General features: G+C 68.1%; 103 protein-coding genes, 3 pseudogenes and 1 riboswitch (1 of these 107 running past the window's edge). Of the genes and pseudogenes, 27 read left to right on the plus strand and 79 right to left on the minus strand.

Going from position 1 to position 115,343, the window contains the following annotated elements; translation table 11 throughout:
* Nucleotides 1-480 precede the first annotated feature (480 nt).
* From GOHSU_RS07125 to GOHSU_RS07135, 3 genes and pseudogenes are all read right to left on the minus strand, one after another.
* Nucleotides 481-1,143: an LGFP repeat-containing protein gene (locus GOHSU_RS07125; protein WP_005939018.1), complete on the minus strand. Its 663-nt coding sequence runs from the start codon at nucleotides 1,141-1,143 to the stop codon at nucleotides 481-483.
* 109 nt (nucleotides 1,144-1,252) lie between these two features.
* Nucleotides 1,253-2,119 carry a universal stress protein gene (locus tag GOHSU_RS07130; RefSeq protein WP_005939021.1) on the minus strand — a complete coding sequence of 289 codons (867 nt, stop codon included), beginning with the start codon at nucleotides 2,117-2,119 and terminating at the stop codon, nucleotides 1,253-1,255.
* Nucleotides 2,120-2,231: 112 nt separating this feature from the next.
* Nucleotides 2,232-2,887: pseudogene (locus GOHSU_RS07135) on the minus strand (LGFP repeat-containing protein).
* A gap of 229 nt (nucleotides 2,888-3,116) precedes the next feature.
* Here GOHSU_RS07135 and GOHSU_RS07140 point away from each other — a divergent pair.
* The 4 genes and pseudogenes from GOHSU_RS07140 (at nucleotide 3,117) to GOHSU_RS17215 (ending at nucleotide 6,055) form a co-directional block, all read left to right on the plus strand.
* Nucleotides 3,117-3,632, plus strand: a complete 516-nt coding sequence (locus GOHSU_RS07140) for a hypothetical protein (protein WP_005939027.1) — start codon at nucleotides 3,117-3,119, stop codon at nucleotides 3,630-3,632.
* A 65-nt stretch (nucleotides 3,633-3,697) separates the two neighbouring features.
* The gene (locus GOHSU_RS07145) at nucleotides 3,698-4,981 is read left to right on the plus strand and encodes a flotillin family protein (protein WP_005939030.1); all 1,284 of its coding nucleotides are present in this window, start codon (nucleotides 3,698-3,700) and stop codon (nucleotides 4,979-4,981) included.
* 80 nt (nucleotides 4,982-5,061) lie between these two features.
* A pseudogene (locus tag GOHSU_RS17210) lies at nucleotides 5,062-5,574 on the plus strand (oxidoreductase); the annotation flags it as partial.
* Between the two features lie 76 nt (nucleotides 5,575-5,650).
* A complete protein-coding gene (locus GOHSU_RS17215) occupies nucleotides 5,651-6,055 on the plus strand; it encodes a beta/alpha barrel domain-containing protein (protein WP_245551700.1) in 405 nt (134 codons plus the stop codon).
* A gap of 46 nt (nucleotides 6,056-6,101) precedes the next feature.
* Here GOHSU_RS17215 and GOHSU_RS07155 read toward each other — a convergent pair whose 3' ends face one another.
* Nucleotides 6,102-6,386: a hypothetical protein gene (locus tag GOHSU_RS07155; protein WP_005939035.1), complete on the minus strand. Its 285-nt coding sequence runs from the start codon at nucleotides 6,384-6,386 to the stop codon at nucleotides 6,102-6,104.
* Between the two features lie 211 nt (nucleotides 6,387-6,597).
* Here GOHSU_RS07155 and GOHSU_RS07160 point away from each other — a divergent pair, with 211 nt between their 5' ends.
* Complete coding sequence (locus GOHSU_RS07160) at nucleotides 6,598-7,971, plus strand: MFS transporter (RefSeq protein WP_005939037.1); 1,374 nt, start codon at nucleotides 6,598-6,600, stop codon at nucleotides 7,969-7,971.
* A 60-nt stretch (nucleotides 7,972-8,031) separates the two neighbouring features.
* Here the strand turns inward: GOHSU_RS07160 and GOHSU_RS07165 are convergent, their stop codons facing one another.
* The 4 genes from GOHSU_RS07165 to GOHSU_RS07180 all read right to left on the minus strand — a co-directional run bounded on the left by GOHSU_RS07165 (nucleotide 8,032) and on the right by GOHSU_RS07180 (nucleotide 14,594).
* Entirely contained in the window at nucleotides 8,032-8,997 is a 966-nt protein-coding gene (locus GOHSU_RS07165) for a pirin family protein (protein WP_005939039.1), read from the minus strand.
* A 358-nt stretch (nucleotides 8,998-9,355) separates the two neighbouring features.
* Nucleotides 9,356-10,354 carry a methylmalonyl Co-A mutase-associated GTPase MeaB gene (gene meaB / locus GOHSU_RS07170; protein WP_005939041.1) on the minus strand — a complete coding sequence of 333 codons (999 nt, stop codon included), beginning with the start codon at nucleotides 10,352-10,354 and terminating at the stop codon, nucleotides 9,356-9,358.
* Nucleotides 10,355-10,415: 61 nt separating this feature from the next.
* The gene (gene scpA / locus GOHSU_RS07175; protein WP_005939044.1) at nucleotides 10,416-12,686 is read right to left on the minus strand and encodes a methylmalonyl-CoA mutase; all 2,271 of its coding nucleotides are present in this window, start codon (nucleotides 12,684-12,686) and stop codon (nucleotides 10,416-10,418) included.
* Nucleotides 12,687-12,692: 6 nt separating this feature from the next.
* Nucleotides 12,693-14,594 (minus strand): methylmalonyl-CoA mutase family protein, encoded by a 1,902-nt coding sequence (locus GOHSU_RS07180; protein WP_005939047.1) that lies wholly within the window; start codon nucleotides 14,592-14,594, stop codon nucleotides 12,693-12,695.
* Between the two features lie 86 nt (nucleotides 14,595-14,680).
* Between GOHSU_RS07180 and GOHSU_RS07185 the strand changes: the two genes are divergently transcribed.
* The 3 genes from GOHSU_RS07185 to GOHSU_RS07195 all read left to right on the plus strand — a co-directional run bounded on the left by GOHSU_RS07185 (nucleotide 14,681) and on the right by GOHSU_RS07195 (nucleotide 16,742).
* Nucleotides 14,681-15,475 (plus strand): TVP38/TMEM64 family protein, encoded by a 795-nt coding sequence (locus GOHSU_RS07185; protein ID WP_005939050.1) that lies wholly within the window; start codon nucleotides 14,681-14,683, stop codon nucleotides 15,473-15,475.
* Nucleotides 15,476-15,600: 125 nt separating this feature from the next.
* Entirely contained in the window at nucleotides 15,601-16,185 is a 585-nt protein-coding gene (locus tag GOHSU_RS07190; RefSeq protein WP_005939054.1) for a hypothetical protein, read from the plus strand.
* The gene (locus GOHSU_RS07195) at nucleotides 16,182-16,742 is read left to right on the plus strand and encodes a hypothetical protein (protein WP_005939057.1); all 561 of its coding nucleotides are present in this window, start codon (nucleotides 16,182-16,184) and stop codon (nucleotides 16,740-16,742) included. Before GOHSU_RS07190 ends, GOHSU_RS07195 begins: the two co-directional genes overlap by 4 nt.
* Nucleotides 16,743-16,781: 39 nt before the next feature.
* Here GOHSU_RS07195 and GOHSU_RS07200 read toward each other — a convergent pair whose 3' ends face one another.
* A complete protein-coding gene (locus GOHSU_RS07200) occupies nucleotides 16,782-17,612 on the minus strand; it encodes a DUF3097 domain-containing protein (protein ID WP_005939060.1) in 831 nt (276 codons plus the stop codon).
* A gap of 65 nt (nucleotides 17,613-17,677) precedes the next feature.
* On the opposite strand from GOHSU_RS07200, the gene GOHSU_RS16730 reads away from it, so the two are divergent.
* Nucleotides 17,678-18,478, plus strand: a complete 801-nt coding sequence (locus GOHSU_RS16730; protein WP_005939063.1) for an Rv1486c family protein — start codon at nucleotides 17,678-17,680, stop codon at nucleotides 18,476-18,478.
* 28 nt (nucleotides 18,479-18,506) lie between these two features.
* On the opposite strand, the gene GOHSU_RS07210 is transcribed toward GOHSU_RS16730, so the two are convergent.
* From GOHSU_RS07210 to GOHSU_RS07245, 8 genes are all read right to left on the minus strand, one after another.
* On the minus strand, nucleotides 18,507-19,580 hold the full coding sequence (locus tag GOHSU_RS07210) for a ferrochelatase (protein ID WP_005939065.1): 1,074 nt from the start codon (nucleotides 19,578-19,580) through the stop codon (nucleotides 18,507-18,509).
* A 4-nt stretch (nucleotides 19,581-19,584) separates the two neighbouring features.
* On the minus strand, nucleotides 19,585-20,418 hold the full coding sequence (inhA, locus tag GOHSU_RS07215; RefSeq protein ID WP_005939067.1) for an NADH-dependent enoyl-ACP reductase InhA: 834 nt from the start codon (nucleotides 20,416-20,418) through the stop codon (nucleotides 19,585-19,587).
* 49 nt (nucleotides 20,419-20,467) lie between these two features.
* Nucleotides 20,468-21,196: a 3-oxoacyl-ACP reductase FabG1 gene (gene fabG1 / locus GOHSU_RS07220; RefSeq protein WP_005939070.1), complete on the minus strand. Its 729-nt coding sequence runs from the start codon at nucleotides 21,194-21,196 to the stop codon at nucleotides 20,468-20,470.
* A 16-nt stretch (nucleotides 21,197-21,212) separates the two neighbouring features.
* Nucleotides 21,213-22,205: a VWA domain-containing protein gene (locus GOHSU_RS07225; protein ID WP_005939073.1), complete on the minus strand. Its 993-nt coding sequence runs from the start codon at nucleotides 22,203-22,205 to the stop codon at nucleotides 21,213-21,215.
* The gene (locus GOHSU_RS07230; RefSeq protein WP_005939076.1) at nucleotides 22,205-23,137 is read right to left on the minus strand and encodes a DUF58 domain-containing protein; all 933 of its coding nucleotides are present in this window, start codon (nucleotides 23,135-23,137) and stop codon (nucleotides 22,205-22,207) included. Before GOHSU_RS07230 ends, GOHSU_RS07225 begins: the two co-directional genes overlap by 1 nt.
* On the minus strand, nucleotides 23,124-24,287 hold the full coding sequence (locus tag GOHSU_RS07235; protein ID WP_005939078.1) for an AAA family ATPase: 1,164 nt from the start codon (nucleotides 24,285-24,287) through the stop codon (nucleotides 23,124-23,126). Before GOHSU_RS07235 ends, GOHSU_RS07230 begins: the two co-directional genes overlap by 14 nt.
* A 114-nt stretch (nucleotides 24,288-24,401) precedes the next feature.
* Nucleotides 24,402-25,847: an NlpC/P60 family protein gene (locus GOHSU_RS07240; RefSeq protein ID WP_005939080.1), complete on the minus strand. Its 1,446-nt coding sequence runs from the start codon at nucleotides 25,845-25,847 to the stop codon at nucleotides 24,402-24,404.
* A 278-nt stretch (nucleotides 25,848-26,125) separates the two neighbouring features.
* On the minus strand, nucleotides 26,126-26,749 hold the full coding sequence (locus GOHSU_RS07245; protein WP_005939082.1) for an Rv1476 family membrane protein: 624 nt from the start codon (nucleotides 26,747-26,749) through the stop codon (nucleotides 26,126-26,128).
* A 302-nt stretch (nucleotides 26,750-27,051) separates the two neighbouring features.
* Between GOHSU_RS07245 and acnA the strand changes: the two genes are divergently transcribed.
* The gene (acnA, locus tag GOHSU_RS07250) at nucleotides 27,052-29,847 is read left to right on the plus strand and encodes an aconitate hydratase AcnA (protein WP_005939085.1); all 2,796 of its coding nucleotides are present in this window, start codon (nucleotides 27,052-27,054) and stop codon (nucleotides 29,845-29,847) included.
* Nucleotides 29,848-29,878: 31 nt separating this feature from the next.
* On the plus strand, nucleotides 29,879-30,454 hold the full coding sequence (locus GOHSU_RS07255; protein WP_005939088.1) for a TetR/AcrR family transcriptional regulator: 576 nt from the start codon (nucleotides 29,879-29,881) through the stop codon (nucleotides 30,452-30,454).
* Nucleotides 30,455-30,562: 108 nt separating this feature from the next.
* Here the strand turns inward: GOHSU_RS07255 and GOHSU_RS07260 are convergent, their stop codons facing one another.
* Nucleotides 30,563-32,191, minus strand: coding sequence for an ABC-F family ATP-binding cassette domain-containing protein (locus GOHSU_RS07260; RefSeq protein ID WP_024332857.1), 1,629 nt, complete (start codon nucleotides 32,189-32,191; stop codon nucleotides 30,563-30,565).
* 117 nt (nucleotides 32,192-32,308) lie between these two features.
* Between GOHSU_RS07260 and GOHSU_RS07265 the strand changes: the two genes are divergently transcribed.
* Nucleotides 32,309-33,082 (plus strand): SDR family oxidoreductase, encoded by a 774-nt coding sequence (locus tag GOHSU_RS07265; RefSeq protein WP_005939094.1) that lies wholly within the window; start codon nucleotides 32,309-32,311, stop codon nucleotides 33,080-33,082.
* Nucleotides 33,079-34,260 carry a lycopene cyclase family protein gene (locus GOHSU_RS07270; RefSeq protein WP_005939097.1) on the plus strand — a complete coding sequence of 394 codons (1,182 nt, stop codon included), beginning with the start codon at nucleotides 33,079-33,081 and terminating at the stop codon, nucleotides 34,258-34,260. The genes GOHSU_RS07265 and GOHSU_RS07270 overlap by 4 nt, the downstream gene beginning before the upstream one ends.
* Nucleotides 34,261-34,334: 74 nt before the next feature.
* On the opposite strand, the gene trxA is transcribed toward GOHSU_RS07270, so the two are convergent.
* From trxA to GOHSU_RS07310, 8 genes are all read right to left on the minus strand, one after another.
* Nucleotides 34,335-34,706, minus strand: a complete 372-nt coding sequence (trxA, locus tag GOHSU_RS07275; protein WP_005939100.1) for a thioredoxin — start codon at nucleotides 34,704-34,706, stop codon at nucleotides 34,335-34,337.
* Between the two features lie 68 nt (nucleotides 34,707-34,774).
* Nucleotides 34,775-35,131: a metal-sulfur cluster assembly factor gene (locus GOHSU_RS07280; protein ID WP_155821025.1), complete on the minus strand. Its 357-nt coding sequence runs from the start codon at nucleotides 35,129-35,131 to the stop codon at nucleotides 34,775-34,777.
* A 57-nt stretch (nucleotides 35,132-35,188) separates the two neighbouring features.
* On the minus strand, nucleotides 35,189-35,623 hold the full coding sequence (gene sufU, locus GOHSU_RS07285; protein ID WP_024332858.1) for a Fe-S cluster assembly sulfur transfer protein SufU: 435 nt from the start codon (nucleotides 35,621-35,623) through the stop codon (nucleotides 35,189-35,191).
* 2 nt (nucleotides 35,624-35,625) lie between these two features.
* Nucleotides 35,626-36,906 carry a cysteine desulfurase gene (locus GOHSU_RS07290; protein WP_005939109.1) on the minus strand — a complete coding sequence of 427 codons (1,281 nt, stop codon included), beginning with the start codon at nucleotides 36,904-36,906 and terminating at the stop codon, nucleotides 35,626-35,628.
* Between the two features lie 4 nt (nucleotides 36,907-36,910).
* Entirely contained in the window at nucleotides 36,911-37,684 is a 774-nt protein-coding gene (gene sufC / locus GOHSU_RS07295; protein ID WP_024332859.1) for a Fe-S cluster assembly ATPase SufC, read from the minus strand.
* A 31-nt stretch (nucleotides 37,685-37,715) separates the two neighbouring features.
* The gene (gene sufD, locus GOHSU_RS07300; protein WP_005939115.1) at nucleotides 37,716-38,909 is read right to left on the minus strand and encodes a Fe-S cluster assembly protein SufD; all 1,194 of its coding nucleotides are present in this window, start codon (nucleotides 38,907-38,909) and stop codon (nucleotides 37,716-37,718) included.
* On the minus strand, nucleotides 38,909-40,360 hold the full coding sequence (gene sufB / locus GOHSU_RS07305) for a Fe-S cluster assembly protein SufB (RefSeq protein WP_005939117.1): 1,452 nt from the start codon (nucleotides 40,358-40,360) through the stop codon (nucleotides 38,909-38,911). The genes sufD and sufB overlap by 1 nt, the downstream gene beginning before the upstream one ends.
* Nucleotides 40,357-41,157 (minus strand): helix-turn-helix transcriptional regulator, encoded by an 801-nt coding sequence (locus GOHSU_RS07310; protein WP_005939119.1) that lies wholly within the window; start codon nucleotides 41,155-41,157, stop codon nucleotides 40,357-40,359. Before GOHSU_RS07310 ends, sufB begins: the two co-directional genes overlap by 4 nt.
* 139 nt (nucleotides 41,158-41,296) lie before the next feature.
* Here GOHSU_RS07310 and mptB point away from each other — a divergent pair, with 139 nt between their 5' ends.
* Genes mptB through GOHSU_RS07330 form a run of 4 tightly spaced genes read left to right on the plus strand, consistent with a single transcriptional unit; the run spans nucleotide 41,297 to nucleotide 45,842 of the window.
* Complete coding sequence (gene mptB, locus GOHSU_RS07315; protein WP_005939122.1) at nucleotides 41,297-43,057, plus strand: polyprenol phosphomannose-dependent alpha 1,6 mannosyltransferase MptB; 1,761 nt, start codon at nucleotides 41,297-41,299, stop codon at nucleotides 43,055-43,057.
* 42 nt (nucleotides 43,058-43,099) lie between these two features.
* Nucleotides 43,100-44,059, plus strand: coding sequence for an ABC transporter ATP-binding protein (locus GOHSU_RS07320; protein ID WP_005939126.1), 960 nt, complete (start codon nucleotides 43,100-43,102; stop codon nucleotides 44,057-44,059).
* Nucleotides 44,056-44,865: an ABC transporter permease gene (locus GOHSU_RS07325; protein WP_005939128.1), complete on the plus strand. Its 810-nt coding sequence runs from the start codon at nucleotides 44,056-44,058 to the stop codon at nucleotides 44,863-44,865. The genes GOHSU_RS07320 and GOHSU_RS07325 overlap by 4 nt, the downstream gene beginning before the upstream one ends.
* Nucleotides 44,862-45,842 carry a COX15/CtaA family protein gene (locus GOHSU_RS07330; protein WP_005939130.1) on the plus strand — a complete coding sequence of 327 codons (981 nt, stop codon included), beginning with the start codon at nucleotides 44,862-44,864 and terminating at the stop codon, nucleotides 45,840-45,842. Before GOHSU_RS07325 ends, GOHSU_RS07330 begins: the two co-directional genes overlap by 4 nt.
* Nucleotides 45,843-45,963: 121 nt before the next feature.
* On the opposite strand, the gene GOHSU_RS07335 is transcribed toward GOHSU_RS07330, so the two are convergent.
* A complete protein-coding gene (locus tag GOHSU_RS07335) occupies nucleotides 45,964-46,347 on the minus strand; it encodes a hypothetical protein (RefSeq protein ID WP_005939131.1) in 384 nt (127 codons plus the stop codon).
* Between the two features lie 32 nt (nucleotides 46,348-46,379).
* Here GOHSU_RS07335 and GOHSU_RS17115 point away from each other — a divergent pair, with 32 nt between their 5' ends.
* Nucleotides 46,380-47,468: a quinone oxidoreductase family protein gene (locus GOHSU_RS17115; protein ID WP_005939133.1), complete on the plus strand. Its 1,089-nt coding sequence runs from the start codon at nucleotides 46,380-46,382 to the stop codon at nucleotides 47,466-47,468.
* 80 nt (nucleotides 47,469-47,548) lie between these two features.
* Here GOHSU_RS17115 and GOHSU_RS07345 read toward each other — a convergent pair whose 3' ends face one another.
* Entirely contained in the window at nucleotides 47,549-48,535 is a 987-nt protein-coding gene (locus GOHSU_RS07345) for a heme o synthase (protein WP_005939134.1), read from the minus strand.
* A 270-nt stretch (nucleotides 48,536-48,805) separates the two neighbouring features.
* Here GOHSU_RS07345 and tkt point away from each other — a divergent pair, with 270 nt between their 5' ends.
* The 5 genes from tkt to pgl all read left to right on the plus strand — a co-directional run bounded on the left by tkt (nucleotide 48,806) and on the right by pgl (nucleotide 55,307).
* Nucleotides 48,806-50,902, plus strand: coding sequence for a transketolase (gene tkt, locus GOHSU_RS07350; RefSeq protein WP_005939136.1), 2,097 nt, complete (start codon nucleotides 48,806-48,808; stop codon nucleotides 50,900-50,902).
* A 69-nt stretch (nucleotides 50,903-50,971) separates the two neighbouring features.
* Complete coding sequence (gene tal / locus GOHSU_RS07355; protein ID WP_005939139.1) at nucleotides 50,972-52,090, plus strand: transaldolase; 1,119 nt, start codon at nucleotides 50,972-50,974, stop codon at nucleotides 52,088-52,090.
* Between the two features lie 10 nt (nucleotides 52,091-52,100).
* A complete protein-coding gene (zwf, locus tag GOHSU_RS07360) occupies nucleotides 52,101-53,645 on the plus strand; it encodes a glucose-6-phosphate dehydrogenase (protein ID WP_005939142.1) in 1,545 nt (514 codons plus the stop codon).
* Nucleotides 53,646-53,655: 10 nt separating this feature from the next.
* Nucleotides 53,656-54,573 (plus strand): glucose-6-phosphate dehydrogenase assembly protein OpcA, encoded by a 918-nt coding sequence (locus tag GOHSU_RS07365; RefSeq protein WP_005939145.1) that lies wholly within the window; start codon nucleotides 53,656-53,658, stop codon nucleotides 54,571-54,573.
* On the plus strand, nucleotides 54,570-55,307 hold the full coding sequence (pgl, locus tag GOHSU_RS07370; RefSeq protein ID WP_005939147.1) for a 6-phosphogluconolactonase: 738 nt from the start codon (nucleotides 54,570-54,572) through the stop codon (nucleotides 55,305-55,307). The genes GOHSU_RS07365 and pgl overlap by 4 nt, the downstream gene beginning before the upstream one ends.
* Before the next feature lie 22 nt (nucleotides 55,308-55,329).
* Here pgl and GOHSU_RS07375 read toward each other — a convergent pair whose 3' ends face one another.
* From GOHSU_RS07375 to GOHSU_RS07465, 19 genes are all read right to left on the minus strand, one after another.
* Nucleotides 55,330-57,003, minus strand: coding sequence for a cation:proton antiporter domain-containing protein (locus GOHSU_RS07375; protein WP_005939149.1), 1,674 nt, complete (start codon nucleotides 57,001-57,003; stop codon nucleotides 55,330-55,332).
* 78 nt (nucleotides 57,004-57,081) lie between these two features.
* The gene (locus GOHSU_RS07380; protein ID WP_005939151.1) at nucleotides 57,082-57,900 is read right to left on the minus strand and encodes a hypothetical protein; all 819 of its coding nucleotides are present in this window, start codon (nucleotides 57,898-57,900) and stop codon (nucleotides 57,082-57,084) included.
* 98 nt (nucleotides 57,901-57,998) lie between these two features.
* Nucleotides 57,999-60,827: a phosphoenolpyruvate carboxylase gene (gene ppc / locus GOHSU_RS07385; RefSeq protein ID WP_005939153.1), complete on the minus strand. Its 2,829-nt coding sequence runs from the start codon at nucleotides 60,825-60,827 to the stop codon at nucleotides 57,999-58,001.
* A gap of 51 nt (nucleotides 60,828-60,878) precedes the next feature.
* Nucleotides 60,879-61,877 (minus strand): glycine betaine ABC transporter substrate-binding protein, encoded by a 999-nt coding sequence (locus GOHSU_RS07390; protein WP_005939155.1) that lies wholly within the window; start codon nucleotides 61,875-61,877, stop codon nucleotides 60,879-60,881.
* Complete coding sequence (locus tag GOHSU_RS07395; protein WP_005939158.1) at nucleotides 61,874-62,638, minus strand: ABC transporter permease; 765 nt, start codon at nucleotides 62,636-62,638, stop codon at nucleotides 61,874-61,876. The genes GOHSU_RS07390 and GOHSU_RS07395 overlap by 4 nt, the downstream gene beginning before the upstream one ends.
* Nucleotides 62,635-63,837, minus strand: coding sequence for an ATP-binding cassette domain-containing protein (locus tag GOHSU_RS07400; RefSeq protein WP_005939162.1), 1,203 nt, complete (start codon nucleotides 63,835-63,837; stop codon nucleotides 62,635-62,637). The genes GOHSU_RS07395 and GOHSU_RS07400 overlap by 4 nt, the downstream gene beginning before the upstream one ends.
* Nucleotides 63,834-64,478: an ABC transporter permease gene (locus GOHSU_RS07405; protein WP_005939165.1), complete on the minus strand. Its 645-nt coding sequence runs from the start codon at nucleotides 64,476-64,478 to the stop codon at nucleotides 63,834-63,836. Before GOHSU_RS07405 ends, GOHSU_RS07400 begins: the two co-directional genes overlap by 4 nt.
* A gap of 280 nt (nucleotides 64,479-64,758) precedes the next feature.
* Complete coding sequence (secG, locus tag GOHSU_RS07410; RefSeq protein ID WP_005939168.1) at nucleotides 64,759-64,992, minus strand: preprotein translocase subunit SecG; 234 nt, start codon at nucleotides 64,990-64,992, stop codon at nucleotides 64,759-64,761.
* Nucleotides 64,993-65,080: 88 nt separating this feature from the next.
* Nucleotides 65,081-65,890, minus strand: a complete 810-nt coding sequence (gene tpiA / locus GOHSU_RS07415; protein ID WP_005939170.1) for a triose-phosphate isomerase — start codon at nucleotides 65,888-65,890, stop codon at nucleotides 65,081-65,083.
* Between the two features lie 3 nt (nucleotides 65,891-65,893).
* Nucleotides 65,894-67,111, minus strand: a complete 1,218-nt coding sequence (locus GOHSU_RS07420) for a phosphoglycerate kinase (protein ID WP_005939172.1) — start codon at nucleotides 67,109-67,111, stop codon at nucleotides 65,894-65,896.
* Nucleotides 67,112-67,113: 2 nt separating this feature from the next.
* The gene (gene gap / locus GOHSU_RS07425; protein ID WP_005939175.1) at nucleotides 67,114-68,130 is read right to left on the minus strand and encodes a type I glyceraldehyde-3-phosphate dehydrogenase; all 1,017 of its coding nucleotides are present in this window, start codon (nucleotides 68,128-68,130) and stop codon (nucleotides 67,114-67,116) included.
* A gap of 108 nt (nucleotides 68,131-68,238) precedes the next feature.
* Nucleotides 68,239-69,222 (minus strand): DNA-binding protein WhiA, encoded by a 984-nt coding sequence (gene whiA, locus GOHSU_RS07430; RefSeq protein ID WP_005939177.1) that lies wholly within the window; start codon nucleotides 69,220-69,222, stop codon nucleotides 68,239-68,241.
* 76 nt (nucleotides 69,223-69,298) lie between these two features.
* Entirely contained in the window at nucleotides 69,299-70,315 is a 1,017-nt protein-coding gene (locus GOHSU_RS07435; protein ID WP_005939179.1) for a gluconeogenesis factor YvcK family protein, read from the minus strand.
* Nucleotides 70,312-71,205 (minus strand): RNase adapter RapZ, encoded by an 894-nt coding sequence (gene rapZ / locus GOHSU_RS07440; protein ID WP_005939182.1) that lies wholly within the window; start codon nucleotides 71,203-71,205, stop codon nucleotides 70,312-70,314. The genes GOHSU_RS07435 and rapZ overlap by 4 nt, the downstream gene beginning before the upstream one ends.
* Nucleotides 71,206-71,215: 10 nt before the next feature.
* On the minus strand, nucleotides 71,216-73,240 hold the full coding sequence (uvrC, locus tag GOHSU_RS07445; protein WP_005939185.1) for an excinuclease ABC subunit UvrC: 2,025 nt from the start codon (nucleotides 73,238-73,240) through the stop codon (nucleotides 71,216-71,218).
* Nucleotides 73,241-73,300: 60 nt separating this feature from the next.
* Complete coding sequence (locus GOHSU_RS07450) at nucleotides 73,301-73,816, minus strand: PH domain-containing protein (RefSeq protein ID WP_005939187.1); 516 nt, start codon at nucleotides 73,814-73,816, stop codon at nucleotides 73,301-73,303.
* Entirely contained in the window at nucleotides 73,813-74,289 is a 477-nt protein-coding gene (gene ribH / locus GOHSU_RS07455) for a 6,7-dimethyl-8-ribityllumazine synthase (RefSeq protein WP_005939189.1), read from the minus strand. Before ribH ends, GOHSU_RS07450 begins: the two co-directional genes overlap by 4 nt.
* On the minus strand, nucleotides 74,286-75,566 hold the full coding sequence (locus tag GOHSU_RS07460; RefSeq protein ID WP_005939191.1) for a bifunctional 3,4-dihydroxy-2-butanone-4-phosphate synthase/GTP cyclohydrolase II: 1,281 nt from the start codon (nucleotides 75,564-75,566) through the stop codon (nucleotides 74,286-74,288). The genes ribH and GOHSU_RS07460 overlap by 4 nt, the downstream gene beginning before the upstream one ends.
* A complete protein-coding gene (locus tag GOHSU_RS07465) occupies nucleotides 75,553-76,194 on the minus strand; it encodes a riboflavin synthase (protein WP_005939193.1) in 642 nt (213 codons plus the stop codon). Before GOHSU_RS07465 ends, GOHSU_RS07460 begins: the two co-directional genes overlap by 14 nt.
* Before the next feature lie 57 nt (nucleotides 76,195-76,251).
* Nucleotides 76,252-76,432: riboswitch (FMN riboswitch) on the minus strand.
* Nucleotides 76,433-76,581: 149 nt separating this feature from the next.
* On the opposite strand from GOHSU_RS07465, the gene GOHSU_RS07470 reads away from it, so the two are divergent.
* Complete coding sequence (locus GOHSU_RS07470) at nucleotides 76,582-76,836, plus strand: LapA family protein (RefSeq protein WP_005939197.1); 255 nt, start codon at nucleotides 76,582-76,584, stop codon at nucleotides 76,834-76,836.
* A 96-nt stretch (nucleotides 76,837-76,932) separates the two neighbouring features.
* On the opposite strand, the gene ribD is transcribed toward GOHSU_RS07470, so the two are convergent.
* From ribD to mihF, 11 genes are all read right to left on the minus strand, one after another.
* Entirely contained in the window at nucleotides 76,933-77,955 is a 1,023-nt protein-coding gene (gene ribD, locus GOHSU_RS07475) for a bifunctional diaminohydroxyphosphoribosylaminopyrimidine deaminase/5-amino-6-(5-phosphoribosylamino)uracil reductase RibD (protein ID WP_005939200.1), read from the minus strand.
* A 225-nt stretch (nucleotides 77,956-78,180) separates the two neighbouring features.
* The gene (gene rpe, locus GOHSU_RS07480) at nucleotides 78,181-78,891 is read right to left on the minus strand and encodes a ribulose-phosphate 3-epimerase (RefSeq protein ID WP_005939204.1); all 711 of its coding nucleotides are present in this window, start codon (nucleotides 78,889-78,891) and stop codon (nucleotides 78,181-78,183) included.
* 322 nt (nucleotides 78,892-79,213) lie between these two features.
* On the minus strand, nucleotides 79,214-79,762 hold the full coding sequence (locus GOHSU_RS07485; protein WP_024332863.1) for a hypothetical protein: 549 nt from the start codon (nucleotides 79,760-79,762) through the stop codon (nucleotides 79,214-79,216).
* A complete protein-coding gene (locus GOHSU_RS07490) occupies nucleotides 79,759-81,144 on the minus strand; it encodes an RsmB/NOP family class I SAM-dependent RNA methyltransferase (RefSeq protein WP_005939210.1) in 1,386 nt (461 codons plus the stop codon). The genes GOHSU_RS07485 and GOHSU_RS07490 overlap by 4 nt, the downstream gene beginning before the upstream one ends.
* On the minus strand, nucleotides 81,141-82,097 hold the full coding sequence (gene fmt / locus GOHSU_RS07495; RefSeq protein ID WP_005939213.1) for a methionyl-tRNA formyltransferase: 957 nt from the start codon (nucleotides 82,095-82,097) through the stop codon (nucleotides 81,141-81,143). The genes GOHSU_RS07490 and fmt overlap by 4 nt, the downstream gene beginning before the upstream one ends.
* Nucleotide 82,098: 1 nt before the next feature.
* Nucleotides 82,099-84,096: a primosomal protein N' gene (locus tag GOHSU_RS07500; RefSeq protein WP_174293532.1), complete on the minus strand. Its 1,998-nt coding sequence runs from the start codon at nucleotides 84,094-84,096 to the stop codon at nucleotides 82,099-82,101.
* A gap of 222 nt (nucleotides 84,097-84,318) precedes the next feature.
* Nucleotides 84,319-85,539: a methionine adenosyltransferase gene (gene metK, locus GOHSU_RS07505; protein ID WP_005939219.1), complete on the minus strand. Its 1,221-nt coding sequence runs from the start codon at nucleotides 85,537-85,539 to the stop codon at nucleotides 84,319-84,321.
* Nucleotides 85,540-85,609: 70 nt separating this feature from the next.
* Nucleotides 85,610-86,872 carry a bifunctional phosphopantothenoylcysteine decarboxylase/phosphopantothenate--cysteine ligase CoaBC gene (gene coaBC, locus GOHSU_RS07510; protein WP_005939222.1) on the minus strand — a complete coding sequence of 421 codons (1,263 nt, stop codon included), beginning with the start codon at nucleotides 86,870-86,872 and terminating at the stop codon, nucleotides 85,610-85,612.
* 7 nt (nucleotides 86,873-86,879) lie between these two features.
* Nucleotides 86,880-87,176 (minus strand): DNA-directed RNA polymerase subunit omega, encoded by a 297-nt coding sequence (gene rpoZ, locus GOHSU_RS07515; RefSeq protein ID WP_005939225.1) that lies wholly within the window; start codon nucleotides 87,174-87,176, stop codon nucleotides 86,880-86,882.
* Between the two features lie 73 nt (nucleotides 87,177-87,249).
* Nucleotides 87,250-87,834 (minus strand): guanylate kinase, encoded by a 585-nt coding sequence (gene gmk, locus GOHSU_RS07520; RefSeq protein WP_428829741.1) that lies wholly within the window; start codon nucleotides 87,832-87,834, stop codon nucleotides 87,250-87,252.
* Nucleotides 87,831-88,145, minus strand: coding sequence for an integration host factor, actinobacterial type (gene mihF / locus GOHSU_RS07525; protein WP_005939231.1), 315 nt, complete (start codon nucleotides 88,143-88,145; stop codon nucleotides 87,831-87,833). The genes gmk and mihF overlap by 4 nt, the downstream gene beginning before the upstream one ends.
* A gap of 223 nt (nucleotides 88,146-88,368) precedes the next feature.
* On the opposite strand from mihF, the gene GOHSU_RS07530 reads away from it, so the two are divergent.
* Nucleotides 88,369-89,451 (plus strand): alpha/beta fold hydrolase, encoded by a 1,083-nt coding sequence (locus GOHSU_RS07530; protein ID WP_005939234.1) that lies wholly within the window; start codon nucleotides 88,369-88,371, stop codon nucleotides 89,449-89,451.
* 91 nt (nucleotides 89,452-89,542) lie between these two features.
* Here GOHSU_RS07530 and pyrF read toward each other — a convergent pair whose 3' ends face one another.
* From pyrF to GOHSU_RS07580, 10 genes are read right to left on the minus strand one after another with little or no spacing between them, the layout of a single operon-like run.
* A complete protein-coding gene (gene pyrF / locus GOHSU_RS07535) occupies nucleotides 89,543-90,415 on the minus strand; it encodes an orotidine-5'-phosphate decarboxylase (protein ID WP_005939237.1) in 873 nt (290 codons plus the stop codon).
* Nucleotides 90,412-93,762 (minus strand): carbamoyl-phosphate synthase large subunit, encoded by a 3,351-nt coding sequence (gene carB / locus GOHSU_RS07540; RefSeq protein ID WP_005939239.1) that lies wholly within the window; start codon nucleotides 93,760-93,762, stop codon nucleotides 90,412-90,414. The genes pyrF and carB overlap by 4 nt, the downstream gene beginning before the upstream one ends.
* Complete coding sequence (gene carA / locus GOHSU_RS07545) at nucleotides 93,762-94,973, minus strand: glutamine-hydrolyzing carbamoyl-phosphate synthase small subunit (RefSeq protein WP_005939242.1); 1,212 nt, start codon at nucleotides 94,971-94,973, stop codon at nucleotides 93,762-93,764. Before carA ends, carB begins: the two co-directional genes overlap by 1 nt.
* Nucleotides 94,970-95,647 (minus strand): PH-like domain-containing protein, encoded by a 678-nt coding sequence (locus tag GOHSU_RS07550; RefSeq protein WP_005939245.1) that lies wholly within the window; start codon nucleotides 95,645-95,647, stop codon nucleotides 94,970-94,972. Before GOHSU_RS07550 ends, carA begins: the two co-directional genes overlap by 4 nt.
* The gene (locus GOHSU_RS07555; RefSeq protein WP_005939247.1) at nucleotides 95,644-96,930 is read right to left on the minus strand and encodes a dihydroorotase; all 1,287 of its coding nucleotides are present in this window, start codon (nucleotides 96,928-96,930) and stop codon (nucleotides 95,644-95,646) included. Before GOHSU_RS07555 ends, GOHSU_RS07550 begins: the two co-directional genes overlap by 4 nt.
* A complete protein-coding gene (locus tag GOHSU_RS07560) occupies nucleotides 96,930-97,928 on the minus strand; it encodes an aspartate carbamoyltransferase catalytic subunit (protein WP_005939249.1) in 999 nt (332 codons plus the stop codon). The genes GOHSU_RS07555 and GOHSU_RS07560 overlap by 1 nt, the downstream gene beginning before the upstream one ends.
* Entirely contained in the window at nucleotides 97,925-98,551 is a 627-nt protein-coding gene (pyrR, locus tag GOHSU_RS07565; RefSeq protein WP_005939251.1) for a bifunctional pyr operon transcriptional regulator/uracil phosphoribosyltransferase PyrR, read from the minus strand. Before pyrR ends, GOHSU_RS07560 begins: the two co-directional genes overlap by 4 nt.
* Nucleotides 98,552-98,610: 59 nt before the next feature.
* Nucleotides 98,611-99,090, minus strand: coding sequence for a transcription antitermination factor NusB (gene nusB / locus GOHSU_RS07570; RefSeq protein WP_245551699.1), 480 nt, complete (start codon nucleotides 99,088-99,090; stop codon nucleotides 98,611-98,613).
* Entirely contained in the window at nucleotides 99,065-99,628 is a 564-nt protein-coding gene (gene efp / locus GOHSU_RS07575) for an elongation factor P (RefSeq protein WP_005939257.1), read from the minus strand. The genes nusB and efp overlap by 26 nt, the downstream gene beginning before the upstream one ends.
* A gap of 35 nt (nucleotides 99,629-99,663) precedes the next feature.
* On the minus strand, nucleotides 99,664-100,788 hold the full coding sequence (locus tag GOHSU_RS07580) for a M24 family metallopeptidase (RefSeq protein ID WP_005939259.1): 1,125 nt from the start codon (nucleotides 100,786-100,788) through the stop codon (nucleotides 99,664-99,666).
* A 42-nt stretch (nucleotides 100,789-100,830) separates the two neighbouring features.
* Between GOHSU_RS07580 and GOHSU_RS07585 the strand changes: the two genes are divergently transcribed.
* Nucleotides 100,831-101,334 carry a B-4DMT family transporter gene (locus GOHSU_RS07585; protein WP_005939262.1) on the plus strand — a complete coding sequence of 168 codons (504 nt, stop codon included), beginning with the start codon at nucleotides 100,831-100,833 and terminating at the stop codon, nucleotides 101,332-101,334.
* A 272-nt stretch (nucleotides 101,335-101,606) separates the two neighbouring features.
* Nucleotides 101,607-102,368 (plus strand): hypothetical protein, encoded by a 762-nt coding sequence (locus GOHSU_RS07590; protein ID WP_005939268.1) that lies wholly within the window; start codon nucleotides 101,607-101,609, stop codon nucleotides 102,366-102,368.
* Nucleotides 102,369-102,546: 178 nt separating this feature from the next.
* Here the strand turns inward: GOHSU_RS07590 and aroB are convergent, their stop codons facing one another.
* The 11 genes and pseudogenes from aroB to aspS form a co-directional block, all read right to left on the minus strand.
* On the minus strand, nucleotides 102,547-103,671 hold the full coding sequence (aroB, locus tag GOHSU_RS07595) for a 3-dehydroquinate synthase (RefSeq protein ID WP_024332866.1): 1,125 nt from the start codon (nucleotides 103,669-103,671) through the stop codon (nucleotides 102,547-102,549).
* Between the two features lie 54 nt (nucleotides 103,672-103,725).
* A pseudogene (locus GOHSU_RS17220) lies at nucleotides 103,726-104,166 on the minus strand (shikimate kinase); the annotation flags it as partial.
* A 41-nt stretch (nucleotides 104,167-104,207) separates the two neighbouring features.
* Nucleotides 104,208-105,416: a chorismate synthase gene (aroC, locus tag GOHSU_RS07600; RefSeq protein WP_024332867.1), complete on the minus strand. Its 1,209-nt coding sequence runs from the start codon at nucleotides 105,414-105,416 to the stop codon at nucleotides 104,208-104,210.
* Nucleotides 105,417-105,420: 4 nt separating this feature from the next.
* Nucleotides 105,421-105,795 (minus strand): prepilin peptidase, encoded by a 375-nt coding sequence (locus tag GOHSU_RS07605; RefSeq protein WP_005939276.1) that lies wholly within the window; start codon nucleotides 105,793-105,795, stop codon nucleotides 105,421-105,423.
* 123 nt (nucleotides 105,796-105,918) lie between these two features.
* Nucleotides 105,919-106,752: a shikimate dehydrogenase gene (locus GOHSU_RS07610; protein ID WP_005939279.1), complete on the minus strand. Its 834-nt coding sequence runs from the start codon at nucleotides 106,750-106,752 to the stop codon at nucleotides 105,919-105,921.
* Complete coding sequence (locus GOHSU_RS07615; protein WP_005939281.1) at nucleotides 106,752-108,653, minus strand: endolytic transglycosylase MltG; 1,902 nt, start codon at nucleotides 108,651-108,653, stop codon at nucleotides 106,752-106,754. The genes GOHSU_RS07610 and GOHSU_RS07615 overlap by 1 nt, the downstream gene beginning before the upstream one ends.
* Nucleotides 108,646-109,098 carry a Holliday junction resolvase RuvX gene (ruvX, locus tag GOHSU_RS07620; protein WP_005939283.1) on the minus strand — a complete coding sequence of 151 codons (453 nt, stop codon included), beginning with the start codon at nucleotides 109,096-109,098 and terminating at the stop codon, nucleotides 108,646-108,648. The genes GOHSU_RS07615 and ruvX overlap by 8 nt, the downstream gene beginning before the upstream one ends.
* Nucleotides 109,095-111,761, minus strand: coding sequence for an alanine--tRNA ligase (gene alaS / locus GOHSU_RS07625; protein ID WP_005939285.1), 2,667 nt, complete (start codon nucleotides 111,759-111,761; stop codon nucleotides 109,095-109,097). The genes ruvX and alaS overlap by 4 nt, the downstream gene beginning before the upstream one ends.
* A 48-nt stretch (nucleotides 111,762-111,809) precedes the next feature.
* Nucleotides 111,810-113,249, minus strand: a complete 1,440-nt coding sequence (locus tag GOHSU_RS07630; RefSeq protein ID WP_081597746.1) for a replication-associated recombination protein A — start codon at nucleotides 113,247-113,249, stop codon at nucleotides 111,810-111,812.
* Nucleotides 113,246-114,361: a hypothetical protein gene (locus tag GOHSU_RS07635; RefSeq protein WP_005939292.1), complete on the minus strand. Its 1,116-nt coding sequence runs from the start codon at nucleotides 114,359-114,361 to the stop codon at nucleotides 113,246-113,248. Before GOHSU_RS07635 ends, GOHSU_RS07630 begins: the two co-directional genes overlap by 4 nt.
* A 14-nt stretch (nucleotides 114,362-114,375) precedes the next feature.
* Nucleotides 114,376-115,343: the 3' portion of an aspartate--tRNA ligase gene (aspS, locus tag GOHSU_RS07640; protein ID WP_005939294.1), read on the minus strand. Its footprint extends 856 nt past the window's final position; 968 of the gene's 1,824 nt are visible here — the last part of the coding sequence; its start codon lies beyond the right edge, outside the window — the gene reads right to left on this strand; its stop codon occupies nucleotides 114,376-114,378.

Below are 115,343 nucleotides of genomic sequence, written 5' to 3' on the forward strand. Positions count from 1 at the left end.
ACCACCCCCACCCCGCCAACCCGGCCCACCACCAACCGGCCAGGCCACCGGCATGCGGCGGAGACTGCCGCCCAGTCTCGGGCCGTCCTTGATCGTCCTGAACGGAACGTCCGGCAATGTCACGTGCAGCAGGACCGTCGGGATGGCTTAATGGCCACTGCGGGGCCAGCGGCGCTCGGTGCCGCAAGGCCGATCCGCCCACCGAGCGTCAGTGCAGCGATATTCAGTGCTATCTGATGGCGCTCCAGCTTCCCTGCAAGACATGCTTGACATCTACTGGCGCGAGGACGACTCGAATCCGAGCAGCGGTCTGCTTCGAGATCCAGGGTTGATGGTGCGGCTCTTCGGTGTTCCGCGCCTTGTGCTCACTGGCAGTGCCGAGTGCAGTGACGGATCGAGAATCGCGGAGGCATCTGCTGAATGCAATTCGGTCCCCGGGCGCTAGCGCTGCCCGGGGACCGAATTGTCATCACCTGCGGATCACTCCTCAGGGTTCACCTTGCCATTCACCGTGACCTGAATCTTCCCGGTCTTCGTGTTGTAGGTGATCTTTCCGTTCTGGAAGGTCGTGGTGCGGAGATCACCGTCGGCAGTCTCGTCACTGGTCGGAGCTCCGAGCGGGCCGGCGGACCCGTTCATACCGCTTTCATCCGGCTTGCCGGTCTCGTCGCGTTCAACATTCCAGGCATCGCGGATCTCACCCCACGTGATGTAGGCGGGAGTGCTGGCGTCATCGTTGACCGCAGTGATGACACCACCTTCGAACTGCTGGAACACCACGCCGCTGTCACGAGTACCGGCATTGTGGTCGCCACCCAGCGGCTTACCGAGATCCTTCTTCTGCTGTTCGCTCGCACTGGAGTACTTCACCGCGATGGGCCCGGTCAGGGTCACTTCGCGCCCGGTGCTGGACTCCAGGGTCACGTCGGAGTCGGACTCCGGCGCAGCCGAGGGCTCCTCGGAAGGTGCCGTGGACTCGGCGGAGGTGGCAGACGAAACAGCCGGCGCACTGGCTTGCACAGACGCAGAATGCGTCGAGTCGGTCTTCTCGTCCCTGTCGCTGCTACAGCCCGCGGCGACCAGGGTAACGGCGGCCAGACCTGCGACGATTCCAGCAGTGCGACGGTACGCGGAGATACTCATGTATTCCTTTCCAACGGGACGACCGTCGAGGTTTCGACGGTCGGAGTTCGGCAGCCCCGACCGTATCCCACCGATCGGGTTCGTCCCGTGCGATCGGATCTGCGCCGAGCTAACGCGGCACAATCATCACCGGACACTGCGCAACCTGTAGTACGGACTGACTGGTCGAACCCAGCATCAGGCTGCGGAATCCTCCCCGCCCGCGGCTGCCCATCACGATCAGCTGGGCATTCTCGGCCGCATCGAGGATCTCGCCCGCCGGGGGCTGCATGGCCACGATTCGTTCGACGGGCACATCCGGATGATCCGCCAGACCGCCAGCCAACTGGATCCCCAGACTCTCCCGTGCCTCATCGATCAGGAACTGCCGCCCGTTCTCCACCAGGTCGAAGGCTGAGATCCCCGGATAGTCGGCGTAGGTGTGCACAGCGATCAGTGGAACCTCGAGCATCGAGGCAGCCTGGAATGCCTCACTCACCGCACCGGCCGACACCTCCGAACCGTCGACGCCGACCACGACCGGTCCGTCGTTGGCCGTCCCGTGCGAGACGATCACGACCGGACATTCACTGTGGGCGGCGACGTCGGTGCTGACCGAGCCGAGGAGGAGTCCGCGCACGCCACCGAGGCCGCGCCGACCCAGGACCAGCATGCGTGCATGATGGGACAGCTGCCGCAGCACCAAGGCCGGGCGACCTTCGAAGATCTCTCCTACCGCGTCGACCTCCGGGGCAGTCTCTGCGGCGACAGCCTTGGCGATGTCGAGTGCACCCTCGGCCAATGCCCGCGAGCTGTCGACGTAAGCCTGAGCCATGGCGATCGCCGTGCCGTACTGGACGGGTGCGGGTTCGATCACGCAGACGATCTGCAGCGGACGATTCTGGCGCACCGCCGCCGTGGCGGCCCAGCGGACCGCATCCAGGGCCAGTTCGGAGCCGTCTACTGCGGCGATGATCGGTGCGTTGATGGTCGTCATCTCTATCCAGCCTCTAGATCGTCATCGGTCTGGCTCAAACCTACCGAAAGAGGACACCTCGTCCGCCATGGGCAGACGAGGTGTCCTGGAAGTCCGTTGCCGCGTGGCAGGACTACTCGGCGTCGACTTCCTTGCCGTTGACGGTCACCGTCACCTTGTCATCGGAGGTGTTGAAGGTGATCTCGCCGTGTTCGAAGGTCGACTTCTTCATGTCTCCGTCGACGGTCTCGTCACTGGTGGCCGCACCCAGCGGCCCGTTGGATCCGCCCTTGCCGTCGGCCGAGGGCTGACCGTCGGAGTCTCGCTTGACGTTCCAGGCGTCGCGGATCTTGCCCCACGTGATGTAGGCAGGGGTGCCGGAATCATTGTTCTTGGCAGTGATGACGCCGCCGTCGAACTGCTGGAAGACCACTCCGCTCTCACTGGTGCCGGAGGCATCGTCGCCGGTCATCGGCTTGCCCAGATCGGACTTCTGTTCGTCAGTGGATTCGGCGTACTTGACGGCGATCGGGCCAGTGAGCTTGACCGTGGAGCCATCGGCAGCCTCGAGTTCGACTCCGTTCTTGGCCGCCTTGGCGGCAGCCGATGCCGCGCTGCTTCCGGCTTCGGTGGCGGCGCTGGCCGCGCTCCCGGCGGCCGAGGCTGCAACGCTGGCGGCTGAACTGGCCGAATCCTTCGAGTCGTCGAACTGCAGCCTGCCGCGGTGAGCGTGACGGCAGCAATTCCGGCGATGACGGCGGCGGTACGACGGTGCGTGAGTTTCTGCATATTCTTCCTTCTTCGGATCATCAGATTCAGCGCCGACTGTGATCAGGAGCACTGTGTGTCAGAGATATGTGCGTTTCTGTGCCGTCGTTGGTGATTCTTCGGTATCGGTGCACAAGACGTGTCGATCAATATCGGCTATGCGGCCGCCGCAGCCAGCCAGCGCCGGCCTTCTCGCGCACTGTGCAAGACTGGACTGCACCACGAGAGAACACGAGGACGCGGAGGTTCTGTGCTCGGCATCATCCTGCTGATCATCGGTTGTGTCGGCCTGGCGCTGACGCTGCTCTCGCTGGTGGGCGCAGACCTGGGCAGCTTCGATGTGGACCTGGGTGATTCCGGTGTCGGTTTCACCTCCATTCTGATGCCCTTCGTGACCGGATTCGGGTTGTTGACCGGCGGGCTGATCGTCTTCGGCGACGTGGGAACTCCCCTGGCGCTCCTCATCGGGGCGCTGGCCGGTCTGGTCCTGGCAATGGTCGCCGGCCTCACCGTGCGATGGCTGTGGCGCTCTGGCCAGGAACTTCCCGAGGTCGAGATCCTGGGCAGTTCGGCTCGAGTGGTCGAACCGGTCAGCCCTGGCCGGTACGGGACCGCGACTGTGGACACTCCGCTGGGTGAACGCCAGGTCACCGTCACCGGGAACCGGACGTTCGCCCACAACGACCGGGTCCGCATCGTCGCGCGGCACGACGTCCTCGACGCCTACGTCGTGGAACAACTCCCCTTCTCCGACCTGGACACCTGACCTCCCCAACCCCAGCGGTGCCGCTGATTCACCGCGCCCGTTCCCGATGAAAGGAACCCCTACTCATGCTCTCGCCGATTGTTGTGGCGATCATCGTCGTCCTGATCCTGATCGTGCTGGTCGTGTTGTTGCTGCTCTCGCGCTACCGCGTTCCCGGAGCCGAGGAGGCGTTCATCGTCACCGGTACCGGTAAGGGGCATCAGGGCAAGGTCTACCGGGGCACCGGCACCTTCGTCCTGCCGGTGGTGCAGCGCGCCACTCGTGTCCAGCTGTCGTCGATCAAGGCCGATCTGGACACCTCGACCCCCGCCAACGACGGCATCGAACTGAAGGTTCGCGGCGTCGCGGTGGTCAAGGTCGGCGACACGCCGGAAGCCATCCTCAAAGCCGGCCCCCGTTTCGGCGACGATCTCAACCGGGTCAAGGCACTGGTCACCGAGCAGCTCTCCGGTGAACTGCGCTCGATCGTGGGCACCATGACGGCCAAGAGCATCCTGGTCGACCGCCAGGCGCTGGTCGACCAGGTCGCCCAGTCGATCAAGGAGATTCTGGGCAACCAGGGTCTGCTGCTGGACAGCTTCTCCATCAACGATGTGCAGGATTCGGATGGACAGTACTTCAGTGACCTGGCCGCCAAGGAGCGGTCGGACCAGGCAGCGATCGCTGCACAGTCCCGCGCCGAAGCGCACCGCGTCGCCGAACAGAGCCGGATCGCCAACGAGCAGGCCATCATCGAGCAGCAGCGCGAACTCGATATCGAGCGCGAGGCCGCCAGGCAGGCGACCGACCGGGCCGCAGCCGAAGCCGATGCCGTTCGCCCGCTGGTGGAGGCCGAGCGCCGCCGGATTCAGGTGGAGAAGGATAACGAGGTCGCCGAGCAGGCGGCCCGCCTGCGGGACACCGAACTCGACGCCGAGGTGCGCCGCCCGGCCGAAGCCGAGCTGTACGCAGCTCAGCAGCGCGCCGAGGCGCGCAAGGCCGAGATCGTCGCCGAAGCCGCCGCTCGCGCCGAGGGCATTCGGATCACCGGTGAAGCCGAGGCGCAGGCGCTAGAGAAGCGCGCCGCCGCCCTGGGCATGCTCGATTCGGTCGGCCAGCTGGAGCTGGTCCTCGGCCAACTGCCCAGCATCGTCACCGCCGCAGCTGAGCCGCTCAAGGACGCCAACATCACCCTGGTCGGCGACGGCGTGGACCCGCTGACCCGGAGTGCCGGAGCAGGCCTGGCCAGCAGCCTGGAACTGATCCGCGGAACGACCGGGATCGACGTCGCCGGTCTGCTGAGCAAGCTCGGTGCCGATAAGACCGACAAGGATGCAGCCCCCTCCGGCGACCTGCCCGCACGGCAGTGACCGCCGAACTGGGTGCGCAGCTCACCCTGCCACGGGGTCCGGTCTGGCGGAACAGGCTCGGTCTGGCACCGCTGACCAACATGCAGAGCCACGACGACGGCGCCCTGTCCGACGACGAGTTCGCGTGGCTCATCCGCCGGGGCGAAGGCGATTTCGGCCTGGTCATGACGGCTGCTGCCTATATCCGGGACGACGGTCATACCTTTCCCGGTCAGCTCGGCGCTGCCGGGGAGCACCATCTCGACGGCCTGCGGCGACTGGCCGAAGGTATCGCCGCCACCGGCGCGGTCTCGTCGCTGCAACTCCAGCACGGCGGGCGCCGCGGCGACGGTGCATTGACACCGGTCCGGGTGGCACCGTGGGACGATCCGGCGAAGAACGCCACCGCGCTGAGCACGCGAGACGTGCAGGAGGTCGTCGAGGATTTCGCTGCTTCCGCGGTCCTGGCCGAGCAAGCCGGGTTCGACGGTGTCGAAATCCACGGTGCGCACGGCTATCTGCTCGCCCAGTTCCTCGACGCCCGGCAGAATTTGCGGAACGACCGCTACGGCGGAAGCCCGGAGAATCGGGCACGGATCATCCACGAGACGATCGCCGCGGTCCGCGCCGCCACGGGTGCGGACTTTCAGGTCGGTCTGCGGCTGTCCCCCCGAGCGCTACGGCATCTCGTTGAGCGATGCTCGTGCGCTGGCCGCCGACGTCTTGGCCGACGGACAGATCGACTACCTGGACCTGTCGCTGTGGGATGCGTTCAAGGAGCCCTACGAGGCGGAGTTCGCCGGACGGCGCCTGCTCGACTACTTCACCGAGCTCCCCCGCGGGCCGGTGCGGCTGGGGACGGCCGGAAAGATACTGTCGGCCGCCGATGCGCGGTCGATCCTCACGCAGGGGGCAGACTTCGCGATGATCGGCACCGGCGCGATCATCCACCACGACTTTGCCGCCCGCGCGGTGACAGATCCGGACTTCGTCTCCGATCCAGTGCCCGTGACCGCCGAGCGGCTGCGGGCCGAGTCGGTGGGCCCGGCGTTCATCGAGTACTTGTCGACCAACTGGGACGACTTCGTCGTCTGAGCGCGCGTGCCGATGGTGGGCCGGTGCCGCAGCCGATCGGCCCGGGTCAGTAGTTGACGCTGGGGCCGAAGCCGAAGCTCAGCGCGACCAGGATCACGCCGATGATCACTCCGATCACCCCGGTGATGATCGCGATGTTGGCTGCCCCCAGGTAGGCGGTCTGACCGGCGTGGACGATCCTCTCTCGCGCCACGAATCCCAGGACCACGGCGATCACGCCGACGATCGGCGCGATGATGGGTATCCAGAACATCAGAACCGAGGCGATGCCCAAGATTGCCGCGGCGGTCGCGATATTGCGGTTGACAGCGTCTGACGAATTCGTGGTCAATGGATTCCCCTCCGATGTGTGGTCACTCTGATGCGACCATATCGCCGCGTCCCCGCGGGTTTCGGCAGATCGGGTTTCCTCTCCGCTGCCGTCCGGTCTCTCCGCTGTTGACCTGCTAACGTGACCTCTCGCGGTTCCGGCGCTGGCCGGCACGACCGCGGCGGTGGCGGCACACGTGTGCGGCGATGTGGGACAGGAACGGAGCGTGGTCATGACCGACCTGACCGATTCCGTGCCCGGTCCGGCCGGCGAGGCGCCTGATCCACCGCACTGGCTACGCAGGACGACTCTGTTCCTCGGTGGCCAGACGATCAGCCTGTTCGGGTCCATGCTCGTGCAGTACGCCGTCTTCTGGTACCTCACGATCACCTACCAGTCGGGGGTGATCATGATGTTCGCCGGAATCTTCGGCTTCCTCCCGCAGGCGGTGGTCTCGATCTTCGGCGGCGTGTGGGCCGATCGGCACAATCGCAAATACCTCATCATGGGTGCCGACGGCGCAATCGCGATGGCGACGCTGCTGCTCGCGTTGATCATGATGACCGGCTACGACGCGCTCTGGTTGATCTTCCTGATCCTGGCGATCCGGTCGGCGGGCGCAGGCATCCAGACGCCCGCGGTGTCGGCGCTGATCCCGCAGATCGTCCCGACACGCAACCTGATCCGGGTCAACGGCATCAACGGGTCGATCCAGTCGGCCATCGCCCTGCTCTCCCCCGCTGCGGCCGGCGGCGTGTACGCATGGTCGGCCGCCGGTAACGGCGGCACGGCCGCGTCGTTGGTCCCGATCCTGTTCATCGACGTGGTCACGGCCGCGCTCGGTATCGGCGTGCTGGCGCTGATCGTCGTCCCCACCGTCCGGGCCACCGCCGATATCGACGTCGGCTATTTCACCGACCTGGTGGACGGGGTCCGGTACATCGCCCAGCACGCCTTTGTCCGCTGGGTCCTGCTGGTGTTCGCAATCGTGTTCCTGCTGATGGTGGCCCCGTCGAACCTGACGCCGCTGATGCTGGTGCGGTCCTTCCCCGCCGGAGAGACCCAGGATGTGGTGAACTTGGCCGTCCTGGAGGTCTCGTTCAGTGTCGGCATGGTGCTCGGCGGCATCGCGGTGGCCGTCTTCTTCGCCAAGCGCAGCCGGATCGGCCTGATCATCGCCTCGTCGTACGTCTTCGGTCTGCTGTCGATCGGGCTGGGGCTGTCTGCGCACCTGTGGGTCTTCTTCGGCTTCATGTTTCTGGTCGGGCTGGCTGTGCCGTTCTTCTCCACCCCGGCGATGACGCTGCTTCAGGAGACTGTGGAACCCGAACGCCAGGGACGGGTCTTCGGCTTCCTGGGCATCGTGATGGCGGCGGCGATGCCGTTCGGGATGCTGGTCTTCGGGCCGCTGGCCGATGTGGTGAGCATCGAGACCCTGCTGATCGCTGCGGGCGTGCTGACGCTCGTTGCGATCAGCGCGGCCCTGTGGCTACCGGCTGGACAGCGCGCCGTCGTCGCGGCCCGTCATGCTGCTCAGGTCGGTGCCGACGAGGACCCTGAGGCCGGTGCCGCCGCCGTCGAAGCGGTCATGCGCGACGACGCCTGAACACACCGGCAGACCGGTTGTGCGCCGGCAGGCTCCGGCTCGCACGGGGCGGATGCCTGCTCAGTGCGGGCGCTTGCGGGGGCGCAGCCGCGCATTGGGCAGGGGCGGTGCCGGGATGCGATGATCCTGTGTCCAGCCGGCGACCGTGCCGAAACGCTCGTCCCGCGCTTCCCACTGCTCCCGGTACTCCTGGATCTCCTCGTGGGTACGGCCCACGAAGTTCCACCACATGACCAGATCCTCGTCGAACGGTTCGCCTCCGAGCAGGATTGCGCGGGCCGGTTCGGTGCGCGGATTGTGCAGCACCAGCTCGGTTCGGCCCGGTCCGGCGTATCCCAGATCGGCATGCTCCAGCCCGACTTCGCAGAAGTTCAGCGCCGGAGTGTCCAGCACCAGGCCGTGTTCGAATGCCGGATCCACCTCCAGCGCCAGGGTGGCACCGGCGTCGACGATCACTTCGGCGCCCAACAGCGGAGTCGCGGTCTCCACCGGTGACGAGGCACCGCCCAGGCTGCCGATGAACACCCGGACGACGCCGCCGGGCAGCGCGACCGGTTCGGGTGCGTGGAACTGGAATCCGGTGGGCCCGTGGCGGGCGACGTCGGGCAGCGCCACCCACAGCTGCATACCGTGCAGCACCGTCGTCTCGGGAGTCGAGACCTCCGAATGGCTGATGCCGTGACCGGCCGACATCAGGTTGAGTTCGCCCGGGCGCACCATCGCGTGTACCCCTGCGCTGTCGGTGTGCTCGATCTCCCCGGTGAACAGCCAGCTGACGGTCTGCAGACCGGTGTGCGGATGGGGCAGCACCCGCATGCCGCCGGTGGCAGCGACGTCGTCTGGGCCGTAGTGGTCGGCGAAACACCAGGCGCCGATCATCGAGCGATCACGGGTCGGCAAGGTCCGGCTGACCAGCATCGCCCGCGGTCCGCCCAGGGGCACCTTGCGTGCGCCGATCACTTCGATGCCGGGATCGGGTTCGCCGCCGCAGTCCATCTCGACGGGATGGGCTTCCAGATTGCTCATATCGTCGATCCTAGGCATCAACGCCGGGGCCGAGCCGAAGATCAGCGTTGCGGTGCACCCCAGCGAGTCTGGTCGCGCAGCGGGCCCCTGAGCAGCTTTCCACCGGGGTTGCGCGGTAGCGGTTCCTCGGCTGAGGAGCACGCAACCACCATCGTTGACCCGACGGTCATCGGACGGGGCGCTACCTCCCCGCGTGCAGCGGGTCAACGGGCAGGTGGATGGCATGAACTCGTCGCGGCCACCGGAATCTACATCGATGACGAGGCGCCGGTGCAGTTCCACTTCACCGGACCGGGCCGGGCGATCCCGACCCGATGACCGCGGCGGTACTTCAGTCGCGGCTGAGCCGAAGCCGGCTTCAGGAACCGATCACTCCGCCGGCCGCGCCGACGATCTGTTCGGCGGCCAGCGCCGGAGTCAGGGTTCCGTCGAGGACACCGCGTTCGGCCTCGGCGCGGACCGCCCGCACGTGCGGATCGTTCTCCAGCCGGGACAGGATCGCCTCCTGCACCATCTGCCAGGTCCAGTCGACCCGCTGCTGAGCACGGCGCCGGTCGAACTCCCCGGCCGCGGTGAGGACGTCCCGGTGTTCGACGATGGCGTTCCAGTACTCGTCGACACCGGTATTCTCCAGCGCACTCATGGTCAGTACCGGCGGCGTCCAGAGGGCATCGTGCGGGTAGATCAGCCCCAGTGCGTTGCGGAGTTCGCGGGCGGCGCCGCGGGCCTCGTTCACGTGCTTGCCGTCGGCCTTGTTCACCACGACGATCTCGGCGAGTTCGAGCACGCCCTTCTTGATGCCCTGCAGCGAGTCGCCGGTGCGCGCCAGAGTCAGGAAGCTGAAGGTGTCGACCATTCCGGCCACACTGACTTCGGACTGGCCGACGCCGACGGTCTCCACCAGCACCACGTCGTAGCCGGCGGCCTCCACCAGCACGATGGTCTCGCGGGTGGCCTTGGTGACTCCGCCCAGGGTGCCCGAAGTGGGCGAGGGTCGCACGTAGGCCTGCGGGGCGGCCGACAGCCGGCCCATCCGGGTCTTATCGCCCAGGATCGACCCACCGGTGCGGGTGGAGGAAGGGTCAACTGCCAGCACCGCGACTCGATGGCCCAGATCGATCAGATGCATGCCCAGCGCCTCGATGGTGGTGGACTTGCCGACACCGGGCACACCGGTGATCCCCACCCGGAAGCTGGCGCCTGAATGCGGCGTCAGTTTCAGCAGGAGGCGCTGCGCCAGGTCACGATGATCGCTGCGGGTGGACTCGACCAGGGTGATCGCGCGAGCCAGGGTGGCGCGATCACCGGCCAGGACCCCCTGCGCGAGGGCGTCGACGTCGATCGGGCGCGGTGCCATGTGTCTCGTCAGATCCGTTCTGCTCTAGTCCTTCGGGGACGGGAAAACCGCCGGCCCCTCATCAGGCGTCGGGCAGCGACAGCGACAGGTCCAGCGAGTCGGCGAGCTTCTCGATGAGCCCGACGGCCGCCTCGGAGATTACGGTGCCGGGCGGGAAGATGGCGGTGGCCCCGGCCTGGTACAGCTCCTCGAAGTCGCCCGGCGGGATCACCCCGCCGACCACGATCATGATGTCCTCGCGGCCCACATCGGCCAGTGCCTTCTTCAGCGCCGGCACCAATGTCAGGTGGCCGGCGGCCAGCGACGAGACACCCACCACGTGCACGTCGTTATCGGAGGCCTGTCCGGCCACCTCCTCAGGTGTGGCGAACAGCGGGCCGACATCGACGTCGAAGCCCAGGTCGGCGAACGCGGTGGCGATCACCTTCTGGCCGCGATCGTGGCCGTCCTGCCCCATCTTGGCCACCAGCACGCGGGGACGGCGTCCCTCGGCCTGCGCGAAGGCATCGACCACGGCGATGGCCCGCTCCACGTCCTTCACCTGTTCACCCACCTCGTGTCGGTAGACGCCGCTGATGGTGCGGATCTCGGCCTGATGGCGGCCGAAGACCTTCTCCATGGCGTCGGAGATCTCGCCGCCGGTGGCTCCGGCGCGCGCGGCGTCGATGGCCAATGCCATCAGGTTGTTGCTCAGGTCGCTGCCGCCGGACTCGGCCGCGGCGCGCGTCAGGTTCGCCAGGGCGGCGTCGACGGCACCCTGATCGCGTTCGGCTCGCAGCCGGGTCAGCTTCTCCAACTGCTCGGCGCGCACCTTCGAGTTGTCGACCTTGAGGACCTCGATCTCCTCGTCCTCGTCGACGCGGTACTTGTTGACTCCCACCAGCGGCTGCAGTCCGGAGTCGATGCGCGCCTGGGTGCGCGCGGCGGCTTCTTCGATCCGCAGCTTGGGCAGGCCTTCGTTGATCGCCTGTGTCATACCGCCGGCGGCCTCGACTTCGGCGATGTGGGCGCGGGCCTTCTGCGCCAGTTCGGCGGTGAGCCATTCGACGTAGTTCGAGCCTGCCCACGGGTCGATCGGCCGGGTGGTGCCCGACTCCTGCTGCAGCAGCAGCTGGGTGTTTCGGGCGATCCGTGCCGAGAAGTCAGTCGGCAGGGCGATCGCCTCATCGAGGGCATTGGTGTGCAGCGACTGGGTATGGCCCTGGGTGGCGGCCATCGCCTCGACACAGGTGCGCGCGACGTTGTTGAACACGTCCTGGGCGGTCAGCGACCAGCCGGAGGTCTGCGAGTGGGTGCGCAGCGACAGGCTCTTGGGGTTCCTCGGCTCGAACTGGGCGACCAGTTCGCTCCAGATCAGCCGGGCGGCGCGCAGCTTGGCGACCTCCATGAAGAAGTTCATCCCGATTCCCCAGAAGAACGACAGCCGCGGCGCGAACTTGTCGATGTCCAGGCCCGCCTCCAGTCCGGCCCGGATGTACTCCACGCCGTCGGCCAGCGTGTATGCCAGCTCCAGATCGGCGGTCGCTCCCGCTTCCTGGATGTGGTAGCCGGAGATCGAGATGGAGTTGAACTTGGGCATCTTCGCGCTGGTGTAGGCGAAGATGTCGGAGATGATCCGCATGGACGGCGTCGGCGGATAGATGTACGTGTTGCGGACCATGAACTCTTTGAGGATGTCGTTCTGGATGGTCCCGGCCAGCTTCTCCGGCGGTACGCCCTGTTCCTCGGCGGCCACCACGTACAGCGCCAGAATCGGCAGCACCGCACCGTTCATGGTCATCGACACCGACACGCTGCCCAGGTCGATACCGTCGAACAGCTGACGCATGTCCAGGATGGAGTCGATGGCCACGCCGGCCATACCGACGTCGCCGGCCACGCGCGGATGGTCCGAGTCGTACCCGCGGTGGGTGGCCAGGTCGAAGGCCACCGACAGGCCCTTCTGGCCGGCGGCGAGGTTGCGGCGGTAGAAGGCGTTGGACTCGGCGGCGGTGGAGAAACCGGCGTACTGCCGGATGGTCCACGGCTGGTTGACGTACATCGTCGGGTAGGGCCCGCGGATGAACGGTGCCTCACCGGGGATGGAGTCGAGCGGGTACTCCTGCTCGGCGGCGGTGGCGTCGCGCTGGGCGCGGGTGTACACCGGAGCGACGTCGATCTGCTCGGGGGTGTGCCAGAGGGTCTGCTCGACGCTGTAGCCGTGGGTGGTGGCCAGCGTATCGACCAGCTCTGACTCTGCGGCAGCGGTGGGCTGCTGGGTCAGCTCGTCGAGCTTCAGTTCGACGTCAGCGAAGTCGGGAACCGTGAAGGTGCGGTCGGTGTTGTCGCTCATGATCTCTTACTCCCCCGCGTGCGCGGTGACGGTGTCCAGCAACTCGGTCAGGGTGGTGACGGCGTCGATTCCGACCTGCAGCGAACCGTCCGGGGCGTCGTCGCCGTCGGGCCATTCGCGATCGGGTCCGGCCAGCAGAATCCGGCCGATCCCGGCGGCGCGCGCCGCAGCCAGCAGTGCCGGACCGTCGCTCTGGTAGCGGGCCTTGGTTCCGCAGATCACCGCGACCGGGGCGCCGGCGATGCCGGGGGTCTCGGTGAGGCTTTCGGCGGTGATCGGCCCGGGGTTGATCGCCTCGATGCCGCCGGCGGCCAGCAGGTTCGCGACGAAGGTCGTGCGGCCGTTGTGTTCGGCGACGGTGCCTAGCGGCAGCAGCACGATGCCCGGCCGCGTTCCGGTTGCGGTCGCCGCATCGGCGCGATCGCGCAGTTCTTCGAAGCGGCGGGCCACGCGGGCCAGTTTCGCCGTCGCGGTGGGCAGATCCGTCGTATCGGCCAGCGCCGCAGCGAATGCGGACTCGCCCAGGTTCGGGAACTCTGAGACGCCGGTGATCGGCGCGCTGCGGTGGTCGACGGCCTCGTCCCGCAGGGCCAGCGCCTGATCGATCCAGCGCGCGATCGCACCCTGGTCCAGGGCGTCGCGGTAGCCGCCGTGGGCCTCGGTGTCGGTGAACACCTGCCAGGCGGCTGCGGCCAGACCGTCGGTGAGGTCCTCGACGTACCAGGAACCGCCGGCCGGATCCAAGACGCGCCCGATATTGGACTCCTCGAGCAGCAGCAACTGGGTGTTGCGGGCGATCCGCGCCGAGAAGGTCGGGCTCGAGGACCGCTCGGCGATCGGCAGTGCGGCGTCGTAGCCCAGGACCGTGACCTGGTCGGCGCCGCCGACGCCGGCACCGAAGGCGGCCACGGTGGTGCGCAGCATGTTCACCCACGGGTCGCGCTGGGTGAGCATCGACAGATCGGTGACGGCGTGGGTCAGTGCGGCTCCGGCCTCGGGCGTCCCCAGGACCTGTGCCACCCGAGCCCACATCAGCCGCAGAGCCCGCAGCTTGGCCACCGCGGCGAACTGATCGTCGTCGACCGAGACGGCGAAACTGATCTGATTCAGCGCGGCGGACGGTGACACACCGGCGGCGGCCAGATCACGGATGTGCGCGAGAGCGGCGGCCACCAGCAGGCCCAGCTCCTGGGCGTTGGAGGCACCGGCCTGAGCGAAGTCGGTGCCGTCGACGCGGAAGGTCCGCACCCGGGCCGGGGCGTGTGCTGCAAGTTCGGTCGCCTCGGCGGCGCACACGCTCGGGCGGCCGGAGAAGGCGGCGGTGTACGGGGACAGACCGAGGCTGTGGGTGGTCGCCAGCAGCGCCGGTGCCTCCTGCGGTGGGGTCGGCCGGTCGGCCAGCACCGACAGAAACTCCCGCGCCGCGGCGAGCCCGTCGTCACCAGCATCCAGGGTGACGGGCATCAGATCCAGATAGATCCCGTTCAGGACCGCCGCCAGGTCGCCGGCCTGCACGGCCGGTCCGACGGCCAGCCAGATGCCGGAGGTGCCGCTCCCGGCCGCATCGAGGATCGTCTCGTTCAGGCCTTCGGCGGACTGACCGGGCAGATCGCCGAAACGTTCGGTGACCCGCCACCCCTGCTGCACATCGCGGGCCGGGTCGGCGCCGCGGACGAACGGGAATCCGCCCGGCAGGCCGCGCTCGCCGACCTCGTCCTTGCGGGTGTAGAGAGGCCGGATACTCACCTCGTCGCGGGTCGGCGTCGACAACAATGCCTCGGGTGTGTCAGGCAGGTCGGCGGGCTCGATTCGGCGCGACTTGGCCAGGACCGCGGCCGCGGCCGTTGACCAGCGCTGATAGTCCTCGTCGAGTTGCTCTCGTGTCCGCTGGGTGGGCTGTGCTGTCATCGCTGCGGTAGTCCTCCGTGGTCGCCTGGCCGTGGGCCTGTCTTGCACAGTATCCGATGAGCGGTGTGCCATTCGGTGATGGTGTTGTGACCCGAGACACCGTCACGCACCAGGCCCGCTTCAGCGGTGGGCGCACTAAACTCTGCCTGGTGCGCTACTCCAGTCGGTCGCGGGTTGTCGAAGAGCCCGTCGATCTATTCACCGGGACGGTCGGACCGGCCCCGCGGACGGCGGCCTGGCGCACCCTCTGGCGGGCAGTGGCCGCGTTGGCGGCGGTCATCGTCGTTCTCCTGGGCGCTTATCTGGTGCCTTTGCCGTCGATCGGACGGGTGCGCGAATGGTCTGAATCCGTCGGGCCCTGGTTCGTCGTGGTGTTCTTCGTGGTGAACCTGCTCGCCATCATCGGGCCGATCCCCCGCTCGCCGTTCACGATGATGTCGGGAGTGCTGTTCGGTCCGGCGGTCGGATTCGGTGGATCGATGATCGTGGCGGCCCTGGCCGCCGTGGTCGCCTTCTGGTTGTCACGCCGGCTCGGCCGTGCCCGCGTGCAGCGTTTCCTGGACCGGCCGGTGGTGCGCGCTGTCGAGGAGCGTCTGGAGCGCCGGGGCTGGCTGGCCGTCGGTTCGCTCCGGCTGATTCCGGTCTGTCCGTTCGCGATGGTCAACTACGCCGCAGGCCTATCGTCGGTGCGGCCCCTCCCCTATGCGGTCGCCAGCATCGTGGGAACCGCACCGGGAACGGCAGCGGTGGTCTTCCTGGGGGATGCGCTCGCCGGTCAGGCCAGTCCGCTGATGGTGGGGGTCTCGGCGGCGTTGTTCTCGGTCGGTGTGATCGGACTGGTCATCGATGCGCGGATGCCGGTCACCGCGCAACAAGCCTGAAAGCTTGAATTCCTCAGATCAAGCCTGCACCATTGAATAATGGTCTCGCGGTTCAGGGGGCTCGCGGTTCAGGGGGCTCGCGGGTCGGACAGTTCGCAGGTCGGGGCGCCGGAAAGGAAGCACGCATGTTCGTCGTCACTGCCGACCAGCGATCGAGTCGCCGGGGCCCGGACCGCGTGCCCGAACTGATCGAACGCTTCCGCCGGATACCGGTGGTGCGGGGTTTCGAACGGACCGCCGGGGACGAGGTGGAGGCGGTCTTCGATGATCCCGATGCCGTCACCTCGGTGGCCATCGCTCTGGCGGCCGGGGGTCAGTGGACTGTGGGAATCGGGATCGACGACGTCGACCAGCCGCTTCCGCTTTCGACCCGAGCCGGTCGGGGTCCGGCGTTCGAGGCCGCGCGCGTCGCGGTGGAGGCAGCCAAGGGTCAGCGCATCCCGCTGCGGGTGCGGGGCGCCTCGACGTGGTGCCCGGCCACCCAGACAGCGGCCTGCCTGCTGGTAGATCTGCACACCGGGCGCACATCGGCCGGCCGTGAGGCCGTCGAGCTGGTCTCGGCCGGGATGACCCAGGCCCAGGCGGCCGAACACCTGGGCATCAGCCCGCAGGCGGTCTCCTTGCGATTGCGGTCGGCGCGCTGGGATCTGGAGGACGATGCCCGCGCCCTGGTGACCAGACTGCTACGCGCCAGTGAGGAACAACGATGACGGCGACGATCCTGCTGGCCGTCGCGGTGCTCTTCGCAGGGGCGGGAATGCCGGTGCGGGTGCTCCTGGCCGGAAATCCCGAACGCAGCGACGCCGACGTCCGCCGATACGACCTGGCGATGACAGTGATTCTCGGGACGCTGTTGGCCGCGGCCGCCGGCGCCGCTGTCGCCGCACCCGGATTGCACGGCGCTGCGGCAGCGACCGCCACGGTGATCGCGGTCCTCACCGCCGCACTCACCGGCGGCTACTTCGTCCGGGCGGTCCTGACCGCGGGCGGGATCCCCACCCGCGACGAGAACTACGATGATCCGCCGGCCGAACCGTTCCTGCGCGGCGGACGGGTGATCGGGGTGCTGGAACGCACTGCGGTGGCCGTGTGCCTACTGGCCGCCTGGCCCGCCGGCATCGCCGTGATCCTGGGTGTCAAAGGACTGGCCCGGTTTCCGCAATTACGCGAACACCACGCCAGCGAGCAGTTCATTCTGGGCACCTTCGCCTCGGTGCTGTGGGCATGTGCGGCAGCCGGCATCGGCCATGTGATCGGCAGCGGCTGAGCTCGGCCGCTCCACGCTCGGACGCGTGCTGCCAAACGGCTACTCCGGCGGTTCGGTGACGAAGTCGATCAGTTCCTCGACGCTGCGCAGCAGCGGCACCTCCAGATCCCGGAAGTCCGACACCGCACCGAGTACCCGCCGCCAGCCGTCCTGCGGGCTGCCCCAACCCAGGGCCTGGCAGATTCCGGTCTTCCAGTCGGTGCCCATCGGGATCACCGGCCAGGCCTCGATACCGACCGCCGCCGGCTTCACCGCCTGCCAGACGTCGACATACGGATGACCGCAGACGAGCACATTCGGCCCGACCTCGGCGGTGAGCTTCTCCTCTTTGCTCCCCGACACCAGATGGTCAACCAGAACACCGGCGCGCCGATGCTCAGCCGGCCGAAAGTCGTCCAGGGCCTGATCCAGATTGTCCAGACCGTCCAGACTCATCACCACGACCCCCTCGGCGCGCAGGTCGTCGCCCCACACCCGTTCGAGCAGGGTCGCATCGTGGACCCCTTCGACGAAGATCCGGCTTGCCCGGGCCGTGCGTGCGCGCTGGCGCGGCAGTGCCCGCGAACCGGAGGCGGTCTGGATGGTGCGCGGAGCATTCGGCCCGCGGCCTGCCGGCCGCACCAGCGTGACCGGTTTGCCGTCGATCAGGAAGGCCGCCGGGAAGGCGTGGAACACCCGGGTCCCACCGTGCCGGTCCTCGAGGCGCACCATATCGGCGGCATAGGTCTTCTCCCAGCCCACGATGGCACCGCAGTAGCCGGTGGCCGCATCCTCGACCACCAGGCCCTGTTCGCCGGCCACCTGCGGTGCCGCGGGTTTGCTGCGGCGCGGCTGCGCCAGTACATCACGTCCGTAGCGGTCATCCCTCACGGCTGTCCAGGCTAGGTCACGCGGGCGGGCGAACCGAGGCGACGCTCCGCGTATCCTGGGAGGTCATGTCCAGATCACTTCCCCACTCCACGACGGGGCTGGCCCGTGCCTGGCCGGTATCGGCGCTGGCGGTGTGGGCGGCCGCCTGGCGTGCCGGCCGGGTCGCCCCCGATGATGTGCTGCACACCCTGCAGGATTACGCCCAGAGCCATGAACTCGACGTCGCCCCCGACAGCGGGCTGAATCCGGGCGGCACTGCCCTGGACCTGGTCGCGCTGGTCGGTCAGGCGCCGAGCCAGGTCGTGCTGCTGCCGTCGCCCGGGGATCTGCAGGGTCTGCCGCCAGGCCCGCAGACCGGGGTGCTGTCGTCGGCCGAGGAGGTTCTGCTTCTCGAGCGCCCGCAGCAGCCACCACTGGCACTGACCGCTCGCGGCAGCATCGAACGATGCCGCTGGAGCGTGCGCGCGCTGGCGCAGCCACTGGATCTGTCGGCGCTCGGCGGAGACCGCGGGCTCGGCGAGATGGAATACGAGCTGCGCGAAGCCACTGGCGAGGCCGCCGTGGTGATCGCTGCCCTGAGCGGCCCGCGCGCCGGCGGGCCGGCCGATCTGCGAGATGCGCTGACCGCCCGGACCCGGACTTTCGCGCTGGAGCTGCCGCCGCATGACCGGCCGCGCGCGGATCGTGTCCTGGCCAGCGCAGCGCAGTTGGAGGCGATCATCGAACTGGCCGGCGCAGGCCCGGGGGTCTCGGCCGAACAGCTCGAAGCCGCTGCCGGTCAACTGCGGCGGCTGAGCGCGCTGACGCGCCGGGCACGCGCGGCGGCCGTCAACGACCTGCTGCGGGAATACCGCCGCGACGGCTGAGCACCGCCACTGGCAGGAGTGGTCCGAATCAGCCGGCAGATCGTGCGCCGGAGCGGGCCGGGCGGGCAGGCAACTGGCAGCATCCCGGACGGCAGAAGCTGCCGTTGTCCGCACAGCCCAGTGCCTGCGTGTCACCGTCTCCGGCGTGATACTCCTGGATCAGATCGGCGATCATCGCGATGAACACCGGATCGGTTCCGACCGTATCGGCGCGGGCATAGTCCATCCCGAGCTTCTCGGCGACCTCGCGGGCCTCCGAGTCCAGATCCCAGATCACTTCGAGGTGATCGGAGATGAAACCGATCGGGCACACCACCACCCGGCCCACCCCCTGTTCGGCGAGGTCTTCGAGGTGATCGCAGATGTCCGGCTCGAGCCAGGGCACCTCCGGCGGGCCGGAGCGAGACTGCCAGACCAGATCGAACCGATCCAGACCAAGTTCCCGGGCGACCTGCTGAGCGGCCGCAGCGACCTGGCGCGAGTACAAGAACCCGTCGCCGTCCGGCGGCCCGGCGGTCCGGTCGGCCGCGATCGGAATCGAATGCGCGGTGAAGACCAGCCGGATCGGGGTGCCCTCCCCCAGCTGCGCCTGTGCGCGCCGCACGGCATCGGCGGCTGCGGCGACGAATCCGGGACGATCCCAGTACTGCGGTAGTTTGCGCAGCACCAGTTCCGCGGAGCCGGGCACCTCCGACAGCCCGGCAGCGAGATCTTCATGGTACTGCCGGCATCCCGAGTACCCTCCCCACGCCGATGTCGGGAAGACCAGCGCGCGTCGGTGACCGTCGGCCTGCAGCTGGGCGATCGCCTCGGCCACATACGGCGTCCAGTTGCGGTTGCCGAAATAGATCGGAAGGTCGAGGCCGCGGGTGCGCAACTCGGCCTGCAGCGCGGCGATCATGTCCAGATTCAGCCGGTTGATCGGCGAGACCCCGCCGAAGTGCAGGTAATGGTCGACGACTTCTTCGAGGCGTTCGGGCGGGACCCCGCGGCCGCGCGTGACGTTCTCCAGGAACGGGCGGACGTCGGCGGGCTGGTTGGGTCCCCCGAAGGAGTGAAACAGCAGCGCGGTGAAGGCGGCGCCGCCGGAGGCGTCAGGCATCCGGTCAGCCCAGCATGTTTTCCGGGAACCAGGTATTGTGACTGGCTCCGCCGTCGACGTAGACGATCGATCCGGTCGTGGCCGGCAGCCAATCCGACAGCAGCGCCACGACGCTCTTACCGACCGGGGTCGGATCGTCGACGTTCCAGCCGATCGGCGAGGCGCCGTCCCAGTACTCGTTGAGCATGTTCAGCTTCTTGGCATCGTCGGTGGCGGTACCCGAGATCGCCTTGGCGGCCAGAGTCTTGATCGGTCCGGCGGCCACCAGGTTCGATCGGACCTTCTTGGCGTAGCCGACCTCACGGGCGACATAGCGGTTCACCGACTCGAGGGCCGCCTTGGCCACGCCCATCCAGTTGTAGTCCGGCACCGCGGTGCGCGGATCGAAGTCCATACCCACGATGGAGCCGCCCTCGTTCATCACCGGCAGGACCGCGCGGGCCAGGGAGGCGTAACTCCACGCCGAGATCTCGAAGGCCTTGGCCACATCGGGGCCCGGGCCCTCCAGGAAAGGCAGCGCATCCGGTCCCATCAGGGTGCGCGGGGCGAAGGCGATCGAATGGACGACGCCGTCGAGCCCCTCCGGCGCCAGGGCACGGACCTGATCGGCCAGCGCGGCCAGACTCTCCTCATCGGTGACGTCCAGGCCGATCGCATCGGGCACCTCGTGCGGAAGCCGCTTGGCGATGCGGTTGATCAGCCGCAGCCGCTCGGGGATGCCGGTGATGATCACCTTGGCGCCGGCCTCTTGGGCCTGCGCGGCGGTCGCGAACGCGATGGATGCATCGGTGATGATGCCGGTGACGAGGACGGTCTTGCCTGCGAGGATTCCGCTCACGGTGTTGGCTCCTGGGGTTTGGGGGTGTGGCGATCGGGGCGGGCGCGGGTCAGTGACCCATACCCAGACCGCCGTCGACGTTGATGACGTTGCCGGTGACGTAGGCCGAATCGTCCGAGGCCAGGAAGCTGACCACGGCGGCAACCTCTTCCGGCTGACCCATCCGCTTGGCCGGGATCGCCTGATCCACGGCGGTCTTGGTGTACTCCTCGGGCAGTGAGCGGGTCATATCGGTGTCGATCAGACCCGGAGCCACCACATTGGCGGTGATGTTGCGGCCGCCCAGTTCACGGGTCACCGAACGGGCCAGCCCGATGACGCCGGCCTTCGAGGCCGCATAGTTGGCCTGGCCCGGTGTACCCATCAGGCCGACGACCGAGCCGAGGTAGATGAACCGGCCCCACCGCTTCTTCAGCATGTCGCGGGTCGCGGCCTTGGTGACCCGGAAGGCCCCGGTCAGGTTCGCGTTGACGACGTTCTCGAAGCTTTCGACGCTCATGCGCATCAGCAGGGTGTCCTCGGTGATGCCGGCGTTGGCCACGACCACCTCGACCGGACCCTGGTGCTCGGCGACCTCTTTGAACGCCCGATCGACCGACTCGGTGTCGGTGACGTCGCACTGCACGCCGAACAGGCCCTCGGGCGCTCCGGAGCCCCGGTGGGTCACCGCGACCTTGTGGCCGTCGGCGGCAAGCCGCTGGGCGATCGCTAGACCGATGCCGCGGTTGCCGCCGGTGACCAGCACAGAGCGTGGGGTGAAGGTGTCATTGTCTGCCATGGTTGTTCAACCTATCTCACGGAAGTCGTCGGTTCAGGAACAGGGCGCCCAAGGTTCCGACCAGAACCAGCAGGCTGCCGGCGATCAGCCAGGGCCGCGAATTGTCGCCGCGTTGGCGTTCGGTACCGATCTGCTCGCGCAGTGACGAATACACCCTGTTGAGTTCGTCGAGGGACTGGGCGGTGTAGAAGTGGCCGCCGGCGATATTGGCGATCTTGCGCAGGGACTCGTCGTCGACGGGAACGGGGATGCGCTCCATCCGGCCGTCGGGCGCTTCCAGTTCGACCGTGCCGTGCATGGTGCCGAACGAGATCGTCGATACCGGTATGCCCTCCTCCTTCGCCTTGCGCGCGGCGGTGAAGCCGCCGCGGTCGGCATCGGGGCTTTCGGGAACGGTCTGTTTACCGTCCGAGAGCACCACGATGTGCGAGGGCGGTGCGTGTTCGTCGCCGCCCAATGCCGAGTTCAGGGTCTGGATCTGATCGATCGCCGCGAAGATCCCCTCGCCGGTGGCGGTCTTGTCGGCGAGCTTGAGCTTGCCCAGGGCGTTCTTGGTGGCGTTATGGTCCGGGGTCGGCGAGACCAGGTTCGACGCGGTTCCGGCGAACGACACCAGACCCAGGTTGATCCCGGCGGTCAGTTCGTCGGCGAAGCGTTTACCGGCGGCCTGGGCCGCCTGGAGCCGCGTCGGCGCGACATCGGTGGCCTTCATCGAATTGGAGACGTCGACCACCAGCATCACGGTGGCCCGGTTGCGCGGGACGTCACGTTCGGCCAGCGGTCCGGCCAGCGCGATCGTCAGCAGCAGCAGACCGGTGGCCAGCAACGCGAACGGCACATGCCGGAACCGGTCGCGGGCCTGCGGAGTGACCGTCTTGAGGACATCGAGGTTGGCGAACCGTAGCGCCCGGGCCTTGCGGCGCCGCATCTCGTAGACGTAGGCGCCGACCAGCACCAGGACCAGCAGGCTGGTGAGCAGCCACCACGGATGGGCGAACCAGCGACTCATCAGCGTACCCCCGCGGCCCGCCGGCGGCGCCCGACGAAGCGCACGGTGTCGGCGATCCAGTCCCGATCGGTCTGCAGAGTCATGACCGCGCCGCCGCAGCCGCGGAATGCGGACTGGACCTGAGCCCGGTGATCGGCGGCCGCCCGAGCGAAGTCGGCACGGACCTGTTCGGTGACGTCGATCTCGACCACCTCGCCGGACTCGGCGTCGGCCAGGGTGACCGGACCGACAGGCGGCAATGCGATGTCGAGCGGATCGAGGACCTCCACACCGAGGAGTTCGTGGTGGGCGCCGATCGCCCGCAACGAACGGGACCAGTCGATCGGACCGAGGAAGTCGCTGACGACCACGGCCAGCCCGCGCCGGCGTTGCGGCCGGCGCATCGCCTCCAATCCGGCATCGAGGTCACCGCGCACTCCCGGCTGACTGCGGTGAGTGGTGGCCATGGTCTTGAGGAGGTTGCGGGCGTGTGCCCGCCCTGCGCGCGCCGGAATGCGGGTGATCGAATCGCCGGTGACGATGACTGCGCCGTGCCGGTTGCCGCCGCCGGAGGTCAAATGCACCACCGCGGCTGCGGCGGCCACTGCCAGATCGCGTTTGGTGTGCTCGCCGGAACCGAAGTCCAGACTCGCCGAGGCGTCCATGACGAACCAGGTCTCCAGTTCGCGGTCGGCGATCATCTGCCGGACGTGCGGCTGGGTGGTGCGTGCGGTGACCGACCATTCCATCCGCCGGATGTCGTCGCCGGGCTGGTAGACGCGGGCCTCCCCCGGCTCGGAGCCGGGTCCCGGAATCAATCCCATGTGGGCGCCCTGGAGCACACCGTCGAGCTTTCGCCGGACGGTGAGTTCCAGACTGTTGAGCGCTGCGTTCAGCTGCGGGTCCTCCAGGGAGCCGCCGCGCAGCGACGGCAGTCCGCTATTGGCCGACATGACCCTCCGGGCGCGAGGACACCTGCGTCGGCGCTGCCGCCGGCGACTGCTGGGACGGCTGCTGGACACGCTGCTGCGGTGCGCCCTGCTGGGGCTGCGGGGCCGGGACGGCCTGTTGGGGTGCACCCTGCTGGGGCGCGCCGGCCTGCTGCGGTACGGCGCTGACCTGCGGCAGACCGACCGTCTGCAGGATCCGGGTGATGATCTGGTCCGGGGTCACCTCGTCGGCCAGCGCGTCATAGCTCAGGACCACGCGGTGCCGCAGCACATCGGGGATGATCTCGACGATGTCCTGCGGGATCACGTAATCGCGCCCGCGCACGATCGCCAGGGCGCGGGCGGCGGCAACGATACCCAGGGTGGCGCGCGGGGAAGCGCCGTAGCTGAGCCACGTGGCCACATCGTTCAGGCCCAGATCTGCCGGACGGCGCGAGGCGTCGACCACACGCACGACGTAGTCGACGAGCGCATGGTGGACGAAGACGTTGGCAGCGACCCGCTGGAGCCGGATCGTGGTGGCCGGGTCGAGTACCCGCGAGGCCGACGGCGGTTCGATCCCCATCCGGTAGACGATCTCCCGCTCCTCCTCCACCGACGGGTAGTCGACGAGAACCTTGAACAGGAAGCGGTCACGCTGGGCTTCGGGCAGCGGGTACACGCCCTCGTTCTCGATCGGGTTCTGCGTGGCCATCACCAGGAAGGGGTCGGGCAGCGGATAGGTGGTGCCTCCGATGGACACCTTGCGCTCGGCCATCACCTCCAGCAGAGCCGACTGCACCTTGGCCGGCGCGCGGTTGATCTCGTCGGCCAGCAGGAAGTTGGTGACGACCGGTCCCAGTTCGGTGTCGAACTCCTCGCGCCCCTGCCGGTAGATGCGGGTACCGATCAGATCCGTCGGCACCAGGTCCGGGGTGAACTGGATGCGAGCGAACTCTCCGCCCACGACGGTGGCGAAGGTCTCCACAGCCAGCGTCTTGGCGACTCCGGGTACGCCCTCGAGGAGGATGTGGCCGCGGGCGAGCAGTCCGACCAGAATCCTCTCGACCAGTTGATCCTGGCCGACGATGACACGCTTGACCTCGTACATCGCTCGTTCGAGGAGCGCAGCGTCCTCGGGGGTGAGCGTGTTCTCAGCGGCGGGTGAACTCAAACCGGGACTCCTCGTGTGGGCGCGCGGAGCATGCCGCCCCGCGAAGATCGTTCTTCGATTCGATCGTGCTGGGAGCGACTCTACCGGCCCCGCGGCCGGCTGATCCGGACCCGGTCAGGCCAGTCGCACAACTTGGGGCATCGCGCCGTCGGTACGCACCGGCGAGATCTTGACGACGTCACCGGACTGCGGCGCTTCGATCATCGTGCCGTCGCCCAGGTACAACGCCACGTGGGTACTCGCGCTGGGGCCGTAGAAGATCATGTCCCCGCGGACCATCTCCGACAGCGGGAACTTCGGACCGGAGTCGTACTGGTACCCGGTGTAATGGGGCAGGTCGATTCCGATGCCGGCGAAGGCGTAGATCATCAGGCCCGAGCAGTCGAAGCCGATCTTGTTGTAGTCGCCGTGCGCATCGGCCACGCCGCCGTCACGAATGCCCAGGGTGGGACCGTTGGCATCGCCGCCGCCCCAGGCATAGGGCTGGCCCAGCTGTGATTTGGCGCGGTTGATCACCAGCTCGACGGCCTGCGGCCCGCGCAGACCCGGACGGACGGTGCCGCCTCCGCCTCCGAACAGGGCACCCAGGGATCCGTTCCCGAGGCGGGCTAGGGTCCCGCCCTCACCGTTGCTCATCGGCGTGGTGCCGCCGATCCCCAATTCGTCGAGCAATTCCGAGTGCGGGATCTGCTGTTCGCCGAGGATCGCCGCCAGCATCTGGGTACCGGTCTCGACCGCCAGCCGGGCCACGGTCAGTGCGGCTTCGGCCGCGGTGTCGCCGCCGTCGACCTTGTTGGCCGGCAGGTTGCCCAGCACCTCGCCGAGCATCGGGGGCGCCTTGGCTGCGGCGGATTGGCCGCCCTGAGTCTTCTCGAGCTTCTCGATCAGTGCGGCACGCTGGTTCATCAGCTCGCTGCGCTGCGTGCGCTGGTCGGAGACGGCCTTGCGGGCGGTACTGACGGCCTCGATGGCGGCGCTGCGACGATTCTCGGCCCCCTGTGCTGCAGTCGCGGTCTGCTTACGGGTGGCTGTGGTGGCCGCGACGCGGACGTTCTGCTCGCTGCGCGCATGCTCCAGCTTCCGGATGGTTGCGCGCTGCTGCCGGGCCACCTGCTCGACGCTGGTCATCTTGTCGAGCACCTTGGCCGGATCGTCGGCAGAGACGTAATCGGCCATCGATCCGACGCGGTTGTTGCCCTGGCGGCTCACCGAGCGCATGAAAGCGTCGAACTCGGCCTGCGCGGAGGCCACCAGACCTTCGATGCGTTTGAGGTCGGCCTTCGCGGCTTTGTCAGCGGCGGCGGCGACCTGCTGTGCGGCCATCGCGTTCTGGACGTCGACGAGCGCCTTGTTGACGTTCTCCTGTTTGGCGGCGACGTCGTTGGCCAGCTTCGTCAGATTCTGGTCGATGGTGGCGATCTGATTGACCAGCGAGGCCACCGGCGAAGCCGGCTTCGGATCGGCGGCGGCGGTCCCTGCGGTCAGGACCCCTACCAGCGCGATCGCACAGAGAGTGCCTCCCTGCGTCGCTCGACGTGCGTTCTTAGTTGGTCGCTTCAACCGACGTACTCCCTAGCTGTGCGCATTGAGCACCGGAGGACGCACCCGTATCACTGGCCCGTCGGTCCCCTGGAATCTCAAATGTGTCTACTGCACCGTACGTCACATAAGACCCACCAGAAACCCCAGGTCGTGAATTACATCAGCGTGATTACCTGCGAAAATGGATTGAACAGCGCAAAGGCGAAGAGTCCGTGCAGGTTACATTTCCGTAACACCCATACGGGCCGGTGAGGCGACGGGCGACGACGTCTCACCGACGGGGTGGCGCAGGGTTGTCAGTCGGTGCTGGAACCGGCGAGATCGTCGTCCGCGGCGCCGGGCTCGGCGCCGGACTCTTCGGCAGCCGCCTGCCGGTCGTGAGTGTCCTCGCCGCCGGCGGTCTGGGCGGCACCGCGTCGTGCGCGCAGTTGCATCAGCCGAGCGAGCACCGCGCCGATCACCACGACCACGATCAGCGCGATGGTCACCAGCGTCCAGTCCAGGTGAGGTTCGGTGACCCGGTCGTAGATCTGATTGACCGCCACCACCGTCTCGGTGCCGGCCTTCACCTCGGACGTACCGTCTTCGAGCTGGACACGGCTGAATTCACTGGATGCGGTGCCGATGCTGCCCGGGCCCATGACCAGGACCGTTCCGCCCACCTGAGCCTGCAGTTCGGTGGCGATGTCCCGATAGACGGTGAAGGGGCTGTAGCTCTCCTGCAGCACCACCACGTACAGGTCGTGCCCCTGCGCGTCGGCGCGGGCGACCACCTGCTGCAGTTGGGGTGCCTGATCGGCCGGGGCGAATACGCCGGTGCTCTTGAGCTGGGCGACGATGCCGCCGATGTCCAGATCGGACCACTGCACAGTGGTGTCGGCGGGCTTGCCGAGCAGGATGGTGACCGGACCCGGTGTCATGGCGGACTCCTGACGTCTGTGGAGGTATCGAAACGACGGGCGGGACTTCGCTCGTCCGATCGGGCGATGCCGGGTGGGTGTACGCGGCGGATCCGGGCCCACCTTACGGCAGGGCGATGCGCGCGCCGGGGTGTGCCGCGCAGGAAACGCCGATTCCGGCGGGAACCGCTCAACCAGTACGCGCGTACTGCTATGATGTATGGGCAGCAGTCCGCGGGCCCTCAGCCCGTCCGCGACTGCCGTGCTGATTCCCCGCGCCGACGCAGCCCGTCGGCGTTCAGAAACGCGATGAGGAGCACACGTTGAGCAAGGATTCCTACGGCGCCCGCGGCACCCTTGAGGTCGGCGACGCGTCATACGAGATCTTCCGACTCTCGGCCGTACCCGGCTTCGAGAAGCTGCCCTATGCGCTGAAGGTTCTCGCCGAGAACCTGCTGCGCACCGAGGACGGCGCAAACATCACCACCGACCACATCAACGCGCTGGCGAACTGGGATCCCGATGCCCAGCCCAGCGTCGAGATCCAGTTCACCCCGGCCCGCGTGCTGATGCAGGACTTCACCGGCGTTCCGTGCGTGGTGGACCTGGCCACCATGCGCGAGGCCGTGGCCGCACTCGGCGGCGACCCGAACAAGGTCAACCCGCTCTCGCCGGCCGAGATGGTGATCGACCACTCGGTGATCCTGGACGTCTTCGGCCGCGCCGACGCCTTCGAGCGCAACGTCGAGCTGGAGTACCAGCGCAACGGTGAGCGCTACCAGTTCCTGCGCTGGGGCCAGGGCGCCTTCGACGACTTCCGCGTCGTCCCGCCGGGCATGGGCATCGTCCACCAGGTGAACATCGAGCACCTGGCGCGCGTGGTCATGACCCGTAACGGCCAGGCCTACCCCGACACCTGTGTCGGCACCGACTCGCACACCACGATGCAGAACGGCCTGGGTGTCCTGGGCTGGGGCGTCGGCGGTATCGAGGCCGAGGCCGCCATGCTGGGCCAGCCGGTGTCGATGCTGATCCCGCGTGTGGTCGGCTTCAAGCTGTCCGGTGAGATCAAGCCGGGCGTCACCGCTACCGACGTGGTGCTGACCGTGACCGATATGCTGCGCCAGCACGGTGTGGTCGGCAAGTTCGTCGAGTTCTACGGCGCCGGCGTGGCCGAGGTCCCCCTGGCCAACCGCGCAACCCTGGGCAACATGAGCCCGGAGTTCGGCTCGACCTGTGCGATCTTCCCGATCGACGGCGAGACCATCAACTACCTGCGTCTGACCGGCCGGACCGAGGAGCAGCTCGCTCTGGTCGAGGCCTACGCCAAGGAACAGGGCATGTGGCACGACACCGAGAAGGAGCCGCAGTACTCCGAGTACATCGAGCTGGATCTGGGCACCGTCGTTCCGTCGATCGCCGGCCCGAAGCGCCCGCAGGACCGCATTCTGCTCTCGGAGTCGAAGGTGGCCTTCCGCAAGGACATCCACAACTACGTCGAGGAGCACATGCCCGTCGAGCACACGCAACTCGATGAGGCCGTCGAGGAGTCTTTCCCGGCGTCGGATCCGGCGGCGCTGTCCTTCGCCGATGACGGTGCGGTGAACGTCCAGTCCGCCGCCCGCGGTGCCGAAGGCCGGCCGAGTAAGCCGGTGACCGTCACGTCCGACGGCAACTCCTTCGTGCTCGACCACGGTGCCGTCGCCGTTGCGGGCATCACCTCCTGCACCAACACCTCGAACCCGTCGGTGATGATCGGCGCGGGCCTGCTGGCGCGCAACGCCGTCGAGAAGGGCCTGACCTCCAAGCCGTGGGTCAAGACCAACATGGCTCCCGGCTCGCAGGTGGTCTCGGACTACTACGACAAGGCCGGTCTGTGGCCGTACCTGGAGAAGCTCGGCTTCTACCTGGGCGGTTACGGCTGCACCACCTGTATCGGCAACACCGGCCCGCTGCCGGAGGCGATCAGCAAGGCCGTCAACGACGAGGACCTGACCGTCACCGCCGTGCTGTCGGGTAACCGTAACTTCGAGGGTCGTATCTCCCCCGACGTCAAGATGAACTACCTGGCCTCCCCGCCGCTGGTCATCGCCTACGCCCTGGCCGGCACCATGGACTTCGACTTCGAGACCGAGTCCCTGGGCCAGGATTCCGACGGCAACGATGTGTTCCTCAAGGACATCTGGCCGTCGGCGCAGGAGATCGACGACACCATCAAGTCCGCGATCAACGCCGACATGTTCACCAAGTCGTATGCGACGGTGTTCGACGGTGACGAGCGCTGGCAGAGTCTGCAGACCCCCGACGGCGACACCTTCGAGTGGGCCGAGGACTCGACCTACGTCCGCAAGGCGCCCTACTTCGAGGGGATGACGATGGAGCCGGCTCCGGTCACCGACATCACCGGTGCCCGCGTCCTGGCACTGCTGGGCGATTCGGTCACCACCGACCACATCAGCCCGGCCGGCCCGATCAAGCCCGGCACCCCGGCCGCCCAGTACCTGGACAGCCACGGTGTCGCCCGCAAGGACTACAACTCCCTGGGCAGCCGTCGCGGCAACCACGAGGTGATGATCCGCGGTACCTTCGCCAACATCCGTCTGCAGAACCAGCTGCTCGACGGTGTCTCCGGCGGCTACACCCGCGACTTCACCCTCGAGGGCGGTCCGCAGAGCTTCATCTACGACGCCTCACAGAACTACCAGAAGGCCGGCATCCCGCTGGTCGTCCTGGGCGGCAAGGAGTACGGCTCGGGTAGCTCGCGCGACTGGGCCGCCAAGGGCACTCTCCTGCTGGGTGTCAAGGCCGTCATCACCGAATCCTTCGAGCGGATCCACCGCTCGAATCTGATCGGTATGGGTGTGGTTCCGCTGCAGTTCCCCGAGGGCGAGAACGCCAAGACCCTGGGCCTGGACGGCACCGAGGTCTTCGACATCACCGGTCTGGACAAGCTGAACGAGGGTGTCACCCCGGAGACCCTGAAGGTCACCGCCACCAAGGAGAACGGCGACGTCGTCGAGTTCGACGCGGTGGTCCGGATCGACACCCCCGGTGAAGCCGACTACTACCGCAACGGCGGCATTCTGCAGTACGTGCTGCGGAACATGATCAACAGCTGATCACGCCGAACCAGCGATAAGGACAGAAGCGATGCCACGGGTCAGCGATGACCGGCTGGCCGCGCGCCGTCGGGAGATCCTCGACGGCGCGCGGCACTGCTTCGCCGAATACGGTTACGACGGCGCCACGGTGAATCGGCTGGAGGAGGCCACGGGACTGTCCCGCGGCGCGATCTTCCACCACTTCAAAGACAAAGAAGCCCTGTTCCTGGCTCTCGCTCGCGAGGATGCGGAGCGGATGGCCGATGTGGCGGCCCAGGAGGGTCTGGTCCAGGTGATGCGCGATATGCTCGCGCGTCCCCGGGACTTCGACTGGCTGGGCACGCGGTTGGAGATCGTCCGGAAGATCCGCACCGATCCGGCCTTCGCCGCCGCCTGGGAGTCGCACAGCTCCGACCTGGAAGCGGTGACGCTGGCCCGGCTCGAACGCAAGCGGGAGGACGGCAGCCTCCGCAAGGATGTGCCGACCGAGGTGCTGGTCACCTACCTGGACATGGTTCTCGACGGATTGATCACCCGACTGGCGACCGGCCAGTCGACCGACGATCTGCAGGCCGTGCTCGATCTGGTCGAGTATTCGGTCCGGACAGCGAAACAAGCCGGCTGAACAACGAGAGACGCCGCCCCGGCGACCCTGTGTGGTCGCCGGGGCGGCATTCGTCGTTCCGGGTGCCCATAGCGCGGCATCGCCGCCCCGACCGGCGCGGCGGCGAGGTCAGGCCAGCTCGATGATCTCCTGGTAGTCATCGGACCAGTGGTCTTCGGCCCCGTCGGGCAGCAGGATCACCCGCTGCGGATCCAGGGCGGCGGCCGCACCCGGATCGTGGGTCACCAGCACGACGGCGCCGGTGTAGCTGCGCAGGGCGTCGAGGACCTGTTCACGGGAGACCGGATCGAGGTTGTTGGTCGGCTCATCCAGCAGCAGGACGTTCGCCGCCGAGGACACCAGACCGGCCAGCGCCAGCCGGGTCTTCTCACCGCCGGACAGGGTGCCGGCGGGCTGCTCGAGCTGCGGACCGGAGAACATGAACGCACCCAGCAGACCGCGCAGATCCTGCTCCCCCCCATCCGGTGCGGCGTGCCGGATGTTCTCCCACACCGTCGCCGTATCGTCGAGGGTGTCGTGTTCCTGGGCGAAATAGCCGAGTTTGAGTCCGAAGCCGTGTTCGATGGTGCCGGCGTCGGGCTGCTCGGTTCCGGCCAGCAGCCGCAGCAGCGTCGTCTTACCGGCGCCGTTGAGGCCCAGGACCACCACGCGGCTGCCTTTGTCGATGGCCAGATCCACGCCGGTGAAGATCTCCAGCGAGCCGTACACTTTGGTCAGGCCCGATGCCTTCAGCGGCGTCTTACCGCAGGCGGCGGGCTCGGGGAAACGGATCCGCGCGGTCCGGTCGGCCACCCGCTCGTCTTCGAGTTCGTCGATCATCTTCTCGGCGCGCTTGAGCATCTGCTGCGCGGCCGTGGCCTTGGTGGCCTTGGCGCCGAGTTTGGCGGCCTGGGCGCGCAAAGCCCCGGCCTTTTTCTCGGCATTGGCCCGCTCGCGCCGGCGCCGCTGTTCGTCGGTGGCGCGCTGATCCAGGTAGCGCTTCCAATTCATGTTGTAGACATCGGCTTCGCCGCGCACCGCGTCGAGGAACCAGACGCGGTTCACCACATCGGACAGCAGATCCACGTCGTGGCTGATCACCACCAGTCCGCCGTCGTGGTTCAGCAGGAAGGTCCGCAACCAGGAGATCGAGTCGGCGTCGAGGTGGTTGGTCGGCTCGTCCAGCAGCAGCGTGGTGTCGGATTTGCCGGTGCCGTCGGAGGCGGCGAACAGGATTCGGGCCAGCTCGACCCGGCGACGCTGACCGCCGGAGAGGGTCCGCAGCTCCTGCTCGAGGACCCGATCGGGCAGCCCCAGGTTGTTGCAGATCCGGGCGGCTTCACTTTCGGCCAGATAACCGCCGAGGGTGCCGAAACGTTCCTCCAGGCGGGCGTATTTGGCGATGGCCTGATCCCGCCGCCGCTCATCGTCGGTCTCAGCCATGATGGTCTGCTGGCGCGCCATCTGGGCCAGGATCTGATCGAGTCCTCGCGCCGACAGCACCCGGTCCTTGGCCAGGACCGACAGATCACCCTCTTTGGGGTCCTGCGGCAGATAGCCGACCGGGCCGCTGCGCCGGACCGAACCGGCATAGGGTTCGGTCTCCCCCGCCAGAATCCGCAGGCTCGTCGTCTTGCCCGCACCGTTGCGGCCGACCAGCCCGATGCGGTCGCCCGGGGCGATACGCAAGGCGTCACCGGGAGCCGACAGAAGGGTTCGGGCACCCGCTCGAACTTCCAGGTCGGTCGCGGTGATCACGACGAGCCATGCTACCGGCGGTGCGGGTAGCGGAGAAATCGCGACGGGACGCCAGCCGCGTCCCCGATGACCCCGGCGGCGGGCGCGCGGTGTCAGGCATCACGCTAGCCTGAAGTCATGACTGCCAACACCTCCTCGCTGTCCGGAAAATCCGCCCTCATCACCGGCGCCAGCCGCGGTATCGGCCTGGCCATCGCCACCGAACTGGCCGCTCGTGGCGCCGCCGTGACGCTGACCGGCCGCAAGGCCGACGCGTTGGACGAAGCCGCCGATGCGGTTCGCAGTGCCGTCCCCGATGCGGTGGTGACCACCTGCGCCGGCAACACCGGCGAGGCCGAGCACCGCGCGGAGGCGGTCGCCGCGGCCTTGGCCGCCGGCGGGGGCATCGACATCCTGATCAATAACACCGGCATCAACCCCACCTACGGGGCTCTGATGGAAGCGGACCTGGATGCGGTGCGCAAGCTCTTCGACACCAATGTGGTGGCGGCCTTGGGCTACATCCAGGAGGCCTACCGGGCCGGGATGAGCACCAGCGGCGGTGCGGTGATCAACGTCGCCTCGGTCGCGGGGCTGCGCTCGACCGGGATGATCGCCGCCTACGGCGCATCCAAGGCGGCGCTGATCCGGCTGACCGAGGAACTGGCCTGGCAGCTGGGCCCGGAGATCCGGGTCAACGCCGTTGCGCCCGGGATCGTCAAGACGAAGTTCGCTGCCGCCCTGGTCGCCGCGGGTGAGGACCAGGCGGCCGCGGTCTATCCGATGAAACGACTGGGCACACCCAAGGACATCGCCTCGGCGGTGGCCTTCCTGGTCAGTGATGACGCCGCCTGGATCACCGGGGAGACGCTGCGGGTGGACGGCGGTCTGCTGGCGACCGGCGGAATGTGACAGCTCTGCTGGTGGTCGGCGCCGGCCCGGCGGGTCGGGCTCTGGCTCATCGCGGGCTGCGGCACGGGCTGCAGGTGACGATCGTCGACCCCGACCCCGACCGCATCTGGACCGCCACCATCGGGATGTTCGTCGACGACCTGCCGCCGTGGTTACCGACCGAGGTGATCGCGTGTTCGGCACCGGAATTCGTGGTCTACACACCAGCCCGGAGGCAGATCGGCCGAGGCTACTGCGTCCTGGCACCGGCGGAACTGCAACGGGCACTGTCCCTGACCGGTGCCACGGTCGTGCGGTCGCACGTCGAGGAACTGACCTCGCACACGGTGCGGCTGCCCGATGGCAGACTGCTGGCCGCTGATCATGTCGTGGACGCGCGCGGCGGGTACCGCGTCGACACGCGCATACCGCGGCAACGGGCCTCCGGGACCGTGTTCGCCGTCCGGGCAGGCGCGGCCCCGGCAGTGACAGCGGCCCTGTCGTCGGATCGGAGGACGCCCGAATCCGAGCCGCCAGAGCAGATGGTGCTGATGGACTGGCGCGACACCACCGAGGATGATCCGTCGTTCAGCTACCGGGTCGGTCTGGGGGGTGGACGCCGACTGGTGGAGGAGACATGTCTGGCCGGCCGGCCGGCGACGTCGCTGGCGGAGCTGGCCCGGCGGAATCGACGGTGGGGTGCCGATCCGGGGCTTCAGCCGCCCGAAGAGGTGGACTTTCCGCTCTACCTGGATGCGGCACCCTGGCGCCGGTCCGGTACCGCGCCACTGCGGTTCGGGGCGGCAGGTGGACTGATGCACCCGGCGACCGGCTACAGCATCGCCACTGCGCTGCAGTCCGCAGAACACCTGGCCGCAGCGATCGCGGGCGGCGCCGATCCGCATCGGGTGCTCTGGAGCGCGTCGGCGCGGTGGACGCACCGGCTGCGAATGCTCGGGCTAGCGGTTCTGCTGGGATTCGGCGGCCGGGAGCTGAGCCGATTCTTCGATGTCTTCTTCAGCCTTCCGGTCGGTCGGCAGCGAGCGTATCTGAGTCGACGTGACCGCGTCAGCGGCATCGCCGGGGCGATGTGGTCGGTGTTCTGGGGCCTGGACCGGCGCGGGCGACTGCGGCTGATCGGTGCGAGTACGGCTGCCGCGGGCAGACAGCTGGCCGCCGAACGCCGGGCCCGCAGATGAGTCGGGCCCGCAGATGAGTCGACGCCGCCCCCGATCGGATCGGGGGCGGCGTCGCGGGCTGCAGAGTGGTCGGTTCAGCTGTCCTGTTCGGCCTGGGCCTGCGCTTCGGCGATGGCCTTATCGACGTCGAGGGCCTTGACCTGCTCGACGAGCGAATCCAGGGCCTGCGGCGGCAGGGCGCCGGCCTCGTTGTACACCAGATGGCCCTTCTTGAAGACCATCAGGGTCGGGATGGACCGGATCTGGGCGGCTCCGGCCAGCTGCTGTTCGGCTTCGGTGTCGACCTTGCCATAGACGATATCGGTGTTCTGCTCCGACGAGGCTTCGAAGGTCGGGGCGAACTGGCGGCACGGGCCGCACCAGGCCGCCCAGAAGTCCACGAGGACGATGTCGTTCTCGAGGATGGTCTTTTCGAAGGTCTCACCGGTCAATTCGATTGTGCTCATATCATCCTCAACGTGGGGTGCGACGAGATCATTCCCGCCCACTCCATGAATACCCTGCAGACGGGGTACTAAACGGTGAATCCGAGCGCACGAAGCTGTTCGCGGCCGTCATCGGTGATCTTGTCCGGACCCCACGGCGGCAGCCACACCCAGTTGATCTCGACCTCGGTGCACAGCCCACTGTTGACCAGAACGCCGTGGACCTGATCCTCGATCACATCCTGCAACGGGCAGGCGGCCGAGGTGAGCGTCATGTCGATCTTGGCCGCAGCATCCTCCGCCACCTCCAGCCCGTAGACCAGCCCGAGGTCGACGACGTTGATCCCGAGTTCCGGGTCCACCACATCGCGCATGGCCTCTTCGACGTCGTCGACCGTCGGCAACGAGGTCTGCGGCTCGCCGGGAGCCTTGGTCTCTTCTGTCATCGTCTTCTCCATCCGATCGATTCGTTCAGGGGGTTTCGGTTTCCGGGGCGGCCGGACTCAGGCGACCGACTGGGCGAGGGCGTCTTTGAAGGCCATCCACCCCAGCAGTGCGCACTTGACCCGCGCCGGATACTTGCTCACACCGGAGAACGCGATGCCGTCACCGAGGACGTCCTCGTCACCGGGATCGGCGCCTCGGGAGGTGAGCATGGCGTTGTACGACTCCACCGCTGCCAGCGCCTCCTCCAGTTCCAGCCCGACCAACTGGTCGAACAGAACCGAGGTCGACGCCTGCGAGATCGAGCATCCCTGCCCGTCGTAGGAGATGTCGGCCACCGTGCCGCCGTCGACGTGGACGCGCAGGGTGATCTCGTCACCGCACGTCGGGTTGACGTGGTGCACCTGGGCATCGTAGGGCTCGCGCAGCCCGCGCCCGTGCGGGTGCTTGTAATGGTCCAGGATCACGTCCTGGTACATCTGCTCCATTCGCACGGTCAGTCCCCCGTCTTGACGTCGGTGCCGAAGAACTCCTGCGCCCTCACGATCGCCGCGGCCAGCACGTCGATCTCGTCGAACGTGTTGTACAGGGCGAACGAGGCGCGCGCGCTGGCCGCCACGTCCAACCGGCGATGCAGAGGCCAGGCACAGTGGTGCCCCACCCGGATGGCCACACCCTCGTCGTCGAGGACCTGACCCAGGTCATGGGCATGGATTCCGTCGACGACGAACGAGATCGCCGCACCGCGGTCGGTGGCATCGGCCGGGCCTACGAAACGCAGCCCGTCGATCTGCCGGAGCTTGTCCAGCGCGTATTCGACCAGGGCGTGCTCGTGCGCAGCCACGGCATCCATGCCGAGCGCGGCGAGGTATTCCACCGCCGCCCCCAGCCCCACCACCTGCGAGGTCATCGGGACACCCGCCTCGAAACGCTGAGGCGGGGGCGCATACGTCGACCGCTCCATCGTCACCGTCTCGATCATCGACCCACCGGTGAGGAAGGGTGGCAACTGCGACAGCAGTCCGGCCCGGCCGTAGAGCACACCGACGCCGGACGGACCGAGCATCTTGTGGCCGGAGAACGCGGCGAAGTCCACTCCCAGCGTGGCGAAGTCGACGGGCAGGTGGGGCACGGACTGGCAGGCGTCCAGGACGGTGATCGCGCCGACCGCCTGGGCGCGACGGACCAGTTCGGGCACATCGGTCACCGCACCGGTCACATTGGACTGGTGGGTGAAGGCGACGATCTTGACCGTATCGTCCAGTTCCAGCGAGTCCAGATCGATGCGGCCGTCATCGGTGACCGCATACCACCGCAGGGTGGCCCCGGTGCGCCGGCACAACTCCTGCCACGGCACCAGATTGGCGTGATGCTCGAGTTCGGTGACCACGACGGTGTCACCGGGACCCAGCGGCGATCCCCCCAGAACGGCGGCGGCGCGCTCGTCGCCGAGGGCATAGGCCACCAGGTTGAGCGCCTCGGTGGCGTTCTTGGTGAACACGATCTCGTCGATGGCCACACCGACGAAGCCGGCGATCGTCGCGCGCGCGTGCTCGTAGGCGTCGGTCGCCTCCTCTGCCAGCTGATGTGCGCCCCGATGCACGGCGGCGTTGTGGTTCAGCAGGAAGTCGCGTTCGGCATCGAGTACCTGCAGCGGTCGCTGCGATGTGGCACCGGAGTCCAGATAGATCAGCGGACGGTCGTCACGGACGGTGCGTGCCAGGATGGGGAAATCCGCACGCACCGCCGCGAGGTCGAAACCGACGGTGGTAGTCACCGGCTCAGGAGACCGCAGCTGCCGAAGTGAACCGCTCGTAGCCGTTCTCCTCCAGCTCGTCGGCCAGTTCCGGTCCGCCCGATTCGGCGATGCGTCCGTCGACGAAGACGTGCACGAAGTCGGGCTTGATGTAGCGCAGGATCCGCGTGTAGTGCGTGATCAGCAGGATCCCGCCGTGCTCGGACTCGCGGTAGCGGTTGACCCCTTCTGCGACCACGCGCAGGGCGTCGACGTCCAGGCCCGAGTCGGTTTCGTCGAGGACGGCGATCTTCGGCTTGAGCAGCGACAGCTGGAGGATCTCCAGCCGCTTCTTCTCACCGCCGGAGAATCCCTCGTTGACGCTGCGGTCGGCGAAGGAGGGGTCGACCTCCAGCGCGGCCATCGCCTCGCGGTTCTCCTTGACCCAGTGGCGCAGCTTCGGCGCCTCGCCGCGCACCGCGGTGACCGCGCTGCGCAGGAAGTTCGACGTCGACACCCCGGGCACCTCGACCGGGTACTGCATGGCCAGGAACAGGCCGGCCCGTGCGCGCTCGTCGACGCTCATCGCCAGGACGTCTTCACCGTCGAGGGTGATCGAACCCCGGGTGACCTCGTACTTGGGGTGCCCGGCGATCGCGTAGGCCAGGGTGGACTTGCCCGAGCCGTTGGGGCCCATGATGGCGTGGGTCTGTTCGGAGTCGATCGCCAGGTTCACCCCTTTGAGGATGTGGATCGGCTCGGCGGTGGGGTCCTCCTGTGCGACATCGACGTGCAGGTCGCGGATTTCCAGCGTGCTCATGTGTCTCTTTCTTGTGGCTGTGGGGCGGCGCTCAGGCGCCGGCGGATTCGAGTTCGGCTTCGACGGCGGCTTCCAGGCGTTCGCGCAGTTCCGGGACGGCGATCTTGGCGAGGATCTCACCGAAGAAGCCGCGGACCACCAGGCGGCGCGCCTGGTCTTCGGGAATACCGCGGGACTGCAGGTAGAACAGCTGCTCGTCATCGAAACGCCCGGTGGCGCTGGCGTGGCCGGCGCCGACGATCTCGCCGGTCTCGATCTCCAGGTTCGGGACCGAGTCGGCGCGCGCGTTGTCGGTGAGCACCAGGTTGCGGTTGAGCTCGTAGGTGTCGGTGCCTTCGGCACTGGGACGGATCAGGACATCGCCGATCCAGACCGTGCGGGCCTCCCCGCGCTTATCGCCGGAGACATCGCCCTGCAGGGCGCCCTTGTAGACCACATGTGAGCGGCAGTGCGGCGCCGAGTGATCGACCAGCAGGCGCTGTTCCAGGTGCTGGCCGGCGTCGGCGAAGTACAGGCCGAGCAGTTCGGCGTCGCCGCCGGGGGCCCGGTACTGCACGCGCGGCGAGATCCGGACGGTGTCCCCGCCCAGGCTGATCGCGAAGTGCCGCAGTGCCGCGTCGCGGCCCAGCGAGAGGTGGTGGGCGCTCACGTGCACCGCATCGTCGTCCCAGTCGTGGACGTTGATGACCGTCAGATGGGCGCTGTCGTCGACGATGATCTCGACGTTCTCGCCGATGATGCCGCCGCCACGCTGATCCAGGACCACGGTCGCATTGGCGAAGGCCTTGGCGTGGATCTGCAGGTGCGAGTAAGCGACCTGGCCGGCGCCGGGGCCGGTCATGGTCAGCAGGACAGGTTCGGTGACCTGTGCCTCGCCGGCGATCGTCACCACGGTGGCCTCAGCGAACGAGGAGAAGGCCTGTGCGGCGACGCGATCGAAGGGCTCGCCGCCGGAACCGAGACGCGCATCGCCGCGGTCGACGGTCTCGACCTGGACGCCATCGCCGACTCCTTCGACCGTGACCGTTGTGGTCGAGGTGCGAGCGGCGGTGCCGTCGTGCAGTCCACGCAGACGCCGGAACGGTGTGAACCGCCAGGCCTCCTCGCGCTGACCGGGGACCTCGAAGGCGTCGACGTCGAACGAGGTAAACAGCTCGCCCTTGTTGACCACCGGCGTGACCGGGGCGTTGGTATCGGGATTGTTGCTCTTCTGAGCGGCGGTCATCAGCCGACCGATCCTTCCATCTGCAGCTCGATGAGCCGGTTGAGTTCCAGTGCGTATTCCATCGGCAGTTCCTTGGCGATCGGCTCGACGAAGCCGCGCACCACCATGGCCATCGCTTCTTCCTCGGTGAGCCCGCGGCTCATCAGGTAGAAGATCTGGTCGTCGCTGACCTTGGAGACGGTGGCCTCGTGGCCCATGGTCACGTCGTCCTCGCGGATGTCGACGTAGGGGTAGGTGTCACTGCGGCTGATCTGGTCGACCAGCAGGGCATCGCATTCGACGGTCGAGCGGCTGCCGTGGGCCCCGGGGTTGATCTTGATCAGCCCGCGGTACGACGAGCGGCCACCCCCGCGTGCCACCGACTTACTGACGATGTTGCTCGAGGTGTTCGGTGCCAAATGGACCATCTTGGAGCCGGTGTCCTGGTGCTGCCCGGCGCCGGCGAAGGCGACCGAGAGGACCTCGCCCTTAGCGTGCTCACCGGTGAGCCAGACGGCTGGGTACTTCATGGTGACCTTGGAGCCGATGTTGCCGTCGACCCACTCCATCGTGGCGCCCTCTTCGGCCTTGGCGCGCTTGGTGACCAGGTTGTAGACGTTGTTCGACCAGTTCTGGATGGTCGTGTAGCGGCAGCGGCCGCCCTTCTTCACGATGATCTCCACGACCGCCGAGTGCAGCGAATCGGACTTGTAGATCGGCGCGGTGCAGCCCTCGACGTAGTGCACGTAGGCGTCCTCGTCGACGATGATGAGCGTGCGCTCGAACTGGCCCATGTTCTCGGTGTTGATACGGAAGTAGGCCTGCAGCGGGATGTCGACGTGCACGCCCGGGGGGACGTAGACGAACGAGCCGCCCGACCAGACCGAGGTGTTCAGGGCCGAGAACTTGTTGTCGCCGGCGGGGATGACGCTGCCGAAGTACTCCTGGAAGATCTCCGGGTGCTCGCGCAGACCGGTGTCGGTGTCGAGGAAGATGACACCCTTCTCCTCCAGGTCCTCCCGGATCTGGTGGTAGACCACTTCGGACTCGTACTGGGCGGCAACACCGGCGACCAGGCGCTGCTTCTCCGCTTCGGGGATGCCCAGGCGGTCGTAGGTGTTCTTGATGTCCTCGGGCAGGTCTTCCCAGGACTGGGCCTGCTTCTCGGTCGAGCGGACGAAGTACTTGATGTTGTCGAAGTCGATGCCGTTCAGATCGGCACCCCAGCCGGGCATGGGCTGGCGCTCGAAGATACGCAGGGCCTTGAGCCGCTGGTTGAGCATCCATTCGGGCTCGTCCTTCTTGGCTGAGATGTCGCGCACGACGGCTTCGGACAGTCCGCGCCGGGCCGAAGCGCCGGCATCGTCACTGTCGGACCAGCCGTAGCCGTACCGATCGAAGGACGCGATGGTCTCTTCCTGGGACAGCGGGGCCGGCGCGACGGTGGTCGCGGCGGGGTCAGTGACCGTCATTGTGTGGCCTTTCGGTCGAGGGTGGGAGCTGAGCTGGACGGGTTGGTCTTCGAAGCGTGCGGGGAAGCCGGCTGACCACCGGGGGGCGGCGCCAGCTCCAGCAATCGCCCGGAATCCGGCGGCGGGTGCAGCGGGACATGGGTCGTGCAGACGCAGTCGCCGTTGGCGATGGTCGCCAGGCGCTGGACGTGCGTGCCGAGCAGTTCGGTGAACCGTTCGGTCTCGGCCTCGCACAGTTCGGGGAATTCCGTGGCGACGTGGGCTACCGGGCAGTGATGCTGGCAGATCTGCACACCGCTGCCGGCCTTGCGGACGCTGGCCGAGTAGCCGGCGCTGGTCAGCGCATCGGCGATCTGGTGGACGGTGGCGACCGGATCGTCGCCCTCGGCGACCGGTGTCACGCCCTCGATGATGCCGTCGATGCGGTCCCGGGCGAAGTCCTCAACCGCGGGCTGACCGCCGATGTCGCGCAGCTTACGCAGTGCCGCGCCGGCGAGATCGTCGTAGGCGTGACGAAGCTTTCCGCGACCGCTCGGAGTCAGCTGGAACCACTTGGCCGGCCGTCCCCGTCCCCGCCGGCCGAAACCGGGTGCGGCGGTCTCCACGTCTCCGGCGCCGGTCAGAATGTCGAGGTGGCGACGGACTCCGGCTGCGCTGATGCCGAGGCGTTCAGCGATATCCGACGCCGTCAGCGGGCCCTCATCGACGAGCAGGGATACGACGGCGCTGCGGGTCTGGCCGTCGGGGCCGGTCCCTTCCGCCTGCTGCTCGCTGAGCAGCGCATTCGTGTCCTCCATGCTTTTCACAACAATATTGTGACTTAATTATTCCCCGCCTTCCACCAAGGGTCACCTAAGCGACGGTCCTGTGCGGGTCCGGCGACACCGGGGGCATGAGGGAGAAGAATCCGGGCGCCGATGCCCTAGAGTCGGACGGGTGCCGAACGTTCCCGGAGTGCGCGCTGCGCTCGACCATCTCGGTCTCTCGCGCCCCTCACGCAGCGCAGATATCGATGCGACCGGTGACTACGGCGTCATGCTGGCACGGCTGCACGGCGAAGAGACGCGCGAAGTCGGTCCACTCAATCCACTGGAGCGCCTGCGGATGCGTCGCATCCGGCTCTTCGGCACCACCGGCGCCGTTCTGGTTCTGATCGGGTCGCTGGGCACCGGGATGATGCCGGTGCTGCAGAATCCGGTCACCGGCATGCGGGTTCTGTCGCTGCCGGCCCGGATGTTCTCGACGGCGCTGACCATCTCCATCGCCGGGACGATGATGCTGGTGGTCGCGTGGGTGCTCATCGGCCGCTATGCGATCGGGCGTTATTCGGTCGAAGTCGCCGAGAACCGGAGTCCGGCCCGGCGGATGAGTCGGGCGCAGGCCGACCGCACGCTGCTGATGTGGATCCTGCCGTTGCTGTTCGCTCCCCCGCTGCTGAGCAAGGACGTCTACTCCTATCTGGCCCAGAGCGCGATCGCTTTCCGCGGGATGGACCCCTATACCTACAGTCCGATGCGCGGGCTGGGGGTGGACCACCCGTTGGCACTGTCGGTGCCGAACCTGTGGAAGGACACCCCGGCGCCGTACGGTCCCCTGTTCCTGTGGATCGGTGAGCAGATCACCCGGGTTACCGGCGAGAACATCCCGGTGGCCATCGGCCTGCACCGTCTGGTCGCCCTGGCGGGTGTGGCGATGATCATCTGGGCGCTGCCGCGGCTGGCCCGGCGCTGCGGGGTGTCGTCGGTGGCCGCGCTGTGGCTGGGGGCGATGAACCCACTGCTGATCCTGCATCTGGTCGGCGGTATCCACAACGAGGCCCTGATGATCGGCATGATGCTGGTCGGAGTCGAATGGTGCTTCCGGGCTATCTACGGCCTGAACAGTCTGTGGGACGGACTGCTGCCCACCAAGGCCGGTTGGCTCCTGGTCGCCGGCGTCGCCATGATCGCGGCCTCGTCGATGATCAAGGTCGCCTCGCTACTGGCACTGGGCTTCGTGGGGATCGCCCTGTCCCGTCGCTGGGGAGCCACCCTGCCGGCGCTGCGCAACGCACCGCTGCGCCAGTGGTGGGCGCGATCGCGGGCTACGGTGTTCGCGCTGACCCGGTCGGCGCTGCTGACCGGCACGGTGATGGTGGCGGTGGTGGTCGCGATCTGCCTGGGCACCGGGCTGGGTTTCGGCTGGACCTCGACCCTGTCCACCGGGGGAATCGTGCGTTCCTGGATGTCGATGCCGACTCTGCTGGGTGTGGTCGCCGGGCGGATCGGACTCTGGTTGGGACTGGGTGAGCAGACCGACGCGATCCTGGAGATCGCGCGGCCCATCGGTCAGCTGATCGCCGGACTGTTCGTCGTGCGGTGGCTACTGGCCTGTCTGTCCGGGCGTATCCATCCCCTCGGCGGTCTCGGTATCGCGATGGCGACGTTCGTGCTGTTCTTTCCGTTCGTCCAGGCCTGGTATCTGCTGTGGGCCATCATCCCGCTGGCCGCCTGGGCCACCACCCGCTGGTTCCGCGTCGGCACGGTGATCGTGTCCGGGATCATCGCCGTGGTGGTGATGCCGACCAGTTCGGACACCCCGCCGATGGTCGTGGCGCAGGGCCTGGCCACCGGACTGGTGGTGACCCTGATCACCAGCGTGTTCTTCTTCCTGGATCACCCCACGCGGCGCTGGCTGCGCAGCCGCCGTCGGGCCTGACCCGGGTGGGCCCGGGCGGGCGCGGGGGCTTAGGCTGACAGGGTGAACCCGACCCCGGAGACCTCCCCCGCCGTCGCGGTCACCGGACTGGTGAAGCGCTTCGGCCCGGTCACCGCCGTCGACGGCCTAGATCTGCGACTCGAACGAGGTTCGATCCTGGCGTTGTTGGGTCCCAACGGTGCCGGAAAGACCACGACCGTGGAGATCTGCGAAGGATTCCAGCGACCCGATGCCGGCCAGGTCCGCGTTCTGGGCCTGGACCCGATCGCCGACAACGACCAGCTCCGGTCCCGGATCGGAGTGATGCTGCAGGGCGGTGGCGCCTATCCGGGAGCCAAAGCCGCTGAGATGCTGCGCCTGTGCGCCGCCTACTGCGCCGATCCGATCGACCCGGAGTGGCTCCTGCAGGTGCTGGGTCTGACCGATTGCGCCGGCACACCGTACCGGCGGCTCTCCGGCGGTCAGCAGCAGCGCCTGGCGTTGGCCTGTGCGCTCGTCGGGCGGCCCGAACTTGTCTTCCTCGATGAGCCCACCGCTGGACTGGACGCCCACGCACGCATTCTGGTGTGGGAACTGATCGATCGTCTGCGCCGGGACGGGGTCGCCGTCCTGTTGACCACACATCTGCTCGACGAGGCCGAGGCCCTGGCCGATCAGATCGTGATCATCGATCACGGTCGCGTCGTGGCCTCGGGCACCGCAGCCGATCTGACCGGCGGACGCACACAGGATCGCCTCCGTCTGGTGACCGCCGCTCCGATCGACACCGCGGCGCTGGCCGCCGAGCTGGGCACCGGCCACCGATGCGAACCCGGGGTCTCGGCGCAGAGCTATCATATCACCGGACCGGTAAACCCCCACCTGGTCGCGAAGATCGCTGCCTGGTGCCGCGACCGCGACGTTCTGGCCACCGAGATCTCGGTGGCACAGCAAAGCCTGGAGGAAGTGTTCCTGAGTCTGACCGGCGCCGGTTTCGGCGAGCCTGCGGAGGTAGGACGATGAGTAGTTCCCGACCGGCCGGCACCAACCGGTTCGCACCCGGAACCTTCACCCCGGCGCCCGAGCCGGCTCCCCTGAGCCGCATGCTGGCGGCGCAGACCCGCATGGAACTGACTCTGCTGCTGCGCAACGGCGAGCAGTTGCTGCTGACCCTGTTCATCCCGATCACGCTGCTGATCGGGGTGTGTCTGCTGCCGATCAGCGTGGACTCCGGCGACACTCCGGCTGCGCGCGCCGATGCCTTCCTGCCGGCGATCGTCGCGGTGGCGGTGATGGCGACCGCTTTCACCGGGCAGGCCATCGCCGTCGGTTTCGACCGCCGCTACGGTGCCCTCAAACGGCTCGGGGCCACCGCGATCCCCCGCTGGGGAATCATCGCCGGCAAGTCCTGCGCCGTAGTCGTCGTGGTGATTCTGCAATCGGTGATCCTGGGTGCGATCGCCTTCGCCTACGGCTGGCGCCCATCGGTCCTGGGCCTGGTGATCGGTGCCTTCGTCATCGCCCTGGGCACCATCGCCTTCGCGACGCTGGGGCTGCTGCTGGGCGGTACCGGCAAGGCGGAGGTGGTTCTGGCTCTGGCGAACCTGATCTGGTTCGTGCTGCTGGCCTTCGCCGGGCTGGTGGTCTACCAGGACAGTCTGCCCGGCGCGGCCGGCTGGCTGGTGCGCTGCTCGCCCTCGGGGGCGCTGACCGAGGCGCTGGCCCGGGCCAGCCAGGACCAGGCCGTCGCCGGAGTCAGTCTCGTCGTTCTTCTCGTCTGGGCCGTCGTCGGCGGTATCGGAGCAGTCAGGTGGTTCAAGTTCGAATGAGCAGTTCATCGTCGCTCGGCACCGGTTCCCGCTGGCTCGGCTTCCGCACCCCCTCCCTTCGTTTCCTGCACGGCTGGGCGATCGCCGATCTGGCCGCCAACATCCTGCTGGTGGTGACCGGCGGTGCGGTCCGGGTCACCGGCTCCGGGCTGGGCTGCCCCACGTGGCCGCAATGCGGTGACGGCAAGTACACCCCACCGATGAGCTACCACGGGGTGATCGAATTCGGAAACCGCATGCTGACCTGGCTCCTGGTAGCGATCGCCGTGGCCACCTGGATCGCCGCGATGCGCTACCGCCCGGTCGATCGCATCTCGCGCAGACTGGCCACCTGGGTGGCGCTGGGCATCCCGCTGCAGGCCGTCATCGGCGGCATCACGGTCCTGACCAAACTCAATCCGTGGGTGGTGGCCTTCCACTTCCTGCTGACCATGGTGATCATCTCGCTGGCCACCTGGCTGGTCTACCGCACCCGCTCCGGCGGCACTGCCGATCCGGCCCCCATCCCCCGGGATTCGGTGATCACCCGGCTATCGATCGTCCTGGCGCTCACCGTCTACGTGATCACCTGGATCACGATCTATCTGGGCACGGTGGTCACCGGATCGGGTCCGCACTCAGGTGATGAGAACTCCCATCGCAACGGATTGCAGCCGACCCAGGCGACACAGCTGCACGTCGATGCCGTCTGGTCGCTGGTGGGCTTGAGTTTCGCGATCCTGCTCCTGGCGGTGATCGCACGGCTGGCGATGCGCCGGGCCACCTACTGGTTCGGCGGACTGCTGGTGCTGCAGGGGGTCGTGGGTTACGTGCAGTACGCCAGCGGTCTGCCGATCCTGCTGGTGCTCATCCACATGCTGGTCAGCGCGCTGCTGATGGTCGGTGCGACACTGCTGGTACTGCACGCCTACCGGGCACCCAAGACGGCCGATTTGCACGACGGCGACCCGGAACCGGCCGTGCCCGCCGCCTCCTGAGGCGCCGACCTCTGGCGGTGCGCACGGTCCGATGCCCCCGCCGTCCGACCAAGGAACAACGAGGCAGAGACGAAAAGACCGGCCCGCCGGCAGCTGCCGCCGGGCCGGTCTTTTCGACCAGTCAGCCCCGGTAGTCGACGATCTTGCGGTTGCGCGGCTTGGGGAAGTACTTCTGGTGCGCGACCCAGCCGGCCATCTTGCGCCAATGGCTGGGGGTGATGGTCGCCTTGTTGGTCAGTTCGCGATCCCACTCCTCGGCGAGCTCCAGACCCTCGATCTGCCCGACGACATCCTTCGCCACCGCCAGCGAGGGGACCATCCGGTCACCGAGAATCCCGTTCTTCTCCCCGATCAGCGTGATCCGCACTCCGGCGGCGCCGACCGGCTGCAAGATGGCCCTGGCCGCGCCGTCTTCGGAGGCGACGTACTTGCGGATCGAGTCGACCACGCCGAATGCGGCTTTGGTGGATTCCGGGGCGGGCTGCGTGACAGTCTCATCGCTCATGCCCTCATGATAGCCGCGTGTCACACTGAGGCATGCGCGCGATCACTGTGACGTCCACCGGAGGACCCGATGTCCTGACCCCGGCGGCGGTTGCCGATCCGCAACCGGGCCCCGGTCAGCTGCTCGTGCGGGTGCGGGCTGCGGGTGTCAACTTCATCGATACCTATTTCCGGGGCGGCCTCTATCCGATCTCGGTACCGTATATCCCCGGGTCCGAGGGGGCCGGTGAGGTTATTGCGGTCGGTCCCGATGTCCCCGCCGACAGAATCGGTCAGCGTGTGGCCTGGTGCGATGCGCCCGGTAGTTACGCCGAACTGGTTGTGGTCGGCGCGGACCGGGCCGTCCGCGTTCCCGATGACGTCTCCGATGAGGTCGCCGGATCGTCACTGTTGCGCGGCCTCACCGCCCACTACCTGCTCGACCCGTCGACAGGCCCCCGCGCAGACGGCTCGTACGCAGACGGGCCGCAATCAGACGGGGTGCAATCAGGCGGTTGCCAATCGGACGGGACCCGGTCCGCTCGCCGGTCTCCGGTCCCGGTCGCAGAGCTGAACGGTCTGCGCGCCGGCGATGCGATCCTGCTGCACGCCGGGGCCGGCGGCGTCGGGCTGATCCTGACTCAACTGGCTGCCGCCCAGGGACTGCGCGTCATCACGACCGTCTCGACCGATGATAAAGAGGCGCTGTCCCGGCAGGCAGGCGCCGACCAGGTGCTGCGGTACGACGAGGATGTGCCGGGCCGCGTCCGTGAACTCACCGACGGCATCGGCGTGCCGATCGTCTACGACGGCGTCGGCCGGAGCACCTTCGAGCAGTCTCTGATGTCGACGGCCGTACGGGGCCGCGTGGTGCTGTACGGCGCCGCCAGCGGACCGGTGCCACCGTTCGATCTGCAGCGTCTCAATCCGCTGGGTTCGCTGTCGGTGACCCGGCCGACCCTGGCCGACTTCATCGCCGATCCGGCCGAATTCGCCTGGCGGGCCGGCGACTACCTCGGGGCGGTCGCCGCGGGACGAGTGCAGGTGCGCGTCGGGCAGCGCTATCGCCTGGCCGAGGCCGTCCAGGCGCACCGGGATCTGGAGGGGCGCAGAACCAGCGGGACCACGGTACTGATCCCGTAGATCAGCTCCACTGAACAGCTGAGAGGGCGCAGGCTTGAGCGGTCGGCAGCCCCGCAGCTGGCAGCCGAGGAACCGGAAGCTTAGAAGTAGGACACCAGCGTCGGCAGATCAAAGACCGCATCGACGGCCAGACCGCAGAACAGCAGGGCCAGGTATTCGTTGGAGACCAGGAAGATCTTGAGCGGCCGGACCTCGACGCCCCGCCGGGTCTCGATGTAGAGACGGGTCACGTACCAGATGAACCATGCGCCCGAACCGACCGCGACGGTCAGGTAGACCCAACTGGTCACCGGGATCAGGAACAGGGAGGTCAGTACCGTCAGCCAGGTGTAGATCAGCATCTGCCGCGTCACCTGCTCGGGCGTAGCGACCACCGGCAGCATCGGGACACCTGCGGCGGCATAGTCGTCGCGGTAGCGCCAGGCCAGCGCCCAGGTGTGCGGCGGCGTCCAGAAGAAGACCACCAGGAACAGGACGAAGGGCTGCCAGCTCAGCGTATGGGTGACCGCCGCCCAGCCGATCAGCGCCGGCATGCAGCCCGCAGCTCCGCCCCAGATCACGTTCTGCCAGGTGCGCCGCTTGAGGATCAGCGTGTAGACGAAGACATAGAAGCCGATGGTGATCATCACCAGGATCGACGGCAGGAATGATCGCTCGCCCGCGGCATTGGCTGTGCCGTAATACAGGGTCACGAACGACGCGGCAGCCAGCACGAGCCCGAAGATCAACACATTGCGCACCGGAACCGCATGACGGGCGAGCGGTCGGCGCTGCGTACGCTTCATCTTCTGGTCGATATCGGCGTCGGCGACCATGTTGAGGCTGTTGGCACTGGCCGCACCCATCCAGCCGCCGATGACGGTGATCAGGATCAAGCCGATGCTCACATGCCCACGGTCGGCCTGCAGCATCACGGGAATCGTCGAGACCAGCAACAACTCGATGACCCGGGGTTTGGTCAGCGCGATATACGCCAGCACCTTCGCTTTGACGCGGGCCGGCCACGAGGACGGGGTCGTGCCGGTGTCCGGCTCGGAGGTATGGCTGGCGGAAGCGCTCGAATTCACGCTTGCCCCAATTTTCAACGCCGACTCCTGATTTGCTGCGGTGAACTGTTCGTGTCACGACCTACTCAGGCGGCACACGGCAACCCCGGTGGCCGGGTAATCGGCTTGGGCTACGTCCTCGATCGTAGCCCTCAGTCGAGGCGAACAAGAATCCGGGCCGACGTGCAGGACTGAGATGTCCTGTTCGCCAACCGGCCGCGCGGACGATTCGCCGTCCATGCCCTAGGCTTGAAGGGACCGCCCTTCCACCGCACAGGAGATTGCCCGACCGTGGCCGTAATAGAACAGATCGCAGAGTTGACCAAGCAGGTGCACCCCGCTGATTGGACGGACGTGGACACCCGGGCGGTCGACACCGCGCGGCTCCTGGCCGCCGATGCGGTTCAGCACTGCGGCAGCGGTCATCCGGGCACCGCGATGAGCCTGGCTCCGCTGGCCTACACCCTCTATCAGAGGGTCATGCGACACGACCCCACCGATCCGGACTGGGTCGGCCGCGACCGCTTCGTCCTGTCGTGCGGACACTCCAGCCTGACGCAGTACATCCAGCTGTACCTGGGTGGGTTCGGACTGGAACTGTCCGATATCGAGGCTCTGCGCACCTGGGATTCGCTGACCCCCGGCCATCCCGAGTACCGGCACACCAAGGGCGTGGAGATCACCACCGGTCCACTCGGTCAGGGTCTGGCCTCGGCGGTCGGAATGGCGATGGCCGCCCGCCGCGAACGCGGCCTGTTCGATCCGGACACACCGGCCGGTGAAAGCCCGTTCGACCATCACATCTACGTCATCGCCTCCGACGGCGACGTCCAGGAGGGCGTCACCTCCGAGGCGAGCTCCCTGGCCGGTACCCAGGAACTGGGCAACCTCATCGTCTTCTATGACAAGAACCACATCTCGATCGAGGATGACACCCAGATCGCCTTCACCGAGGACACCGCTCAGCGGTACGAGTCCTACGGCTGGGATGTGCAGACCATCGAGGGCGGCGAAGACATCGTCGCGATCGAGAAGGCCGTCGCACACGCCAAGAGCGTCACCGACAAGCCCTCGATGATCGTGATCCGCACGATCATCGCCTGGCCCTCCCCGACCAAGATGAACACCGGCGCCTCCCACGGCAGCGCCCTGGGTGAGGCCGAGGTCGCCGCCACCAAGGAGATCCTGGGCTTCGATCCGAACAAGAGTTTCGAGGTCTCCGACGAGGTGATCGGTCACACCCGCGGCCTGATCGACCGCGCCGCCAAGCAGCGGGCCCAGTGGCAGCAGAGCTTCGACGCATGGGCCGGCGCCGATCCCGCGCGTAAGGATCTGTACGACCGGCTCTTCGCCGAGGCGCTGCCCGAAGGCTGGACCGATGCCCTGCCGTCGTGGGAAGCCGGTGCCAAAGACGTGGCCACCCGGTCGGCCTCGGGCAAGGTTCTCTCGGCACTGGCGCCGGTGCTGCCCGAGCTCTGGGGCGGTTCGGCCGACCTGGCCGGATCCAACAACACCACCATGGACGGAGCGACCTCGTTCGGTCCCGCATCGATCAGCACCTCGACGTGGACCGCCGAACCCTACGGCCGAACCCTGCACTTCGGTATCCGTGAGCATGCGATGGCGGCGATCCTCAACGGCATCGTGCTGCACGGGCCGACCCGTCCCTACGCCGGCACCTTCCTGCAGTTCGCCGACTACATGCGCCCGGCCGTGCGCCTGGCGGCGCTGATGGAGATCGACCCGATCTACGTCTGGACCCACGATTCGATCGGACTGGGCGAAGACGGGCCGACCCACCAGCCCGTCGAGCATCTGGCTGCCCTGCGCGCCATCCCCGGCCTGGACGTGGTCCGGCCGGCCGACGCGAACGAGACCGCCCACGCCTGGCGGCATGTGCTGGGCCGGCGCCGTAATCCGGTCGGCCTCGCGCTGACCCGCCAGAACGTTCCGATCCTGGCGGGCACCTCCTACGAGGGTGTCGCCCGCGGCGGCTATGTGCTCTCCGGCCCGGATTCCCCCGAGGTGGTTCTGATCGGTACCGGCTCGGAGGTGGCGCTGGCGGTGGAGGCCGCAGCGGCCCTGACCGCTGACGGGATCGCCGCCCGGGTGGTGTCGATGCCGTCGATCGAATGGTTCGACGAGCAGGATCATGCCTACCGCGATTCGGTCCTGCCGGCCGGGGTACCGCGCGTCGTCGTCGAAGCGGGAATCGCCATGCCCTGGTACCGCGTTGTACACGGTGGCGACGGCATCAGCTCCTCGACCGGCGAGATCGTATCGCTGGAACGCTTCGGAGCTTCTGCCCCGTACCAGAAGCTCTATGAGGAGTTCGGGATCACCGCCGACGCCGTCGCCGCAGCGGCCCGCCGGGCGCTGGGCCGCTGAGGCCCAGCGGCGGTCAGCCCGACCTGACGGACCGACTCACGTTCAGACCGACCGAAAGAGGAACTCTCGATGACTCAGAATCCGAAACTCGCTGAACTGTCCGAGGCCGGAGTCTCGGTATGGCTCGACGACCTGTCCCGCGAGATGATCGCCTCCGGTGCGCTGCAGGATGAGATCGACGGTCACTCGGTCGTCGGCGTGACGACCAATCCGGCGATCTTCCAGGCCTCGATCGCCAAGTCGGACGTCTACGACGAACAGATCGCGACTCTGGCCGGCACCGGGGCCGACGTCGATGCGACACTGACGGCCATCACGACCGACGACGTCCGATCGGCCTGCGATGTCTTCGAGCAGGTGTTCGCCGACTCCGACGGTGTCGACGGACGGGTCTCGATCGAGGTGGATCCGCGGCTGGCACACGACACCGACGGCACGGTCGCCCAGGCGATCGAACTGCACCGGCTGGTCGACCGCCCGAATGTGCTGATCAAGATCCCGGCCACCAAGGCCGGACTGCCGGCGATCACCCGCACGCTGGCCGCCGGTGTCAGCGTCAACGTGACGCTGATCTTCTCGGTGGAGCGGTACGGGGAGGTGATCGACGCCTTCCTCGACGGACTGGACGCGGCACTGGAGAACGGGCACGACATCGCCCAACTGGTCTCGGTGGCGTCGTTCTTCGTCTCCCGCGTCGACACCGAGGTGGACAATCGGCTCGAGGCGATCGGCACCCCCGAAGCGCTGGCGCTGCGCGGCAAGGCCGGGCTGGCCAACGCTCGCCTGGCGTACGCCGCCTACCAAGAAGTCTTCGATCTGGGTGTGCGTTTCCCAGCGCTCAAGTCACACGGAGCACGGCCCCAGCGGCCGCTGTGGGCCTCGACGGGAGTCAAGAACCCCGACTACCCCGACACGCTGTACGTGAGTGAACTGGTCGCACCGGACACGGTCAACACCATCCCGGGCAAGACGCTCGAGGCCTTCGCCGATCACGGCTGGGTCAACACCGAGTCGATCATCGGGCGCGCGGAGGAGAGCCGCGAGGTGTTCGAGGCGCTCACCCGTATCGGTGTGAACCTGCCGGAGGTGTTCGAGGTTCTCGAGAGCGAAGGGGTGGCCAAGTTCGAGGTCGCCTGGAACGAGTTGCTCACCACCACCGCCGAACAACTCGAGTCCGCCCAGGGATAGTCCGGCGACGATGTCCGCGGACCGTTGGCGCAACCCGCTTCGTGACCCAGACGACCGGCGGCTGCCGCAGATCGCCGGGCCGTGCGCCCTGGTGGTGTTCGGCGTCACCGGGGATCTGTCCCGCAAAAAGCTCATGCCGGCGGTTTACGACCTGGCGAACCGGGGGCTGTTGCCGCCGAGTTTCGCCCTGGTCGGTTTCGCCCGCCGGGAATGGAGCGACGCCGAGTTCGCCGACACCGTCAAAGACGCGGTGCGCGAACACACGCGCACCGGCTTCGACGAAGCACAGTGGGAGCGACTGGCTCAGGGGATCCGGTTCGTCGAGGGAAGCTTCGACGACGACGAGGCCTTCGATCGTCTCAAGAAGACGCTGACCGAACTCGACATCGAGCACGGTACCGACGGTAACCACGCTTTCTACCTGGCGATTCCGCCGAACGCCTTCCCCACCGTGCTCGCTCAGCTCAAGCGCACCGGAATGGCCGTGTCGGGCCGGAACCAGACCTGGCAGCGAGTGGTGATCGAGAAGCCGTTCGGACACGACCTGCACAGTGCCCGTGAGCTCAATGCGCTGGTCAATAGTGTCTTTCCGGAAGAGTCGGTGTTCCGTATCGACCACTATCTGGGCAAGGAGACGGTCCAGAACATCCTGGCGCTGCGCTTTGCCAATCAGATCTTCGAACCGCTGTGGAACAGCCACTACATCGATCACGTCCAGATCACCATGGCCGAGGACATCGGCCTGGGCGGACGGGCCGGCTACTACGACGGCATCGGTGCGGCTCGCGACGTCATCCAGAACCACCTGATGCAGTTGCTGGCGCTGGTGGCGATGGAGGAACCGATCTCCTTCTCACCCCGCGAACTGCAGGTGGAGAAGATCAAGGTGCTCTCCTCCATCCGCAACATCGAGCCGCTGGCGCAGCACTCGGCGCGCGGGCAGTACGGTGCCGGCTGGCAGGGATCCGAACACGTCGACGGTCTGGTCGACGAGGGTTTTCCAGCCGATTCGACCACCGAGACCTTCGCGGCGATCGCCGTGGAGGTCGACACCCGGCGCTGGGCGGGGGTGCCGTTCTATCTGCGCACCGGCAAACGACTGGGTCGACGCGTCACCGAGATCGCGCTGGTGTTCAAGCGCGCACCCCATCTGCCCTTCGACGAGTCGATGACCGCCGAACTCGGTCAGAACGCGATGGTCATCCGCATCCAGCCCGACGAGGGTGTCAACCTGCGGTTCGGATCCAAGGTCCCCGGCACCAGCATGGAGGTCCGGGACGTCAACATGGACTTCAGCTACGGCGAGGCGTTCACCGTCAGTTCGCCGGAAGCCTACGAGCGACTGCTGCTGGACGTGATGCTGGGTGAACCCTCGTTGTTCCCGGTGAACGAGGAAGTCGAATTGAGCTGGTCGGTTCTCGACCCGGTGCTGGCTCACTGGGCCGGTGCCGACGAGGCGGGAGATACGCCGGAGCACTATGCGGCCGGGACCTGGGGTCCAGAGTGCGCCGATGAGATGCTGGCGCTGACCGGCCGGGTGTGGCGGCGACCGTGAGGAGACACCGATGATCGTCGATCTGCCCGACACCTCCACGCGCATCGTCAGCAAGAAGCTGGTGCAGATCCGCCGTGCCGGCGGTGAGGTGACGCTCGGTCGCGTCCTGACGCTGATCATCGTCACCGAACCCGGAGACGCCGCCGAAACCGCGGTTCAGGCCTCCAATGCGGCCAGCCGCGAACATCCCTGCCGAGTGATCGTGGTGATCCGCGGCCGAGCCAGCGCACCGACCCGGCTCGATGCCCAGATCCGGGTCGGCGGCGACGCCGGAGCCTCCGAGGTGGTGGTGCTCGAGTTGTCCGGCGATCTGGCCGGGCACGCCGAAGCGGTAGTGACACCGTTCCTGTTGCCGGACACCCCGGTGGTGACCTGGTGGCCCGGGCCCGCACCGGTCAGTCCGGCCCGAGATCGGCTGGGCCGACTGTCCTCGCGGCGCATCACCGATGCGCGGGCCGCTGACGATCCGGGTCTGGCCCTGGCTGCCCTAAGGTCGGCCTATCGCCCCGGTGACACCGATCTGGCCTGGAGTTCGGTGACACCGTGGCGGGCGATGCTGGTCTCGGCACTGGACCGACCGCCGCACTCCCCCGTGCTGTCGGCGACGGTGGTCGGTCCCGCCGACAATCCCGGACTGGATCTGTTCGCCGGCTGGCTGGCTCACTATCTGCAGGTTCCGGTGACCCGCACGGACGGCACCTGGCTGGTTCGCCTCGAGCGTGGCGACGGGCCGGTGGAGATGACCGTCGACGAGATCGGCGGCGTGTTGCGCTCTCCCGGACATCCCGACGGCCGCGCACCCTTCCAACGGCGGACCACCGCCGAATGCCTGGCCGAGGAATTGCGCCGACTGGACGACGATGGGGTGTATCTGAACGCCCTGCAGGGCCTGTCCGGTGTGACCCATAGGAAAGCAGAGACGGTATGAGTGAACGTGAGACCCTGATCTTCGATGCGCAGTCCGCACTCATCGCGACGGCCGCGAATCGATTCGCCGACGCAGTGTACCGCGCCCAGCAGGCCCGCGGGACCGCGATCGTCGCGCTGACCGGCGGTTCCAACGGTATCGGACTGCTCCGCGCCCTGGCGCAGACCCCGCCGCCGGACCGGCCGGCGATCGATTGGTCGCGCATCGATCTGTACTGGGGCGACGAACGCTTCGTGACCGCCGCTGATCCCGAGCGCAACGCCGGTCAGGCCTTCGAGGCGCTGTTCGATCATGTTCCGGTCGACCCCGACCGTGTCCACGTCATCGCCGCCTCCGACGGTGAATTCGGCGACGATATCGAGGCCGCCGCCGCCGCCTATGCCGAGCAACTGGGGCCCGGTATCGCCTTCGACGTGCACCTTCTCGGCATGGGGGGCGAGGGGCACATCAACTCCCTGTTCCCCCATACCGCGGCCACCGCCGAAAAGACCCTGCCGGTTGTGGCCGTGACCGACTCCCCCAAGCCCCCGCCGCGGCGGATCACTCTCACGTTTCCGGTGATCAACCGGTCGCGGGAAGTGTGGTTCCTGGTGTCCGGGGACGAGAAGGCCGAAGCGGTCGCCGCCGCTCACCGCGGTGCCGATCCACTGGATTGGCCGTGTGCGGGTGCACAGGGCACCGAGCGGACGGTCTGGTTCCTCGACACCGGCGCAGCGTCTCAGCTGCCGACCTGACCCGTGCGGGCGCGCCCCGCCCCTAGCTTTCGGAGGTTCTGCTGTCGTCCTGGACGCGCATCTCGCGGGTCCCGACGCCGCGCCAGTCGAACGGTTTGGCTCCGGTCCGCGGAGGGATCTTCCCGGTGGCGACGGCGTCGACCGCACGATCGGCCAAGGCCTCACCGGCGCCCTGGTAGAGGTGGATGACCACGTCAACGCCCAGATCCTTGAGTTCGTGGACGTCTTCGCGATAGAGCGCCACCGAGGCGATCACCGCTCCACCGTCGCCGACCCGCTGCAACTCGCGGACCGCCTCGATATTGGCGTACTGGGCCGGCATCGCCAACACGATCAATTTGACGCTGCCGGTGTCGACCACGCGCGTCCAGAAATCGTAGTCGGTGGCATCGCCTTCGATGATGTCGACGCCCTTGCTCGCCAGTTCGTGTGTTCTGTTCGGGTCGTGCTCGACGCCCAGTGTGCGGTAGCCGTACTCGTCGACCAGCTGCCGGTATACCGCATAGCCGACGCGGCCCATTCCCAGCACCAGTGCCTGCGCGTACCCGGTCTCGATCGGCCGGTCATCGGGATGAATCTTGTGCGGCGGTCTGACCGGTAGGCGCCGAGCGAACCGGGACACCGCGGACACACTGGTCGGGTTGGCCACACCGGCAAGGACGAAGCCTCCGGATACGGCGATCACCAGCGTCAGCAGCCAGCTCTCCGACAGCCATCCGTCTTCGGTGCCCATCTCCGCGATGATCAGCGCGAACTCGGAGTAGTTCGCCAACGCCAACGCCGACAGCAGCGAGGTCCTGTTGCGCAGCCCGAACAGCCACAACAGGCCCCAGTAGACCACGCCCTGCAGCGGCAGGAGTAACAACAGCGACAGCCCGACCGCGACGTTCTCCCACTCGGGGATGCCGTGGAATCCGATACCCACGAAGAAGCCGACCAGAAGCAGATCCTTGATGCGGAACAGCGCATTGGCGAGCTGGGCTGCGCCGGGCCGGCGGGCCAGCACCACCCCGATGATCATGGCCCCGAGGCTGCCGGAGAGTCCGACCGCGGAGAACAGCAGGTACCCCGGGATCATCGCCATGCCGATGCCGAAGAGGACCTCCATCTCCCCGTGTCCGATCCGGTACCAGTGCTTGGTCAACAGAGAGACCAGCGGAATCACCGCGACCAGGCTCAGCGCCCAGATACTGGGTGCCTCGCCGCGGGAGATCGACATCAGAACCACCGCACCCAGGTCTTGCATCACCAGGATGCCGATGACAATCCGGCCGTACAGTGCCTGTTCGTCGCCGCGTTCCTGCAGCACCTTGATCGCCACGATGGTGCTCGAGAACGACAACACGAAGGCGATCGCGACCAGTACCTGCAGCGACTTGGGGCCGATCAGGCCGATGACGGCCAACAAGGTCAAGAACCCGACCCCGATCACCGTCATGACGAGCATGTGCAGCCCGGCGTTGAGCCACACCTCCTTCTTGATCAGCGAACGGATATCCAATTGCAGCCCGATCGCGAACAGCAGCAGCATCACGCCGACCTCGGCGACCTCGGTCAAACCGCCGATCCGGTCGACACCGGCGGCGTTCAGGATGAACCCGGCCGCCAGGAATCCGATGAGCGGAGGAAGCCGAAGCAGCTTCGCCACGAGACCGCAGGCGAAGACGGCCGCCAGATAGGTGGCCAGCAAAGTCATGTGGTCATCGTAGTGCTCACTGCTGTGGGCCGGTCCGGAGATCCGGACCGGCCCACCGAGCCGAATGCGGTGGTGGCCTTAGACATCCAGGTCGATGTCGGTGTCATCCACCTGTCCGGCCTCCTGCCACTGGTCGGTGGTGGTGTCGAACTCGTAGGCGGTGTCGGGGACATTGTCGCCGTCGGTGTCGATCAGAGCCGAGTCGATGGTGCCGTCTCCGTCGGCGTCGACGTAGAACGAATCGATCTCACCGTCGAAGTTCGAGTCCACCAGGGCGGTGTCGACGATGCCGTCGCCGCCGTCCGAGATGTTGACCTGGTCCGGGATCCCGTCGCCGTCGTTGTCGTAGGCGATCGCGTCGACGATGCCGTCGCCGTCGATGTCGATCTCGATCGGCGCTGCCTGTCCCGAGTACGAACCGATCGGGTCGGTCAGGTTACCGTCGCTGGAGGTGATGGTCTGGCCGTCGGTACCGGGCTGCGGGGTGGTCTGGGTACCGGTCGTGCGGCCGATCGGTCCCTCATCGACCCAGACACCGTCTTGATCGGTATCGGTGAGTACCCGATCGGCGATCCCGTCGCCGTCGACGTCGATGACCGCGGTGTCGAAGATCCCGTCGCCGTCGGTATCGATGGCGATCGAGTCGAGGATGCCGTCGCCGTCGAAGTCGACCAGGGCGGTGTCGGCGATCCCGTCGCCGGTGGTGTCGAAGTCGATCTGATCGATCACACCGTCCCCGTCGAAGTCGTAGGCGACGCCGTCGGCCACCCCGTCACCGTCCAGATCGGCGGGAATCGGCTGGCCAGGGGCATATCCTGCGGGAGTTTGATAGCCGACGTTGGGCACCTCGATCGGCTCCTGGGCGCTGCTGCCGGTGGTCTCGCTGTTGCCGTTCATGGTGTCCTCCTGCGGGTGCTGGTTTTTGGTGACCGGGGTGGGTTATCAGGTAAGAGGTGCCCGGTGCGCCAAAAGTTCCCGCACCGATGCGGTGGCGGCTATCCGCTGTTGCGCAGAGCGGTGGCCAGGCCGTTCATCGTCAGTTGGATGGCGCGCCGGATCTGCGGGGTGTCCTCGCCGCCGCGGAATCGGCGCAGCAACTCCACCTGCAGCAGATTCAGCGGTTCCAGGTACGGGAACCGGTTGTAGACGCTGCGTTTGAGCGCATCGTTGTCGGCCAGCAGGTCGTGCGTTCCGGTGATGGCCGCATACATCCGCAGCGTGCGTTCGTGCTCGGTGGCGAGCATCGTGAACACCCGCTCCCGTAGGTCGGCATCGGGGACGAGTTCGGCGTAGCGGGCGGCCAGCCCCAGGTCCGATTTGGCCAGGACCTGCGCCATATTCGACATCACCGACCGGAAGAAGGGCCACTGCCGGTAGTAGTCGGCCAGTTGCGCCAACCGTTCCGGACCATCGCCCACCCACTGTTCGAAGGCGGAACCGGTGCCATACCAGCCGGGCAGCATCACCCGGCACTGGGTCCAGGACAGGACCCACGGGATCGCGCGCAGATCCGAGATCGCGGTGGTCTGTTTCCTAGAGGTCGGCCGACTGCCGATGTTCAGGGCCCCGATCTCCGACAGCGGGGTCGAATCGGTGAAGTACTCGACGAACCCGGGTGTGCGGTGCACCAGATCGCCGTAGGCGGTGCGGGCCAGCCCGGCCAACTCGTCGAGCACCTGATAGGCCCGGGCGGGATCGCTCAGTCCCTCGGTGTCGAGGAGCGTCGACTCCAGGGTCGCGGCGACCAGCGTTTCCAGATTGCGGCGGGCGCTGATCGGTTCGGCGTATTTCGCGGCGATCACCTCCCCCTGTTCGGTGAGCCGCAGGCCCCCCTGCACCGCGCCGGGCGGCTGCGCCAGGATCGCGTCGTAGCTGGGCCCGCCGCCGCGTCCGACGGTGCCGCCGCGTCCGTGGAACAGGCGCAACGACAGACCTGCCTGCCGGGCCACCTGCACCAACTCCAGTTCGGCACGGTAGAGCGCCCAGTTCGCCGCCAGGTAGCCGCCGTCCTTGTTGGAGTCGGAGTAGCCGAGCATCACTTCTTGAACGTTCTGTTGACCGGCGAGCAGGGCGCGATAGAAGTCCAGGTCCAGGGCCGCGGTGATGATCGAGGCACCGGCCTGCAGGTCCTCGATGGTCTCCAACAGCGGCACCACCCGGACCACGCAGCGCGGGGCGCCGGACGCATCCAGGCCGTAGAGACCCGCCTCCTTGAGCAGCACCATCGCCTCCAGCAGATCCGAGACCGACTGGCACATGCTGATGATGTACGTCGGCACCGCCTCGGGGCCGAAGCGGCGCACCGCATCGGCGGCGGCGGCCACCACCCCCAGTTCTTTGGCCGCCAACTCGCTCAACTCGGCGTCCGGGGCGGTGAGGGGGCGCCGGGTGGTCAGCTCGGCGGTCAGCAGTTCGACGCGGCGGGCTTCGTCGAGCCCCGCATAGTCCGGGCAGACCCCGGCCCAGGCCAGCAGTTCGCCCACCACCTGCTCGTGCATCTCCGAGTTCTGGCGCAGGTCCAGTCCTGACAGGTGGAAGCCGAAGGTGCGGACCGCTTCGCGCAGCGCGCCCAGCCGGTTGTCGGCGAGCGTATCGTCGACGACGGCGCGCAGCGCGGTGTCGATCACGTCCAGATCGGCCAGGAATTCCTCGGGGCCGGCGTACGGCTCTGCGGTGGCGGCCCACTCCCGTTCGGCCGCCAGCAGGAAGTCGGTGCCCAGCAGATCCTGCGCTGTGGCGGCGAGTCGGCCGCGGACGGTCCGCAACGCTGAACGGAACGGTTCGTCATCGTCGTCGGCGGACCGGCCGCTCAGTGCCCGCAGGTCGTCGGTGATCGGCGAGACCAGTCGCGCCGACATTGCCAGCTCGTGCCGCAGGGTGGTCACCTCGTTCAGGTGATGGCGCAGCGCGGTGGCGGCGGCAGCGCTGGTGGCCTGGTTCACCACCTGTCCGGTGACCGCTGGATTGCCGTCGCGGTCACCGCCGATCCACGATCCCATCCGGATCAGCGACAGCTTCTCCAGTCCCGCCTCGGGGTAGGCGCTGGTCAGCGCCCGCCGCACATCCCGGTTCAGGTTCGGGAGGACCTGGAAGAAGGAGGCCCCGTAGTAGCGCAGACCGGTGGTGATCTCGTCGCCGATGGTCAATCGCCGCAGCCGGATCAGCGCGGTCTGCCAGAGCACCAGGACCTGCTCGGTGATCTGCCGTTCGATGCGTTCGATCTCCTCGGGGATCAGTTCGGTCCGCGCACGTACCCGCATCAGTTCGGTGATGGTGTTCTGCGCTTCGAAGACGGTGCGCCGGCGGGTCTCGGTCGGATGGGCGGTGATCACCGGTACCACCGCACCGTGGGCCAGTGCCTGCCCGACGGTGGCGTCGTCGAGTCCGGCGTCCCGCAGAGCCGAGAGTGCACCGGCGAGGCTGGAGGGCTGGGGCCGGTCGCCGGCGCGCTGGTGGATGCGGCGTCGTCGTTCCCGATGCAGGTCTTCGGCCAGGTTGGCCAGCAGCGCGAAGCTGGAGAAGGCGCGGATCACCGGGAGCAGCTCGCCGACCGTCGGATCGGTGTAGCGGGCGGCCAGGTCGTCGCGGCTGATCTCGTTGTAGCGGATGGCGAAGGCGTCGCGTCGGGAGTTCTCGACCAGGTCGAAGGTCTGTTCACCCGAGTGAGCGGCGATCACCTCGCCGAGCAGTCCGCCGAGGAAGCGGATGTCCTCGCGCAGCGGTTCGGTCGCCGCCTGCCCGGTGTCGTCGATCACGATCCGGTCGATCATGGGGGTGGCGACGGCACGGGCGACGATTTCGGCGGAGGACTCCGGTGGGGGCATGGTGCCTAGTATGCGCCCCGTGGCACGATCCGGCACGACGATCGCGGGCTGTCACACCGCCGGTACGACCAGTCCCTCGGCGATGAGCCAGTCGTAGGCGACATCGGCCGGATCGACGCCGTTGATATCGACCTCGGCGTTGAGGGCCTGCAGTGCCGGCTCGGTCAGCTTCTCGGAGATCTTGCCCAGCAGAACCGCCAGCTCCGGGTGGTTCTCGTAGGTCTGCCGAGCAACGATCGCCGCACCGTTGTACGGCAGGAAGAACTTCCGGTCGTCTTCCATCACCGTCAGATTCAGGTTCTGGATGCGGCCGTCGGTGGTGTAGACCATGCCGAAGTTGCACGGCCTGCTCGCTGCCGTCGAGGAGTACACGACGCCCGAATCCATCGCGGTGACGTTGCCCTGGGGGGTGCCGTTGGGTGCCCCCAGCGGGATCCCGTAGGTGGCGAGCATCGGCTGCAATCCATCCGAACGGCTGAAGAACTCGTCGTTGATGCAGAACGTCCGTTCGTTGACCGGCAGCGCGGCGACCTCCGACATCGTGCGCACTCCCAGCCGCTCGGCGGTGGTGTGTGCCGCAGCGAAGGCGTAGGTGTTGTTGAACTGGGCCGGTGGCAGCCAGATCAGGTCGTTCTGATCCCGGTCCAGATCGTGGACCCGCTGCCAGAGCTCGTGCGGCTCGGCGACGGTCTCGGTCTGTGCGTGATAGGCCTGCCAGGCGGTTCCGGTGTAATCCCACATGATGTCGGCCTGGCCGTTGATCAACACCTGGCGGGCGGCGGCCGAACCCGGTGCGCCGGTCATATCCATCACTTCGGCCCCGGCCGCGGACAGATAGGTGGCCGTGATCTTGCCCAGGATCACCTGCTCGGTGAAGTCCTTCGAGGTGATCGTCAGATCCACTCCGTCCAGGGGCCGCTCGCCGTCGGGCAGCTTCGCCGACCGGTAGGTGCCCGAGGAACTGACCAGCCCGCAGCCGACCAGGCTCACCACCAGTAGGACCGCCAGCACCAGCAGGCCGCCGCGGCGCGGTGATCTGCGCGCGCTCATAGCAGTCCCTTCGGAGTCGCGGCGAGTTCGACCAGGCGGCCCAGCCAGTCGATGACCATCGCCAGCAGGGCCACCAGCACTGCGCCGGCGATGAGGAGTTTAGGCAGGAACAGGGTGATGCCGGTGGTGATCAGGGTGCCCAGGCTCGTGGCGCCGATGAAGGTGCTCAGCGTGGCGGTGCCGACCAGCACCACCAGTGCGGTGCGGACGCCGTTGAGGATCACCGGTACCGCCAGGGGCAGCTCCACCTGGATCAGGGTGCGCACCGCCGAGTAGCCGATGCCGCGAGAGGCTTCGATGACCTGCGGATCCACCTGCCGCAGCCCGACGATGGTGTTCTGCAGGATCGGCAGCACCGCGTAGACCACCAGGCCGATCACCGCGGTCTTGAAGCCGGTCCCGAAGGCGAAGGTGAACAGCACCAGCAGGCCCACCGCGGGGGCGGCCTGACCGACGTTGGCGATACCGACCGTGATCGGGCTGAGCCTGCTCAACCCCGGACGGGTCAGTGCGATCCCCAGCGGGACGGCGATGAGCACGACGATCGCGGCCGCGGTCACCGTCAGTTTGATGTGGTCGAGGATCGTCTCCCCGAGCACCGTCCAGCTCAACTGGGTGGCTTCGGTATCGGTGAAGGCGGTGGCGGTGTACCACCAGAAGAAGATCGCCGCGACCACCAGGATGACCAGGGGCTCGAACCAGACGTCGATCGGTATCCGGGCCAGCCGGCGGCGCAGACCACCCGAGGACGGCGCGGTCATGGCGCATTCTCCTCTGCCTCGGCGAATTCCGCGTAGTCGATCTCGCCGGCGTCGGGTTGCTGATCGTGGATCAGCTCCACGATGGTCTTGATACCGATGTAGCCCAGGAGCCTGCCGTTGGCAGTGGTCACCAGCGCGCCGCCCTGGTTGGCCGAGAGCATCGCATCCAGGGCGTCGTGCAGGGTCGAGGAGGGCGCCACCGTGGGCAGCCGCTTGTCGACGAACGCGACCACGGTCTCGGCGGTGCGGATCTCGGCGATCGACGGCCAGGCCAACGGCCGCTGGAGGCCGTCGACCACCACGACCCAATTGCTGCCGGCCGTCCGGGCGCGCGCGGCCACGGTCGCCGAGTCCTCGCCGACGCGGGCGGTCACCACCGGAGCCATTTCGACGTCGCGGACGCGGGTGAGGGTCAGCTGAGCCAGGGTGGCTCCCGAGCCGATGAATTCGGCCACGAACTCGGTCGCCGGATCGGCCAGGATCTCCTGAGGTGTCCCGTACTGCTCGATATGGCCGCCCTCGGAGAGGATCAGGACCTTGTCTCCGAGTTTGGTGGCCTCCTCGAAGTCATGGGTGACGATGACGATCGTCTTGCCCAGTTCGCGGTGGATGTCGATCAGGCTGTCCTGCAGACGCACCCGGGTGATCGGGTCGACGGCGCCGAACGGCTCGTCCATCAGCAGCACCGGTGGATCGGCGGCGAGCGCGCGAGCCACACCGACACGCTGCTGCTGGCCGCCGGACATGTCTTTGGGCAGCCTCTTGGCGAATTCGGCCGGATCCAGACCGACCAGATCCAGGAGATATTCGGTGCGTTCGGCGATACGTTTCTTATCCCAGCCCAGCACACGGGGGATGGCGCCGATATTGCGTTCGACGGTCCAATGCGGGAACAGTCCCCCGGACTGGATCACGTATCCGATCGACTGGCGCAGGCGATCGGGGTTCTCGTTGGTGATGTCGCGGTCGCCGATGAAGATCTTGCCGGCGGTCGGTTCGATGAGCCGGTTGATCATCTTCAGCGTCGTCGTCTTACCGCATCCGGACGGTCCGACGAAGGCGACGATGTCGCCGGCGGCGATCTCCAGATCGAGTTTGGCGACAGCCGGTGCCGGTGCGCCGCGGTAGCGCTTCTCGACACCTTCCAGCCGGATCGAGTCACCGGTGATCTTGCGGCCGGAGTCTTCGGTCGTGGTCATTTCAGTCCCTTCGGGATCGTCAACCGCCCCAGCAGCACCAGCAGCGCGTCGAAGACCAGGGCGATGGCGACGATGAGAATCGTTCCGGTCAACGCCATCTCCAGCGCATTGGCGCCGCCGAGCCGAGACAGCCCGTTGAAGATCAGCGAGCCCAGCCCCGGTCCCAGCACGTAGGCCACGATGGCCGCGATACCGACGATCATCTGGGTGGAGACGCGGATGCCGGTCAGGATCACCGGCCAGGCCATGGGCAGCTCCACCGTGAACAGGATGCGACGGCGGGAGAGCCCGATGCCGCGCGCCGCCTCGATCAGGCTCGGCGGAACAGAGCGCAGACCGACCACGGCGTTTCCGATCACCGGCATCGCGGCGAAGAAAGCGAGCATCACAAACGACGGTGCGACGCCCAGCCCGAGGGGCACCACCAGCAGCGCGAGCAGTGCCAGCGACGGAATGGTCAACGCCACCCGGCTGGAGGTGACGGTCAGCGAAGCGGCGATGGGCAGTCGGTAGACCAACATCGCGATCACGATGGCCGCCACCGTCCCGACGAGGACGGTCTGGAATGCCAGCGATGCGTGCTGATAGGTCAGGAAGGTCAGAGTTTCACCTCTGCCCTGAACATAATTCCAGAGGCTCACGGCCTCACCCCTATTCCTTTCGGTTACCCGGTTTCGCGCGGGAGTCGCGGACGACGTCGCACACCAGGGATACCTATGAACCTATCCACATCGGATAGGGCCCATCGGAGTTTGGTGATCAGCCCGCGTGTCGCCGCTGCCTGCGGCCCGGTCACCAGTGGGATGAAATACGGGGTGATGACAAGAACCGAGGTAAAGAAGGAACCCGGTACGGCGGGGCCGTACCGGGTTCACAGGCACTGCGCCGAGGCCCCGAGACGGGGCGGACAGGCCGATGAGGTCAGGAGTATTTGATGTCCAGGCCGACACCGATGATGAAGATCAGCCAGATGATGCCGATGAAGATGGTGATCCGGTCGAGGTTCTTCTCCACGACCGACGATCCCGACAGACTCGACTGCACGCCACCGCCGAACAGCGAGGACAGACCGCCACCCTTTCCGCGATGCAGCAGCACCAGGACGATCAGCAGCAGGCTGGTGATGATCAGTGCGATGTTCAGCGCAAGAGTCACGAGGGAGGCGTCCGTTCGGTTCAAAAGACAACTGTGGCAGGCCGCCGGTGAAAGCGACCTGCCACAGTCTACGCGATGATCACGCCGGTCAGAGCAAGGGCCCGCCCGCGGCGATCGCCGACAGCTGCGCGAACTCGTCGGCCTTCAGCGAGGCACCGCCGACCAACGCGCCGTCGACATCGCGCTCGTTCACGATCTCGGCGATGTTCTTGGCGTTGACGCTGCCGCCGTAGAGGATCCGGATCCCGTCGGCCGTGGCCTCATCGGCGATCTCGGCGACGGCCTCGCGGATGGCCGCGCAGACCTCCTGGGCGTCGTTGGCACTGGCGACCCGGCCGGTACCGATGGCCCAGACCGGCTCGTAGGCGATGACCGACTTGCCGATCTCCTCGGCCGACAGTCCGGCCAGCGATTCGGTGACCTGCTTGACGTTGAACTCGACGTGTTCCGCTGCTTCGCGGACCTCCAGTCCCTCCCCGACGCAGACGATCGGGGTCAGCCCGTGCCGCAGGGCGGCCTTGGTCTTGGCCAACACCACCTCGTTGGTCTCACCGTGCAGGGTGCGACGCTCCGAATGCCCGACCACCGCGTAGGTGCAGCCGAGCTTCTCCAGAAACGCACCGCTGATCTCACCGGTGTAGGCACCCGAGTCGTGCTCGGAGATGTCCTGGGCACCGTAGGTGATCAGCAGTTTGTCACCGTCGACCAGGCTCTGCACGCTGCGGATGTCGGTGAACGGCACCAGCACCGTGACATCGACCTTGTCGAAGTACTTCTCCGGCAGAGCGAAGGCGATCTTCTGAACCAGCGCGATGGCCTCGAAGTGGTTCAGATGGCACTTCCAGTTGCCGGCGATCAGCGGTTTGCGGCCGGGGCCGCGTGACTTCAGTTCCGACATGACTCAACCTTCCGTTTCCAGAACCGCCAGACCCGGCAGCTCCTTGCCTTCCAGATACTCCAGGGAGGCGCCGCCACCGGTGGAGATGTGCGAGAAGGCATCGTCGGGCAGCCCGAAGGAGCGTACGGCCGCAGCCGAATCGCCCCCGCCGACGACGCTGAATGCGCCGTCTTGGGTCGCCGCCGCGATCGCCTCGGCCACCCCGCGGGTGCCGGTGGAGAACCGCTCGAATTCGAAGACGCCCATCGGGCCGTTCCAGAACACCGTCTTGGCCGACCGCAGCACCGTGGAGAACCGTTCGACGGTCCCCGGTCCGATGTCCAGGCCCATCCCCTCGGTGAAGCCGTCGCGGGTCAAGGCGATCGACGTGGCCGCATCGGCGGCGAAGGCCTCGGCCACGACGATGTCGTGCGGCAGGTGGATCACATCGCCGAACCGTTCGAGCAGGTCCTTGCAGGTGTCGATCATGTCTTCCTGCAGGAGCGAATCACCCACCGGGCTGCCCTGCGCCTTGATGAAGGTGAAGGCCATACCGCCGCCGATCACCAGGGTGTCGACCTTGGGGGCCAGCGCCTCGATCACGGCCAGTTTGTCCGAGACCTTCGAGCCGCCCAGCACCACCGCGTACGGGTGTTCCACATCGGTGGTGATGCGGCGCAGGACCTCGACCTCGGTGGCCACCAGGTCCCCGGCGTAGGCCGGCAACAGCTTGGCGACGTCGTAGACCGAGGCCTGCTTGCGGTGCACTACCCCGAAGCCGTCGGAGACGAAGGCGCCGTCGTCCCCGACCAGCTCCACCAGCGCCGCGGCCAGCTTGGCCCGCTGCGCATCGTCCTTGGAGGTCTCCCGCGGATCGAAGCGCACGTTCTCCAACAGCAGGACGTCACCGTCGGTCAGCCCCTCGGCGCGGGCGAGCGCATCGGAGCCGACCACGTCGCCGGCCAGCTGGACGTTGCGGCCCAGCTCGGCCGACAGCCGCTCGGCGACCGGTGCCAGGGAGAAGGCCGGATCCGGCTCCCCCTGCGGTCGGCCCAGGTGGGCGGTGATGGCCACCTTCGCACCGGCGTCGACCAGTTGGCGCAGCGTCGGAACACTGGCCAGGATCCGGCCCGGATCGGTGATCACCCCGTCGTCGAGTGGGACGTTGAAATCGGACCGGACCAGTACGCCGCGGCCCGAAACCCCTTCGGCAAGAAGGTCTTTCAGTGTACGAACGGCCATTCTTACAGCGACTTGCTCACGAGGGTGATCAGGTCGGCGAGGCGGTTGGAGTAGCCCCACTCGTTGTCGTACCAGGAGACCACCTTCACCTGGTTGCCGAGCACCTTGGTCAGACCGGCATCGATCAGCGACGAATGCGGATCGGTGACGATGTCGCTGGAGACGATCGGTGCGTCGTAGTACTTGAGGATGCCCTTCATCGGACCGTCGGCAGCGGCCTTGAGCGCTGCGTTGATCTCCTCGGCGGTGGCGGTCTTCTCCAGTTCGACGGTCAGGTCGGTGACCGAACCGGTCGGGATCGGCACGCGCAGTGCGTAGCCGTCGAGCTTGCCCTTGAGCTCGGGCAGCACCTCGCCGATGGCCTTGGCCGCACCGGTGGAGGTCGGCACGATGTTCACCGCGGCCGCACGCGCACGACGCAGGTCCTTGTGCGGCGCATCCTGCAGGTTCTGGTCCTGGGTGTAGGCGTGCACGGTGGTCATCAGGCCCTGCTTGATGCCGAAGCTGTCGTTGAGGACCTTGGCCATCGGGCCCAGGCAGTTGGTGGTGCAGGAGGCGTTGGAGATGATGTTCTGGCTGCCGTCGTACTGGTCGTCGTTGACGCCCATCACCACGGTCAGGTCCGGGTCGGTCGCCGGGGCCGAGATGATGACCTTCTTGGCGCCCGCCTCCAGGTGGCCGGCGGCCGCGTCACGGGCGGTGAAGATGCCGGTGGACTCGACGACGACGTCGACGCCCAGATCCTTCCACGGCAGGGCGGCCGGGCCTTCGCGCAGCGCCAGAGCCTTGATGCGCTTGTCACCGACGACGATGGTGTCCCCGTCGACACTGACGTCCTCGGGCAGGCGCCCCAGGATCGAGTCGAACTTCAGCAGGTGAGCCAGGGTGTTGATGTCGGTGAGGTCGTTGACGGCGACGATTTCGATGTCGGCGGTTCCGGCCTGGTTCTGCGCCAGCACGGCGCGGAAGAAGTTGCGGCCGATACGGCCGAATCCGTTGATACCTACCCGAACGGTCACTGGATACTCCTTAAGCAGGGGGTGGTGAGCCGGTCGTGTGTTCCGGCCCGCTGTGTCCAGCCTAATAGCCTCGGGTCCGCGGGGTTGCAGAAGGTCCTGATCTGCCGATCAGGTCTCGTCGAGGAGCTCCGGGGTGACCGCGGACTCGGTATCGGGCAGCCCGTCGGCGCGGGCCTTTTTATCGGCCATCGACAGCAGCCGGCGAATACGGCCGGCGACGGCGTCCTTGGTCATCGGCGGATCGGCGAGCTGCCCGAGTTCCTCGAGCGAGGCCTGCCGATGCTCCACCCGCAACCGGCCGGCCGCCAGCAGATGATCGGGCACCTCCTCGCCCAGGATCTCCAGGGCACGCTCGACCCGGGCGGCGGCGGCGACGGCCGCACGGGCAGAGCGCCGCAGGTTCGCGTCGTCGAAGTTGGCCAGCCGGTTGGCCGTGGCACGCACCTCGCGGCGCATCCGGCGCTCCTCCCAGACCAGCCGGGTCTCGTTGGCGCCCATCCGGGTCAGCAGGGCGCCGATCGCCTCACCGTCGCGGATCACCACCCGATCGCTGCCGCGGACCTCCCGTGCTTTGGCCACGATGTTGAGCCGGCGCGCCGCGCCGACCAGGGCCAGTGCCGCTTCGGGACCGGGACAGCTCACATCCAGTGACGAGGACCGGCCCGGCTCGGTCAGGGAGCCGTGGGCCAGGAAGGCGCCCCGCCAGGCGGCCTCGGCGTCACCGACGGTGCCGCCGACGACCTGCGTGGGCAGACCGCGCACCGGACGGCCTCGGGTGTCCAGCAGCCCGGTCTGCCGTGCCAGCGCTTCGCCGTCCTTGGTGATGCGCACAATGTATCGGGCGTTCTTGCGCAGTCCTCCCGAACGCACCAGGTGCACCTCGGAGGGGTAGCCGAACAGATCGTGGATCTCCGCCCGGAGCCTGCGGGCGACGTTGCCGTGATCGACCTCGGCCTCGACCACCACCCGGCCGGCCACGATATGCAGGCCGCCGGCGAACCGCAGCAGCGCGGCGACCTCGGCCTTGCGGCAGCTCAGCTGCGGAACCGAGAGCCTGCTCAGCTCGTCCTTCACCGCACCTGTCATCGCCATCGTGACCGTTCCTCTCTTACTGCCCCACCCCAGTGGTTCACTCGGCCTCGCATGTTACCGCGCAGTCAGATCGCCGTCACATCGATAGGAGCTGTTCGAGGGTCAGAGCGGACTTGACCGCATCATGGACGTCGCGGCCGTCAAGGGCCAGATCGCAACTGTGCAGCCGCGCACCGAAGGCCGCAGCGGCGCGCTCCAGGTGCTCCCGTTCCCGCCCGGCCGGGACCGAGTCGGCGTCGACGACGACGTCATCGATCTGCAGGCCACCGGCGTGTGCGGCGAGCACATGAAGATGACGTTCCATCGAGTAGCCGGCGGTCTCCCCCGGTTCGGCCGCGAGATTGACGAAGAGCACCTTGCGCGCGGTGGTCTCGCGCAGGGCCGCCAGTTGTTCGGGCACCAGTACATGCGGGATGACACTGGAGAACCAGGACCCGGGGCCCAGGGTGACGATATCGGCCTGGGCGATCGCCGCCAGCGACTGCGGGCAGGCCGCCGGTGCCGCCGGGGTCAACCGGACCCGGCGGACCACCCCGGGGGTGGTGGCGACCGCGACCTGACCTCTGATCACCCGGCTCATCCGCGGGTCCTCCTCCAGACCGGTCACATCGGCCTCGATGACCAGCGGTTCGGTCGCCATCGGCAGCACCCGGCCGTCGATGCCGAACAGGTCCACCAGCGAGTCGAGCGCCTCGACCATGTCGCCATCGAATTCGTCGACGCCGGACAGCAGCAGGTTCCCGACCGGATGCCCGGCCAGGGCGCCGCTGCCGCCGAGACGGTGCTGCAGGACCTGGGCCCATCGGGCGCGGCGCCGAGCGGCCTCCGGATCGGTTTCGGCCAGTTCGGTCAACGCCGCGGGTGCACTCAGCAGAGCCGCCAGAGCCATCCGCAGATCCCCGGGCGGAATCCTGCCCAGCTCGTGCCGCAACCGGCCGGAGGACCCGCCGTCGTCGGCGACGGTCACCACGGCGGTGACATCGCGGGTCAGGTAGCGCAGGGCGGTGAGGGTGTTGTACAGCCCGTGGCCGCCCCCGAGGGCGACCGCCCGCAGCCCCTCCCGCCGAGACGGCGGGGTCGCCGGGGAAGTCATTCCCGACCCAGATCGCGGTGGGAGGCTTCGACCGTATAGCGCGGTTTGCCGTCGGCATCGGTCTCGGCGGCCAGGCGGCGGGTGAGTTCTTCGGTCATGGCGACGCTGCGGTGCTTCCCGCCGGTACACCCGATTCCGATCGTCATATACCCCTTCCCCTCGCGCAGATAGCCGCGCCCGACAAGGTCGACCAGACCGGTGTAGCGGTCGAGGAAGTCGCTTGCGTCAGGCTGGCCGAGCACATACTCGCGCACACCCGCATCGCGTCCGGTGTGCTCGCGCAGCTCGGGGATCCAGTACGGGTTCGGCAGGAACCGGACATCGGCGACCAGATCGCAATCCATCGGCAGGCCGTACTTGAAACCGAAGGACTGCACCGAGATCGTCAGGCCTCCTCCGCTGGTGGACGGGAAAGCGTTGGCGACCATCGTCCGCAGCCGCGTCGCCGACAGGGCCGAGGTGTCGATCACCGTTTCGGCCGCGTCTTTGACCTTGGCGAGCATCTCGCGCTCGGCTTCGATGCCGTCGGACAATGTACCGGTGCCCTGCAGCGGATGGCGACGGCGTACGTGCTCGAATCGGCGGATCAGCACCTCATCGGAGGCATCGACGAAGACCATCTTGGTATCGGCGCCGCCTTCGGTCAGCTCCCCCCGCAGGCGGGCCAGGTCGTCGGCGAACTCGGGGCCGGTCGCCCGCACCACCATGGCGATCTTCTGCGCGCCGATCTCGCTACTGCGCACTCCGTCGACCACCTGCGCGATCACCGAGACCGGTACGTTGTCGGCGACGTACCAGCCGTCGTCTTCGAGCACATTGGCGACCGATGTGCGTCCGGCCCCGGACAGGCCGGTGACGAACAGCACCGTCGTTCCCTCAGGTTGACTCACTGGGTCGTCCTCACTGGCTGGTCCTCTCAGGGGTCTTCGTCGGCGGACTGTCGGGGCTTTCCGGGCTATCGGGGATTGCCGCGCCGCCCAGTGCCTCGTGCACGGTCCGTGCCGTGGTCTTGCCGATTCCGGGTACCTGGGCGATCTGTTCGATCGTCGCATCTTTGAGTCGTGCGACGGAGCCGAAGTGGGTGACCAGCGCGGTACGCCGCGTCGCACCGAGTCCGGGGATACCGTCCAATGCCGATGCGGTCATCCGTTTGCTGCGTTTGGACCGGTGGAAATTGATGGCGAACCGGTGCGCCTCATCGCGGATCCGCTGGAGCAGAAACAGCGCTTCGGAGTTTCGGGGCAGGATCACCGGTTCATCGTCGCCGGGCAGCCACACCTCCTCGAGTCGCTTGGCCAGCCCGATCACGGCCACATCGGCCACTCCCAACTCGTCCAGGACGGCCGCGGCGGCATGAACCTGGGGTTGTCCGCCGTCGACGACGAACAGATTCGGCGGATAGGCGAAGCGCCGGGGCCGGCCGGTCTTGGGATCGATCGCCGCTTCCGGAGCCAGATCGCCACCGTTGTCGGCGTCCGGTTCGACCGCGTCGGAGACGGCCGGATCGGGTACGCGGTCACTGCGGTGGCGCAGGAAGCGCCGCCGCGTCACCTCCGCGATGGAGGCGACATCGTCGGACCGGCCGTCGCCGGCAGCCTCCCGGATGGCGTAGTGGCGGTAGTCGGACTTACGCGGCAGACCGTCCTCGAAGACGACGAGGGAGGCGACCACATCGGTGCCCTGGACATGGGAGATGTCGATGCATTCGATGCGCAGGGGGGCCTCGTCCATACCCAGCGCCGCCTGCAGTTCGGTCAGTGCGGCCGACCGCGTCGTCAGGTCACCGGCCCGTTTGAGCTTGTGCCGGTTCAGCGCTTCGGCGGCGTTGCGTTCGACGGTTTCGGCCAGGGTGCGTTTGTCACCGCGCTGCGGAACCCGCAGCGAGACCCGACTGCCGCGGCGGCCGCTGAGCCACTGCGCCAGTTCCAGATGATCGTCGGGGAGCTCGGGGACGAGCACCTCGCGCGGCACGCCCGAACTCATCTCCAGTTCTTCACCATAGAATTGCAGCAAGAAGGTGCCGACCTGGTCGCCCAGGGTGGCGTTCTCCTGGACCTCCACGACCCAGCCGCGTTCGCCGCGGACCCGTCCGTCCCGCACGTGGAAGACCGCCACGGAGGTCTCCAGCTCGTCGCCGACCAGGGCGATGACATCGGCGTCGGTGCCGTCACCGAGGACCACCGCCTGCTTCTCCATCGCCCGCCGCAGCGCAGAGACGTCGTCGCGCAGCCGGGCCGCACGCTCGAAGTCGAGATCTTCCGAGGCGGCGAGCATCTCCTTCTCCAGTCGGCGGATCAGCGAATCGGTCCGCCCGGCCAGGAAATCGCAGAAGTCCTCGGCGATCTGCCGGTGGGTGGCTGCATCGACGCGGTCCACGCACGGCGCGGCGCACTTGTCGATGTATCCCAGCAGACAGGGGCGTCCCATCGCCGCACTGCGCCGGAAGACCCCATTGGAACAGGTGCGCACCGGAAACACGCGGGTCAACAGGTCCACGGTCTCGCGGATGGCCCAGGCGTGGGCATACGGACCGAAGTAGCGGACGCCGGGCTTACGGGCACCGCGATAGACGAAGACGCGCGGATACTCCTCGTTCATGGTGACCGCGAGCATCGGGTAGCTCTTGTCGTCGCGGTACCGCACATTGAACCGGGGATCGAACTCTTTGATCCAGTTGTACTCCAGCTGGAGGGCCTCGACCTCGGTGCTCACCACCGTCCACTCCACCGAGGCGGCCGTGGTCACCATCTGCCGGGTCCGGGGATGCAGGGTCGCCAGATCGGCGAAGTAGGAGGTCAGCCGGGAACGCAGGTTCTTGGCTTTGCCGACATAGACCACTCGCCGGTGCGCGTCGCGGAACTTGTACACGCCCGGGTCCGTCGGAATGGTGCCCGGAGCCGGGCGGTAGGTCGTCGGATCGGCCACGTTTCCCAGACTAGCGGTCGGTACCGACAACCCGGGGGGCCGGCGTCGTCGCCCGCAGGGTCACGACTCGTCGGCGGCGGTGGGCTTCGGGGGTGCGGTGTACCGGGTGTGCAGTTCGCGGAACCGGCGCATCGCCTCGACCGCGCGCGCACCGTCGCGTGCCTGTACCGCCATCACCGGAATGTGCTCGTCGTGGGCGAAGAGCAGCCGGGCCCACGGCCCCTTCTCCGGATAGGCCAGGCCCTGCACGACATCCCATTCGTAGCAGCGTTCGGTCACCAGATTGCGGACCTCCACACCGCGAGACCCGACGCGCAGCCGGGAGCGGGTGAACAGCAGCAGCGAGGCAGAGATCACCAGCCCGATCGAGATCAGCGCGATTTTGTCCGCCCAGCCGATGTTGACGCCCGTATAGGAGATGTTGAGCAGCAACCCGAAGATCAGGTGGATGACGATGACGATCGCGATCGCCACCGCCACGATCGTGATGATCGCCTTCGGTCGGTAGACCAGGTCCCACTCCTCGTCCGGAATCGCACCGGTGTCGGCGGGTCCGGCCGAGCCTGCGCCGGTCATCGGGCGGCCAGGTCGCGCAGGATCAGCGCCGAAGCCAATGCCGCGGACATCGCCTGTGCGCCCTTGTCTTCGGAGGATCCGGGCAGCCCCGAACGGTTCAAGGCCTGCGCCTCGTTGAGGGTGGTCAGCACCCCGTTGCCGACCGGCGTGGATTCGTCCAGCGAGATCCGGGTCAAGCCTGCGGTCACCGCATCGCAGACGTACTCGAAGTGTGGGGTCTCCCCCTTGATCACCACACCGAGGGCCACCACGGCGTCGTGGGTGCGGGCCAGCGCCTGCGCGACGACCGGCAGCTCGATCGCTCCGGCGACCCGGACCACGGTCGGATCGGTCACTCCGGCGGCTGCGGCGGCGTTGATCGCGCCGTCGAGCAGCGCCGTGCAGATGGTCTCATGCCACTGGGAGGCCACCACGGCGACCTTCAGATCGCCGGCGTCGGCCAGTTCCAGGGTGGGCTCGCCGTGACCGCTCATGCTCCAGCTCCTCCTTCGATGACGCCGTCGAGGCCGTCGAGTTCGTGCCCCATCCGGTCACGCTTGGTCTGCAGATAGCGCAGATTCTCTTTGTTGGCGCGCACCGGCATCGGTACCCGGTCGATGATCTGCAGCCCGTAGCCGTCCAGTCCGACGCGTTTGGCCGGGTTGTTGGTGAGCAGCCGCATCGAGCTGACTCCCAGATCGACCAGGATCTGTGCCCCCAGGCCGTAGTCGCGGGCGTCGGCGGGCAGACCCAACTGAAGATTCGCATCGACGGTGTCTGAGCCCGCATCCTGCAACTGGTAGGCCTGCAGCTTGTGCAGCAGACCGATGCCACGGCCCTCGTGACCGCGCATGTACAGCACGATTCCGCGGCCCTCCTTGGCCACCGCCTCCATCGCCGCGTGCAGCTGCGGACCGCAATCGCAGCGCAACGAGCCGAAGACGTCACCGGTGAGGCATTCCGAATGCACCCGCACCAGCACGTCCTCCCCCGTGCCGTCGGGACCGGCGATATCGCCCATCACCAGAGCCACGTGTTCGGCATCGTCGTACGGGCTCGAGTAGCCGACGGCGCGGAAGTCGCCGAACTGGGTCGGAATGCGTGCTTCGGCGACCCGAACGACGTGCTTCTCGTGGCGGCGCCGCCAGGCGATGAGGTCGGCGATGGAGATCAGGGCCAGATCGTGTTCGTCGGCGAAGACGCGCAGTTCGTCGGTCTGGGCCATCTCGCCGGGTTCCTTCTGACTGACCACCTCGCAGATCACGCCGGCCGGCCGCAGCCCCGCCAGCCGCGCCAGGTCGACCGCGGCTTCGGTGTGGCCGGGGCGGCGCAGAACGCCGCCTTCTTTCGCCCGCAGCGGAACGACGTGTCCGGGCCGGGTGAAGTCGTGTGCCTGCGAGTCCTCCAGGGCGAGCTTGCGGATCGTCGTGGCGCGGTCGGCGGCACTGATACCGGTACCGATGTCCTCGCGGGCGTCGACGGTCACGGTGTAGGCGGTGCCGTGCTTGTCCTGGTTCACCGAGTACATCGGCGGCAGCCCGAGCCGGTCGCAGTCTTCGCTCTCCATCGGCACGCACACGTAGCCGGAGCTGTACCGGACCATGAAGGCAACCAGTTCCGGGGTCGCCATCTCCGCCGCGAAGACCAGGTCGCCCTCGTTCTCGCGGTCCTCGTCGTCGATCACCACCACGGCCTTGCCCGCGGCGATGTCGGCGAGGGCGCGTTCGACACTGTCGAGCGTCACCTTCGGGGTCGCCTCACTCATCGTCATCACTCGCCTTCTGCGCTGCGCGCGTCCCGGTTTCCGCTCGGTCGGCCTGGGTCAGCCGCTCAACATACTTCGCGATCACATCGACTTCGAGATTCACCGGGTCCCCGGTCTGTGCCAGGCCCAGGATGGTCTCGGCGAGCGTCGTGGGGATCAGCGAGACCTCGATGCACTCCGGGCCGACCGCCGAGACGGTCAGGGAGGTGCCGTCGATGGTGATCGATCCCTTCTCGACGATGTATCGGCTGAGCTGGGCGGGCACCTTGATCCGGACGACGGTCCAGTGCTCGGCCGGAGTGATGAATTCGATCTCGCCGACGCCGTCGACATGGCCCTGGACGACGTGCCCGCCGAACCGCCCGTTGGCCGGCATCGCCCGTTCCAGATTCACCATGGATCCGGGCAGCAGGTGACTCAGCGAGCTGCGCCGCAGCGTCTCGGCCATCACATCGACGGTGAAGACACCATCGGCGATGTCCACGACGGTCAGACAGACTCCGTTGACCGCGATCGAGTCACCGTGCCGGGCGTCGCTGGTCACCAGTGGTCCACGGATGGAGAATCTGGCGGCCTGGTCGAGATCATCGCGGGCGACGATCTCGCCGCGCTCCTCCACGATTCCGGTAAACACCTGTGCTCCCTTGCCGTTCGCGCACCCGGGGAGCCCAGTCGCGGCCCGGTGCCGCCTGGGTGTCCTCTCGTATCCGGACTGTCACCGTCGGCTCCGGAATCGCACCGGAATCTGCTGACCCCGGACACCTCGGCTGCTGCCGTGGATCCGGGCGCTCGCGGGCTTGGGCCTTCTGTGAGTGAACTCACAGGCGGCCATTACCGCCGGTGGGGACTTGCACCCCGCCCCGAGAACTCTGTGACCGACGCTAGCACGATGGGCATTGCCGCGCCGCGCGCACCGGTCCTGCGCTGCGGTGTTAGATAGAGACCGGCGGTGCCCGACAGCGGCCTGCCGGGGCCCGACCTCGGGAATCGAGGAGCCCGATCCGACGATGGTGGAGTACCCATGACACACGACCCTTCGGTATCCGAACCCGCAACCGCCGGCCGGGCGAAAGGGGACATCGTCACCTTCCTGCGCAGGTTCTGGCTGCCGATCGTGCTGCTGATCCTGGCGATCATCTTCATCGCGACCAACACCAACGACACCCCGCTGACCCTCGGCTGGGTCACTGTCACGGCGCCACTGTGGCTGACGGTCACCGTCACACTGGTCGTCGGGTTCATCATCGGCTGGTTCGTCGGGCGACGCGGCAAGTAGCGGCGCACCGCACCGCATCCCCTGATCGGTGCCAGTCGTGCCCGGCCGTAACGGTGGTGCCTGCCGTGGCTGCCCACCGAGCCCGGCCGGGAGTGTCTACCGTCGAGCGAGGGTGATCAGCAGGTCGTCGCCGAGTTCGGTCACCGATTCGCGCTGGAAACGGTGGGCTTGGGCCAGCGTCTGCACGGATCGGTCGAGGACGGCCGGGGATCCGTCTCCGAGCACCGTCGGTGCGAGGTAGGCCTGCACCTGGTCGACGAGTCCGGCCTCCAAGAAGGCGCCGATGATCCCCGGCCCGCCCTCCACCAGCACCCACAGCGCATCGGGGAGAGCGGCGAGCACCTCGCGCGGATCGTGGGAGCGCACCTGGATCAACGGTGCCGCCGCATCGCGCAGACGAGCCTGCGGCGGCAGGTCGCGGGTGCCCAGCACCACCCGGGCCGGTTGATGCGGATACACGCTGCCGTCGGGGCGGCGGGCGGTGAGCGAGGGATCGTCGGCCAGTGCCGTTCCCGTGCCGATCACGATCGCATCGATCATCGCGCGCTGGGTGTGAGCGTGCTCGCGGGCCGTCGGACCGGTGATCCACCGGCTGGTGCCGTCGGGTGCGGCGATCCGTCCGTCCAGGGTGGCCGCGATCTTCGCGGTGACGAACGGGCGACCGTGTTGCTGCCGGAATATCCAGTGCCGCAGCGGACCGGCCCGCACCTCGTCCGCACCGACGCCCCCGGTCACCTCGATCCCTGCCGCGCGCAGGGCCGCCGCTCCCCCGGCCGCTTCCGGGTTCGGGTCGGCGGCGGCGTACACCACCGCCGCCACTCCAGCGTCGATCAGCGCCTGTGTGCACGGGCCGGTGCGGCCGGTGTGGTTGCACGGTTCCAGGGTCACCACCGCGATGCCGCCCCGGGCCACCGGGCCGGCCTCCCGCAGGGCCATCACTTCGGCGTGCGGACCGCCTACCGGCTGGGTGTGTCCGGTCCCCGCCACTGTCCCGGAGGCGTCCAGGATCACCGCACCGACCGGCGGGTTCGGCGAGCTGACCCCGCAGGCGCGGGCCGATTCGGTCAACGCCTGCCGCATGGCTGCGGCGACGTCGATCGCAGATCCTGTCTCCGGCATGACTGCACTCCGTTCAGGCGGTCTGAGCTGTGCTCGGCTCCGGTGCCGAACGGCTCGAGAACACTCGCTTTCCTGGTCTCTCGATCTAATCAGCCGGTACGCGAGGGTGCCGGTCGGACAAAGCCGCAGACTCCATGGCGACCGCGAAGGGGGACCAGCGGCTACCGGGCCGGCTGGCAACCGATCCGGCGCGTTCTGGACCCGGCGCGGCTGGGGACCGCGGAGTCAGGAGGCGCCGGTCTCGGCCGACGAAGCGGCGGTGGCCAGGGCGCGCAGCTCGGCGACCCTAGCCGCCGGATCGTCGCCGCCATAGACGGCCGAACCGGCGACGAAACAATCGACGCCGGCCTCGGCGGCCTGTTCGATGGTGCTCGCCGAGATCCCGCCGTCGATCTCGATCAGCAGTTTGAGTTGCTCGCCATCGATCACCTCGCGCAGACGGCGGACCTTGTCGAGCACCTCTGGCATGAACTTCTGCCCGCCGAAGCCGGGTTCCACACTCATGATCAGCAGGGTGTCGAATTCGGGCAGGATCTCCAGATACGGCTCGATCGAGGTGCCCGGTTTGATGCCCAGCCCGGCCTTGCCGCCGGCGGCCCGGATATCGCGAGCCACGGAGATCGGGTCGTCGGTGGCCTCGGCGTGGAAACTCACATTGTAGGCACCGGCTTCGGCGTAGCCGGGGGCCCAGCGGCCCGGATCGGTGATCATCAGGTGGCAGTCGATCGGGATGTCGGTCGCCTTCAGGATTGACTCCACCACCGGCAGCCCGAGGGTCAGATTCGGGACGAAGTGGTTATCCATCACATCCACGTGCACCCAGTCCACACCCGGGTCGACCGGCGACGGGCCGACCGCCGCGATCTCCGAGGCCAGGTTGGCGAAGTCGGCGGACAGGATCGAGGGCGCGATCATCGGCGCGGGGCGTTGGCACATGCGCGCCAGTCTACTGAGCACCCCGGTCTGGCCAGACCGTCAGGTAAGCGTCACCGGTGGGTGCGCGGCACGACGGCACCGAGAGACCACCCGAGCGAATGATTGTTGTCGCTGCGTATCAATGGTGATCATTTCGGCGATGTGCACCCAATACCCGATTCCAGCAACCGCGCCGATTGCTGAACGATTCTGTTGTGAACGTGCGGATACTGCCGTCAGCAGGCGCTTTCGTCGCCGGGTGGCCGGCCTGGTCTCCTGCACGGCGGATGGTCAAGCACACAGCGCCGACAGAGCCATGATGACAGCGGCGCGAGATCCGGCCTCAGGTGTTGCCGGAGACGTAACGGGGGCGGGAACCCACCGCGGCGAGCAGCGCTTCGTGCAGGCCGGGGCCGTACTCGGGCAGGTCGGGCCAATCCACCAGCACCAGTCCGCATTCGGTGCGGGCGTACGGGGTGTTGGTGATGTCCCAGTCGCCGATCAGCGCGGTGAAACCGCAGTTCGGGCACTCCTCGGTCGGCTCGTCGCCGCCGTCCCACCACGGCTGCGGATCCCATTCGTCGAGCAGCTCGTGGCATCGCGGGCACTCCGGCGGCGCGCTGTCGGAGAAGGCGCTCACCGTGGCGCCGGGCCCCAGATCGACCGAGACGTCGTCGCGTTCCTCCAGTGGCAGCGGGTGACCGTCGGCCGCAGCCGAATGCGCGATCGCCATGATCTGCAGGAGCCGTTCCTCGTCGACCTCTCCGCCGGTTTGCACCGGATCGTCGTCCGGATCGGCGCTCAGGACCAGCCGCAGCGCCTGCGCCATCCGCCGTTCCGCGGTGGTACCGCGATCGTTGAGGGAGAAGTAGAACTGCAGGAACTGACTCATCGGGCATCCTTCCGGAGCACGGCCAGGAACATGGCGTCGGTGTCCTGCCGGTGTGGCCAGAGCTGCACGTGCGGCCCCGGACCGAGCGTCTCGGGATCGAAGACGTCGCCGGCGGTGGCCGGGCGGGCATCGATCTGGCTCACCCCGGGAGTGTCGGCCAGCACTGCGGCGATCACCTCGGTGGTTTCGGCCGGATGGGGTGAGCACGTGGAGTAGACGACGACGCCGCCGGGACGTACCAATCGCAGTGCCTCGGTCAGCAGTTCGGTCTGCAGCACCACCAGGCCCGGCACCTCGGCGTCGGTGCGCCTCCAGCGGGCTTCGGGGCGGCGGCGCAGTGAACCCAGCCCCGAGCACGGAGCATCGACCAGAATGCGGTCGAACCCGGGCTCCAGTCCGCTGTCACGACCGTCGGCCACATGCACCGTCACCGGCAGTCCCTCGACCACCTTCGTGATCAGCTCAGCGCGATGCGGAGCCAGTTCCACCGCATCCAGGTGGGCGCCGCTCAGTTCGGAGAGGGAACCGAGCAGCGCAGCCTTGCCGCCGGGACCGGCACACAGATCCAGCCACCGGCCGGTGTCTGGCCCGTCCGGTTCTGCGCGGGCCAGCGCCAGTGCGACCAACTGGCTGCCCTCGTCCTGCACCCCGGCGAAGCCCTCGCGAACCGCGTCGAGCTTTCCCGGGTCGCCTTCGGGAAGGTAAACACAGTACGGCGAGTACCGGCCTTCCTCTCCCCCGCTGATCAGCGCCAGCTCTTCGGCGGTGATCTGGCCGGGCCGGGCGACCAGGTGGACGATGGGACGCTGGTCATCGGCGGCCAGGGCCGCCTGCAACTCGCCCGCCGACCGGCCCAGCGCCTGGAAGAAGACCTCGGCGATCCAGCGCGGGTGGGCGTAGGTGAAGGCCAGATTCCCGATCAGGTCCTCGGTGATCGGCGGCGCCAGATCGTCGATCCAGTACTGCTCGGGGCGCTGGGAGATCTTGCGCAGAACGGCGTTGACGAACCCCGCCGGGCCCTGCCCCTTCTCGCTGCGCACCAGATCCACCGAGGTGGAGACGGCCGCGTGTGCGCCGATGCGGGTCCGCAGCAACTGATAGGCCCCCAGCCGCAGGACATCGAGCAGGTCACCGTCGATCTGATCGACGGGCCGGCCGGCGGCTGCGGCGATGATCTGATCGAGTACTCCCGTGGACCGGGCCGTCCCGTAGGTCAGCTCCGTCGCCAGCGCCGCGTCCCGGCCCTGCAGGCCTCGTTCGCGTAGGAGTTTGGGCAGCAGCAGGTTGGCGTAGGCGTCGCGTTCGCGTACCGCCCGCAGCACATCGCGGGCGACTAGCCGATCGGCCCCGAGCTGCTTGTCGCGCAGCTTCTTCTCGCTCACGCGAAATGCTCCTGTCCGGTCAGTCGTGCCCCGCGCGCCCAGTCCGCGGCCGGCAACGGCTTCTTCCCGGGCGGCTGCACCACACTCAGCTGCACGGCACCCGACCCGGTACCGACATAGACGGCTTTCTTACCCGCCGCGATCTGTCCGGGAGCCAGGTTCGCCGGGTCGCGGTCGCCGGGCGGCAGTTCTGCCTCGTCGGCGGGGGTGACCGGGCCCAGCTTGATCCGGGTCTCGCCGAGCTGTGTCCACGCCCCCGGCGCGGGGGTGTGCGCGCGGATCGTCCGGTCGACGATGTGTGAGGGGAGGTCCCAGCGCACCCGCGAGTCGGCGACGTCGATCTTGGGCGCGTAGGAGACCCCGTCTGTCTCCTGTGCCATCGGCGCCAGCTCGCCGGCGGCGATCCCGTCGACGACGTTGCGGGTGAACGTCGCTCCGGCGTCTGCCAGACGGTCCAGGAGCGCACCGGCGGTGTCGGTGGCCCGGATGCGTTCGGTGAACATGCCGAACACCGGGCCGGTGTCGAGTCCCTCCTCCAGTGCGAAGACACTGGCGCCGGTGAACTCGTCACCGGCGGCCAGAGCGGCCTGCACCGGCGCGGCGCCACGCCAGGCGGGCAGCAACGAGAAATGCAGGTTGATCCAGCCGTACGGCAGCGCGACCAGGACCTCCGGCGGGATCAGACCGCCGTAGGCGACGACCACACCCAGGTCGGCGTTCCAGCGATCCAGGGCCACGGCTACCTCGGGATCGCTCATGCGGGCCGGCGTGATCACCTCGATGGCGTGCGCATCGGCCAGCGTGCCGATCGGGCTGCGGACCGGGGTCCGGCCGCGGCCGGCGACCGTATCGGGCCGGGTGATCACCCCGACCACCTGGTGCTCGTCGGAATCGATCAGGGCCTGCAGCGTCGGGACGGCCGGCTGCGGAGTTCCGGCGAAGACCACTCTCATGTCAACCGATGGTAGGCGGGTCGATCTGGACCCGGATACCCGCGGTGTCTTCGTGCCGGGCGTGACGCAGGACCTGGGCTGCCCGCAGAGCCGCGGCCAGCTCGCGGCCGCGGGACCGGTCGATCCGCAGCAGCACTCGTTCGATGCCGTCGCGCGGGTCCATTCCCGCCGGTGGACGCACGCCGGGCGGGAGCGGCACGGGCCCCAGCTGCTGGGCGCCTGCCGGCAGGTCGATCAGTGCCAGGAAGGCCAGCACCGCAGCCGACGGCCCGTCGACCGAGGCCATCGTCACCGCCGGTGGGAAGCCCAGTTCGCGGCGCGTCGCCAGTTCACGGGAAGCGGCCCCGACCGGATCCCACCGAATGAGCGTCTGCACCGGCGCTAAGGAGGCATCGGCGACCACCACCACCCGGCCGCCCTCGGCGCGCGGGCGCACCAGCGTCGCCACCCCCATCCAGGTCCGTACCGTTTCTTCGGCGGCCCGCAGATCCTGCCGGTCCAGTTGCGCCCAGGTGTCCAGCAGTACGGCCGCTCCGTAACCGCCGTCTACGTGCGGCGCGGCTCCGGGAGTGGCCACGACCACCCGCGGTCCGGCAGACAGGTGATCGATGATCTTGTCGCCGCCGGAGGTGACCACCGGCACCCCCACGAAGGCCCGACCAAGTTCTTCGGCGGTGCGTTTGTCGCCGATCATCAGGGCGCGCACGGCGGTGCCGCCGCAGTTGGGGCACACGAAACGCAGCTCGGGGCGACCGCACCAGCGGCAGGCCAGCTCACCACGATCGCTCATCTGCAGTGGCCCGTGGCAGGCCCGGCACCGGGCGTTCTCCCGGCAGCGTTCGCAGGCCACCGACGGCAGGTAGCCGCGGCGCGGCACGCTGAAGAGCACCGGGTGCCCCTCGTCGAGCGCCCGCCGCGCCGCATCGAAGGCGATCGTGGGGATGCGGGCGGATCTGGCCAGTGGATCGCCGGCGATGCGACGGTCCTCATCGGAGATACCGTCGATCCGCGCCATGGCCGCGCGCACGGTCTCCCGTGGCGCCACCAGGTCACCGGCCCAGCCCGCATCGACCAGCGCCTGCGCTTCGGCGGTCCGGGAGAAGCCGCCGATCAACAGGGCAGAACCGGTCTGGTGCGCACGCAGTACGGCCACCTCGCGCGGATGCGGGTACGGGGCGCGCGGCTCGTCCAGGCTCGGGTCGCCGTCGTCGAAGACCACGGTCAGTGCCAGCCGGTGGACCGGGGCGAAGACGGCACTGCGCGTGCCGATCACCACCCGTGCGCCGCCGCGCAGGACCTGCAGCCACCGGCGATAGCGGGCGGTGGGCCCCAGGCCGGCGGCCAGTGAGACACACCAGTCCCCCAGCAGCGGCTCGCACGCGGCTTCCAGGCGGTCCAGATCGCGTTGATCGGGTACGACGATGATGACCCCGCGGCCGGTGGCAGCCACCAGTGCGGCCAGTTCGGCCAGTCGCGCGGCCGGGTCCTCGCCGGGGCAGGCCTGCCAGACCACCCGCGGGTGGCGTCCCGGGTCGGCATCGTCGTTCTCGCGCAGCGCATCGAGGAACGCCTCGGCGCCGTAGTAGGCCTCCCACGCCGACATCTCGGGCGCGGTGACGGACCACTCGGGCGTCTGCGGTGGTTCGGCCTTTTCCACACGGGCGTGCCGCGGCGGCACCGCCAGGCGCAGAACATCGGGCATGGTACCGGCGTATCGGTCAGCGACCGCGCGGGCCAGCGTCACCAGTTCCGGTGTGAGCACCTGTTCGGGTGAGACCACGCGTTCGAGCCAGGCCAGCTTGCCGCCGTGGTCACTGTGGGCGAGCCGTTCGAGGAGGAAACCGTCGACCAGGCGCCCCGAGAAGCGCACCCGAACGCGGGTTCCCGGCTGGGCGTCGGCGTCGAGTTTGCGGTCGATCAGGTAGTCGAACGGCCGGTCCAGGTGTGCCAGACCCAGCAGCGGCAGCACCCGGGCCACGGGCAGATGCTCGGCGGGCATGCGCCGATTCTTCTCCCGTGCCGTACGGCCGGGTTCGCCGTCGTCGGGCACGGGCACCGTGTGGCGCACCCTGGGTGTCTCCTGCTCCGGGTTCACCGGCTGTCCCCGCTCACATCGCGAACTCTAGTGGAGCGCGGCGCAGCGCAGGGGCCTCCGTCCACAGGCTGGCGGGTGCACCGGTGCGGTCCACCGGCGCGCCGCGGCCCGCCGACGAGCGCCCGGTCAGTCGGCCAGACCGGCGGCGGCGCGCAGCTCGGCGACGCGGTCGGTGCGCTCCCAGGGCAGATCCACGTCGGTGCGGCCGAAATGCCCGTAGGCGGCGGTCGGACCGTAGATCGGCTGCAACAGCTCCAGATCCCGCACGATCGCCGCCGGACGCAGATCGAAGACCTCGGTGATCGCCTTCTGAATGGTGCCGACATCGACCTTCTCGGTGCCGAATGCCTCGACGAACAGCCCCACCGGCGCGGCCTTACCGATCGCGTAGGCGACCTGGACTTCGAGACGGTCGGCCAGGCCGGCCGCCACGGCGTTCTTGGCGACCCAGCGCATGGCGTAGGCGGCACTGCGGTCCACCTTCGACGGGTCCTTACCGGAGAAGGCGCCGCCGCCGTGGCGTGACATGCCGCCGTAGGTGTCGACGATGATCTTGCGTCCGGTCAGACCCGCATCCCCCATCGGGCCGCCCAGCACGAAGCTGCCGGTCGGGTTCACCAACAGCCGGAAGTCCGAAGTATCCAGCGGCGTCGGCAGGTCCAGATCGGCGAAGACCGGCTCGAGGACGTGCTTGGCGATATCCGGGGTCAGCATGCCGGCGATGTCGATATCGGCGGCATGCTGGGTGGAGACGACGACGGTGTCGAGCCGGACCGGGACGTTGTCGGCGTATTCGATGGTGACCTGGGTCTTGCCGTCGGGACGCAGATACGGGAGGGTCCCGTCCTTGCGGACCTGGGTCAGGCGCCGGGCCAGCCGGTGTGCCAGCGCGATCGGCAGCGGCATCAGCTCGCGCGTCTCGGCGGTGGCGTACCCGAACATCAGCCCCTGATCGCCGGCGCCCTGCAGGTCGAGCTCGTCGGCGTGTGTACCGGTCTGGACCTCATGGGATTCGGTCAGCCCCTGGGCGATCTCCGGCGACTGCGCTCCGATGGCCACGTTGACGCCGCAGGAGGCCCCGTCGAACCCCTTGGTCGACGAGTCGTAGCCGATCTCGAGGATCTTGTCGCGCACGATGGTGGGGATGTCGGCGTAGGCGATGGTGTTGACCTCACCGGCCACGTGGACCTGTCCGGTGGTGACCAGCGTCTCCACGGCGACCTTGGCGGCCGGGTCTTTCTCCAGCAGCGCGTCCAGGATCGCATCGCTGATGGCATCGCAGATCTTGTCCGGATGTCCTTCGGTGACGGACTCGCTGGTGAACAGGCGGGACGCTGACGCGGTCATCGGTTCCTCTCCGAGGGGTGTTCAGGGTAGATGTTCTCAGTGGTGTGCGGTCGGGCCGGGTGCACTGCGGTCAATGCTCGGGCAGCGCCGCGGCGACCTGGTCCAGAATCCTGCTGGCCATCAAGGTCTTCGAGCCGTACGGCAGACCGGTCTCGGTGCCGGCTTCGCCGTTCTCGCCGGCGGCCAGCACCCAGCCGGTGTTGTCCTCGGTCCCGAAGGCCCGGCCGTCCCCGACGGCGTTGACCACGAGCAGATCGCAGCCCTTGCGGCGCAGTTTCGCCCGGCCGTGGTCCAGCACCCCGCCGTCGTCGTCACCGGTCTCGGCGGCAAAGCCCACGATCACGGTGTCGGCGGGTATCCGGCCCTCGGACCGTGCGGCGACGAGCCCGGCCAGGATGTCCGGATTGGTCGTCAGTTCGATCGGGGCGGGTCCGTGCGCGCCCTTCTTGATCTTGGTGCCGGCGACCCCGACCGGCCGGAAATCTGCGACGGCGGCGGCCATGATGACCACATCGGCCTGGGCTGACCGCGCGGTCATCTCCTCGGCCAGTTCGCGCGCCGAATCGATGTGGACCACCTCGACGCCGGCCGGGTCGCCGGGCTGGGACACCGCCCCGGAGACCAGGGTCACCTGGGCCCCGCGCTGCGCAGCCACGCGGGCCAGCGCGTAACCCTGTTTACCGGAACTGTGATTGCCCAGGTAACGGACCGGATCGAGTGCTTCACGGGTGCCGCCTGCGCTGATCAGTACCCGCACTCCCTCCAGATCCCGCGGCAACGCATCGGGGCGGGCCAGCAGCAGATCACCCAGCAGCCCGATCTCTCCGGGCTCGGGCAGACGGCCGGCGCCACTGTCGCTACCGGTCAGCCGGCCTGAATCCGGGGTCAGGACCACCGAGCCGTGCGCTCGCAGGGTGGCGACGTTGTCGACGGTAGCCGGGTGTTCCCACATCTCGGTATGCATCGCCGGAACGAACATCACCGGACAGCGAGCGGTCAGCAGCGACGCGGTGAGCAGGTCATCGGCCCGCCCGGAAGCGGCGCGGGCCATCAGATCAGCGGTGGCCGGCGCGATCACCACCAGGTCGGCTTCCCGGCCCAGCAGCACGTGTGCCACCTCGTCGACGTCGTCGAACACCTCGGTGGTGACCGGGTTGCCCGACAGCGCCTCGAAGGTGGCGGCGCCGACGAAGTTCAGGGCCGCACGGGTCGGAATCACCCGGACCGCGTGGCCGGCTTCGGTGAAGTGGCGGATCACTCCGCAGACCTTGTAGGCCGCGATACCGCCACCCACGCCGACGACGATCCGCCGGCGCGGAGAAGCAGAAGCCACGACGGCTCTACTCCCCTTCGGTGTGCTCGAGCAGGTCGGCGTGGATCTCGCGCAGCGCCACAGACAGGTGCTTCTCGTGCAGCCGCGGCTCCACCAGCGGTCCGACGTACTCCATCATGCCGTCGGCGAGCTGGTTGTAGTAGTCGTTGATCTGCCGTGCACGCTTGGCGGCGTAGATCACCAGCGCGTACTTGGAGGAGGCGCGCTCGAGGAGCTCGTCGATGGGCGGATCGGTGATGCCGTGCGGGGTGTCGTAGACGGTCTCTTCGATGAGATCGAAGTCGATCCCGGTATCGCTGCTCACGCTTGAAATCTCCTGCAAAAAGTTCGTTATCTCGCTCCGAGGGGAGCCGAGAATCAGGCCGGAAGGGTCTTCTCTAGGGGCCGATCAGCAAGTTTACCAACTGCTGCGCCGAAGCGTCGACATCGTCGTTGACGACGACGTGTCCGAACTCGCCCTGGGCTTCCATCTCCACCTTCGCGGTGGCCAGCCGGCGTTCGATGGCTTCGGGGCTTTCGGTGCCTCGGCCACGCAATCGTCGTTCCAGTTCTGCCCAGCTCGGCGGTGCCAGAAACACCGTCACGGCCTCCGGCATGGCCTGGCGCACCAGGCGCGAGCCCACCAGATCGACCTCCACCAGAACCGGGTGGCCGGCCTCCAGTGCGGCGTTGACCGGCCCGGCCGGGGTGCCCGAGCGTTGCAGACCGCCATGGATATCGGCCCATTCGAGCAGTTCGCCACGATCGATCATCGCATCGAAGTCGGGACGGCTGACGAAATAGTAGTCACGACCGTCGACCTCGCCGGGCCGCGGATCGCGGGTCGTGGCCGACACGGAGAAGACCAGATCCGGCATCTGCTCGCGCAGCGCCGCCACGACCGTCGACTTCCCGACGGCCGAGGGGCCGACCAGCACAACCAGTCGGCCCCTCGATCGGGATTGCTCAGCAGGCACGCTCAGGAGCTGAACTTCTCGAGCAGAGCCTTGCGCTGGCGGTCGCCCAGGCCACGCAGGCGACGAGTCGGAGCGATCTCCAGCTCAGTCATGATCTCCTGTGCCTTGACCTTGCCGACCTTCGGCAGCGCCTCGAGCAGAGCCGAGACCTTCATCTTGCCCAGGATCTCGTTCTCCTCGGCGTCAGCGAGAACCTGCTTGAGGTCGGTGCCGCCCCGCTTGAGGCGCTCCTTGAGCTCGGCACGGACGCGACGGGCTTCGGCCGCCTTCTGGAGTGCAGCGGCGCGCTGCTCATCTGTCAGCTGGGGAAGAGCCACGGTTCCTCCGCCTTTCGTTGGTGTGTTCGTTCAATTGGGTCCCACGACGCTATCGCAGCGCCGCCAGGTCTGGTACCGGGGCCGCCAAGGACTCCGGGTGTTTCATGACGATCCTAGCCATTCTCGTCATGACCAGGAGGGACGGTACCCCGTGATGTCCGTAACGGCGAACACCGGGCCGGGTGCGTCGCGGCATCGATTACCGAAGTAGCCTTCGGTCATTATGTTGCACACCGAGCTCGCCACCCTCGCCCGCGTCCTGCGCGACGATATCGCTCCCCACTCACACAGCGAGTCGGCGGTCCTGTCCGACCGGCCGCATGCCCGCCTGATCCGTTACGGCACCCCCGAGCAGTTGACGGCTGCGCGTGCAGCCGGGACGGTTCCGGTTCTGCTCGTCCCGCCGCTGGCCGTTCCGGCGCGGTGCTACGACCTGGCACCGGGTTCGTCGCCGGGCAATTCAGTGGTCGAATTCCTGCTGGCCGGCGGGACCATCCCCTATGTCATCGATTTCGGCCCGGTGACCCGTGCCGAACGCCGGCTGGGCTTCGAGGATTACTTCGATTCCTTTGTGCCGCGGGCGATCCGGGACGTCGTCGACGATTTCCGAGGCGGCGGCGATGCGGTCGATCTGCTCGGCTGGAGCCTGGGCGGAACCCTGAGTCTGATGACCGCGGCCAATGATCCGGGACTGCCGATCCGGTCGATCATGACCGTCGGCACACCGCTGGACTACATGAAGCTGCCGCCCTACCCGCTGGTGCGCCGGATCCTGGCACCGACCGGCGGCCGGCCCGCCAACTACGTCCTCGCGGCGCTGGCGGGGATCCCGGCGCCGCTGGTCCAGCTGGTCTATCGCGGTTTCGCGTGGGAGCGCGAGCTGAAGAAGCCCTGGTACATCCTGAAGAACCTGAACGACGACGAGGCGCTGGCCCGGATGCAGGTGATCGACCGGTTCCAGCGGTCGTTGCCGGGCTATCCCGGGAAGGTGGCGCAGCAGATGCTGGCCAATTTCATCGTGCGGGCCGAACTGGGCACCGGCGTCCTGCGTTTCGACGACCTCACCGTCGACCTGAGGTCGATCACCGCACCGGTGTTCATGGTCGGTTCCCACCTGGATGCGATCGCCACGCATGCGGCCGTCGCCCACGGCGAGCAGCTGTTCACGGCATCGTCGCATGTGGAGTTCCACACCGTCGAGAGCAGCCATCTGGGCATGCTGACCGGTGCGGCCGCCGAACAGCACACCTGGCCGGCCATGGCGGCCTTCCGCGCCCGGCTGGATGCCGAGCGCCTCCCGTCCTGATCGCGGCCCCGGTCGCCGCCCCTGACCGTCGACGTGACCCACCGCCGATCTGCCCGATCACCGACGTTCCTGAGCGGCCGATCAGGGCAGGTCAGGACCGGTTGGGACCGATCAGGGCCGTCTCGATCTCATCGCGGGTGGCCTCGACCGCCGCAGCCAGTGCCGCCGGCACCGGGCCCGCGGCCAGGATGCTGCGCGAGGCAGCGGGCAGGAGCCATCGCAGATCGGCTGTGTCGGCGAAGATCACCGCCAGGTCCTGCGCGGTCGCGCCCTGGGCACCCAGTCCGGGAGACAGGATCGGTCCGGACAGTTCCGACAGGTCCAGTCCGTGTTCGCGGGTCGCTCCGACCACGACCCCGGCGGTCGCCGAGCCGTCGGCGTTGGCCGCTGCGGCCGCATCGACGATCGACTGGGCCACGCTGCGGCCCTGATCGGTCCGTGCGGTCTGTAGTCGTGCGCCGTCGGGGTTGGAGGTGCGGGCCAGGACGAAGACGGCCCGGTCGGTGGCCCGGGCCTGGGCCAGCGCCGGATCCAGCGCGCCGAAGCCCAGGTAGGGCGAGGCGGTGACGGCGTCCGAACACAGCGGCGAGACATCGTCGAGCCAGGCGGTGGTGTAGGCGGCCATGGTCGATCCGATGTCACCGCGTTTGGCATCGGCCAGTACCAGGGCCCCGGCCTCCCGGCAGCCGGCGATGGTCTCCTCCAGGACGGCCAGACCCGCCGAGCCGAACACCTCGAAGAACGCCACCTGCGGTTTGATCACCGCGGCGGTGGGCCCCAGACCGGTCACGCAGGCCTGGGCGAACTCCCGCAGACCGTCGACGGTCACCGGCAGTCCCCACTGCTCCAGGAGTGCGGCGTGCGGGTCGATGCCCGCACACAGCCGGCCGCGCTCGCCGACCACGGCCCGGTAGCGGGCGGCGAATCCGCCGCCCGCGGCCGTGCCGCTGCCTGCGCCGGTCACTTGTTTCCGAGCAGGGCCGCGTGCCGGCGCTGCAGGGATTCGACGTCCATGGTCTCCCCCAGTGCCGCTTCGATGCCCTGGACCGCGGCACCGGCTCCGGGCACCGTGGTCACGCACGGAATGTTCGCGGTGATCGCGGCGGCGCGGATCTCGTACCCGTCGGCGCGCGGACCGGAACTGCCGGCCGGGGTGTTGATGATCAGGTCGACGCGACCGTCGCGGATCATGTCCACCACCGATTCCTCGCCGGTTTGGGCCTCGTAGTGCTTGCGCACCTCGGTCACGTCGATGCCGTTGCGCCGCAACACATCTGCGGTGCCCTTGGTGGCCAGGATGGTGAAGCCCAGGTCGGCCAGGCGCTTGGCCGGGAAGGCGATGGAGGCCTTGTCCCGGTTGGCGACCGAGACGAACACGGCGCCGGAGGTCGGCAGGGCTCCGGAGGTGGCCGCCTGCGCCTTGGCGAAGGCCCGGCCGAAGTCGCGGTCGAAGCCCATCACCTCGCCGGTCGACTTCATCTCCGGGCTCAGCAGGGTATCGACCGCCGCGCCCTCGGGCGTACGGAACCGGTTGAACGGCAGGACCGCTTCCTTCACCGCGACCGGGCTGTTCGGCGGGATCACCGACCCGTCGCCGGTGGCCGGCAGCACCCCCTGGTTGCGCAATTCGGCGATGGACATGCCCAGCATCACCCGGGCGCAGGCCTTGGCCAGGGGTACCGCGGTGGCCTTGGAGACGAACGGGGCGGTCCGGCTGGCCCGCGGGTTGGCTTCCAGGACGTAGAGCACACCGTCCTTCAGGGCGTACTGCACGTTCAGCAGACCCCGCACCCCGATGCCTTCGGCCAGTGCCCGGGTCGAACGACGGACCTCGTCCATCTCCTCCGAGCCCAGGGTGATCGGGGGCAGGGCGCACGCCGAGTCGCCGGAATGGACACCGGCCTCCTCGATGTGTTCCATCACTCCGCCGATGAACAGTTCGGTCCCGTCGTAGAGGGCGTCGACGTCGATCTCGACTGCATCTTCGAGGAATCGGTCGACCAGTACGGGCCGGTCATCGGAGATCTCCGTGGCGCGGGCGATGTAGTCGGCCAGCGCCTGCTCGTCGTACACGATCTCCATACCGCGTCCGCCCAGCACATAGGACGGGCGGACCAGGACCGGATAGCCGATGTCGGCGGCGATGTCGCGGGCCTGTTCGAAGGTGGTGGCGGTGCCGAACTTCGGCGCCGGCAGTCCCGCGGCGACCAGGACCTTGCCGAACTCGCCGCGGTCCTCGGCCAGATCGATCGCCTTCGGACCGGTGCCCACGATCGGGACCCCCGCGGCCTCCAGGTCGGCGGCCAGCCCCAGCGGCGTCTGACCGCCCAACTGCACGATCACCCCGGCCACGTTCCCGGATTCGGATTCGGAGTGGATCACCTCCAGCACGTCTTCCAGGGTCAGCGGCTCGAAGTAGAGGCGGTCGGCGGTGTCGTAGTCGGTGGAGACCGTCTCGGGGTTGCAGTTGACCATGACCGTCTCGTACCCGGCCTGACTCAGGGTCAGTGCGGCGTGCACGCACGAGTAGTCGAACTCGATACCCTGCCCGATCCGGTTGGGCCCCGAACCCAGAATGATCACCTTGGGCCGGTCGGTCTGCGGCGCCACCTCGCTGGTGGCCGCCGGATCCAGCTCGTAGCTGGAGTAGTGATACGGCGTCTTGGCCTCGAATTCGGCGGCGCAGGTGTCCACCGTCTTGTAGACCGGCCGGATCGCCAGTTCGTGGCGCAGCGCCCGGACCGCGGACTCCTGACTCAAGGCGGTGTCCCCGGCGGCCGCGCGCAGCGCGGCGATCTGCCGGTCGGACAGTCCGGTGAACTTGGCGAACCGCAGCAGATCCGCGTCGAGCACCTGCGCATCGCGCACCGTGGCCCCGACCTGTCCGATCTGGGCGAACTCGGCCAGGAACCACGGATCGATGGCGGTGGCCTGATAGATCTGCTCGATGGAGACACCGGCCTCCATCAGCTGCATGATCTTGTACATCCGGCCGTCGCGGGCCACGGCGATGTCGGCCAGCAGCGCCTCGGTGTCCAGGGTCGCCGGATCGGGCCGGTCCGGTTCGGTCCAGAAGCCGGCGGCCTTGGTCTCCAGCGAGCGCATCACCTTGCCGAAGGCCTCGGTGAAACTGCGGCCCAGACTCATCGCCTCACCGACCGACTTCATGGTGGTGGTGAGCGTGTCGTCGGCGCCGGGGAACTTCTCGAAGGCGAACCGCGGGGCCTTGACCACCACGTAGTCGATCGACGGCTCGAAGGCGGCCGGGGTGGCTTTGGTGATGTCGTTGGTGATCTCGTCCAGCGAGTAGCCGATGGCCAGTTTGGCAGCCATCTTGGCGATCGGATAGCCGGTGGCCTTGGAGGCCAGGGCCGACGAGCGCGAGACGCGCGGGTTCATCTCGATCACGACCATGCGGCCGTCGCGCGGATCCTGGGCGAACTGGATGTTGCAGCCGCCGGTGTCCACGCCCACGGCCCGGATGATCGCGATCGACAGGTCCCGCATCTGCTGGTACTCGCGGTCGGTCAGGGTCATCGCGGGGGCGACCGTGATCGAATCGCCGGTGTGGACGCCGACCGGATCGACGTTCTCGATGGAGCAGACCACGATCACGTTGTCACGGTTGTCCCGCATGAGCTCGAGTTCGTACTCCTTCCAGCCCAGGATCGACTCCTCGATCAGCACGTTGGCCGTCGGCGAGGCGGCCAGGCCGCCGCCGGCGATGCGGTTGAGGTCGTCCTCGTCGTAGGCCATACCCGAGCCGAGGCCGCCCATGGTGAACGAGGGCCGCACCACCACCGGGTAACCGAGTTCGGCGACGGTCTGGTGCACCTCCTCCATGGTGTGGCACACCCGCGAGCGGGCGCTCTCCCCGCCCACGTCGGCGACGATGTCTTTGAACATCTGGCGGTCCTCGCCGCGCTGGATGGCGTCGATATCGGCACCGATCAGCTCGATGCCGTGCTTTTCCAGGATTCCCTGTTCGTGCAGGGCGACGGCGGTGTTGAGGGCGGTCTGCCCGCCCAGGGTGGCCAGCACAGCGTCGACGGGGTGGCCGGCGGCGGCCTCGGTCTCGAAGACCTTCTCGACGAACTCGGGGGTGATCGGCTCGACGTAGGTGGCGTCGGCGAACTCCGGGTCGGTCATGATCGTGGCCGGGTTGGAGTTGACCAGCGAGACGCGCAGACCCTCGGCCTTGAGGACCCGGCAGGCCTGGGTGCCCGAGTAGTCGAACTCGCAGGCCTGGCCGATGACGATCGGGCCGGAGCCGATGACCAGGACGTGGGACAGTTCGGTACGACGTGGCATCAGGAGAGGTTCCCTTCCGGCTGGGCCGCGGTGGACGCGCCGGCGGCGGTCTCCATGGCGGCGACGAATTTGTCGAAGAGGTTGGCTGCATCGTGCGGGCCGGACGCCGCTTCGGGATGGTATTGGACGGAGAAGGCACTGCCGTCGATCAGTTCGATGCCTTCGACGACGCCGTCGTTGGCACAGACGTGCGAGACTCGGCCGCGGCCGAAATCGGTGTCGAACTCGTCGCCGGCGGCCCCCTCCAGCGCGAAGCCGTGGTTCTGCGAGGTGATCGCCACAGCACCGGTCGCCAGGTCGATCACCGGGATGTTGATGCCGCGGTGCCCGAACTTGAGTTTGTAGGTGCCCAGCCCCAGGGCGCGCCCCAGGATCTGATTGCCGAAGCAGATACCGAAGACCGGCAGTTTGGTCTCCAGGATCCGGCGGGTCAGTTCCACTGCACCGTCGGCGCTGGCCGGGTCACCGGGTCCGTTCGACAGGAAGAATCCGTCCGGATCGACGGCCAGGACGTCGTCGTAGGTGGATCCGGCGGGCAGGATGTGCACCTCGATGCCGCGGGCGGCCAGCATCCGCGGGGTATTGGCCTTGATTCCCAGGTCCAGGGCGGCGACCCGGAAGCGCGGCTCGCCGGCGGACTCGACCACATAGGGTTCTTCGGTGCTGACCTCGCCGGCCAGATCGGCGCCGGTCATCGGTGCCTGTGCCCGGACCCGCGCGAGCATGTCCTCGTCGGTGGTCACCGCGCCGCCGGAGAAGATCCCGGCGCGCATCGCCCCGGCCTCTCGCAGCTCGCGCACCACCGCGCGGGTGTCGATCCCGGCGATGCCCACCACGTTCTGGGCCTGGAGTTCGTCTTCCAGAGTGCTGGTCGAGCGCCAGTTGGACACCCGGTTGGTGGGGTTGCGCACGGCGTAGCCGGCGGCCCAGATCTTCCCCGGATCCTGGTGGTCGATGAAGTCGGCGGACCAACGCACCTGCGATCGCTTGCCCAGGCGACTCTCGCTGTCTTCGTTGTTCCAGCCGGTGTTGCCGATCTGGGGAGCGGTCGAGACGATGATCTGCTTGTGGTAGCTCGGGTCGGTGAGCATCTCCTGATAGCCGGTCATCGCGGTGCAGAAAACCGCCTCACCCAATGTAGTGCCCTCGGCCCCGAAACTCACTCCCGTGTGAATGCTGCCGTTCTCCAGCACCAGAACTGCTTTGCTCATGACTGCTTCCTCTTCGTCTCGGTGCTTGTGTTCGTCTCGCTGCGCGTCTGCTCCCCGGTGCTCGCGGCGGCCGGTCCGGCATCTGGCGACGTGCTGTCCGCGGGTGGGCTGTCTGCGGACTCGCTGTCTGCGGATTCACTGTCTGCGGCCTCGAAGGCGGCGAGGGTGCGTTCGGTGATCGCGCGGTAGGGCTCCGTCCACGACGGGTAGACGGTCTTGTCGTCGGCCCGGATTCCCGAGTCCAGTTCGGTGCCCGACGGCAGGATCCAGCGGATCACCAGCAGTCCGTCGCGGGTCATCACCTTGCCGGCGAGCCGGTTCTCGGTGCGGACCGCGGTGATCGCCTCCTGCGGGATCCAGATGTCCGAGGATCCGGCGCGCTGCAGCAGGATCCCCTCGGCGTAACGGGAGAACACCGTCTCGGCGCGGTCACCGAAGTCGGCGACGGCCACGCGGGTGGCCCAGCGCGGCGCCAGGGTGCTGCCGACGTAGACGCCGGTGTCCGGGCCGGTCAGCGGTGCGCCGAGCCCGGCCGGAACCGACGGGAACTCGCCGAGTTGCTCGGCCTGGGCACGCCCGCGCCGGCGCCAGCCGCGCAGGGCCAGCGACACCAGACCCAGCCACAGCAGCAGCGCGCAGACCACCAGGATCACATCGGGCAGCCAACTGTTCATTCGGCGGTCACCGTGCCCCGCAGGACCGTTGCCTGCACGGTGGCCGGCAGTGTCATCTCCGCATACGGGGTGTTCCGGGATTTACTGGCCAGAGCGTCGGGATCGACGGTCCACTCGGCATCGGGGTCGACGATCGTCAGGTTCCCTGGTTCACCGACGGCGATCGGGCGGCCGTGGTCGTCGAGTCCGACGATCTCGGCCGGCCGCTCACTCATCACGCGGGCGACGCCGCGCCAGTCCAGTAGCCCGGGCCGGACCATGGTCTCCACCACGATCGACAGAGCCGTCTCCAGACCGAGCATGCCGGGTTTGGCCTGGGCGAACTCGCAGCACTTCTCCTGGGAGGCGTGCGGTGCGTGGTCGGTGGCGACACAGTCGATGACGCCGTCGGCCAGTGCCGCGCGCAGCGCCATCTTGTCGCGGTCCTCCCGCAGCGGCGGATTCACGCGATTGACCCCGTCGTAGGTCTCCAGTCGTGAATCGTCCAGGAGCAGGTGGTGCGGGGTGACCTCGGCGGTGATGTCGATCCCCTGCCCACGCGCCCAGCGCAGCAGTTCCACGGTGCCCTCGGTGGAGGCGTGCGCCACATGCACGCGGGCACCGGCGTCGCGCGCCAGCAGCGCATCGCGGGCCACGATCGACTCTTCGGCGGCCCGCGGCCAGCCGGCCAAGCCCAGGCGCGCGGCGATCGGTCCGTCATGGGCGACGGCCCCGACGGTCAGCCGCGGATCCTCACTGTGCTGGGAGATCAGTACGCCCAGACCGGAGCTGTACTCCAGGGCGCGCTTCATCACCACCGGATCGTGGACGCATTTGCCGTCATCGCTGAACAGCTTCACCTTGGCCACGCCGTCGGCCATCATGCCCATCTCGGCGAGTTGCTCGCCGGCCAGACCGACGGTCACTGCCCCGACCGGATGGACATCGCACAGGCCGACCTCCTGGCCGATCCGCCACACCGCGTCGGTGATGCTGGCGTTGTCGGCGACTGGGTCGGTGTTGGCCATCGCGAAGATCGCGGTGTACCCGCCTTTGGCGGCGGCGGCCGAGCCGGTGGCGATGGTCTCGGTATCTTCCCGCCCGGGTTCGCGGACGTGGGTGTGCAGGTCAACCAGTCCGGGCAACAGGATGCCGCCGTGGCCGTCGAGGGTGCGCGCACCGTCCGGGGCGGTCAGTCCGGCACCGATGGCCGTGATGACACCGTCGGTCACCGCGACATCGACCGGATCGCCCTCGCCGTACGGGCGGACGTTGGTGATGAGAACCGAACCGGTGGCCGCCACTATTGCGTCTCCCCTGTCTGATGATGGTCCGGGGCCTGGCCGGCCTCGGAAGTGTCGCTGGCCAGTAGCCGGAAGAGCACCGCCATGCGCACATGGACACCGGCTCGGACCTGGTCCAGGACCACCGACTGCGGCGCGTCGGCCACGTCGAAACCGATCTCCATCCCGCGCAGCATGGGACCCGGATGCAGGACGGCGGCGTCCTCGGGCAGCAGAGCCAGCCGATTGTCGTTGAGCCCGTAGCGCACGGCGTACTCGCGTGCGCTGGGGAAGAAGCCCCCGTTCATCCGTTCGGCCTGCACACGCAGCATCATCACCGCATCGGCCCCGGGCAGCTCGGCGTCCAGTTCGCTGGTGACTCGCACCGGCCAGGTCTGCACACCGGTGGGCAGCAGTGTCGGCGGCGCCACCAGTACCACCTCGGCGCCCAGGGTGGACAGCAGGTGTGCATTGGAGCGCGCCACGCGCGAGTGCAGGATGTCGCCGACGATCACGATCTTGCGGCCGTCGAGCGACCCGAACCGGGCGCGCAGCGAGTAGGCATCCAGCAGCGCCTGCGTGGGGTGCTCGTGGGTGCCGTCACCGGCATTGATCACCGCTGGGCCCGTACTGGGCAGACCCAGGACGTCGGTGCCGTCGTTGGTCCAGCGGGCGATCTGCGCCGCGGCCCCGGAGGCCGGGTGCCGCACCACCAGCGCGTCGGCGCCCAGTGCCCGCAGCGTCTTGGCGGTATCGCGCAGCGATTCGCCCTTGTTCACCGAGGAGCTGGCCGCACTGACGTTGATCACATCGGCGCTCATCCACTTGCCGGCCACCTCGAAGGAGACGCGGGTGCGAGTGGAGTTCTCGTAGAAGACGGTCATCACGGTGCGTCCGCGCAGGGTCGGCAGCTTGCGGACCTCGCGGCCGGCCAGCGCCTGCTCGAAGCGAGCGGCCTCGTCGAGCAGTTCGACGGCGTCGTCGCGGGTCAGGTCGGCGGTGGAGAGCAGATGTTTCATGACCGGCTCGCCGCCGACTCGACCACCACGGCGTCGTCGCCGTCGTACTCGGTCAGATGCACGTCGACGTCCTCGTCGCGGGCGGTCGGGATGTTCTTCCCGACATAGTCGGCGCGCAGCGGCAGTTCCCGGTGGCCGCGATCGACCAGCACCGCCAGCTGCACCGCGGCGGGCCGGCCCAGATCGCGCAGGGCGTCCAGCGCCGCCCGCACGGTGCGGCCGGAGAACAGGACATCGTCGACCAGGATCACCAGTGCGCCGTCGACGCCACCGGTGGGCACCATCGTGCGCTCGAGCGGACGGTGCGGCTTATCGCGCAGGTCGTCGCGGTAGAGCGTGATGTCCAGATATCCGGCGGGCACTTCCACCCCGCTGAACTCGGCGATCTTGCTCGCCAGGCGCTGGGCCAGGACGGTGCCGCGAGTGGGAATCCCGATCAGGACGACGGGCACGTCGTGTTCGGGCGCATCCAGTGCCGTCTTCTCGATGACCTGGTGCGCCATGCGGGCGACGGTGCGGGCCACATCGGATGCGTCCATCAGGGTGCGTCGGCGCCGCGGTGTTTCGGGCCGTTCGCTGTCGGGCTCACCGGCGGCAGCCGGGCCCGGGTTGGGTGTTGTCACACCGACCTCCTTCTCCGCCTCACTGGACGGATCGTTAAAGGAATCGTCGTATGCCGACTCTACTCTCCGGTGCCGGCCGCCCGCACCTGGGGGGCCAGGACCGAGATACGGTCCAGGACACCGTTGACGAAGGCCGGCGAATCGTCGGTGGACAGCTCCGTGGCCAGTTTGACGGCCTCGTCCAGCACCACCTTGACGTCCACATCACGGGCATACAGCAGTTCCCAAGTGGCCAGGCGCAGAATGGCCCGGTCCACGGCCGGGAGCCGCTCGAAGGTCCAGTTCTTCAGGTGCGAGGTGATCAACGCGTCGATCTGATCGGCATCGCCGGTGTAGCCCTCGACGACGTCGACCGCATAGCCGCTCATCTCCCCGACCGCATCGTGGGAGTCGAAGACCTCTCGGCGTTCGGCGATCAGGTCGGTGGCCGGCACACCCTTGGCCTCGGCCTCGAACAGCACATCCACCGCGCGCCGTCGCTGCCGGTGGCGGCCGCGGGGTTCGGAGTGACGGTCAGTTGTTGACACGGCCGAGGTAATTTCCGTCACGCGAATCGATCTTCAGCTTGTCGCCGGTGTTGATGAACAGCGGCACCTGAACCTCGGCACCGGTCTCCAGCGTCGCCGGCTTGGTGCCGCCGGTGGAGCGATCACCCTGCAGACCCGGGTCGGTCTGGGTCACCTCGAGCTCGACGGTGACCGGCAGTTCCACGTGCAGCGGAACGTCCTCGTGGGTGGCGACCTGCACGCTCATGTTCTCCAGCAGGAAACGGGCGCCGTCGCCGACGGTCTCCGGGGCGATCGCGATCTGGTCGTAGGTCTCCCCGTCCATGAAGACGTAGTCGGTGCCGTCGTTGTACAGGTAGGTCATATCGCGACGGTCGACCAGGGCGGTCTCGACCTTCACTCCGGCGTTCCAGGTCTTGTCGACGCTCTTGCCGGTCAGCACGTTCTTGATCTTGGTCCGCACGAAGGCCGGCCCCTTACCGGGCTTGACGTGCTGGAATTCCAGGATCTGCCACAGCTGGCCGTCGATCTTGAGGACGAGGCCGTTCTTGAAGTCGGCGGTAGTGGCCATGAAGGTTCTCCTTATGAAGTCTTGAGGAAATCCCGCTAGAGGATCTGCAGCGCCCGGGGGGACGACGTCAGCGATCGTGCGCCGGTGTCGGTGACCACGAGGGTGTCTTCGATCCGGACCCCGCCGCGCCCGGGAAGGTAGATCCCGGGCTCGACGGTCACGGTCGCGCCTGCACGCAGTGTACCGGTCGCCGTCGCGCCGATTCCGGGCGCTTCGTGGATCTGGAGTCCGACCCCGTGCCCGAGGCCGTGAACGTACTGCGGGCCGTAGCCGGCCGCGGCGATCACCTCCCGCGCGGCGGCGTCGACCTCGACCAGCGCCGCCCCCGGTACCAGGGCCGCTCGGCCGGCGGCCTGCGCCTGCGCGACGACCTCGTAGATCTCCCGCTGCCAGGACGCGGCTTCGCCCAGGATGACCGTGCGCGTCATATCCGAGTGGTAGCCCTGCACCACCGCTCCGAAGTCCATCTTGACCAGGTCCCCCTCGGCCAGCAGTGCGCTCGTCGGACGATGGTGCGGAACGGCCGAGTTCGGTCCGGCCGCCACGATGGTCTCGAAGGCGATGCCGGCAGCACCGTGGTCGTACATCGCCCATTCGAGGTCACGGGCGACGGCGAGTTCGCTGCGTCCCGCGACGACGGCATCGCTTTCGATCAGCGCGGCCAGTGCGTTGTCGGCGATCTGGCAGGCCTTCTCGATCAGCGCGATCTCGCCGGGCTCCTTGCATTCGCGGAGCTCCTGGACGACACCGCGCAGGGCGACCAGCTCCAGGTCGGTTCCGGCGACCACCTCGCACAGTCCGGTGTAGGCGGCCACCGTCACCGCATCGGATTCGAAACCGACGCGCAACCGGCCGCCGGGGGCCTCCTGCGTCAGGTGTGTCAGCAGTCCGGCGGCGGCATTGCGCTCGATCACCACCGGTAGACCCGGCGCCTGCGCGGTGACCTGATCGCGGTAACGGCCGTCGGTGGCGATCGATGTCGTGCCGTCCAGATCAGTCGGGACGGCGACCGCCGCGTTGCTCCCGGTGAATCCGGTCAGGTACCGGACATTCGTCAGGTCGGTGACGAGCAGGAGATCGACGTCGTGGGCGGCGAGCGCGGCGGACAACCGGCGGCGCCGGTCAATGGACGAATCGCGGACTTCGGCGGTAACAGGCATGCCGCCATTGTTGTCTATCTCTCATCCTTGTATGTTGTCCCCATGCAACCCTGGCATCTGCGCGGCCTCGTCATGGCACTCCTGCAAATCGTGGTCCGGATCCTTCTCGGCTTCGGCATCATCGCCTGGCCGGTCCAGTCTCCGATCCTGCGGGCCATTGCGATTGCGGTGGTCGTCATCGCCGCGATCGTCTGGGGCGGGTACGACGGTATCCGTGATGCGCGAGCCCACCCCGACCCCGATGACTATGCCGATCTGACGATGCGCTGGCTCAAAGCCGGTCTGGCAGCAGGCTTCATCTCCTGCCTGGTCTGCTGGATCCTGGGCACCTTCTGGATCAACGGGCTGGGCCAGGCCGACTTCTGGGTCGAGATGACCGCCGGCCTGTCGTTCATCACCCTGCTGGTCTACGTGCCGGCGTTCTTCGGTGTCTCCGTCGGCCGCTACCTGGTTCGCCGGGATCAGCGTAAGGGCGAAGACACCGACTGGTCGCACCGCGAGCAGTCCGATGCCGATGCGCCCACGCAGGTGGTTCAGGTCGGCTGAGCCGAACCCGGAAAGCGCTGCTGTTCGTCGCTGCGGCCCGGTTCTCCTTCCCGGAGAGCCGGGCCGCAGTCGTCGGTGGCCGACCCGCCGAGCGCCTGCTTTTCAGGGCGAGTCGCCTCGCTGCGAAGTGATTCGCAAGTTGCTGGTGTGAAAGAAGTGTCGATCTGTGCACAGCGTGATTACGATTCTTCGAATGCTTTCGCGCCGGTGAAGGCGCCGTGGGCTACTCGAAGCACCTACTCAGCGCACGACGCTCCACCCCGGGAGGCCCCATGAAGACCACGACTGGCAAGACCAGCACCGTTCGCCGGACCCTGACGGCGCTGGCGGCGTCGTCACTGCTGCTGGCCGGCACCGCCGCCGCACCGGCAGCGTTCGCCGATCCCTCCGGCCCCTCCGCCGAGGAGTCGCTGGCCGCCCAGCGCGCGATCGAGGGGATCGAGCCGACCGACGCCGCATCGGTGATCGACGGGATCGAAGCCGCCAACAAGGTGCTCGATCAGTTGGGTATCGCCCCGTTCACTCCGACCCTGGGATTCTGCACGGACGTCAGCTTCTCCCCCGCCATCGGCGGCGCCATTCCGGGCCCGAAGACACCTGGGGTTGGGGACCTGAGCTTGGGGGACATCGATCTGAATGCGGTCAAGAAGGGAGAAGTGATGTTCGGCTTCGTTCCCGTCGGCGTGATCAACGACTCCGCTGGCAAAGGTGGCATGCAGGTCGCTTGGTTCAACGTCAACACATTCAAGGGCAGCCTCGGCGACCCGATGGGCGGCATCACCGACGTGATCCTCGACGCGGTTCAGAAACGTATCAGCCAAACATTCCCGCTGCCGGGTGCCGACGTCGGTGCACAGGCTCTGGTGAATAGCACCCTCAAGCCGGCCCTGAACAGCATTCCGCAAGCCGGAGTCCGTGGCGCTCTTGTCGACACCGACGCCGGCACCGTCCTGGCCGCGATGTACGGCACGGTGAAGAAGGGCAACGACACCTGCTTCTACTTCCCGAGCATGGGTATCGTCACCGTTTCCTGAGCACGGTGACTTCCTGAGCGCAGTGACGCCGATCGTCTCGGCACGCCCTTGGTTTCCGCCCCTGAGTTCGTTCTCGCCCCCTCGGCGGAGGGGGCGAGAACGAGCTCAGGGTGCCGGGCACCCTAGATCAGGGGGCGGTGATTGCTCCGTCAGCGACCCACGACCGCGCGGCCGCCGGTCAGCCCAGCAGGATGCCGCGGCCTCCCCCGGACTCACCGGCTACCGCAGAGTAGGCCGCCGCGATCAGCGACGGGTCGGGCGCCTCCAGGCGCCCGGGCTTGCCCAGACCGTCGAGCACGACGAAACGCAGCCGTCCCGAGCGGTTCTTCTTATCACCGGCCATGTACTTGAGCAGATCGCCCAAGGCATCGGGGTCGTAGCGTGTGGGCAACCCGACCAGCTCGAGGATCGTGCGGTGACGGTCGGCGGTCTCGTCGTCGAGCCGGCCCGCCAGACGTGCCAGTTCGGCGGCGAAGAGCATGCCGACCGAGATCGCGGCACCGTGCCGCCACTTGTAGCGTTCCCGCCGCTCCAGGGCATGACCGAGGGTGTGGCCGTAATTGAGGATCTCCCGCAGCGAAGACTCCTTCAGGTCCGCGGACACCACATCGGCCTTGACCTGCACCGATCGTCGGATCAGTTCGGGCAGGACCTCGCCGGTCGGGTCCAGTGCGGCTTCGGGATCGGCCTCGATCAGGTCCAGGATCACCGGGTCGGCGATGAAACCGGTCTTGATCACCTCGGCCAGCCCGGCGATGATCTCGTTGCGCGGCACCGTCTCCAGCGTTCCCAGGTCGATCAGGACCGCATCGGGTTCGTGGAAAGAGCCGACCAGATTCTTACCGGCATCGGTGTTGATGCCGGTCTTGCCGCCGACGGCGGCGTCGACCATCGCCAGCAGTGTCGTCGGCACGTGGATAACCCCGATACCCCGCATCCAGGTGGCGGCAGCGAAGCCGGCCAGATCTGTGGCAGCGCCGCCACCGAGACTGACCACCTTGTCGTTCCGCATCAGCCCGATCTGGCCGAAGACGTCCCAGAGGTAGGCGGCGACCTGCAGATCCTTACCGTCCTCCGCGTCGGGGATCTCGATCCGATGGGCTTCGAAGCCCTTCTCGGTCAGGAATTCGCGGATCTGTTCGGCGGTCTGCTTCAGGGGCGGCTGATAGATGATCGCCACGCGGTCCGCACCGACCGCGGCGTCGGCGAGATCGGTGAGCAGGCCGCGACCGATGATCACCTCGTAGGGGTCGGCGGCGTTGACGGCGACCTTGACGGGCTCGCTCTGGGCGGTGTCGGTCATCGACGGATCCTCCTGTGACGGGGTTGGGGTGGCTGCCAGTGCAGCGGTGATAGCGGAGACGACGTCCCCGACCGGCGCAGTCGCATCGACGGTGTGGGCGGCGACGGCGTCGTAGGCGTCTAAACGGCCGGCGAGGATTTCGGCGTAGCGGGCGGCGGGATCGGGGTCGGCCAGCAGCGGACGATCGGAGTTGCGTACTCGGGCAAAGCCGGCGTCGGCATCGATCTGCAGATAGATCACCGGATGACCGGCCAGCGCTGCGGCGATCTCCGGCACCGTCACCGCACCGCCACCGAGAGCCACCACACCGTCGGCGGTCTCCAGGACGTCCAGAACCGTCTCGCGCTCGACCGCCCGGAAGGCGGCCTCACCATCGGCGAAGATCTCCGGGATCGTGCGGCCGGTGCGCCGCTGGATCTCGGCATCGGTGTCCAGATAGCCTACGCCCAGGGCCGTCGCCAGCGCCCGGCCGACCGTGGACTTCCCCGAACCCATGAACCCGGTGAGTACGGCGCGCGGGCCGGCCGCCTGGGCGGTCACGGCCGCGGCGGGCGCGCGTCGATGGCTTCCCGATAGGTGCGAAGGTTCGTGGCGGTCTCGGCGACCGAGTCGCCGCCGAACTTCTCCAGCGCCGCCTGGGCGACGACGAGTGCGACCATCGATTCGGCGACCACTCCGGCCGCCGGGACCGCACAGACGTCACTGCGCTGGTGGATGGCGCTGGCCGCTTCGCCGGTGGTCATATCGACCGTTGCCAGCGCGCGAGGCACGGTGGAGATCGGCTTCATCGCGATCCGGACCCGCAGATCCTCACCGTTGCTCATCCCACCCTCCAGGCCGCCGGCCCGGTTGGTCGAGCGCAGGACACCGTCGGCGCCGGGCACCATCTCATCGTGGGCGGCGCTGCCCCGGCGGCGGGCGGTGGCGAATCCATCGCCGACCTCCACGCCCTTGATCGCCTGGATGCCCATCAGCGCACCGGCCAGCCGCGCATCCAGCCGGGTGTCGCCGGAGACATGCGAACCCAGACCCACCGGAACACCCGTGGCCAGGATCTCCACGACGCCGCCGAGCGTGTCGCCGTCTCGTTTGGCGGCCTCGATCTCCTCGACCATCGAGGTCTCGGCGTCCTTGCCGAAGGCGCGGACCGGACTCTGGTCGATGGCGTCCAGATCGTCGTACCGCGGGGGCGGCCCGTCATAGGGGGAGCTGGCGCCGATGGAGATGACGTGCGAGAGGACCTCGATACCGAAGACCTGCCGCAAGAAGTTGCGGGCCACCGTGCCGGCGGCGACGCGGGCGGCGGTCTCGCGGGCGCTGGCGCGTTCGAGGACCTGGCGGGCGTCGTCGAACCCGTACTTGAGCATGCCGGAGTAGTCGGCGTGACCGGGGCGAGGACGGGTCAGCGGAGCATTGCGCGCGCTGCCCTCCAACTCGGCCGGATCCACCGGATCGGGAGCCATCACCTGTTCCCACTTGGGCCACTCGGTGTTCCCGATCTCGATCGCGATCGGGCTACCCAGCGTCCGGCCGTGCCGGATGCCGCCGATCACGCTCACCTTGTCGGCCTCGAACTTCATCCGGGCACCACGCCCATAGCCCAGCCGCCGGCGGGCGAGTTGTTCGGCGAGGTCCGATGAGGTGATCTCGACTCCGGCGACCATTCCGTCGAGCATCGCCATCAGAGCAGGCCCGTGCGATTCTCCAGCAGTTATCCAGCGCAACACAATGATCGATTGTTCCAGAAGGTCAGCCGAAAGCCACGACGAGGGTTGCCAGCACCAGCGCCGGTCCATGCGATATGCGCGAGGAGTGAGACAACACACAGCCGGCCACGGTCAGCAGCGCCGCTGCCAGGACCGTCACCAGCACCGCTACCGGGGAGCCGAGGAAGGCCCCGCAGCAGGCCGCGAGCTTGACGTCGCCACCGCCGCACTGGCGCACGATGAACCCGGCCAGGTACGGCGCTGCCGCCACGGTCGCGGCGAGTCCGGCGGCCGGGTCACACACGCACCCGATCGCGCTGATCACCAGCAGCGGCAGCATCAGGACATGGGGCAGCCGCCCGGTCCGCCGATCCACGTCGGCCAGCACCAGCAGGTGACACGCGATGATCCACGCCATGGGTTGAGACTGCCCGAACCTCCGGTGACCGCGGGCCGCCTCGTCCCCAGGCCCGCACGGCCAGGCCGGAGTTATCCCCAGTCCCGCTGCGAGGTCCTGGCCGGCCCCACCGGCGACCGGGTCTCAGACGGTGCCGGCGGCTGCCAGTGCAGCAGCCATCGCTTCGCGCGGGGCGGGACGTCCGGTGAACTGTTCGACCTGGCTGTAGGCCTGATTGAGCAGCATCACCAGGCCCCCGACGACGATCCCACCGTCGGCGGCGACCGCCTGTGCCAGCGGGGTCGGCCACGGTGCATAGATGACGTCGATCAGCCGGGTCGCCGGGCGCAGCGAATCCAGGATCGCGCCGGTCGCCTCCGCCGGGACCGTGGAGATCACGACATCGGACTGTGCGACGGCCTCGGCCAGTTCCGGACCGTTCTCGAAACCCAGCACCTGGCAATTCATCCCCAGCCGATGGGCCAGCGCGACGGCGTCGGCGGCTCTCCAGGAGCTGCGCGCCACGATCGCCAGTTCGGTGATCCCCCACTCGGCGAGTGCGGCGATGGTCGGCAGTGCCGTGCCGCCGGCCCCGACCACGACCGCGCGCAGCGCGCCGTCGGGTACCTGCGCTTCGTTCAAGGCCCCGGTCATGCCGTCGATATCGGTGCAGTCGGCCCGCCAGCGGCCATCGGGCAGCCGCACGAGCGTGTTGGCCGAGCCGATCAGTTCGGCCCGTTCGGTGCGTTCATCGGCGAAGTCCAGGGCCGCCAGCTTCCCCGGCATCGTCACCGAGAAGCCGATCCACTCCGGACCGGCGGCCGAGACCAGCCCGGGCAGATCCTCGGCGGTGGTCTCGATCGCCTCGTAGGTCCAGTCGGCCAGACCCAGTGCGGCATAGGCTGCGCGATGCAGATCCGGCGAGCGGGAGTGGCCGACCGGCGAACCCAGGACTGCGGCCTTGCGCGGGATGTCCATCAGCAGCCGGTGGTGACGAACTTGTTGCGGCAGGCGATCTGCCGGTTCTTCTTGTGCTGCTCGAAGCTCTTGGTGAACAGGGTGCGGCCCGACTTGTCGACGGTGACGAAGTACAGCCAGTCGCCCGGCGCCGGATTCTCCACTGCCTGCAGCGCCCGCTCGCCTACCGCGCCGATCGGGGTCACCGGAAGACCATCCTTCTGATAGGTGTTCCACTCGGTCTTGCGGGTGTACACCTCTCCCTTGACATCGATGTCGGTCACATCGGCGGTGTAGTTGATGGTCGAATCCATCTCGAGCCGCTGCGACACGTCCAGGCGGTTGAGAATCACCCTGGCCACCTTCGGGTAGTCCTCTTCGCGGCTGACCTCTCGTTCGACGATGGAGGCCACGACCAGGGTGTCGTACTCCATCAGACCGGAGTTGTTGCCGCTGTGCAGTCCCCACGCGTCGAAGCGGGCGGCGCTCTTGGTGATCAGCGATCGGAGCATCTGCGTGGCGTCCTGCCGCGGATCGACGTCCTCCCAGGAACCCGAGGCGATCAGCCCCTCGATGCGGCGGTGGTCGCCGTTGAGGCGTTCGACGGCCGGCCGGGCCCACCGGGGTACGCCGAGGTCGTCGGTACTGCTGTGGGCCGCCGCCTCCATCAGCTCCTCGACGCTCACCCCGTACTGGTGTCCGCCGGCGTCGAAGTCGGTGACATCGGCGAGCAGTTCGAAGATGCCCAGCGTCGTTTTGCCGTCGGCGCCCTTCTTAGAGTCCAGTTGCGTGCCCTCAGGGATCACCATCCAGCCGACGCGATGGGCAGCGGCGTCGTCGGAGATCATCTCGACGGCGGCTTTGCCGGAGATACCGGTGGGCAGTTTGTAGAATCCGCCCGACATCGGCTGGCCGCCTGCAGCGTCGACGAAGGCGCGCTGGCTGCCGACGACGCCCGCCTCGGCCAGGATCCGGCCGAATTCGCGCAGGGACGCGTTCTCCGGGATCTGCACAAGCGCCGATGATCCGTCGCCGGTCGCCGAATCGAAGTTCTTCCGCGATTCGAAAGCCCCGAGCTTCCAGGAGGCCAGCACCGCGGCCAGCGCCAGCACCAGGAGGATCGCCACGACCGCGATCAACGCTTTGCGGCCTCGTTTGCGGACCGGCATGCCGCCGTCGACCGCGGGCTGGATCTCGGTGGGCGGCGGCGCTTCGGCCGAACCGCGGATTCCGCGAGAATCGCTCGGAGTGGTCTCGTCGAGGATGTCGAAGGAGCCCAGCGGCACCGTCGCGCTGTCGGTGTCGTCAGCGGCCGGGGTGTCGGCGATCCGCACCACATCGGTCGGAGTGACATCGGCCGGTGAATGCACGACGGTCTCGTCGATGGACGACGAGGATCGGGTATCGGGAACACCGGGGGCCGGTGGCGGGCTCGGGGCCGGCGGCGGGGCAGGTGCCGGCGGTACCGCAGCTGCCAGCGGAGGTGTCGCGGCCGGTGTTCTGAGCGGCGTCGTCGCGGTGCTCGGAGCGTACGATGCCTGGCGTTCGGCCTGCCGCCGGCTGGTTCGTGTGGGGCGGGTGGCCGAGCCGGCGGAGGGCTCGCCGGCGGAAGGTTCGGGGACGGACGGGCGGGCGCGTCCGCTCGGTTCGGTGTAGGCGCCGGCCTCGCGGTAGACCGCGGCCGGTGGCGGCTGATCGCGGTAGCGGACCACCAGGTATTCGCTCTCCACCCGCTCGGGGTGCCGGTATTCGATCCCGGGCACCGAATAGTCCGGACCCGAGCGCACGATGGGGATGCTGCCGGTGGTGGTCGGATCGGCGGGCTGCCGGCGGCGCCGGTGCCGTGCGCGTGGCTCATCCACCCCGCGGTCGTCGGCGCCGGGTTCCTCCCCCGGGGTGCCGGGTGTTCGAGACTCACTCACCGGTGCCCCCGTTTCGGTTGCGTGTGGAATCCAGCCATCCTTGCAGGATAGCGACCGCGGCCGCCTGATCGATGACGGCGCGCGCAGCCTTTCCATTCTTCCCGCTGGCACGCAGGGCACCGGCGGCGGTCACCGTGGTCAAGCGTTCGTCATAATACACCACCGGTGTCGGCGCGATCGCTCCGGCGACCGCGTCCCCGAACTCACGGGCCGCGGCGACCGCGGCGCCCTCGGTGTTGCGCAGCGTGCGCGGCAGCCCCACCACCACCTCGACGACCTCGTATTCGGCGGCCAGTTCCGCGACCCGGCGCACGTCACCGGTGTCGCGGGTACGCTGCACGGTCTCGACCGGAGTCGCCAGGATCCCATCGGGGTCGCAACTGGCCACACCCACGCGGACGCTCCCGACATCCAGTGCCAGGCGCCGACCGCGGACGAAGGTCATCGGCCGCCGATCACGTCGCGCAGCCGGGTCAGCGCCGCCTCGATGCCGGCGGCATCGCTGCCCGACCCCTGCGCCAGGTCCGGTTTGCCGCCTCCGCGACCGGAGATCAGCGGGGCCAGCTCGCGCACCAGGTCGCCTGCCTTGCGGCCGGCCTCCCGAGCTGCTTCGGTGGTGGCCACCACGAACGGCACCTTGCCGCCGTCCGCGGCGAACAGCGCCACGACCGCGTCGCGGTCGGCGACATTGCCGCGCAACTCGGTGGCCAGCGCCCGCAGCCCGTTGGCATCGACACCATCGCCCACCCGGCCGGCAACCACCAGCGTGCCGTTCACGGTCTGCGCATCGTCGATCAGACCGGAGACGGCGGCCCGGGCCTGCTCGGCCCGCACCGACTCGAGCGCCTTCTCGGCCTCTTTGAGTTTGGTGACCAGCTGCTCGACCCGCTCGGGCACCTGCTCGGAGGGCACCTTCAACGACGACGACAGGCCGGCCATCAGTGCCCGCTCCTTGGACAGGTAGCGCAGCGAGTCCATGCCCACGTAGGCCTCGACGCGACGGATGCCCGAGCCGACCGAGCCTTCGCCGATCACGGTGACCGGGCCGATCTGAGCGGAGGTCCCGACGTGGGTGCCGCCGCACAGTTCCATCGAGAACGGGCCGCCGATCTCCACCACGCGGACCTGATCGCCGTAGTTCTCGCCGAACAGGGCCAGCGCGCCCATCTGCTTGGCCTTGGCCAGGTCGGTCTCGAAGGTGTTGACGGCGTAGTTGGCCTCGACGGCCTCGTTGCTGATGCGCTCGATTTCGGCGCGCTGCAGTTCATTGAGCGGCGTCGAGGAGTGGAAATCGAAACGCAGGTAGCCCGGGCGGTTCAGGGATCCGGCCTGAGTGGCGGTGGGGCCCAGAACCTCACGCAGCGCCGCGTGCACCAGATGCGTGCCCGAGTGTCCCTGGGTCGCACCGTGGCGCCAGGCCGCGTCGACGGCGGCCAGGACCTCGTCACCCTCGGTGATCTCGCCCTCGTCGACGACGACCCGGTGCAGCCAGATCTGCTTGTTGAGCTTCTGGACGTCCTTGACCGTCAGCCGGGCACCCGACGAGGTGGTGATGGTGCCGGTGTCGGCCATCTGACCGCCCGACTCGGCGTAGAGCGGGGTCCGGTCGAGGATCACTTCCAGCTCGGTGCCCGGCCCGGCGGTGACCAGACGCTCCCCGCCCGAGACCATCCCCAGCACGCGGGCCTGGGAGACCAGCTCGTCGAAACCGGTGAACTCGGTGGCGCCGCGATCGAGGAAGTCCCGGTACACCGACAGATCCGCATGACCGGATTTGCGGGCGGTCGCATCGGCTTTGGCGCGACGGCGCTGCTGCGCCATCAGCTCGGAGAATCCGTCGCGGTCGACCTCCAGGCCGGCTTCGGCCGCCATCTCCAGCGTCAGGTCGATCGGGAAACCGTAGGTGTCGTGCAGGGTGAAGGCCGCATCGCCGCTGATCCGGGTGCGTCCGGCCTGCCGGGTGGTGGCCGCGGCGTCCCCGAACAGTTTGGATCCGGCCGCCAGGGTCTTGGCGAAAGCCGTCTCCTCGGCCACCGCGACGGTGACGATGTGGTCGCGCTGGTCGGCCAGTTCCGGATACGACGGGCTCATCAGATCGATCACGGCTTCGGCGATGGCCCGCATCGACGGCTGGTCATCGCCGAGCAGCCGCATCGAGCGCACGACGCGGCGCAGCAGACGGCGCAGCACGTAGCCGCGGCCGTCGTTACCGGGGATGACGCCGTCACCGATGAGCATCACCGAGGTGCGCGCATGATCGGCGATCACCCGGAACCGCACATCGTCCCGTGCATCGCCGGTGCCGTAGCCGCGTCCGGTCAGCTCGGAGGCCAGATCGATGATCGGCTTCATCAGGTCGGTCTCGTAGACGTTGTCCACGCCCTGCAGCAGGGCGGCGACCCGTTCGATGCCCAGTCCGGTGTCGATGTTCTTCGTCGGCAGCGGGCCGAGGATCGGGTAATCGTCCTTGGCCCCGCCCTCACCCCGGATGTTCTGCATGAACACCAGGTTCCAGATCTCGATGTAGCGGTCCTCGTCGACCTCCGGGCCGCCCTCGGCGCCGTAGGCCGGACCGCGATCGTAGAAGATCTCCGAGCACGGGCCGCACGGACCGGGCACACCCATCGACCAGTAGTTGTCGGCCATTCCGCGTCGCTGGATCCGTTCGGCCGGGACCCCGATCTCTTCGCGCCAGATCGCTTCTGCCTCGTCGTCGTCGAGATAGACCGTCGGCCACAGCTTCTCCGGATCGATGCCGTAACCGCCTTCGGACACCGGATTGGTCAGCAGCGTCCACGCCAGGGTGATGGCCTCGCGCTTGAAGTAGTCGCCGAAGCTGAAGTTGCCCGCCATCTGGAAGAAGGTGTTGTGGCGGGTGGTGATTCCCACTTCTTCGATATCGAGGGTCCGCACGCACTTCTGCACGCTGGTCGCCCGGTCGAAGGGCGGGGTCTGATCACCCAGGAAGTACGGCTTGAAGGGCACCATGCCGGCGTTGACGAACAGCAGGTTCGGATCATCCAGGATCAGTGAGGCGCTGGGCACCTCGGTATGGCCTGCCCGGATGAAGTGATCCAGAAAACGCTTCCGGATTTCATGCGTCTGCACGGGGGTCGGTGTCCTTACTTCGAGAGTGACGGGAGTCAGCCCGTCAGTCTACCGGCGTGGCGACCGACCTGAGTCGTCACGTCCGGCGCGGCCGCGCACGATCTGGCGCAACCGCCACAAGCGGGGCCGCAGTTCCCGCTCGAAGCCGTGATCGGTGGGTTCGTAGTAGTCGCGGCCGACCAGCGGATCGGGGGCGTATTGCTGTGTCAGAACGCCGCCGGGATCGTCATGCGGGTACCGGTAGCCGACGGCGTTGCCCAGATCTTTGGCGCCCTGATAGTGGCCGTCGCGCAGATGTGCGGGCACCGTTCCGATACGTCCGGCTCGCACATCCTCCATGGCCGCACCCAGCGCCGCGATCACCCCCGGCGACTTGGGTGCCGTCGCCAGATGGATGGTGGCCTGGGCCAGTGCCAGCCGGCCTTCGGGCATGCCGACCAACTGCACCACCTGTGCGGCGGCGACCGCGGTCTGCAACGCGGTCGGATCGGCCATCCCGATGTCTTCACTGGCGTGGATCATCAGCCGGCGGGCGATGAACCGCGGGTCCTCCCCCGCCGCGATCATCCGCGCCAGGTAGTGCAGGGCCGCATCCACATCCGAACCGCGAATCGATTTGATGAAGGCACTGGTGACGTCGTAGTGCTGGTCACCGTCGCGGTCGTAGCGCACGGCCGCCTCGTCCACCGCGCTCTCCACATCGGCGACCGCGATCTGCGGCACCGCACCGTCGCCGGTATCCCGCAGCACACCGTCGGCGGTGGCCTCCAGTGCGGTCAGCGCCCGGCGCGCATCGCCGCCGGCGATGGCGGTGAGGTGATCGAGGGCCTCGGCCGACAGGGTCACCTGCCCGGCCAGGCCGCGCTCGTCCTCCACCGCCCGCACCAGCACGGTGGCGATGTCCTCGTCGGTCAGGGGGCGCAACTGCAGGACCAGCGATCGCGAGAGCAGCGGCGCGACCACCGAAAACGACGGATTCTCCGTGGTCGCGGCCACCAGCAGCACGATCCGGTTCTCCACCGCGTCCAGCAGGGCATCCTGCTGGGTCTTGGAGAAGCGGTGCACCTCGTCGATGAACAGGACCGTCTGCTGGCCCTGGGCGAGGCGACGGCGAGCCAGGTCGATGACCGCCCGTACCTCTTTGACCCCCGCAGACAACGCCGACAGCGCCTCGAACCGGCCGCCGGTGGCGCGGCTGATCAGCGAGGCCATGGTCGTCTTACCGGTGCCCGGCGGGCCGTAGAGCAACACCGAGGAGGCTCCCGAGCCTTCGATCAGCCGCCGCAGCGGAGTCCGCTCGCCGAGAAGATGTCCCTGCCCGACGATCTCTTCCAGGGATTCGGGCCGCATCCGGACCGCCAGCGGCCTCCGGGGGCTACCGGGATGAGCACCGCCCCCGGCGCCCGCCGCAGGCGCGGCAGCAGTGACGGCTGGATCGGCCGGATCGGCGAATAGCCCGGGTTCGGCGTCATCGAGCGGGCCCGTCATTCGAACCAGAACAGGTGCAGGGCGCGGCCAAGTTCGTCGGCGGCCGCCGCCAGCTCGTCGTCCCCGGCGCGGCGGGCGGCGTCGGCCAGATCGGCCCACCGGGTCAGCACCACGCGGGCATCCCCGGTGTGCAGAGCCCAGTCACGTCCGCCGGAGCCGCCGGCGACCATCCAGTACGTGCTCAGCCAGACCCACAGGGTCCGGGCGGTCAGCAGCCGCTGGGTCAGGTCGCCGCCGCGTTCGACGACCGGCCACAGCGGGCGAACCTCCGAACGCCAGGCGTCGACCAGGGCCTTCTCCAGCTCCGCCCGCCGCGGCACAGCGGTCTCCGCCAGCAGCGCCGGGAAGGTGACCAGGGCGTAAGCCACGTCCAGGGTCGCGTCGCGGAAGGCACCGAACTCGTAATCCATGAACTGCACGCCGTCGTCGGTGAGCAGAATGTTCTCCGGCCCCACATCCGACGGGGAGAAGGCCCGCAACTCCCCTCCGGTGAACAGATCGCAGCCGGCCGCCAGTTCGGCAGCCAGCCGAGGCGAGAGCCCGATTCCGAGCCGGTCGGTCAGTGCAGAGGCCGCGTCCCGGGCCGCCTCGGCCTGGCGGGCGACCTCATCGTGACTGCGGTCGCCGGCGGTGTGGTGCAACAGGATGGTGAAGTCCTCTTCACCGCCGACGGTGGCCGCATGCATCCGGCCCAGGGCCTGCCCCCACGCGCTGACGCCCCGGGTCGCGGCTTCGGTGTCTTCGCCGAGCAACTCGGTCATGCTCCGGCCGCTGCCCAGGTCGGTCAGGATCAGCAACCGGCTCTCGGGGTCGGCGGCCAGCAACTGTGGTCCGGGCCGCGAGCTGGTGGGCAGGGCGGTGGCGTAACGGTAGGCGGCGACCTCCCGCAGGAACGGTGCCGCAGGCGCATCGTCGTCGATCATCTTGATGACCACCGTGCGGCCGATGGCCAGCGGGTTCTCCACCAGCCGGACCCGCAGGACGGTGCTGCGCCCGGTGCCGCCGAGGTCCTCGGGGTCGCCGAGCGAGACCGCCGCACCGGCACGGCGGGTCAGTAGGGCCTCGGCGACGTCCAGCACCTCGATCAATTGCTCCTGGGCGGTGAGGGTCATCTAGTCGGTGGCCTCTAAGCCCCGCCTGCCGACGGGGCAGAATCGGACGCGCCGGGCCCGGACGGAGCAGGCGCATCGGCCTTCGGGGTCGCGTCGATCCCCGACTCTTTGCGCTGCTGGGCGGTGATCGGTGCCGGTGCCGCGGTCAGCGGATCGATGCCGCCACCGGACTTGGGGAAGGCGATCACTTCGCGGATCGACGGCTCACCGGCCAGCAGGGAGACGATGCGGTCCCAACCGAAGGCGATACCGCCGTGCGGGGGCGCCCCGAAGGCGAAGGCATCCAGGAGGAACCCGAACTTGTCCTGTGCCTCCTCCGGCGGAATCCCCATGATCGCGAAGACGCGTTCCTGGATATCGCGGCGGTGGATGCGGATCGAACCGCCGCCGATCTCGTTGCCGTTGCAGACGATGTCGTAGGCGTAGGCCAGTGCCTCGCCTGGATTGTCTTCCAGCACCGCCAGCGACTCGGGTTTGGGCGAGGTGAAGGCGTGGTGCACCGCGGTCCAGGCACCGGCGCCCACGGCGACGTCACCCGAAGCGGTGGCCTCGTCAGCCGGCTCGAACAGCGGAGCGTCGACGATCCAGGTGAACGCCCAGTCGCCGTCGTTGATCAGCCCCTGCTTCTCGGCGATCTCTCCGCGCGCGGCACCCAGCAGCGCCCGCGAGGCCTTGACCGGTCCGGCGGCGAAGAAGATGCAGTCGCCCGGCTGCGCGCCGACCTGGGCGGCGAGCCCGTCGCGTTCGGATTCCGAGAGGTTCTTGGCGACCGGGCCGCCCAGGGTGCCGTCCTCCTGCACCAGCACATAGGCCAGCCCCTTGGCACCGCGCTGGCGGGCCCACTCCTGCCAGGCATCGAGCTGCCGCCGTGGCTGCGATGCGCCGCCGGGCATCACCACGGCGCCGACGTAGGGTGCCTGGAAGACCCGGAACGGGGTGTCGGCGAAGTAGTCGGTGCATTCGACCAGCTCCAGCCCGAAGC

It is taken from the genome of Gordonia hirsuta DSM 44140 = NBRC 16056 (assembly GCF_000333015.1).
Lineage (GTDB): Bacteria > Actinomycetota > Actinomycetes > Mycobacteriales > Mycobacteriaceae > Gordonia > Gordonia hirsuta.

Coding starts and splice junctions, on each gene's coding strand:
- GOHSU_RS07125 (WP_005939018.1), bottom strand. CDS start 1,143: ATGAGTATCTCCGCGTACCGTCGCACTGCTGGAATCGTCGCAGGTCTG.
- GOHSU_RS07130 (WP_005939021.1), bottom strand. CDS start 2,119: ATGACGACCATCAACGCACCGATCATCGCCGCAGTAGACGGCTCCGAA.
- GOHSU_RS07145 (WP_005939030.1), top strand. CDS start 3,698: ATGCTCTCGCCGATTGTTGTGGCGATCATCGTCGTCCTGATCCTGATC.
- GOHSU_RS07160 (WP_005939037.1), top strand. CDS start 6,598: ATGACCGACCTGACCGATTCCGTGCCCGGTCCGGCCGGCGAGGCGCCT.
- GOHSU_RS07165 (WP_005939039.1), bottom strand. CDS start 8,997: ATGAGCAATCTGGAAGCCCATCCCGTCGAGATGGACTGCGGCGGCGAA.
- meaB (WP_005939041.1), bottom strand. CDS start 10,354: ATGGCACCGCGCCCGATCGACGTCGACGCCCTCGCGCAGGGGGTCCTG.
- scpA (WP_005939044.1), bottom strand. CDS start 12,686: ATGAGCGACAACACCGACCGCACCTTCACGGTTCCCGACTTCGCTGAC.
- GOHSU_RS07180 (WP_005939047.1), bottom strand. CDS start 14,594: ATGACAGCACAGCCCACCCAGCGGACACGAGAGCAACTCGACGAGGAC.
- GOHSU_RS07190 (WP_005939054.1), top strand. CDS start 15,601: ATGTTCGTCGTCACTGCCGACCAGCGATCGAGTCGCCGGGGCCCGGAC.
- GOHSU_RS07195 (WP_005939057.1), top strand. CDS start 16,182: ATGACGGCGACGATCCTGCTGGCCGTCGCGGTGCTCTTCGCAGGGGCG.
- GOHSU_RS16730 (WP_005939063.1), top strand. CDS start 17,678: ATGTCCAGATCACTTCCCCACTCCACGACGGGGCTGGCCCGTGCCTGG.
- GOHSU_RS07210 (WP_005939065.1), bottom strand. CDS start 19,580: ATGCCTGACGCCTCCGGCGGCGCCGCCTTCACCGCGCTGCTGTTTCAC.
- fabG1 (WP_005939070.1), bottom strand. CDS start 21,196: ATGGCAGACAATGACACCTTCACCCCACGCTCTGTGCTGGTCACCGGC.
- GOHSU_RS07225 (WP_005939073.1), bottom strand. CDS start 22,205: ATGAGTCGCTGGTTCGCCCATCCGTGGTGGCTGCTCACCAGCCTGCTG.
- GOHSU_RS07230 (WP_005939076.1), bottom strand. CDS start 23,137: ATGTCGGCCAATAGCGGACTGCCGTCGCTGCGCGGCGGCTCCCTGGAG.
- GOHSU_RS07245 (WP_005939082.1), bottom strand. CDS start 26,749: ATGACACCGGGTCCGGTCACCATCCTGCTCGGCAAGCCCGCCGACACC.
- GOHSU_RS07255 (WP_005939088.1), top strand. CDS start 29,879: ATGCCACGGGTCAGCGATGACCGGCTGGCCGCGCGCCGTCGGGAGATC.
- GOHSU_RS07265 (WP_005939094.1), top strand. CDS start 32,309: ATGACTGCCAACACCTCCTCGCTGTCCGGAAAATCCGCCCTCATCACC.
- trxA (WP_005939100.1), bottom strand. CDS start 34,706: ATGAGCACAATCGAATTGACCGGTGAGACCTTCGAAAAGACCATCCTC.
- GOHSU_RS07280 (WP_155821025.1), bottom strand. CDS start 35,131: ATGACAGAAGAGACCAAGGCTCCCGGCGAGCCGCAGACCTCGTTGCCG.
- sufC (WP_024332859.1), bottom strand. CDS start 37,684: ATGAGCACGCTGGAAATCCGCGACCTGCACGTCGATGTCGCACAGGAG.
- sufD (WP_005939115.1), bottom strand. CDS start 38,909: ATGACCGCCGCTCAGAAGAGCAACAATCCCGATACCAACGCCCCGGTC.
- sufB (WP_005939117.1), bottom strand. CDS start 40,360: ATGACGGTCACTGACCCCGCCGCGACCACCGTCGCGCCGGCCCCGCTG.
- GOHSU_RS07310 (WP_005939119.1), bottom strand. CDS start 41,157: ATGGAGGACACGAATGCGCTGCTCAGCGAGCAGCAGGCGGAAGGGACC.
- GOHSU_RS07325 (WP_005939128.1), top strand. CDS start 44,056: ATGAGTAGTTCCCGACCGGCCGGCACCAACCGGTTCGCACCCGGAACC.
- GOHSU_RS07330 (WP_005939130.1), top strand. CDS start 44,862: ATGAGCAGTTCATCGTCGCTCGGCACCGGTTCCCGCTGGCTCGGCTTC.
- GOHSU_RS07335 (WP_005939131.1), bottom strand. CDS start 46,347: ATGAGCGATGAGACTGTCACGCAGCCCGCCCCGGAATCCACCAAAGCC.
- GOHSU_RS17115 (WP_005939133.1), top strand. CDS start 46,380: ATGCGCGCGATCACTGTGACGTCCACCGGAGGACCCGATGTCCTGACC.
- tal (WP_005939139.1), top strand. CDS start 50,972: ATGACTCAGAATCCGAAACTCGCTGAACTGTCCGAGGCCGGAGTCTCG.
- zwf (WP_005939142.1), top strand. CDS start 52,101: ATGTCCGCGGACCGTTGGCGCAACCCGCTTCGTGACCCAGACGACCGG.
- GOHSU_RS07365 (WP_005939145.1), top strand. CDS start 53,656: ATGATCGTCGATCTGCCCGACACCTCCACGCGCATCGTCAGCAAGAAG.
- pgl (WP_005939147.1), top strand. CDS start 54,570: ATGAGTGAACGTGAGACCCTGATCTTCGATGCGCAGTCCGCACTCATC.
- GOHSU_RS07375 (WP_005939149.1), bottom strand. CDS start 57,003: ATGACTTTGCTGGCCACCTATCTGGCGGCCGTCTTCGCCTGCGGTCTC.
- GOHSU_RS07380 (WP_005939151.1), bottom strand. CDS start 57,900: ATGAACGGCAACAGCGAGACCACCGGCAGCAGCGCCCAGGAGCCGATC.
- ppc (WP_005939153.1), bottom strand. CDS start 60,827: ATGCCCCCACCGGAGTCCTCCGCCGAAATCGTCGCCCGTGCCGTCGCC.
- GOHSU_RS07390 (WP_005939155.1), bottom strand. CDS start 61,877: ATGAGCGCGCGCAGATCACCGCGCCGCGGCGGCCTGCTGGTGCTGGCG.
- GOHSU_RS07395 (WP_005939158.1), bottom strand. CDS start 62,638: ATGACCGCGCCGTCCTCGGGTGGTCTGCGCCGCCGGCTGGCCCGGATA.
- GOHSU_RS07400 (WP_005939162.1), bottom strand. CDS start 63,837: ATGACCACGACCGAAGACTCCGGCCGCAAGATCACCGGTGACTCGATC.
- tpiA (WP_005939170.1), bottom strand. CDS start 65,890: ATGTCGGAACTGAAGTCACGCGGCCCCGGCCGCAAACCGCTGATCGCC.
- GOHSU_RS07420 (WP_005939172.1), bottom strand. CDS start 67,111: ATGGCCGTTCGTACACTGAAAGACCTTCTTGCCGAAGGGGTTTCGGGC.
- whiA (WP_005939177.1), bottom strand. CDS start 69,222: ATGGCGATGACAGGTGCGGTGAAGGACGAGCTGAGCAGGCTCTCGGTT.
- GOHSU_RS07435 (WP_005939179.1), bottom strand. CDS start 70,315: ATGACTTCCCCGGCGACCCCGCCGTCTCGGCGGGAGGGGCTGCGGGCG.
- GOHSU_RS07450 (WP_005939187.1), bottom strand. CDS start 73,816: ATGACCGGCGCAGGCTCGGCCGGACCCGCCGACACCGGTGCGATTCCG.
- ribH (WP_005939189.1), bottom strand. CDS start 74,289: ATGAGCGGTCACGGCGAGCCCACCCTGGAACTGGCCGACGCCGGCGAT.
- GOHSU_RS07460 (WP_005939191.1), bottom strand. CDS start 75,566: ATGACGATGAGTGAGGCGACCCCGAAGGTGACGCTCGACAGTGTCGAA.
- GOHSU_RS07470 (WP_005939197.1), top strand. CDS start 76,582: ATGACACACGACCCTTCGGTATCCGAACCCGCAACCGCCGGCCGGGCG.
- ribD (WP_005939200.1), bottom strand. CDS start 77,955: ATGCCGGAGACAGGATCTGCGATCGACGTCGCCGCAGCCATGCGGCAG.
- rpe (WP_005939204.1), bottom strand. CDS start 78,891: ATGTGCCAACGCCCCGCGCCGATGATCGCGCCCTCGATCCTGTCCGCC.
- GOHSU_RS07485 (WP_024332863.1), bottom strand. CDS start 79,762: ATGAGTCAGTTCCTGCAGTTCTACTTCTCCCTCAACGATCGCGGTACC.
- fmt (WP_005939213.1), bottom strand. CDS start 82,097: ATGAGAGTGGTCTTCGCCGGAACTCCGCAGCCGGCCGTCCCGACGCTG.
- GOHSU_RS07500 (WP_174293532.1), bottom strand. CDS start 84,096: ATGCCCGCCGAGCATCTGCCCGTGGCCCGGGTGCTGCCGCTGCTGGGT.
- metK (WP_005939219.1), bottom strand. CDS start 85,539: ATGACCGCGTCAGCGTCCCGCCTGTTCACCAGCGAGTCCGTCACCGAA.
- GOHSU_RS07530 (WP_005939234.1), top strand. CDS start 88,369: ATGTTGCACACCGAGCTCGCCACCCTCGCCCGCGTCCTGCGCGACGAT.
- carB (WP_005939239.1), bottom strand. CDS start 93,762: ATGCCACGTCGTACCGAACTGTCCCACGTCCTGGTCATCGGCTCCGGC.
- carA (WP_005939242.1), bottom strand. CDS start 94,973: ATGAGCAAAGCAGTTCTGGTGCTGGAGAACGGCAGCATTCACACGGGA.
- GOHSU_RS07550 (WP_005939245.1), bottom strand. CDS start 95,647: ATGAACAGTTGGCTGCCCGATGTGATCCTGGTGGTCTGCGCGCTGCTG.
- GOHSU_RS07560 (WP_005939249.1), bottom strand. CDS start 97,928: ATGAAACATCTGCTCTCCACCGCCGACCTGACCCGCGACGACGCCGTC.
- efp (WP_005939257.1), bottom strand. CDS start 99,628: ATGGCCACTACCGCCGACTTCAAGAACGGCCTCGTCCTCAAGATCGAC.
- GOHSU_RS07580 (WP_005939259.1), bottom strand. CDS start 100,788: ATGCCTGTTACCGCCGAAGTCCGCGATTCGTCCATTGACCGGCGCCGC.
- GOHSU_RS07585 (WP_005939262.1), top strand. CDS start 100,831: ATGCAACCCTGGCATCTGCGCGGCCTCGTCATGGCACTCCTGCAAATC.
- GOHSU_RS07590 (WP_005939268.1), top strand. CDS start 101,607: ATGAAGACCACGACTGGCAAGACCAGCACCGTTCGCCGGACCCTGACG.
- aroB (WP_024332866.1), bottom strand. CDS start 103,671: ATGACCGACACCGCCCAGAGCGAGCCCGTCAAGGTCGCCGTCAACGCC.
- GOHSU_RS07605 (WP_005939276.1), bottom strand. CDS start 105,795: ATGGCGTGGATCATCGCGTGTCACCTGCTGGTGCTGGCCGACGTGGAT.
- GOHSU_RS07610 (WP_005939279.1), bottom strand. CDS start 106,752: ATGGACATCCCGCGCAAGGCCGCAGTCCTGGGTTCGCCGGTCGGCCAC.
- ruvX (WP_005939283.1), bottom strand. CDS start 109,098: ATGACCTTCGTCCGCGGTCGGCGCCTGGCACTGGATGTCGGGAGCGTC.
- GOHSU_RS07630 (WP_081597746.1), bottom strand. CDS start 113,249: ATGACGGGCCCGCTCGATGACGCCGAACCCGGGCTATTCGCCGATCCG.
- GOHSU_RS07635 (WP_005939292.1), bottom strand. CDS start 114,361: ATGACCCTCACCGCCCAGGAGCAATTGATCGAGGTGCTGGACGTCGCC.